This is a genomic window from Rhizobium sp. NLR8a, assembly GCF_019685235.1.
In the GTDB taxonomy this organism is placed as follows: Bacteria; Pseudomonadota; Alphaproteobacteria; order Rhizobiales; family Rhizobiaceae; genus Rhizobium.
The window spans coordinates 1-112,071 of the sequence record NZ_JABDWI010000011.1 but is presented as its reverse complement, the minus strand read 5'-3'; the positions used below and the strand labels follow the sequence as shown (position 1 = coordinate 112,071).

The 112,071-nt window shown below is 60.3% G+C and carries 107 protein-coding genes and 3 pseudogenes (1 of these 110 only partly in view); 59 read left to right on the top strand and 51 right to left on the bottom strand.

Annotated elements, in window-relative coordinates; all coding sequences use genetic code 11:
* Positions 1–138, bottom strand: partial view of a hypothetical protein gene (locus HJC04_RS21650; RefSeq protein ID WP_210632043.1) — the beginning only. The gene continues 234 nt to the left of window position 1, outside the view; only the first 138 of its 372 coding nucleotides appear in the window; the start codon lies at positions 136–138; its stop codon lies off the left edge, out of view.
* 273 nt (positions 139–411) lie between these two features.
* On the opposite strand from HJC04_RS21650, the gene HJC04_RS21645 reads away from it, so the two are divergent.
* From HJC04_RS21645 to HJC04_RS21635, 3 genes are read left to right on the top strand one after another with little or no spacing between them, the layout of a single operon-like run.
* On the top strand, positions 412–711 hold the full coding sequence (locus HJC04_RS21645) for a hypothetical protein (protein WP_097601689.1): 300 nt from the start codon (positions 412–414) through the stop codon (positions 709–711).
* Positions 704–1,000 carry a hypothetical protein gene (locus HJC04_RS21640; protein WP_221147057.1) on the top strand — a complete coding sequence of 99 codons (297 nt, stop codon included), beginning with the start codon at positions 704–706 and terminating at the stop codon, positions 998–1,000. Before HJC04_RS21645 ends, HJC04_RS21640 begins: the two co-directional genes overlap by 8 nt.
* Before the next feature lie 29 nt (positions 1,001–1,029).
* The gene (locus HJC04_RS21635; RefSeq protein ID WP_311044470.1) at positions 1,030–1,356 is read left to right on the top strand and encodes a DUF6894 family protein; all 327 of its coding nucleotides are present in this window, start codon (positions 1,030–1,032) and stop codon (positions 1,354–1,356) included.
* Here the strand turns inward: HJC04_RS21635 and HJC04_RS21630 are convergent.
* The gene (locus HJC04_RS21630) at positions 1,340–2,080 is read right to left on the bottom strand and encodes a Crp/Fnr family transcriptional regulator (protein ID WP_221147056.1); all 741 of its coding nucleotides are present in this window, start codon (positions 2,078–2,080) and stop codon (positions 1,340–1,342) included. The genes HJC04_RS21635 and HJC04_RS21630 overlap by 17 nt on opposite strands.
* A 187-nt stretch (positions 2,081–2,267) precedes the next feature.
* Positions 2,268–3,641 carry a sensor histidine kinase gene (locus tag HJC04_RS21625; RefSeq protein WP_221147055.1) on the bottom strand — a complete coding sequence of 458 codons (1,374 nt, stop codon included), beginning with the start codon at positions 3,639–3,641 and terminating at the stop codon, positions 2,268–2,270.
* Positions 3,642–3,773: 132 nt separating this feature from the next.
* On the opposite strand from HJC04_RS21625, the gene HJC04_RS21620 reads away from it, so the two are divergent.
* The 6 genes from HJC04_RS21620 to HJC04_RS21595 all read left to right on the top strand — a co-directional run bounded on the left by HJC04_RS21620 (position 3,774) and on the right by HJC04_RS21595 (position 10,121).
* Positions 3,774–4,607 carry a Crp/Fnr family transcriptional regulator gene (locus HJC04_RS21620; RefSeq protein WP_259668913.1) on the top strand — a complete coding sequence of 278 codons (834 nt, stop codon included), beginning with the start codon at positions 3,774–3,776 and terminating at the stop codon, positions 4,605–4,607.
* A 489-nt stretch (positions 4,608–5,096) separates the two neighbouring features.
* Positions 5,097–5,855, top strand: coding sequence for a FadR/GntR family transcriptional regulator (locus tag HJC04_RS21615; protein ID WP_221147053.1), 759 nt, complete (start codon positions 5,097–5,099; stop codon positions 5,853–5,855).
* 24 nt (positions 5,856–5,879) lie between these two features.
* Positions 5,880–6,854 (top strand): sialic acid TRAP transporter substrate-binding protein SiaP, encoded by a 975-nt coding sequence (locus HJC04_RS21610; RefSeq protein WP_221147051.1) that lies wholly within the window; start codon positions 5,880–5,882, stop codon positions 6,852–6,854.
* 239 nt (positions 6,855–7,093) lie between these two features.
* Positions 7,094–7,666 (top strand): TRAP transporter small permease, encoded by a 573-nt coding sequence (locus tag HJC04_RS21605; RefSeq protein WP_210632034.1) that lies wholly within the window; start codon positions 7,094–7,096, stop codon positions 7,664–7,666.
* A 4-nt stretch (positions 7,667–7,670) separates the two neighbouring features.
* Entirely contained in the window at positions 7,671–9,077 is a 1,407-nt protein-coding gene (locus HJC04_RS21600; protein WP_210632033.1) for a TRAP transporter large permease, read from the top strand.
* Positions 9,078–9,086: 9 nt separating this feature from the next.
* Complete coding sequence (locus tag HJC04_RS21595) at positions 9,087–10,121, top strand: L-idonate 5-dehydrogenase (RefSeq protein WP_221147050.1); 1,035 nt, start codon at positions 9,087–9,089, stop codon at positions 10,119–10,121.
* Positions 10,122–10,186: 65 nt separating this feature from the next.
* On the opposite strand, the gene HJC04_RS21590 is transcribed toward HJC04_RS21595, so the two are convergent.
* From HJC04_RS21590 to HJC04_RS21570, 5 genes are all read right to left on the bottom strand, one after another.
* Complete coding sequence (locus HJC04_RS21590; RefSeq protein WP_221147049.1) at positions 10,187–10,600, bottom strand: curlin; 414 nt, start codon at positions 10,598–10,600, stop codon at positions 10,187–10,189.
* 171 nt (positions 10,601–10,771) lie between these two features.
* Positions 10,772–11,170 (bottom strand): curli-like amyloid fiber formation chaperone CsgH, encoded by a 399-nt coding sequence (gene csgH / locus HJC04_RS21585; protein WP_221147047.1) that lies wholly within the window; start codon positions 11,168–11,170, stop codon positions 10,772–10,774.
* A gap of 62 nt (positions 11,171–11,232) precedes the next feature.
* Positions 11,233–11,670, bottom strand: coding sequence for a curlin (locus HJC04_RS21580; protein WP_210632029.1), 438 nt, complete (start codon positions 11,668–11,670; stop codon positions 11,233–11,235).
* A 332-nt stretch (positions 11,671–12,002) separates the two neighbouring features.
* Positions 12,003–13,100 carry a PHB depolymerase family esterase gene (locus tag HJC04_RS21575; protein ID WP_221147046.1) on the bottom strand — a complete coding sequence of 366 codons (1,098 nt, stop codon included), beginning with the start codon at positions 13,098–13,100 and terminating at the stop codon, positions 12,003–12,005.
* Between the two features lie 121 nt (positions 13,101–13,221).
* Positions 13,222–14,115, bottom strand: coding sequence for an alpha/beta fold hydrolase (locus HJC04_RS21570; RefSeq protein ID WP_221147045.1), 894 nt, complete (start codon positions 14,113–14,115; stop codon positions 13,222–13,224).
* Positions 14,116–14,412: 297 nt separating this feature from the next.
* Here HJC04_RS21570 and HJC04_RS21565 point away from each other — a divergent pair, with 297 nt between their 5' ends.
* The 3 genes from HJC04_RS21565 (at position 14,413) to HJC04_RS21555 (ending at position 17,251) form a co-directional block, all read left to right on the top strand.
* Entirely contained in the window at positions 14,413–14,817 is a 405-nt protein-coding gene (locus HJC04_RS21565; RefSeq protein ID WP_210632026.1) for a hypothetical protein, read from the top strand.
* A 692-nt stretch (positions 14,818–15,509) separates the two neighbouring features.
* Positions 15,510–16,346 (top strand): alpha/beta hydrolase, encoded by an 837-nt coding sequence (locus HJC04_RS21560; protein ID WP_311044469.1) that lies wholly within the window; start codon positions 15,510–15,512, stop codon positions 16,344–16,346.
* Between the two features lie 176 nt (positions 16,347–16,522).
* Complete coding sequence (locus tag HJC04_RS21555; protein WP_221147163.1) at positions 16,523–17,251, top strand: gamma-glutamylcyclotransferase; 729 nt, start codon at positions 16,523–16,525, stop codon at positions 17,249–17,251.
* Positions 17,252–17,300: 49 nt separating this feature from the next.
* Here HJC04_RS21555 and HJC04_RS21550 read toward each other — a convergent pair whose 3' ends face one another.
* Complete coding sequence (locus tag HJC04_RS21550) at positions 17,301–18,200, bottom strand: LysR family transcriptional regulator (protein ID WP_085781364.1); 900 nt, start codon at positions 18,198–18,200, stop codon at positions 17,301–17,303.
* Positions 18,201–18,313: 113 nt separating this feature from the next.
* Between HJC04_RS21550 and HJC04_RS21545 the strand changes: the two genes are divergently transcribed.
* From HJC04_RS21545 to HJC04_RS21520, 6 genes are all read left to right on the top strand, one after another.
* Complete coding sequence (locus tag HJC04_RS21545) at positions 18,314–19,246, top strand: VOC family protein (protein WP_221147043.1); 933 nt, start codon at positions 18,314–18,316, stop codon at positions 19,244–19,246.
* A 318-nt stretch (positions 19,247–19,564) separates the two neighbouring features.
* Positions 19,565–20,254, top strand: a complete 690-nt coding sequence (locus HJC04_RS21540; protein WP_221123497.1) for a hydrolase — start codon at positions 19,565–19,567, stop codon at positions 20,252–20,254.
* A 65-nt stretch (positions 20,255–20,319) separates the two neighbouring features.
* Positions 20,320–20,607 carry a XapX domain-containing protein gene (locus HJC04_RS21535; protein ID WP_210632022.1) on the top strand — a complete coding sequence of 96 codons (288 nt, stop codon included), beginning with the start codon at positions 20,320–20,322 and terminating at the stop codon, positions 20,605–20,607.
* Positions 20,607–22,589, top strand: coding sequence for an amidohydrolase (locus HJC04_RS21530; protein ID WP_221147042.1), 1,983 nt, complete (start codon positions 20,607–20,609; stop codon positions 22,587–22,589). Before HJC04_RS21535 ends, HJC04_RS21530 begins: the two co-directional genes overlap by 1 nt.
* A 161-nt stretch (positions 22,590–22,750) precedes the next feature.
* A complete protein-coding gene (locus tag HJC04_RS21525) occupies positions 22,751–23,194 on the top strand; it encodes a DoxX family protein (protein WP_210632020.1) in 444 nt (147 codons plus the stop codon).
* Positions 23,191–24,789, top strand: coding sequence for an MFS transporter (locus HJC04_RS21520; RefSeq protein ID WP_221147041.1), 1,599 nt, complete (start codon positions 23,191–23,193; stop codon positions 24,787–24,789). Before HJC04_RS21525 ends, HJC04_RS21520 begins: the two co-directional genes overlap by 4 nt.
* Positions 24,790–24,888: 99 nt before the next feature.
* Here the strand turns inward: HJC04_RS21520 and HJC04_RS21515 are convergent, their stop codons facing one another.
* Together HJC04_RS21515 and HJC04_RS21510 are read right to left on the bottom strand one after the other, a co-directional pair.
* Positions 24,889–25,527: a hypothetical protein gene (locus HJC04_RS21515; RefSeq protein WP_221147162.1), complete on the bottom strand. Its 639-nt coding sequence runs from the start codon at positions 25,525–25,527 to the stop codon at positions 24,889–24,891.
* 779 nt (positions 25,528–26,306) lie between these two features.
* Positions 26,307–27,221, bottom strand: coding sequence for a LysR family transcriptional regulator (locus HJC04_RS21510; RefSeq protein ID WP_221147040.1), 915 nt, complete (start codon positions 27,219–27,221; stop codon positions 26,307–26,309).
* A 155-nt stretch (positions 27,222–27,376) separates the two neighbouring features.
* Between HJC04_RS21510 and HJC04_RS21505 the strand changes: the two genes are divergently transcribed.
* On the top strand, positions 27,377–28,558 hold the full coding sequence (locus HJC04_RS21505) for an MFS transporter (protein WP_221147039.1): 1,182 nt from the start codon (positions 27,377–27,379) through the stop codon (positions 28,556–28,558).
* 337 nt (positions 28,559–28,895) lie between these two features.
* Positions 28,896–29,096, top strand: a complete 201-nt coding sequence (locus HJC04_RS21500; protein ID WP_221147038.1) for a hypothetical protein — start codon at positions 28,896–28,898, stop codon at positions 29,094–29,096.
* 111 nt (positions 29,097–29,207) lie between these two features.
* On the opposite strand, the gene HJC04_RS21495 is transcribed toward HJC04_RS21500, so the two are convergent.
* Positions 29,208–30,506: a GGDEF domain-containing protein gene (locus HJC04_RS21495; protein WP_210632015.1), complete on the bottom strand. Its 1,299-nt coding sequence runs from the start codon at positions 30,504–30,506 to the stop codon at positions 29,208–29,210.
* A 152-nt stretch (positions 30,507–30,658) separates the two neighbouring features.
* On the opposite strand from HJC04_RS21495, the gene HJC04_RS21490 reads away from it, so the two are divergent.
* The 3 genes from HJC04_RS21490 (at position 30,659) to HJC04_RS21480 (ending at position 32,993) form a co-directional block, all read left to right on the top strand.
* On the top strand, positions 30,659–32,353 hold the full coding sequence (locus tag HJC04_RS21490; RefSeq protein ID WP_221147037.1) for a sensor histidine kinase: 1,695 nt from the start codon (positions 30,659–30,661) through the stop codon (positions 32,351–32,353).
* Positions 32,350–32,706, top strand: coding sequence for a response regulator (locus tag HJC04_RS21485; protein ID WP_221147036.1), 357 nt, complete (start codon positions 32,350–32,352; stop codon positions 32,704–32,706). The genes HJC04_RS21490 and HJC04_RS21485 overlap by 4 nt, the downstream gene beginning before the upstream one ends.
* A gap of 101 nt (positions 32,707–32,807) precedes the next feature.
* On the top strand, positions 32,808–32,993 hold the full coding sequence (locus HJC04_RS21480) for a hypothetical protein (RefSeq protein WP_221147161.1): 186 nt from the start codon (positions 32,808–32,810) through the stop codon (positions 32,991–32,993).
* Positions 32,994–33,040: 47 nt separating this feature from the next.
* Here HJC04_RS21480 and HJC04_RS21475 read toward each other — a convergent pair whose 3' ends face one another.
* From HJC04_RS21475 to HJC04_RS21460, 4 genes are all read right to left on the bottom strand, one after another.
* Positions 33,041–33,559 carry a hypothetical protein gene (locus HJC04_RS21475; protein ID WP_210632012.1) on the bottom strand — a complete coding sequence of 173 codons (519 nt, stop codon included), beginning with the start codon at positions 33,557–33,559 and terminating at the stop codon, positions 33,041–33,043.
* A 99-nt stretch (positions 33,560–33,658) separates the two neighbouring features.
* Positions 33,659–34,201, bottom strand: coding sequence for a GXWXG domain-containing protein (locus HJC04_RS21470; protein ID WP_210632179.1), 543 nt, complete (start codon positions 34,199–34,201; stop codon positions 33,659–33,661).
* Entirely contained in the window at positions 34,201–34,698 is a 498-nt protein-coding gene (locus HJC04_RS21465) for a metallophosphoesterase family protein (protein WP_210632011.1), read from the bottom strand. Before HJC04_RS21465 ends, HJC04_RS21470 begins: the two co-directional genes overlap by 1 nt.
* A 42-nt stretch (positions 34,699–34,740) precedes the next feature.
* Positions 34,741–35,562, bottom strand: a complete 822-nt coding sequence (locus tag HJC04_RS21460; protein WP_210632010.1) for a DUF1206 domain-containing protein — start codon at positions 35,560–35,562, stop codon at positions 34,741–34,743.
* A 97-nt stretch (positions 35,563–35,659) separates the two neighbouring features.
* Between HJC04_RS21460 and HJC04_RS21455 the strand changes: the two genes are divergently transcribed.
* On the top strand, positions 35,660–36,133 hold the full coding sequence (locus HJC04_RS21455) for an NUDIX domain-containing protein (protein ID WP_221147035.1): 474 nt from the start codon (positions 35,660–35,662) through the stop codon (positions 36,131–36,133).
* 51 nt (positions 36,134–36,184) lie between these two features.
* On the opposite strand, the gene HJC04_RS21450 is transcribed toward HJC04_RS21455, so the two are convergent.
* On the bottom strand, positions 36,185–37,183 hold the full coding sequence (locus HJC04_RS21450; protein WP_210632008.1) for a LacI family DNA-binding transcriptional regulator: 999 nt from the start codon (positions 37,181–37,183) through the stop codon (positions 36,185–36,187).
* 444 nt (positions 37,184–37,627) lie between these two features.
* Here HJC04_RS21450 and denD point away from each other — a divergent pair, with 444 nt between their 5' ends.
* The 6 genes from denD to HJC04_RS21420 all read left to right on the top strand — a co-directional run bounded on the left by denD (position 37,628) and on the right by HJC04_RS21420 (position 43,917).
* Positions 37,628–38,614, top strand: coding sequence for a D-erythronate dehydrogenase (denD, locus tag HJC04_RS21445; RefSeq protein WP_221147034.1), 987 nt, complete (start codon positions 37,628–37,630; stop codon positions 38,612–38,614).
* Positions 38,611–39,384, top strand: a complete 774-nt coding sequence (locus HJC04_RS21440; RefSeq protein WP_221147033.1) for an SDR family oxidoreductase — start codon at positions 38,611–38,613, stop codon at positions 39,382–39,384. The genes denD and HJC04_RS21440 overlap by 4 nt, the downstream gene beginning before the upstream one ends.
* 65 nt (positions 39,385–39,449) lie before the next feature.
* The gene (locus HJC04_RS21435; RefSeq protein WP_210632005.1) at positions 39,450–40,517 is read left to right on the top strand and encodes an ABC transporter ATP-binding protein; all 1,068 of its coding nucleotides are present in this window, start codon (positions 39,450–39,452) and stop codon (positions 40,515–40,517) included.
* A 176-nt stretch (positions 40,518–40,693) separates the two neighbouring features.
* The gene (locus HJC04_RS21430) at positions 40,694–41,998 is read left to right on the top strand and encodes an ABC transporter substrate-binding protein (RefSeq protein WP_221147032.1); all 1,305 of its coding nucleotides are present in this window, start codon (positions 40,694–40,696) and stop codon (positions 41,996–41,998) included.
* Positions 41,999–42,080: 82 nt separating this feature from the next.
* Positions 42,081–43,007, top strand: a complete 927-nt coding sequence (locus HJC04_RS21425) for a carbohydrate ABC transporter permease (RefSeq protein WP_210632003.1) — start codon at positions 42,081–42,083, stop codon at positions 43,005–43,007.
* A 10-nt stretch (positions 43,008–43,017) separates the two neighbouring features.
* The gene (locus HJC04_RS21420) at positions 43,018–43,917 is read left to right on the top strand and encodes a carbohydrate ABC transporter permease (protein ID WP_221123496.1); all 900 of its coding nucleotides are present in this window, start codon (positions 43,018–43,020) and stop codon (positions 43,915–43,917) included.
* Positions 43,918–43,933: 16 nt separating this feature from the next.
* Here the strand turns inward: HJC04_RS21420 and HJC04_RS21415 are convergent, their stop codons facing one another.
* Positions 43,934–44,284 carry a type II toxin-antitoxin system RelE/ParE family toxin gene (locus HJC04_RS21415; protein WP_221147160.1) on the bottom strand — a complete coding sequence of 117 codons (351 nt, stop codon included), beginning with the start codon at positions 44,282–44,284 and terminating at the stop codon, positions 43,934–43,936.
* Positions 44,265–44,540, bottom strand: coding sequence for a type II toxin-antitoxin system ParD family antitoxin (locus HJC04_RS21410; RefSeq protein WP_221147031.1), 276 nt, complete (start codon positions 44,538–44,540; stop codon positions 44,265–44,267). The genes HJC04_RS21415 and HJC04_RS21410 overlap by 20 nt, the downstream gene beginning before the upstream one ends.
* Before the next feature lie 265 nt (positions 44,541–44,805).
* On the opposite strand from HJC04_RS21410, the gene HJC04_RS21405 reads away from it, so the two are divergent.
* From HJC04_RS21405 to HJC04_RS21380, 6 genes are read left to right on the top strand one after another with little or no spacing between them, the layout of a single operon-like run.
* Positions 44,806–45,690: a dihydrodipicolinate synthase family protein gene (locus HJC04_RS21405; protein ID WP_221147030.1), complete on the top strand. Its 885-nt coding sequence runs from the start codon at positions 44,806–44,808 to the stop codon at positions 45,688–45,690.
* Between the two features lie 7 nt (positions 45,691–45,697).
* Positions 45,698–46,375, top strand: a complete 678-nt coding sequence (locus HJC04_RS21400; RefSeq protein ID WP_210631999.1) for a GntR family transcriptional regulator — start codon at positions 45,698–45,700, stop codon at positions 46,373–46,375.
* Between the two features lie 57 nt (positions 46,376–46,432).
* Positions 46,433–47,761: an ABC transporter substrate-binding protein gene (locus tag HJC04_RS21395; protein WP_221147029.1), complete on the top strand. Its 1,329-nt coding sequence runs from the start codon at positions 46,433–46,435 to the stop codon at positions 47,759–47,761.
* Positions 47,761–48,699: a carbohydrate ABC transporter permease gene (locus tag HJC04_RS21390; RefSeq protein WP_221147028.1), complete on the top strand. Its 939-nt coding sequence runs from the start codon at positions 47,761–47,763 to the stop codon at positions 48,697–48,699. The genes HJC04_RS21395 and HJC04_RS21390 overlap by 1 nt, the downstream gene beginning before the upstream one ends.
* Positions 48,699–49,514, top strand: a complete 816-nt coding sequence (locus HJC04_RS21385) for a carbohydrate ABC transporter permease (protein WP_210631996.1) — start codon at positions 48,699–48,701, stop codon at positions 49,512–49,514. Before HJC04_RS21390 ends, HJC04_RS21385 begins: the two co-directional genes overlap by 1 nt.
* Positions 49,515–49,533: 19 nt before the next feature.
* Positions 49,534–50,517 carry a sugar kinase gene (locus tag HJC04_RS21380; RefSeq protein ID WP_221147027.1) on the top strand — a complete coding sequence of 328 codons (984 nt, stop codon included), beginning with the start codon at positions 49,534–49,536 and terminating at the stop codon, positions 50,515–50,517.
* Positions 50,518–50,805: 288 nt separating this feature from the next.
* On the opposite strand, the gene HJC04_RS21375 is transcribed toward HJC04_RS21380, so the two are convergent.
* Genes HJC04_RS21375 through HJC04_RS21360 form a run of 4 tightly spaced genes read right to left on the bottom strand, consistent with a single transcriptional unit; the run spans position 50,806 to position 54,795 of the window.
* Positions 50,806–51,750, bottom strand: coding sequence for an FAD:protein FMN transferase (locus tag HJC04_RS21375; RefSeq protein ID WP_221147026.1), 945 nt, complete (start codon positions 51,748–51,750; stop codon positions 50,806–50,808).
* Positions 51,731–53,929, bottom strand: a complete 2,199-nt coding sequence (locus HJC04_RS21370; RefSeq protein ID WP_221147025.1) for a PepSY domain-containing protein — start codon at positions 53,927–53,929, stop codon at positions 51,731–51,733. The genes HJC04_RS21375 and HJC04_RS21370 overlap by 20 nt, the downstream gene beginning before the upstream one ends.
* Positions 53,930–53,946: 17 nt before the next feature.
* Positions 53,947–54,417, bottom strand: a complete 471-nt coding sequence (locus HJC04_RS21365; protein WP_221147024.1) for a DUF2271 domain-containing protein — start codon at positions 54,415–54,417, stop codon at positions 53,947–53,949.
* A 30-nt stretch (positions 54,418–54,447) separates the two neighbouring features.
* Complete coding sequence (locus tag HJC04_RS21360; RefSeq protein ID WP_221147023.1) at positions 54,448–54,795, bottom strand: hypothetical protein; 348 nt, start codon at positions 54,793–54,795, stop codon at positions 54,448–54,450.
* 237 nt (positions 54,796–55,032) lie between these two features.
* Between HJC04_RS21360 and HJC04_RS21355 the strand changes: the two genes are divergently transcribed.
* From HJC04_RS21355 to HJC04_RS21325, 7 genes are all read left to right on the top strand, one after another.
* The gene (locus HJC04_RS21355) at positions 55,033–55,698 is read left to right on the top strand and encodes a response regulator transcription factor (RefSeq protein ID WP_210631990.1); all 666 of its coding nucleotides are present in this window, start codon (positions 55,033–55,035) and stop codon (positions 55,696–55,698) included.
* Complete coding sequence (locus HJC04_RS21350) at positions 55,695–57,050, top strand: ATP-binding protein (RefSeq protein ID WP_259665270.1); 1,356 nt, start codon at positions 55,695–55,697, stop codon at positions 57,048–57,050. The genes HJC04_RS21355 and HJC04_RS21350 overlap by 4 nt, the downstream gene beginning before the upstream one ends.
* Before the next feature lie 423 nt (positions 57,051–57,473).
* A complete protein-coding gene (gene blh, locus HJC04_RS21345; protein WP_221147022.1) occupies positions 57,474–58,769 on the top strand; it encodes a bifunctional sulfur transferase/dioxygenase Blh in 1,296 nt (431 codons plus the stop codon).
* Positions 58,760–59,107 (top strand): sulfite-sensing transcriptional repressor BigR, encoded by a 348-nt coding sequence (gene bigR, locus HJC04_RS21340; protein WP_221147021.1) that lies wholly within the window; start codon positions 58,760–58,762, stop codon positions 59,105–59,107. The genes blh and bigR overlap by 10 nt, the downstream gene beginning before the upstream one ends.
* The gene (locus HJC04_RS21335) at positions 59,104–59,514 is read left to right on the top strand and encodes a YeeE/YedE family protein (RefSeq protein WP_210631987.1); all 411 of its coding nucleotides are present in this window, start codon (positions 59,104–59,106) and stop codon (positions 59,512–59,514) included. The genes bigR and HJC04_RS21335 overlap by 4 nt, the downstream gene beginning before the upstream one ends.
* Positions 59,511–59,942 carry a YeeE/YedE family protein gene (locus HJC04_RS21330; RefSeq protein ID WP_210631986.1) on the top strand — a complete coding sequence of 144 codons (432 nt, stop codon included), beginning with the start codon at positions 59,511–59,513 and terminating at the stop codon, positions 59,940–59,942. Before HJC04_RS21335 ends, HJC04_RS21330 begins: the two co-directional genes overlap by 4 nt.
* Positions 59,939–60,721: a sulfite exporter TauE/SafE family protein gene (locus tag HJC04_RS21325; RefSeq protein ID WP_409078120.1), complete on the top strand. Its 783-nt coding sequence runs from the start codon at positions 59,939–59,941 to the stop codon at positions 60,719–60,721. Before HJC04_RS21330 ends, HJC04_RS21325 begins: the two co-directional genes overlap by 4 nt.
* 44 nt (positions 60,722–60,765) lie before the next feature.
* Here HJC04_RS21325 and HJC04_RS31865 read toward each other — a convergent pair.
* A pseudogene (locus HJC04_RS31865) lies at positions 60,766–60,917 on the bottom strand (universal stress protein); the annotation flags it as partial.
* Between the two features lie 76 nt (positions 60,918–60,993).
* The gene (locus HJC04_RS21320) at positions 60,994–61,815 is read right to left on the bottom strand and encodes a universal stress protein (RefSeq protein ID WP_221147019.1); all 822 of its coding nucleotides are present in this window, start codon (positions 61,813–61,815) and stop codon (positions 60,994–60,996) included.
* Positions 61,816–62,130: 315 nt separating this feature from the next.
* On the opposite strand from HJC04_RS21320, the gene HJC04_RS21315 reads away from it, so the two are divergent.
* The 5 genes and pseudogenes from HJC04_RS21315 (at position 62,131) to HJC04_RS21295 (ending at position 66,570) form a co-directional block, all read left to right on the top strand.
* Positions 62,131–62,436 (top strand): hypothetical protein, encoded by a 306-nt coding sequence (locus HJC04_RS21315; RefSeq protein ID WP_210631983.1) that lies wholly within the window; start codon positions 62,131–62,133, stop codon positions 62,434–62,436.
* Positions 62,437–62,733: 297 nt separating this feature from the next.
* Positions 62,734–63,099: an EF-hand domain-containing protein gene (locus HJC04_RS21310; RefSeq protein WP_210631982.1), complete on the top strand. Its 366-nt coding sequence runs from the start codon at positions 62,734–62,736 to the stop codon at positions 63,097–63,099.
* Between the two features lie 26 nt (positions 63,100–63,125).
* Positions 63,126–63,424: pseudogene (locus HJC04_RS21305) on the top strand (propionyl-CoA--succinate CoA transferase); the annotation flags it as partial.
* Positions 63,425–63,474: 50 nt separating this feature from the next.
* Positions 63,475–64,458, top strand: a complete 984-nt coding sequence (locus HJC04_RS21300; protein WP_210631981.1) for a zinc-dependent alcohol dehydrogenase family protein — start codon at positions 63,475–63,477, stop codon at positions 64,456–64,458.
* A gap of 204 nt (positions 64,459–64,662) precedes the next feature.
* The gene (locus HJC04_RS21295; RefSeq protein ID WP_259668912.1) at positions 64,663–66,570 is read left to right on the top strand and encodes a PAS domain-containing sensor histidine kinase; all 1,908 of its coding nucleotides are present in this window, start codon (positions 64,663–64,665) and stop codon (positions 66,568–66,570) included.
* 103 nt (positions 66,571–66,673) lie between these two features.
* On the opposite strand, the gene HJC04_RS21290 is transcribed toward HJC04_RS21295, so the two are convergent.
* On the bottom strand, positions 66,674–67,345 hold the full coding sequence (locus tag HJC04_RS21290) for a hypothetical protein (protein ID WP_247241771.1): 672 nt from the start codon (positions 67,343–67,345) through the stop codon (positions 66,674–66,676).
* Positions 67,346–67,506: 161 nt separating this feature from the next.
* Between HJC04_RS21290 and HJC04_RS21285 the strand changes: the two genes are divergently transcribed.
* Positions 67,507–68,154 carry a BON domain-containing protein gene (locus tag HJC04_RS21285; RefSeq protein ID WP_210631979.1) on the top strand — a complete coding sequence of 216 codons (648 nt, stop codon included), beginning with the start codon at positions 67,507–67,509 and terminating at the stop codon, positions 68,152–68,154.
* Positions 68,155–68,393: 239 nt separating this feature from the next.
* On the opposite strand, the gene HJC04_RS21280 is transcribed toward HJC04_RS21285, so the two are convergent.
* Both HJC04_RS21280 and ftsH read right to left on the bottom strand, forming a co-directional pair.
* Entirely contained in the window at positions 68,394–69,440 is a 1,047-nt protein-coding gene (locus tag HJC04_RS21280) for a lysylphosphatidylglycerol synthase transmembrane domain-containing protein (RefSeq protein WP_210631978.1), read from the bottom strand.
* A 9-nt stretch (positions 69,441–69,449) separates the two neighbouring features.
* Positions 69,450–71,297 carry an ATP-dependent zinc metalloprotease FtsH gene (ftsH, locus tag HJC04_RS21275; protein ID WP_221123494.1) on the bottom strand — a complete coding sequence of 616 codons (1,848 nt, stop codon included), beginning with the start codon at positions 71,295–71,297 and terminating at the stop codon, positions 69,450–69,452.
* Between the two features lie 196 nt (positions 71,298–71,493).
* On the opposite strand from ftsH, the gene HJC04_RS21270 reads away from it, so the two are divergent.
* Positions 71,494–71,925 carry a DUF3775 domain-containing protein gene (locus tag HJC04_RS21270; protein ID WP_210631976.1) on the top strand — a complete coding sequence of 144 codons (432 nt, stop codon included), beginning with the start codon at positions 71,494–71,496 and terminating at the stop codon, positions 71,923–71,925.
* A gap of 90 nt (positions 71,926–72,015) precedes the next feature.
* On the opposite strand, the gene HJC04_RS21265 is transcribed toward HJC04_RS21270, so the two are convergent.
* From HJC04_RS21265 to HJC04_RS21255, 3 genes are all read right to left on the bottom strand, one after another.
* The gene (locus tag HJC04_RS21265; RefSeq protein WP_210631975.1) at positions 72,016–72,180 is read right to left on the bottom strand and encodes a hypothetical protein; all 165 of its coding nucleotides are present in this window, start codon (positions 72,178–72,180) and stop codon (positions 72,016–72,018) included.
* Positions 72,181–72,313: 133 nt separating this feature from the next.
* Positions 72,314–73,066 carry a helix-turn-helix domain-containing protein gene (locus HJC04_RS21260; RefSeq protein WP_210631974.1) on the bottom strand — a complete coding sequence of 251 codons (753 nt, stop codon included), beginning with the start codon at positions 73,064–73,066 and terminating at the stop codon, positions 72,314–72,316.
* Between the two features lie 246 nt (positions 73,067–73,312).
* Positions 73,313–73,780 (bottom strand): hypothetical protein, encoded by a 468-nt coding sequence (locus tag HJC04_RS21255; protein WP_210631973.1) that lies wholly within the window; start codon positions 73,778–73,780, stop codon positions 73,313–73,315.
* Between the two features lie 314 nt (positions 73,781–74,094).
* Here HJC04_RS21255 and HJC04_RS21250 point away from each other — a divergent pair, with 314 nt between their 5' ends.
* Positions 74,095–74,553, top strand: coding sequence for a pyridoxamine 5'-phosphate oxidase family protein (locus tag HJC04_RS21250; RefSeq protein ID WP_210631972.1), 459 nt, complete (start codon positions 74,095–74,097; stop codon positions 74,551–74,553).
* Between the two features lie 241 nt (positions 74,554–74,794).
* Here HJC04_RS21250 and HJC04_RS32115 read toward each other — a convergent pair whose 3' ends face one another.
* The 5 genes from HJC04_RS32115 to HJC04_RS21225 all read right to left on the bottom strand — a co-directional run bounded on the left by HJC04_RS32115 (position 74,795) and on the right by HJC04_RS21225 (position 79,892).
* Positions 74,795–77,440 (bottom strand): erythromycin esterase family protein, encoded by a 2,646-nt coding sequence (locus tag HJC04_RS32115; protein WP_221147017.1) that lies wholly within the window; start codon positions 77,438–77,440, stop codon positions 74,795–74,797.
* Between the two features lie 637 nt (positions 77,441–78,077).
* Positions 78,078–78,500 (bottom strand): hypothetical protein, encoded by a 423-nt coding sequence (locus HJC04_RS21240; RefSeq protein WP_221147016.1) that lies wholly within the window; start codon positions 78,498–78,500, stop codon positions 78,078–78,080.
* A gap of 179 nt (positions 78,501–78,679) precedes the next feature.
* Positions 78,680–79,327, bottom strand: a complete 648-nt coding sequence (locus tag HJC04_RS21235) for a BON domain-containing protein (protein ID WP_221147015.1) — start codon at positions 79,325–79,327, stop codon at positions 78,680–78,682.
* Between the two features lie 53 nt (positions 79,328–79,380).
* On the bottom strand, positions 79,381–79,623 hold the full coding sequence (locus HJC04_RS21230; RefSeq protein ID WP_210631968.1) for a hypothetical protein: 243 nt from the start codon (positions 79,621–79,623) through the stop codon (positions 79,381–79,383).
* 11 nt (positions 79,624–79,634) lie between these two features.
* Entirely contained in the window at positions 79,635–79,892 is a 258-nt protein-coding gene (locus HJC04_RS21225; protein WP_210631967.1) for a hypothetical protein, read from the bottom strand.
* A gap of 491 nt (positions 79,893–80,383) precedes the next feature.
* Here HJC04_RS21225 and HJC04_RS21220 point away from each other — a divergent pair, with 491 nt between their 5' ends.
* The 3 genes from HJC04_RS21220 (at position 80,384) to groL (ending at position 85,465) form a co-directional block, all read left to right on the top strand.
* Positions 80,384–80,980: a chemotaxis protein CheB gene (locus tag HJC04_RS21220; RefSeq protein ID WP_210631966.1), complete on the top strand. Its 597-nt coding sequence runs from the start codon at positions 80,384–80,386 to the stop codon at positions 80,978–80,980.
* A 155-nt stretch (positions 80,981–81,135) separates the two neighbouring features.
* Complete coding sequence (locus tag HJC04_RS21215; protein WP_221147014.1) at positions 81,136–83,436, top strand: heavy metal translocating P-type ATPase; 2,301 nt, start codon at positions 81,136–81,138, stop codon at positions 83,434–83,436.
* A 409-nt stretch (positions 83,437–83,845) separates the two neighbouring features.
* Positions 83,846–85,465 (top strand): chaperonin GroEL, encoded by a 1,620-nt coding sequence (groL, locus tag HJC04_RS21210; protein WP_221147013.1) that lies wholly within the window; start codon positions 83,846–83,848, stop codon positions 85,463–85,465.
* 47 nt (positions 85,466–85,512) lie between these two features.
* On the opposite strand, the gene HJC04_RS21205 is transcribed toward groL, so the two are convergent.
* Positions 85,513–86,472, bottom strand: coding sequence for a glucokinase (locus HJC04_RS21205; protein ID WP_221147012.1), 960 nt, complete (start codon positions 86,470–86,472; stop codon positions 85,513–85,515).
* 135 nt (positions 86,473–86,607) lie between these two features.
* On the opposite strand from HJC04_RS21205, the gene ppsA reads away from it, so the two are divergent.
* Positions 86,608–89,010, top strand: coding sequence for a phosphoenolpyruvate synthase (gene ppsA / locus HJC04_RS21200; RefSeq protein ID WP_221147011.1), 2,403 nt, complete (start codon positions 86,608–86,610; stop codon positions 89,008–89,010).
* A 124-nt stretch (positions 89,011–89,134) separates the two neighbouring features.
* Here ppsA and HJC04_RS21195 read toward each other — a convergent pair whose 3' ends face one another.
* Both HJC04_RS21195 and HJC04_RS21190 read right to left on the bottom strand, forming a co-directional pair.
* Entirely contained in the window at positions 89,135–89,782 is a 648-nt protein-coding gene (locus HJC04_RS21195; RefSeq protein WP_210631962.1) for a phosphoribosyltransferase, read from the bottom strand.
* A 105-nt stretch (positions 89,783–89,887) separates the two neighbouring features.
* The gene (locus HJC04_RS21190; protein ID WP_221147010.1) at positions 89,888–90,724 is read right to left on the bottom strand and encodes a universal stress protein; all 837 of its coding nucleotides are present in this window, start codon (positions 90,722–90,724) and stop codon (positions 89,888–89,890) included.
* Between the two features lie 777 nt (positions 90,725–91,501).
* Here HJC04_RS21190 and HJC04_RS21185 point away from each other — a divergent pair.
* Positions 91,502–92,377, top strand: coding sequence for a bile acid:sodium symporter family protein (locus HJC04_RS21185; protein ID WP_221147009.1), 876 nt, complete (start codon positions 91,502–91,504; stop codon positions 92,375–92,377).
* Here HJC04_RS21185 and HJC04_RS21180 read toward each other — a convergent pair.
* Positions 92,364–93,593, bottom strand: a complete 1,230-nt coding sequence (locus HJC04_RS21180) for a DUF2254 domain-containing protein (RefSeq protein WP_311044468.1) — start codon at positions 93,591–93,593, stop codon at positions 92,364–92,366. The genes HJC04_RS21185 and HJC04_RS21180 overlap by 14 nt on opposite strands.
* A gap of 557 nt (positions 93,594–94,150) precedes the next feature.
* On the opposite strand from HJC04_RS21180, the gene HJC04_RS21175 reads away from it, so the two are divergent.
* Positions 94,151–94,693, top strand: coding sequence for a host attachment protein (locus HJC04_RS21175; RefSeq protein WP_247241769.1), 543 nt, complete (start codon positions 94,151–94,153; stop codon positions 94,691–94,693).
* A gap of 188 nt (positions 94,694–94,881) precedes the next feature.
* Here the strand turns inward: HJC04_RS21175 and HJC04_RS21170 are convergent, their stop codons facing one another.
* The 6 genes from HJC04_RS21170 to HJC04_RS21145 all read right to left on the bottom strand — a co-directional run bounded on the left by HJC04_RS21170 (position 94,882) and on the right by HJC04_RS21145 (position 104,055).
* The gene (locus tag HJC04_RS21170; RefSeq protein ID WP_210631958.1) at positions 94,882–95,400 is read right to left on the bottom strand and encodes an Hsp20/alpha crystallin family protein; all 519 of its coding nucleotides are present in this window, start codon (positions 95,398–95,400) and stop codon (positions 94,882–94,884) included.
* Between the two features lie 183 nt (positions 95,401–95,583).
* Positions 95,584–98,190, bottom strand: a complete 2,607-nt coding sequence (gene mgtA, locus HJC04_RS21165) for a magnesium-translocating P-type ATPase (RefSeq protein ID WP_221147008.1) — start codon at positions 98,188–98,190, stop codon at positions 95,584–95,586.
* 74 nt (positions 98,191–98,264) lie between these two features.
* Positions 98,265–98,972, bottom strand: coding sequence for a CBS domain-containing protein (locus HJC04_RS21160; protein ID WP_221147007.1), 708 nt, complete (start codon positions 98,970–98,972; stop codon positions 98,265–98,267).
* 94 nt (positions 98,973–99,066) lie between these two features.
* Complete coding sequence (locus HJC04_RS21155) at positions 99,067–100,179, bottom strand: ABC transporter permease (protein ID WP_221147006.1); 1,113 nt, start codon at positions 100,177–100,179, stop codon at positions 99,067–99,069.
* A gap of 2 nt (positions 100,180–100,181) precedes the next feature.
* Entirely contained in the window at positions 100,182–102,920 is a 2,739-nt protein-coding gene (rbbA, locus tag HJC04_RS21150; protein WP_221147005.1) for a ribosome-associated ATPase/putative transporter RbbA, read from the bottom strand.
* Between the two features lie 25 nt (positions 102,921–102,945).
* Positions 102,946–104,055, bottom strand: a complete 1,110-nt coding sequence (locus HJC04_RS21145; protein ID WP_210631953.1) for an HlyD family secretion protein — start codon at positions 104,053–104,055, stop codon at positions 102,946–102,948.
* A 158-nt stretch (positions 104,056–104,213) separates the two neighbouring features.
* Between HJC04_RS21145 and HJC04_RS21140 the strand changes: the two genes are divergently transcribed.
* Complete coding sequence (locus HJC04_RS21140; RefSeq protein WP_247241768.1) at positions 104,214–105,044, top strand: universal stress protein; 831 nt, start codon at positions 104,214–104,216, stop codon at positions 105,042–105,044.
* Between the two features lie 40 nt (positions 105,045–105,084).
* Here the strand turns inward: HJC04_RS21140 and HJC04_RS21135 are convergent, their stop codons facing one another.
* The 5 genes from HJC04_RS21135 to HJC04_RS21115 form a co-directional block, all read right to left on the bottom strand.
* Positions 105,085–107,775 carry an HAD-IC family P-type ATPase gene (locus HJC04_RS21135; RefSeq protein ID WP_210631952.1) on the bottom strand — a complete coding sequence of 897 codons (2,691 nt, stop codon included), beginning with the start codon at positions 107,773–107,775 and terminating at the stop codon, positions 105,085–105,087.
* Between the two features lie 225 nt (positions 107,776–108,000).
* On the bottom strand, positions 108,001–108,378 hold the full coding sequence (locus tag HJC04_RS21130) for a hypothetical protein (RefSeq protein ID WP_221147004.1): 378 nt from the start codon (positions 108,376–108,378) through the stop codon (positions 108,001–108,003).
* A 161-nt stretch (positions 108,379–108,539) separates the two neighbouring features.
* On the bottom strand, positions 108,540–109,712 hold the full coding sequence (locus tag HJC04_RS21125; RefSeq protein WP_221147003.1) for an acetate/propionate family kinase: 1,173 nt from the start codon (positions 109,710–109,712) through the stop codon (positions 108,540–108,542).
* A gap of 21 nt (positions 109,713–109,733) precedes the next feature.
* Positions 109,734–110,036: a hypothetical protein gene (locus HJC04_RS21120; RefSeq protein ID WP_210631949.1), complete on the bottom strand. Its 303-nt coding sequence runs from the start codon at positions 110,034–110,036 to the stop codon at positions 109,734–109,736.
* Positions 110,037–111,650 carry an MBL fold metallo-hydrolase gene (locus HJC04_RS21115; RefSeq protein WP_221147002.1) on the bottom strand — a complete coding sequence of 538 codons (1,614 nt, stop codon included), beginning with the start codon at positions 111,648–111,650 and terminating at the stop codon, positions 110,037–110,039.
* 123 nt (positions 111,651–111,773) lie between these two features.
* On the opposite strand from HJC04_RS21115, the pseudogene HJC04_RS21110 reads away from it, so the two are divergent.
* Positions 111,774–112,071, top strand: a pseudogene (locus tag HJC04_RS21110) (universal stress protein); the annotation flags it as partial.

Here is a 112,071-nt window from a genome sequence, read left to right as displayed (position 1 = left end):
CATGGCGCTGGAGATGACAACGGGGCCGGCGAGCACCGCCTGGCGCGCGATCAACGCCTTTCTTGCACCGTCCGAAAGGAAGCCGGCTTCACCAATGATAAGGATCGTCTTGCCGGCGACCGGACTGAGCGACTTCATGGCGGACGCCTACTGTAATCCAGGTTTTAGGGTGATCATGCTGTTCAATGGCGGTTAGAAACATAGGCGGGTCCGCGCCTGTATCGTGCCTACCATATTCGAGCCTGTCATGCGACGTTCATTTTGCCCTGACCGCCGAACCCTTGCCGGGCCGCCTTGTTCCCCGGCGGTTGGGATCGGGGCGCCGGCCGTGCGATCCGTACGTTTTCGCACCAGCTGTTGAAATCGATGACCCTAAGTTTAGGATCGTCGCATATAAGGGGAGGAACGCGGATGATGCAGCACGCGGGAATCACGAAGCCGCCGTTACAGCCCGACGACGTGGCAATGCTGACCGCGGTCCTTGAAGACTGGTGCCAGGAAAAATCATGCGGGATCGCCAGCCCGGCAGCCGAACATATTGCCAGAGAACTCGTATCCTGGTTCGAATGCGGCATTCGAGACAAGCATAGGCTCGCAGGCCTGATGCGGCATGTGTATCTGGATCCAGAGGACCTGCTCGTCACCCCGGATGCACCGGCCTGCGCACATGTGCGCGAGAATGCCGGGCGGGCCGATGGGCACGATGGATAGAACCCGGCAAAGTGCTCCTGTCGCGGCAGGTCATTCCGAACTCGGTTTTGTCGATCGGCAGATCGCTCTGCGACAGATCGTTGCCGATCTTAGAAACCTGCGCGATGGAGTGCCGGACAACTTCGGTCGAGCTCCGGCTCTCGACCGTCTGCTTCGCATGATCGACGCTTCGGTCATATCGATTGCTGAAGCGGATGACGAGGAATGGGAGATCATTCTTATGGAGCTCCTCGATCTTCGCGCGACGATGACGCGTCTTGCCACTGGCGGCGCCGAAACGTCCCACTGATTTCGACAGCAGCATTTGAAACGAGGATATTGCGCCGTTTTAAAGGGCGCCCTGGTTCTTTTCCACGGAACCTTAAGACAGGCTATGGCATTGATTCTGCAACGATCGGGCGGCTGATGCCAAGATTTTATTTTAATGTCGTTTCAGACACCGGCACGGTCGTTGATCCCGATGGTTCGGAACTGGCCACCATTGAAGACGCCAGGCGCGAAGCCGTTCAGGATGCAAGAGCCCTCATGAGTCAGGCAATTCTTTCGGGAAAAGACATTTCAGCGAGAAAGATTTACATCTGCGACGAACAGGGGAGCCTGCTTCTGATCGTGCCTTTTGCCGATACGATCAGGAGTGCCGATTAGTGGGGCGCCGGATCGGCAGACCGATCAAACGTTGATATTCGCGCTCCGGAACGCCGTAGCAGCCGGCTGCGATTTCTTCCAGCCGGTCCCTGTCGAGGATCCTGACATTGGCGCGCGTCGACCTGATCGCTCGAAGACCTTCGATGACGTGCAATTCGTTGGTGACGCCTGCGCGGCGCACCCCGAGCATGATGGCCAGCAGTTCATGCGTCAGCGGCAGGTCGCTGCCATTCAGCCGGTCGTGGCACATCAGCAGCCAGCGGGCGAGCCGCTCGTGCATGTTGTAGCGCCCGTTCGCAAGCGCTGACTGGGCCAGCTGAATGTCGCAGCAATGCATGTATTTGAGGAACAGTTCGTTGGCGACCGGAAATTCCGCCAGCACCTGCTTGAAGCTTTTCACCGACACCTGCACGCCGGAGCCGGCGACCTGAACGAAGGTGCGGTTGGGTGTCGTATCCGTTCTCAGCAGGACATGGAGGCCGGACATGCCGTCATGTCCGATGTGACCGACCTCAACGGCTTCGTCATCGCCATTGGCGGCCACCATTGAGGCAAGACCTCGTTCGATGAAACAGACATACTCGTTCGGCTGATCGGCTTCGACCAGAACATCTCTGGCCGGAAGTTCGATCAGACTGCCATCGCCGGTGAGCTTTTGGAATGCCTCGGCCGGCAGGGCCTTCAACAGCAGATTCCGAATATCGCTTTGGTCCGGTACGCGCATGCGCTTCTCCTGGCGGGAGACAGCCCGTGCTCATACCGACGCCTCTTTGGCGGTAATGAGAGCTATATGGGTCACGCGCGCAATGATGACCATCTTCATATAAGTTTTGTACGGTTCTGACAAACGCCGAGCCATAGTCCCAGGCGCACCGCTTCTGGGATAATTTCCTGCCCGACACGGAACGCTCTCAAACCTCCCTCGGCAGCCTGATCACGAACCCCGTGCCGGGCTCCCGGTTTTCGATGTGAAGCTCGGCCCTCAGTTGCTGCACCAACGCCCGCACGATCTTCATTCCGAGGCTTTTTCCGCCGTTCTCGCCGGACAGCACTTCCGGCGGCAGTCCTCGTCCGTCGTCGGCGATCTCCAGGCGGATCTCGTCGGCAATGCTCCGGGCGCTGACCGTGACGGCGCCTGCTACCTCGGCATAAGCGTGTTTGAAAGCATTGGTCACCAGTTCGTTGACGAGGAGGGCGATCTGGATCGCACGGTCGGCATCGATCATGCATGGATCGGCGACGACCGACACCGTGTGGCCGGAGGTCGATTGCTGCAGGCGTTGGCAAAGGCTGGACAGGAAATCGGCCAGATCCACCGTTTCAATATCAGGCTGGCGCCACAATTGGTCGTGCACCTGGGCAATGGTTCCGACTCGCGCTTCAGCATCCCGAAGCGCCTGTCCGACCTCCTCCTGTTTGGTCGAACGGGCCTGCATGGCGAGCATGGCCGCAACCAGAGCCAGGCTGTTCTTGACGCGATGGCTCATCTCCCGCAGCATGATCTGCTGATGCTCGTCGGCGAAATGCCGCTCGGTATCGTCCCGGAGCACTTTGAGAAAACCGGCGCGCTGGGCGCGCAGCGGCATGGTCAAGCCGCTGCCCCAGAATGTCGAGCCGTCCTTACGCAAGTGAAACCGCTCGTTCTCGGCGCGACCGCGCTCGGCCGCCGCCTCCATCTCGCGCTCCAGCGCGCCCTCTTCGCGGTCCTCGGGAACGAACAGGATGCGGGCGTGGCGACCGAGGATCTCGCTCTCCTCGTAGCCGAAGATGCGGCAGGCGCCGGTGTTCCAGCTGATGATCCGCCCATCGCGGCCGAAGGCGAAGATCGCATAGTCGATCGCGCTTTTGAGAATAAGCTGGAGGCGCTCTTCGCTGGCGCGCCGAGCTTCGTCCTCATGCAGCATCTGCGTTCGGTCGCGGACGATTTTCAGAAGGCCATAGGTCTCACCGGTATCGTTGCGAAGCGGCATCATCAGTCCCGAAGCCCAGAACGAACTGCCGTCCTTTCTCACATGCCAGCGATTGTCGTCGGCGCGGCCGGTGGTCAAGGCAAGCCTGATCTCCTTAAGCATTGCCCCGGCAAGCTGATCTTCGAACGTAAAGATCACGGCACCGCTCTGTCCGATGATTTCGGATCCCGAATAGCCGAAGATTTTTTCGGCACCCGCGCTCCACGTCATGACAGTGCCATTGCGATCCATTGCAAAAATTGCATAATCCCGGGCGCTCTCAACGATGTGCCGATAGATTTCAGTCTCGTTGCTCGGGAGGGGATATTGATCCATGCCAGCGCGCGCCCCGCTATTGCCGTCGACTACATTAGCACTTGCTACAGGAAATTTCTCGGGCGCGTGCGGTTGCGTACAAAACTCCTCCACGAAGCCTTCTGCCGATCATGAGAGATAAGCCTCAGCGCCTTGCAATCGGCCATTCCGGCGTTCATAATTTTGCGTAGGGCTGAGCGCATCTGTGGTGCTGATGGCCGAGAGACAGTGTCCTCTTGCCAAACAAAGGGCAGAGTGATGCGAGCGTTCGAAAGCGAAAATCTCATTCTGTCGCAGTTGGCGGATCCGGAGCTTCTGGCTCTGGAGCGCATACTGGAACCGCTTCTTCTCCCGCGCGACTTCGAGCTCGTCCATTTGGGCATGCCGGTCAGTCATTATTATTTCCTGGAAACCGGCATTGCTTCCATGGTGGCGACGAGTCCCCAGGGCAGGAAAGCCGAGATCGGCGTGCTCGGCAGGGACGGGATGTCGCCGCCGGCTCTGACGGCGGACGCGGAGCGGTTTTCATTCGATGTCATGATGCAGGTTGGCGGTCACGGGCGCCGTGTGGAAGCCAGCGCTCTGGCATGCTTCCTCGCCGACCGGCCCGCCGTCCGCCGGCTGCTCTCGCGTTTTCTCCATAGTTTTTTCGCGCAGGTCGCCAACACCGCACTGTCCAACGCCATTCACAAGATCGACGTTCGGCTGGCGAAATGGCTTCTGATGTGCCATGACCGCCTCGATGGCGAAGGAATTGAAATCACCCATGAATATATGGCCACGATGCTGGGAGTCCGCCGCTCCAGCGTCACTGATGCCTTACACATCCTGGAGGGCGAGCATCTCATTTATTCCACCCGCGGCCTGGTAATCATCCGCAACCGCGCATCCCTCGAAGCCTTCGCAGCAGACGCCTACGACCTCCCTGGCATCACAGGACACGGCTGGCCGGTGATCGACCGCCCATCTCTGGCGCTGAGGCGCTGAAGCACCTCGAACAGGAGATCGACGATCTCTCAAGCGTCACTTTCCTGGCAGATCCTTTTCGGTCGTCGCAGCCGCCGGAAGGCTGTTCTGCGACCCCTCCCTATCGGATGCACGCAAAGGAGCCGTTGGCGCCTTCTGGATATAAATGCCGAGTCCGAGCGCTCCGATCGCCACAACAAACGCGCCAACGATGGCAGCAACCGATCGGCGCCCGTCCTGCTTGATCATTCCAAAAGCAAGAGCAATTCCAAGAAGGGCCGCCCCTCCCGATACTGCAAAAAGCCAGAGATAATTCATGATCATGCTCCCAATGTCGGGCCTCCGAACCCCTGAGGATTGTGAAGGTTCCCACGGTTGCCGACGCCGGAGCGATGCCCGCTGGAATTTCATGCGACGCATTGACGCACAACTGCCGCGGTGCTACCAATTGAATTGGTCAGGCCAGTTGACCAGCTGCGCGCTTGAGGGCAAGCCGCCGGGGAGGCCAGAATGTTTTCGCCCGTTGAATCGCGCCGCCTCTACAGGCAGGTAGCGGATCAGATTCGTTCGATGATTGCCTGCGGCGAGCTTGTCGTCGGTCAGAAGCTGCCGGCCGAGCGCGATCTTGCGGAGCAACTGTCGGTATCACGTCCGACCGTGCGCGAGGCGCTGATCGTTCTCGAGGTTGAAGGCCTCGTCAACATCCGCATGGGCTCCGGCATCTATGTGGTACGCCGGCACGCGGTCAGCATGGCGGCGAGCGAAAGCGAGCCGGTGGAGGGACCTTTCGAACTGCTGCAGGCGCGCGCCATCATCGAATGCGCCATCGCCGAAGAGGCGGCAACCCGCGCCGGGCCGGAAGACATCGCCGTGCTCGACGAGGCGCTGATGCGCATGAGCAGCGGCCTCACCGATGCAGCGACGGTGCTCGCCGCCGACCGCGCCTTCCATACCGGCATTGCCGCCATTGTCGGCAATGCGACGTTGACCCGCGTGACCGGCGAGATGTTCGATCTTCGCATGACCCCTTATTTCGCGAAACTTGCGAGCCATTTCGAGGGGCCGACGACATGGCGCAGCGCCGTGGACGAGCACCGGGCCATCCGCGATGCAATTGCCGCCGGCGATGCCGCCGGCGCGAAGGCTGCGATGCGCAGCCATCTCACCTTATCACAGAAGAGATTTTCCGAGAGCTTCGGGGAGGAGTTCTCGGGAGAAGAGGAGCGCGGCCGCGACAAGGCGCCCGCGAAAGCAACCACCAAGACTTAAACCCGAGCTCGGGAGGAGAGAGCAATGAAGAGCAGACTGGCAACGATACTTTGCACCGCAGCCGCGATCATGGCGACGACGGCGGTCGCGCATGCCCAGACGGTATTGAAATGGGCGCATGTCTATGAAACCTCGGAGCCCTTCCACACGGATTCCGTCTGGGCCGCAGAAGAAATCGCCAAACGCACCGACGGGCGCTACAAGATCGAGGTCTATCCAGCCTCGCAGCTCGGCAAGGAAGCCGACATCAACCAGGGCCTCAAGCTCGGCACGGTCGATATCATCATCTCGGGATCGAGTTTTGCCGCACGCGACTACAAGCCGATCGGCGTCACCTACTTCCCCTATATCTTCCGTAATCCCGACCATCTGATCGCCTATACCAAGAGCGATGTCTTCAAGCGTCTCGCCAAGGGTTACGAGGACAAGACTGGCAACCATATCGCCGCCGTCAGCTATTACGGAACGCGCCATACGACCTCGAACAAGCCTATCGCCAAATGCGCCGACATGCAGGGCCTGAAGATCCGCGTGCCCGATGTTCCGGCCTATCTTGCCATGCCGCGCGCCTGCGGCGCCAACACGACACCGATCGCCTTCGCCGAAGTCTATCTGGCTCTGCAGAACGGCACGGTCGAGGCGCAGGAAAACCCGCTGACGACGATCGAGGCGAAGAAGTTCTACGAGGTCCAGAAGAACATCATCCTCACCGGCCACATCGTCGACCACCTGAACACCGTGATCTCGAAGCAGCTGTGGGCGAAGCTCTCCGACGAGGACAAGAAGATCTTCGGCGAAGTGATGCAGCAGGCGGCCGAGCGCACGACCAAGACGATCGCCGGCAAGGAAAACAGCCTTGTTGCGACCTTCAAGGAAAAAGGCCTCAACGTCACCGAGGTCGATAAAGCAGACTTCGAAAAGACCGTGATGGAAAAGGTCAAGTTCGAGGACTTCGGCTATGAAAAGGCCGATTGGGAAGCGATTCGGGCGATTCAGTAGGAGCTCGCTCACTGCCTTCTTCGTGCCGCTCACTCTAACCCTCTCCCCGCGCGCGGGGAGAGAGGGGACGTGCCCTGCGAGAGCAAGCGGGGAACGGAGAGGTCAAGGCATGTCCCTTCTCCCCGCAAGCAGGGAGAAGGTGGCGACAGCCGGATGAGGGGCCGTCCCGCCGAGCAACGAACGAAGGTCGCGCAGCCCAAGCGCCGCGCCCTTCTTCTCCAACCGCAACAAGGCCGAAAATGTCGCAAGAAATTCACACGCCAATCACGGCCGAGGAAATCGGTCACGAATTCGAAGGGCATGCGCCGACGGCGAACGTCTCGGACTATGCCGTCGAGGACTGGATCACGTTGATCGTCTTCTGGCTGATGGCCGGCTGCGTCTTCCTGCAGTTCTTCACGCGGTATGTGCTGAACGACAGCTATGCCTGGACCGAGGAAATCGCCATCAACTGCCTGATCGGCGTCGTCTTTCTCGGCGCCGTCATGTGCGTGCGCACCTCGAGGCATATCCAGGTAGACGTGTTCTATCACTATATGCCTGCAGGGCTGGCGCGCGTGCTCGCGACCTTCGTCGACATCGTCCGCATCGGTTTCTTCGCCTATGGCTGCACTCTGATGTGGCGTTACGTCGACATCGTCGCCGACGAGCAGATGGTCACCATCGACCTGCCGCGCAACATCGTCTTCTACTCGGTGCTAGTCGCCTTCGTGCTGATGCTGATCCGCGCGGTCATCGTCTTCATCGCAAATATGCGCCGCGGCTACTCCGTCCTGGAGCGCCCGGAAGAATTCCAATCCGTCGAAGGATGACCCGATGCTGCTGCTTCTTGGCTCGTTTCTGCTGCTGATGCTGGTCGGCGTACCCGTCGCCATTTCGATGGCCGTCGCCTCCGTGCTTTACATCGTCCTTTATGGCGTGGCGCCCGACATCATCGTCGCCCAACGCATGATCGCCGGCGTCGAAAGTTTTCCGCTGCTCGCCGTGCCCTTCTTCATCCTGGCCGGCAATCTGATGAATTCCGCCGGCGTCACCGGCCGCATCTATTCCTTCGCGGTCGCTCTGGTCGGCTGGATGAAGGGCGGGTTGGCGCAGGTCAATATCATCGGCTCCGTCATCTTCTCCGGCATGTCGGGCACAGCGCTCGCCGATGCCGCCGGCATCGGCACCATCGAGATCAAGGCGATGAAGGACCATGGCTATCCGGTCGAAGCGGCCGTCGGCGTCACGGCCGCCTCCGCCACACTCGGGCCGATCTTCCCGCCGTCCCTGCCCTTCGTCATCTACGGCATGATGGCGAACGTCTCGATCGGCGCACTTTTCATGGCCGGCATCCTGCCGGGCGTCGTCATGACGCTGCTGATGATGATCACCGTCGCCGCCTTCGCCTATCGCAAGCGCTGGGGCTCGGACGCGCCGTTCAATGTGCGCGAGCTCCTGTCGGCCGGCATGGAAATCGTCGTTGTCCTGATGGTGCCTATGGCGATTTATCTGATGATGGGCGCCGGCCTCTCGATGAATGCCGCGGCGGGCATCGCCCTTCTCGTGCTTCTGGCGCTCGACTGGTATTTCGGCTTCTCCGCCGTCATGGCGCTGATGACCCCGGTCATCCTGATCGGCGGCATGACGATGGGCTGGTTCACGCCGACGGAAGCCGCCGTCGCCGCCGTGCTCTGGTCGCTGTTCCTCGGCCTCGTGCGCTACCGCACGATGACGCTCTCGACGCTTGCCAAGGCAAGCTTCGACACGATCGAGACGACGGCATCCGTTTTGTTCATCGTTACCGCCGCATCGGTCTTCGCGTGGCTCTTGACGGTGAGCCAGGCCGCGCAGCTGCTGTCGGATGCGATCCTGTCGATCACCGACAATAAATGGGTGTTCCTGATCCTGGTGAACCTGCTGATGCTTTTCGTCGGCTGCTTCCTGGATACGATCGCGGCGATCACCATCCTCGTGCCGATCCTTCTGCCGATTGTCGCCAAGTTCGGCATCGATCCCGTCCAGTTCGGCCTGATCATGACGCTGAACCTGATGATCGGCTTGCTTCACCCACCGCTCGGCATGGTGTTGTTCGTGCTGTCACGGGTGGCGAAGCTCTCGGTCGAACGCACGACGATGGCGATCGTGCCTTGGCTCGTGCCGCTGTTCCTGGCGCTGCTCCTGATCACCTTCATTCCCGCCGTATCGCTCTGGCTGCCGCAGCAGCTCGGACTGTTGAGATAGGAGGCTAGGATGCAGACGCGTTTGGCGCGGCTTTACCAAAAAGGCGATCTCAGGGTCGAAATGGACACGGTTCCGGCTCCCGGTCCAGGCGAGGTGCTTCTCAAGATGGCGGCCGCGGGCATCTGCGGCTCCGACCTGCATTATTATCAGGACGGCGGCTTCGGGCCGGTCAGGGTGCGCGAGCCGATCATTCCCGGCCACGAGGCCTCGGGGAGGGTGAGCCAAGCGGGCGAGGGGGTCGAGCTCAAAGCCGGCACGCTGGTCGCAGTCAATCCAAGCCAGCCCTGCGGCCATTGCGAATATTGCTTGAAGCGACTGCCGATCCATTGCCTCGATATGCGCTTCATGGGAAGCGCGATGCGCCTGCCGCATGAGCAGGGCATGTTCCGGGAGTGGCTGGTGGTGCCGGCCCGGCAATGTTTCGAAATGGGAGCCGAGACGACCGCCGCGGAAGCGGCCTGCAGCGAGCCGCTCGCCGTCTGCCTGCATGCCGCATCGCGCGCCGCCGAGATCTCGGGCAAACGCGTCCTCGTCACCGGCGCCGGCCCGATCGGCTGCCTGATGGTTGCCGCCGCCCGTTATCATGGCGCGGCCGAGATCGTGGTGACCGACCTTGCCGATGCGGCGCTCGCACGGGCCAAAGCGATGGGCGCCAGCCGCACGATCAATGTTTCCGACGGGGCTGCGGCACTTGCCGAATTCGAGGCGGGTAAAGGGTATTTCGATCTCGTCTTCGAATGCTCGGCCGCCGCACCCGCGATCCGCAGTGCGATCGCCGCCATTCGGCCGCGCGGCACGATCGTGCAGGTCGGCGTCACCGGCGAGATCCCGGTCCCACTCAACGCCATTGTCGGCAAGGAGCTACATATCCACGGCACGCAGCGGTTCCACGAGGAATTCGCCACTGCCGCGGGGCTGATCGCAAGCCGCAAGATCGATGTCCTGCCGATCATCAGCCACAGCTTACCCTTGGAAGAAGTCGCCTCAGCCTTCACCCTTGCCGGCGACCGTGCGGTCGCCTGTAAGGTGCAGCTTACATTCTAGCGGCTTAAATATTCGCCGTAGAGGTATGGGCGCTGACTGGTCGCGCCCCAGCCTTGTGAACTGCCTTACCAGCCATAGCTGAAGGTAGCACCACCGCCGTTATCCCCATCCTGCACGACGTCCGTTTCAGTATTTCGCCCATACTGGAAAATGCCATAGGCATTGTTGTTGCCGTTCTGCTGCAAGGTCGCGGAATGACCATTGCCCCGTTGCCGGACGAACCCCAGGTTGCCGCGGCCAGCCTGAGCGATAGCGGCCGCGTTACCCCAGCCCCGCTGCCGGATGTCAGCATCTTTCAGACCTCGGTAGAGCGAATAGACGCGCAGCCCCGCTGAAAAAAGTCCGGCATCCTGGGCATTGTTCGGTGCGAGGTTGAGCGAGATCCGGCCGCCGGCATAGGCTGGCGCAGACACGGCTACCTGGCCGAGGCTCCCGGCAAGAAGGGTGATGGCAAGGATCTTAAACAAATTGCGAGTCATTCTGATCTCCATTTCCGGCTGCCTCAGCCGATGATCAAATTTCGCATCTTGCAGCTGAACCAAGTCGGAATTGCCCGTTCAGTTGTCGTTCAGTCGCTTCGTCCTGATTGAATGCAAAAGGACGCCGGAAACCGGCGCCCTTTCAGGAAGACTGCAGGTCATGGAGGCCGATTAGTTGCCGCCGATCTGCTTCGCGCAGCTGAAACTCTTATCCCCGACGACGACGTCCAGCGTGGCTTTGTATTTGGCTCCTTTCGAGTCGAGCGAGACCGAACCAAGAATTGCCGTACGGCCCTCTGCGGCATCGAAATCGCCACTCTGGTTGATCGTGGAGCCTCCGCCGCCTCCCACTTTTTCGACATGGAAGGTGTAAGTCCCGCCGACATGCATGTCGGCGTGGACGAGTGCGTCCAGTCTCACCATACCAGCCCCAGGGGTTGCTTTGATTTCGCAAAGCTGCGCGCCGTCAGATGGGTCGGCAGTCGTCATGGCGGAAACCGCGCCGACGGGAAGCAGGACCAGCGCGAGAATCGTCATCGCGCGGCGCGGATGTTGGATGCTATTTGGCATGGTCGTTTCCTCTGATGGTCTGCTGTTGCGATCTTGACCTGTTTCACCGCATTTGCAGCCGCCTACGGGCAGGCCTGGACGAAGGCCGCGACATTGCCGTTGCCGCCCTGGCTGACATTGGCGCTGCAACCGTGGCCGACCTGGACGCCGGCCGCGATGTTGCCATTACCGTCCTGGGTAAGGATGGTCGTATGGCTGGAGCCGAATTGGCCAATTCCCGCTACGTTGCGGTTGCCACGCTGATAGGTGGCGCCATAGTTGTCGTTGCCTTCCTGACCGACAGCTGAAAGATTTCGATGACCATATTGACGGCCGAGAATCCGGTTGTAGCCACCGTTCTGGTAGGTTCTGATCCGGTTTTCGTATCCTTCCTGTGCCCCGCCGGCAGAGTTAGACCAGCCATATTGTTCGATACGAACATCATTGGCCATGGCGGGGCCGGCGGCGGTAATGCCGACGAGAGCGACGAGTGCGGTTGCAATGATAGACGTGCGGATCATGAATATGTCTCCTCAGGCGGATAAGACCGCGGTTGAACGTCTTTCTTCTAGACGCTCCCTTCGGAACGAAAGCTGAAGGCACCATTCAGTCGGGGTTCATTCGCGGAGATCGGCGCCCTCCTCCAGATGACCTTGTTCAAATCGATACCCCTGGTGGTTTTCCGATGGCCATTTTTTGCGCGCCCGAGCAAATGCGCTTAGTCTAGCACTTCAAGGCTCCGACCGACGCCGTGGCCGAAGAGAGCTGGTGCGCCCCTATCCGTTTTGTTGATCACCACACACTCGGTGCGGCTGGTTCCCTCCCCTCAGACCGGGACGGGATCCTCGTAAAGTCATCGAACAAGACCCGCGGCTCTGAGTGCATTGTAAATGGTGCGCGCTATCGAACTTGAGTTTGGCTGGCTTTCGGGGCCTTCTTTGCCGGAAGGAGACCTTACCTCGACGACTGCCCCTGGCAGGATGATTTCCCCATCGAAGCCGCCGCCGCTATTGTGAACCCGGAGCGACTCGACCTCATCTCTGCCGTCATGTTGCAGAATCTGCCAGAAACGGGCGATTTCCCTTGTTGACGATATGCCGGTCTCGAGCATGAACGGCCCTTCGACGCCGAGGCCACGTTCACCACGCGTCGCGAGCGGCACGCCATGCGCCATGCCGGCGATCTCGAATTGCTCGAGCACCTCGCGACCTGCCGAATCCACCCATATCTTGCGCTTGTTACCGTTGACATTCTTTATGGCCGGCGCCTTCTGAAGTGCATGGATCCGTCGCCACTGCTCGACGATCTGATCGCCGTTGCGCGGCTTGACAGTGTGATCATGAGTGCCGTGCCAGACCGACAAAGTGGGCCAAGGGCCGTCGTGTTCGGATGCGTTTCGAACAACTCGCTTCAGCTCATCGGGCGGCGATACCCTCTTTCCCTGCATCTGTTCGAAGGCGGCGGTCACCGTCGCTGCACAGCCGTAGGGCAATCCGCCGATGACGGCGCCACCGGCAAAGATCTCGGGATAGGTCGCCAGCATGACGGCACTCATCGCACCGCCGGCGGACAGCCCGGTGACAAATATCTTGGCGGGGTCGATTTGACCTGCGGCGACCATTGCGATGATCATCTGGTAAATTGACAGAGCCTCCCCAGTACCTCGCCGGGTGTCTTCAGGCTGGAACCAGTTGAAGCAAAGGTTCTGGTTGTTTGCGCGTTGCTGCTCGGGATAAAGCAGCAGAAAACCTTCTTCGTCGGCAAGCCGAGACCAGCCGGAGCCCCTGTCGTACCCATCGGCATTTTGCGTGCAGCCATGAAGGACGACGACCAACGGTGCAAGGGGAAGGGGATTGCGCGGTTGGTATGTGAAAGCTTTGAGATTGCCGGGGTTGTTTCCGAAGTTGCGAAGTTCGTTCAGACGGCGAGATTGTGAACGCTGGATTTTCATGTCGTTTCCTTCGCGTTTCAGGCACGAAGCTCGACTCTAACCAACGTGATGGCGAAAAGTTGCTGCGATGCAAAATAATTTCGCGGCGCAGCAAACCGTAGGCGATCATTCAAGGGCCCACTCACGGGACACCAGCCAAATGCTGCCGCTTAGAAGATTGCCGTACTCGCTCCCTCGCAAGGTCGCTCAGCATCTGTCGGGCTACGGCTGGCACAACATGATGCGGAAGGTGGCCGACGCCCTCGATCACCCTGATCGTCGGCCCCGGATGCTTCTGCCGAAGGCCATCGATATGCCAGGCCGGCTGAACTATGCGATCCTCCGAACCGAACAGGACGTGCAATGGAAGATTGCCGGGCAGCTGCGGCAGAAGTTCCATGTCTTTGTTGAAGGCCCGCAGCTCGTTAGCCATTGTTTCAATTGCGCCCGGATTGACCATATGAGCGGCCGGCAACACCGATAGCTGGGGAGGTAACGTGTTTGGACAGGATGACGACCGCAGACCACGCTCGAGAAAAAACGCTGCCCATCGGCTGATTACGTGCTGACGGATCAGGGATCCCACCATCGGGGCAACGGCCGCCCGGAGGATGAGCAGCGGTTTTGGTGGGACGGGCCTGCAGCACGGCGAAATCAGCAGCAATCCGTTCACCAGTTCCGGCCGGCGCGCGGCCAGATGAAGTGCCGGTGCGCTGCCGATGGAGTGGGCTACGATCGAGACGCAATGCAGGTCCATTGCATCGATCAGGCGCTCAAGCCAAAAGGATTGGCCTACCGGTCCTCGTTCAGCGAGAGGAAGAGGGCTGCTGAAACCGTAGCCCGGACGATCGGGGGCCACCATTCGGAACGGGCTCTGAGCGAACGGAAGCAGAACCTCTTCACCCAGGCTCCCGCAGCCATGGAGGACAAGGACCGGTCTTGCGTTCATGTCGCCGCTCTCCAGAACATGCACCTGCTGCTTGTCAATCTGGTAAATCGTGCCGATCCGGGGGCGAAATGCCTGCTGCTTCAACATGATCCAACAAACGCCCGCGGTTGGTTCTCGGTTCCGCGACGCTTGTGGCTTAGTTCAACCAACCTGTTCCAGCCGGAGCGTGCCTGCGGGCAAGCCGCCGTAACAAGTTCCACTGACAGCTGTCATCCGGGGTTAACCCGCTTCACCCGCCGGCAATGTCGTCCAATGTCGCCTCGCTTCCCGGCATTATTTCTACTGTAACTCGGCAACGGGCTGGCGCTCCAAAGATCTCTAATGCGCTCGTTCTCAGAAGCTTGAAAACATGCTAGGTTTCGTCGGCTACAGAGGGGAAAAACAATGCCACGCATCGCAAATCTTTACTTCAAGACCGCCATCATTTTTCTGATCGCCGGCATCTCGATCGGCCTTCACATGTCGATCTCAGGTAATCACGCACCGACCGGGGCCCATGCCCACGCCAACCTGCTCGGCTGGGTCACCATGGCGCTCTTCGGCGTTTACCACGCGCTCAACCCACACAAGGCCGAGAAGCGCCTGGCGATGATCCAGTACGTCGTCTACACCTTCGGTGTCGCGGTGCTGATCCCGTCCCTTTATCTGATGCTTTCCGGAAACACGGCGGTGGAACCGATTGTCGCCATTTCCTCGCTCATCGCCTTCGCCGGCGTGCTGATGTTCGCCGTCATCATCTTCTCGGGCAGCGAGGTTTCGAGGCCGGCCGGCGTCTCCCGGGCGAGCTGATCCAATCGGGATGAGCGACTATCTCGGTTGCCAGTTGCATGTTCGAATTTTCCTCGCGCGTCTCCTGCTTTTGCATTGAGAATGACCGGGAGCTTCGAGCCTGGCTTGGCAACCGTTGCTCGACGCGGCCAAATGCGGATCGTGCCGGGCTGCGACGTCTTGGATTCAGCCGATCGCTGTCACATCGGCTCCGCGAGGGCGGAGATCTCCTAGAATGCTCTGAGGCCCGTTTAGCAATCCGATCGCCAGGATATGAACGCGTTCGCGTCTGCTGGCAGGCTGCGATCCGTTCGACCGGAAGTGAGCCACGGTGACGCTTTTGGCACCGGGCTCATCTTGTATGCCGTCCGCCGCCTGCTTCAGGAAAAACAGATGGCCTCACGACAGGAGCACGTCAGGCCCGGGCCAGACCTCCCATTATTTCACGCGACGCAATAAACTCGCAATTATTCCCGCAATTGTGGATGTGAGGATGTGACGGCAATATTACCCCCGTCAGACGAACACAAGTTAGCTGAAGTTTTCAATAACGAAATCGCAGGACGAAGATGACCCAACCTCGCCATTCCATGACCCGCCGCGACGCGCTGTTGTCCATTGGCGCCGCTGCAGCAGCCATGGCAATTTCACCCTCTCTCAGTTTCGCAGCCAATGCGGCGCCTACCATCAACCCAATCGAAGGATCCAAGAACATGCCATATGTAACCACCAAAGACGGCGTCGAAATCTTCTACAAGGATTGGGGCTCTAAGGATGCCCAGCCGATCATGTTCCACCATGGATGGCCGCTGTCGTCCGATGACTGGGATGCGCAGATGCTGTTTTTCCTGTCGAAAGGTTTTCGCGTCGTCGCCCATGACCGGCGTGGCCATGGCCGATCCGCCCAGGTGGCCGACGGTCACGATATGGACCATTACGCAGCCGATGCCTTTGCCGTCGTCGAGGCGCTCGGCTTGAAGAATGTCGTCCATATCGGTCATTCCACCGGTGGCGGCGAGGTCGCCCGTTATGTGGCCAAGCACGGCGAACCTGCCGGCCGCGTCGCCAAGGCGGTTCTCGTTTCGGCCGTGCCGCCGCTGATGCTCAAGACAGAGGCCAATCCCGAAGGCCTGCCGATGGAAGTGTTCGACGGTTTCCGCTCGGCACTTGCCGCCAACCGCGCGCAGTTCTTTCGCGACGTTCCGGCCGGGCCGTTCTACGGCTTCAACCGCGAAGGCGCCAAGGTGCAGGAAGGCGTGATCCAGAACTGGTGGCGTCAGGGCATGATGGGCGGCGCCAAGGCCCATTACGATGGTATCAAGGCCTTCTCCGAAACCGACCAGACGGGGGACCTGAAGGCAATCACCGTTCCGACGCTCGTCTTGCATGGGGAAGACGACCAAATCGTTCCGATTGCGGACTCGGCGCTGAAGTCGATGAAGCTTCTGAAGAAAGGTTCGCTGAAGACCTACCCGGGTTTCTCGCATGGCATGCTGACCGTGAATGCCGACGTGCTGAACGCCGACCTGCTGGCCTTCGTCCAGGCCTGATCGGTCCTGGCGACGGGTGCGGCCTCCCACGCACCCGTCGCCTCACAAAGATCCACAGGCGCTCGGCGCGCTACCCTCTTCGATAGAGACAGTCCCCGTTAATTGATCAGACGACAGCCAAGAACTGCCGGATGCGATGGTCCTTCGGCGTTTATCTCGTTGAAATAATTGCCACCATGCGAAAAACAACCACCGCCAAGACACCGGTACCTGTTGCCATGCAACTGACCCCGGACCTCGTAGCCAAAACCGTCAAGCCGGTCGAGGACGAGGGCCCAGAGCCTAGATGGACTCCAATCTCGGGTCAGCGACTCGATGAACTCGTCAGCAGAGTGGAGCGGGAGGCTGGTGACGAGGAGATATGGGTGTTCGCTTATGGGTCTTTGATGTGGAACCCGGGCTTCGAAGTAGCGACAAGTGAAGAAGCCATTGCGTACGGGTGGCATCGTGCGTTCTCGTTGAGGATAGAACGGCTAAGGGCCACCTCCGATGCGCCGGGTCTGATGCTGGCGCTTCGGCCGGGAGGGAGTTGCTCTGGCCTCGTCCTGAAGCTCCCCTGCGCCACGAAAAGGCAGGATCTGCGTACGCTTCTGGCGCGCGAAATCCGATATGCCGAGGTGTGCGACATGGTGCGATGGGTTTCGGTCGAGACACCGACGGGTAGACGCCGCGCGCTCACATTTTGGGCGAGCACGAAGCGATCACGGCTCACGGAGAAGATACCGCTCGATGACGCCGCAGTGTTGATCGCTCAGGCATGCGGACCGGCGGGATCCTGCGCGGAATACCTGCATCGGACGGTCTTGGATCTGGCGGACCGGAACATCTTCGATCGAAACCTGTGGCAGCTACAGCAAATCGTCGCCGCGAGACTAAGGGCGCTTTCACAGGGCGGCTCGATCTGAGGAAGGTGTAAGTCTCCTGAGGATCCGTGATGATGCGCGGCGGTGTACGTCAATCCAGCATGACCATCTGCGCCGCGACTTGCTCTTCGAAGAATTTCGAGAATGAAGCGATGCGTGGTGGAAGCGCTTGGTACGGCGGGTAAAACAGCGTCAGCCACAGGTCAGGCGGCGCCCATCCCTTGAAGACGTGGACGAGACGACCGCTCCTGATGTGATCGGCGATGTTGAATCCTGGCAGCAGTGCGACACCTGCACCGTCGGCGGCCATGTCGGCCAGTACCTCGCCACTGTTGGCGCTGAAGGCCCGACCCGCCGAGATCGTGATGCTTGAGCCACCGTCGGACAATAGCCAGTTCTCGCGCCGGCTTTCGCCACTATAGGCGAGGCAGTCGTCTGGCTTTAGTTCGTTGGGATGTTGCATATCGGCGAAACGGCTGCCCGGGGCCGCGACCAGGATACGCGGCACTACCCTGATTTTTCTCCAGATCGTGTACTTGTCCGAAGGCTGTGATGAGATGCGGATCGCCAGATCGTAATCGTCATCGACGATATTCACCAAACCGTCGGACAAGGAGATCTCAAAGCTCATCTTCGGATAGCGTTCCTTGAAACCTGACAGGATCGGCGGCAGCACGGTCTTGCCGAACCACGTCGGCGCGCTGATCCGCAGCCGCCCTTCGTCAGCCTTGTGTGCGTTCATAACTTCGCGGCGCGCTTCTTCCAGCGTCTTCACCGCTGGCTGGATCTGCGCGGCGAAGATTGCGCCGTCAGTCGTCAGCGAGACTTGCCTTGTCGTGCGCACGAAAAGCTGCACGCCAAGTTCCGCCTCGAGTGCGGCGATCGCGCGTGTGACGGCCGCCGGCGTCATGTCCAACTCGCGGGCGACCTGGGCGAAATTTCGCTTCTCGGCGGCGAGCAGGAAGGTTCTAAGGGCTTTGTAATCGTTCATGTCATTGTTTCAGGATTTGCAATTCACTCGAGAGGAATATTGCAATACCCGATGGCGATCAACGGGCGTAGTTTTCAGATGAACAATTTCAATGCCCACTGAAAGGCATCTTCATGATTAAGGACATCAAGGGATTACACCACGTGACTTCGATGGCATCGGACGCGCGGCAGAACAATCGCTTCTTCACCGATACGCTTGGTCTGCGCCGCGTGAAGCAGACGGTCAACTTCGATGACCCCAGCGTCTATCACCTCTACTACGGTGACGAGACGGGGTCGGCCGGGACAGTGATGACCTACTTCCCGTTTCCGAACATGATGCTCGGCCGCCCGGGTGCCGGCGAAGTTGGCGAAACACAGTTCTCAGTGCCGAAGGGTTCGCTGAAGTTCTGGCAGGACCGCTTCACCGCGCAGGGCGTGGACGGACTGGAACTCGACACCGTGTTTGGCGCCAACCGGCTTCGCTTCATGGGCCCGGACGGCGACGCCCTTGCTCTCATTGAATCCTCCGACGACAAGCGGGCACCCTGGGTTGCCGATGGAATTCCCGACGATGCGGCAATTCGCGGTTTCGCCGGCGCAAGATTCAGTCTGCACGACACCGCTGCGACCGAAGAACTGCTCGGCTTCATGGGCTACCAGCGCGCTGACAAAGAGGGCGACGTGACCCGCTTCAATATCCCCGACGGCAATGGGGCGGACACGATCGATCTGGCAGCGTTGCCGAAGACGCCTTTTGCGCGTCCGGGCGCAGGTTCGGTGCACCACATCGCGTTCGCCGTCGAAAACCGCGAGAAGCAGCTCGAAGTGCGCAAAGCTCTCATGGATACAGGCTATCAGGTGACGCCCGTCATCGACCGCGACTATTTCTGGGCGATCTACTTCCGCACGCCGGGCGGGATATTGTTCGAAGTCGCCACGAACGAGCCTGGCTTCAACCGGGACGAGGACACGGCGCACCTCGGGGAGGCGCTCAAGCTCCCGAGCCGATACGAGGACTACCGCGATGAGATCCAGTCCAACCTTGTGCCGCTGACGGCATGAGCAGCAATCTCCAGACAAAACCGCGATAAAGACCGCCGCGTTCCGAAAGGGCCGCGGCGCTTTCCATTTCAGCAGCACTGGCGTTCGCGATTGTTGCAGAAGTCGCAATTCAATAGCAATTCTTATTGCAATTCCTTGTGCACCATCCGCGCGGTAAGTGTCTTTCCAGCAGCCAAGACAACGAGTGAGCGGCTCCGATAAGGATCCAGCAACACTTCAAGGATTGCAGAACGAACGTCGCACGGCGGCCGATCGATTGCTGCTGCCCATTTAATAACTCCGCAACAGGCGGTCCAAACAACGGAAGAGGAAGTGACCATGTCCAAGCTCGAAGTCCTGACCCCCGCAAACAGCCAGCTCATCTTTATTGACCAGCAGCCGCAGATGGCATTCGGGGTCCAATCGATCGATCGTCAGACGCTGAAGAACAATGTCGTCGGCCTCGCCAAGGCCGCCAAGATCTTCAACATCCCGACCACGATCACGACGGTCGAGACGCAATCCTTCTCGGGCAACACGTATCCGGAACTGCTTGCTGTCTTCCCGGAGAACGACCTTCTCGAACGCACCTCGATGAACTCCTGGGATGACCAGAACGTCCGCGAGGCGCTGGCGAAGAACGCCGCCGAGGACCGCAAGAAGATCGTCGTCTCCGGTCTGTGGACCGAGGTTTGCAACACGACGTTCGCGCTCTCGGCTCTCCATGATGTCCCGGAATACGAGATCTACATGGTCGCGGATGCTTCCGGCGGCACGTCCGCGGACGCACACAAATACGCGATGGATCGCATGGTGCAGGCAGGTGTTATTCCGGTCACCTGGCAGCAGGTCCTGCTCGAGTGGCAGCGCGACTGGGCCCGCAAGGAGACCTACGATGCGGTCACAGCCCTCGTAAAGGAGCATTCGGGCGCGTACGGAATGGGCATCGACTACGCCTACACGATGGTTCATGGCGCAGAAGAACGCGTCAAGCACGGCAAGCGCATCGGCCCGAACCCCGCGAAGTAACAGTCTGATCAGACCGCTCCGATCACCCCATCGGAGCGGTCCGTTCATTGATTGGAGAACATCTCATGAAAATCTATCTCATGTCGCTTGGCGCTGGCCTGCTCGTCGGGACCGTCTACAGCCTTCTCAACGTCCGATCACCAGCACCGCCTGTCATTGCCCTGGTCGGCCTTCTCGGAATCCTTGTCGGCGAACAAATTATTCCGTTCGCGAAGACGCTTTGGAGAAACGAGCCGGCGGCGATCTCATGGATTCATCAGATCAAGCCGCACATCTTCGGTCACCTGCCGAGGGGCGGCGACCGTATCAACGTTGCTCATAAGGCAAAGGCGACTGTAGAGGAGCGGGGCTGATGACCACGCGTCGATCCTTTCTCGGAGGTGCATCGAGCTTGGCCTTCTCGAACCTCTTCTCACCAGCGAAAGCTGCCGATCCCAGACAGACCGGAGTAGACACTATGCATCCCGACCTGATCCTCCACAATGGCCGCGTGACGACCCTTGACCGGACCAATCCGAATGCGACGGCAATCGCCATCAAGGACGGGCTGTTCCTGGAAGTCGGATCCGACAGCGAGATCATGGCGCTGGCCGGTTCCAGCACTAAGATCATCGACCTCAAGGGCAAGCGCGTCCTGCCCGGCCTTATCGACAACCATACCCATGTCGTTCGCGGTGGCCTGAACTACAACATGGAACTGCGCTGGGACGGCGTGCGCTCGCTCGCCGACGCGATGGACATGCTGAAGCGCCAGGTGGCGATCACGCCCGCGCCGCAGTGGGTTCGCGTCGTCGGCGGGTTCACGGAACATCAGTTCGCCGAAAAGCGGCTGCCCACTCTCGACGAGATCAACGCTGTCTCGCCTGACACACCCGTGTTCCTTCTGCACCTCTATGACCGTGCGCTGCTCAACGGCGCGGCTCTCCGCGCTGTCGGCTACACCCGTGACACCCCGAACCCGCCCGGAGGCGAGATCACCCGCGATGCCAACGGCAATCCGACCGGTATGCTGCTGGCCAAGCCGAATGCAGGCATTCTCTATTCGACGCTTGCCAAGGGGCCTAAGCTTCCGCTGGACTACCAGGTCAACTCTACCCGCCACTTCATGCGCGAGTTGAACCGACTTGGCGTGACAGGCGTGATCGACGCGGGTGGTGGTTTCCAGAACTATCCTGACGACTATGAGGTCATCCAGAAGCTGTCCGACGAGAACCAGATGACGGTTCGGCTGGCCTACAATCTCTTCACCCAGAAGCCGAAGGAAGAGAAGCAGGACTTCCTGAAATGGACCCAGTCGGTCAAATACAAGCAGGGTAACGACTACTTCCGGCACAATGGTGCGGGCGAGATGCTTGTGTTCTCGGCCGCCGACTTCGAGGATTTCCGCCAGCCACGCCCGGAGATGGCTCCGGAAATGGAGGGAGAGTTGGAAGAGGTCGTCCGCGTCCTGGCGGAGAACCGCTGGCCGTGGCGTCTGCACGCCACCTATGACGAGACGATCTCCCGTGCCCTTGACGTGTTCGAGAAGGTCGACAGGGACATTCCACTCGAGGGACTAAACTGGTTCTTCGACCATGCCGAAACCATCTCGGATCGCTCGATCGACCGTATCGCCGCGCTCGGCGGTGGTATCGCCACACAACACCGCATGGCATATCAGGGCGAATACTTCGTTGAGCGCTATGGGCACGGCGTGGCGGAAGCGACGCCGCCGATCAGGAAGATGCTCGACAAGGGCGTGAACGTCTCGGCCGGCACCGATGCCACCCGCGTCGCCTCCTATAATCCGTGGGTCTCGCTGTCGTGGATGGTGACTGGCAGGACGCTCGGCGGCATGCAGCTCTATCCGCGTGCCAATTGCCTCGACCGCGAGACGGCGCTCAGGATGTGGACCGAAAAGGTCACGTGGTTCTCCAACGAGGAAGGCAAGAAGGGCCGCATCGAGAAAGGGCAGTTCGCCGATCTCGTGGTGCCGGACAAGGACTTCTTCTCCTGCGCCGAAGACGAGATCTCCTTCATCGTCTCGGAACTGACCATGGTCGGCGGCAAGATCGTCTACGGCGCGGGTGACTTCAAGACGCTCGACGAGAACGATTTGCCCCCCGCCATGCCCGACTGGTCGCCTGTCCGCAAGTTCGGCGGTTATGCGGCCTGGGGCGAACCGGAAGGCGCGGGCGCTCGTTCGCTGCGCCGCACCGCTATCTCTACATGCGGATGCGCCAACGATTGCAGCGTTCACGGCCACGACCATGCCGGAGCCTGGACATCCAAGCTCCCGATAACCGACCTCAAGGGTTTCTTCGGCGCTCTCGGCTGCTCCTGCTGGGCAGTCTGACGAACATTCAGCTCGGGTGGCCAAGTGCCGCCCGAGAGTCGCTTTATAATTGCTGTTTTTGCAATTAAATCGAAACTATTGCCGCAATTGTTGGCAATGCCATAACCAGCCAATATCGCTCCAGCAACACAGCCGCTCGCGTCGAACATACAGGAGCCGACATGACCTACCAATCTCAATCATCCAATCCAATCCGGAGCCGCGTCGCAGGCGTCGTCGGATCGCCTGTGGTGCGGACGGCGTCGCTGCTGGCTCTTTGCGCAGCCTACATCCAGGGTCCGCTCACCAAGATCTTCGACTTCAACGGTGCACTGGCTGAGATGGATCATTTCGGTCTGCATCCCGCCGCGTTCTTCGCGATCGCCGTGATCGTATTCGAGCTGACGGCCTCCGCCATGGTGATCTCGGGTTTCCTGCGCTGGGCGGGCGCGCTTGCGCTTTCAGGCTTCACCGTACTTGCAACCTTCATCGCCCTTCGCTTCTGGGAGATGGCGCCTGGGATTGACCGCATCATGGCCACCAATGCCTTCTTCGAGCACCTCGGCCTCGCAGGCGCATTCGTCTTCGTTACAGCATTCGACCTCACCAAGGGAGCCGGCAAATGAGCGCCGCAAAGTCACCCGGGGGAACCTTCGCGCCCCTCGCACAGCCTGTGTTCGCTGTCCTCTGGATCGCGACCGTTATTGGTAACACCGGAAGCTTCATGCGCGATGTCGCAAGCTCCTGGTTGATGACGGATCTGTCCGCATCGCCGGCTGCGGTCGCGATGGTCCAGGCTGCTGGAACCCTGCCGATCTTCCTGCTTGCCATCCCCGCAGGCGTTCTGACCGACATCCTCGATCGCCGCAAGTTCCTGATTGCCGTGCAGGTGCTACTCGCCTCTGTCAGCATGGCGCTGATGGTTCTCTCTCAGACGGGCATGCTTTCCGTCAGCGCGCTGATCGGTCTCACATTCCTCGGCGGGATCGGTGCTGCGCTGATGGGGCCCACCTGGCAGGCGATAGTGCCGGAACTCGTGAAGCGCGGCGACGTGAAGAGCGCAGTGGCGCTGAACTCGCTGGGCATCAACATCGCCCGCTCGATTGGCCCTGCCGCGGGCGGCCTGCTTCTCGCAGCCTTTGGAGCGGGGATCACCTATGGTGCGGACGTGGTCAGCTATATCTTCGTGATCGCAGCTCTTGTCTGGTGGCCGCGGGCAACGAACTCCAACGATGCGCTTCAGGAGAACTTCTTCGGTGCGTTCCGAGCTGGCCTCCGTTACACCCGCGCGAGCGAGCCGCTGCATGTCGTGCTTATGCGGGCGGCGATCTTCTTTGCCTTCGCCAGCGCAGTCTGGGCTCTACTTCCGCTCGTTGCCCGCCAACTCCTCGGTGGTGATGCGAGCTTCTACGGCATCCTGCTTGGTGCGGTCGGTGCTGGTGCGATCGGCGGAGCCTTGGTGATGCCGAAGCTGCGTGAACGCTTGAGCTCGGACGGACTGCTTCTCGGCGCCGCGCTTGTCACAGCAGCCGTCATGGGTCTGCTTGCTCTCGCTCCACCAAAGTGGGTTGCGATCATCGTCCTCCTTTTCCTCGGGGGAGCGTGGATCACGGCGCTGACGACGCTCAACGGCACCGCCCAGGCTGTGCTCCCGAACTGGGTGCGTGGTCGTGGTCTTGCTGTCTATCTGACCGTCTTCAACGGTGCGATGACTGTAGGAAGCCTCGGCTGGGGTGCTGTCGGCGAAGCTGTCGGCATCCAGTCGACCTTGCTCATCGGAGCTGCCGGCTTGCTCATCGCCGGGTCCATCATGCACCGAGTTAAGCTTCCCTCAGGCGATGCCGACCTGGTGCCGTCCAACCACTGGCCGGAGCCGCTTGTTGCCGAACCGATCGCCCATGACCGCGGCCCGGTGCTGATCCTGATCGAGTACAAGGTCGAGAAACAGCACCGCACAGCCTTCCTGCACGCAATCGAACATCTTTCCAGGGAGCGGCGCCGCGATGGTGCCTACGGATGGGGTGTCACTGAGGACTCGGCGAACCCTGAGAAGATCGTCGAGTGGTTCATGGTGGAATCCTGGGCTGAACATCTTCGTCAGCACAAGCGGGTCTCGAACGCCGACGCCGATCTGCAGGGGAAGGTTCTGGCTTACCATGCCGGTCCTGAGAAACCCGTCGTCCGGCACTTCTTGACAATCAACCGGTCCGCGGCGGCATGACACAGCGGTATGGAGGTGGCAGCTACGGCGGCCGCCGCCAGATCGATTGGCAAGCTAGGCAACCGCAGCGGTCAATTGCCGCTGCGATTGCCGCCAATCCTACCACAGCAGGCCTTCGCTGCCGAACTCGTCCCAACCGCTCAGCCCGGTCGCGGCGTCGTCAGCGTTCGCATCAGCCTGTTTGACTTTTTCTTGTTTCTTCAGTGAACGCGTCAGCTTCGCATGATAGGCGGCGCGTCTGCGGTTTTCTGCCTTCGTCCTTGCGTCTTCTTCACGCCATTCGTCCACGGCCCCGCGGTCGAGCAGGTCTTCGACAATCCGTGGGTTGAATACGTGGAAGGTGATCCGCCGCGCTCGACCCTGAAGCCGGACGGTTCTCGTTCCAGCGCTTGGAAGACGCCCGTCCTCCAACCAAGGCTTCCTTTCAGAGGTCGTTATCCCCAGGATGTCCTCGATCTCGCGAGGAATGATCGGAAGCTTGGCGATATCCTGCAGCGCTTCGGTTACAATCGACGAGGTCGCGCGAAACGCTGTCTTCGAAGACTCCGCCATGACCAGGGTGAGCTCGCCCGACTGCATATTCAGCGACTTTCTGACCGCGGGAGGCAGGCGAGACCGGACCTCTTGCAGGATTCCCTTCACCCTGACAGCCGATCCGAGCGTCGCCGCCACGGGGAGTGACCACTCCCTGATCAGCTCGGGATCATCGCTCTTATTTTTCGTCTTCGTGTTGGGCATACCTGAGCAGATGGGGCCGGAAGCGGCGAGCGTCAACCGGCTGCCTGTCCGATGCCCGCCCTTGGCGCTTCGCACATTCGGGCGATTTTGCTTGATCCACCAGGGCCTATGTGTCCGTTCTGTTAGCCATGGCACCCATCCTGCCGTGAGGGATCACCCACTTTAAAGCGGCGGGGCCGCTCAAGTCCTTCCACCGCCATCGGCCAGCGATTTGATCGGCTTGACTTCGTACTGCATTGACGGGTTTTACCCTAAGAACGCGGCCATTGAGGACATCGCCGAGGCTCCGACCAACTCCCTCGAGTCTATGTCCACGTTGACGGGCGCCCTTGAAATCTGCGGTGTAAGGAATGCCCGCAACCTAGGCAGAAAGCCGGGGGCCAAGCCGCTGACGTGCAGTAGGTCGGACACTCGAGAGGATCGCCCGTACCGTGACAGGACAACCGATTGCCGGTCGTTGTCTTCCCCTCGCTTGAATAGGGCAGTAGAGGCGCCAATCAACAGAAAGACGCCCACGCCGGAAACGGGGTCCAAATCCCGGCAAGCGTATGGTCAGGGTTTAGGGCAAGCGACAGATGGGCGGCGGTGGGAATATTAGCCGCTCGAGAATGCACAACCGACTTGCTTCGGCATAGGCCTGAGATTGGGTCGGCCGAGATCCGCGAGAACAGACTGGCGGACGTCGCCACTCGGCAGCTGGGCAAAAGCGGTCAGGCTTGATGCCGTATTTTAGGGTAGACCATGTATTTGAAACTTACCTTTCGCGAGTTTCAGATGATCTATTCCGGCGAACGATCTTTGCCGACATTTTCCGCAAGGAAATCTATGAAAGCGCGAATGCGGGCTGCGAGGTGCTCGTACCCGGCGAATACTGCGTGGATCAATTCGATGTCTTCAGGATTGTAGTCTTCCAGCACGGGAACGAGTAACCCAGCGTCGATCTCTGGCTCCACATGGAATTGGCCGATCCGGGCCAAACCAACGCCGGCAAGGCACAGCCTGCGTATGGCCATTCCGCTGTTGACCGCGCTGTTGCCGGATACGGGCAACCGATACATCTCGGTCGATCCCGGCGCTCGGAACGGCCACTCGTTGAGTGTTCGGCGGAAATTGAAAGTCAGGCAATTGTGGCCAGCGAGATCGGCCGGTGTCTTTGGTCTGCCATGGGCATCCAGATAGGCGTGAGATGCAACAATGACGCGCCGGCTCTCAAGGAGTTTTCGGGCTTTCAGTGATGAATCTTCCATGGGGCCTGAACGGATCGCAACATCGGTCCGCTCTTCGATCAAGCCAATGACGCCGTCCGTGAGTGATATGTCGAGTTGCACTTCGGAATAGAGTTTGAGGAACTTCGGGACGAGCGGGAGGAGATAGCGTTCGCCAAAGCCAACGGAGGAATTGACCCTGAGAATCCCTCGCGGCACCATTTTTCCGCCAGACGCGATGATCCGTTCAGTCTCCGCAATGTCGGCCAGGATTCGTCGGGCTCTCTCCAGATAAATTTCGCCTTCCGGCGTGAGCGTCATCGTGCGGGTTGAGCGGACGAGTAGTCGGGTCCCGAGCCGGTCCTCAATTCTGGTGACAAGCTTGCTCACCGCCGAGGGCGAAAGCTTCAGGCGCCGTCCGGCCGCCGAAAAACTCTGCAATTCCGCCGCACTTACAAATACTTCCATTTCACCAGCGCGATTATCCATCGTTCTGTCCTGTGAATTCAATTCAAATCTGATTGTTCAATAGTGCCAATTATCACGAGAGTCCCCTTCAATCATATTGCGGTCAACAACTTCGTCTGACAGCGCTGCTGTCTTTGCAACCCGCCACCTTAACGGCGAGCGGAGAGGAATTTATTATGCCTTTAGCAATCTTCGCCTTGACGATCGCGGCCTATGCGATCGGTACCACAGAATTCGTGATTGTCGGTCTTTTGCCGACCGTTGCCACAGACCTCAACATTACCCTGCCGCTTGCAGGGCTTATCGTCAGCGTCTATGCGCTCGGCGTCACCTTTGGCGCGCCGATCCTGACGGCGCTCACCGGCAAGATCGAGAGAAAGCCGTTGCTGCTCGGCTTGATGGCCTTGTTCATCGTTGGCAATACAATCGCGGCGTTGTCGCCGGGCTACGATCTGCTGCTTGTGGCCCGGGTGATCGCCGCCTTCGCCCATGGCGTGTTCTTCTCGGTCGGCTCGACCATTGCCGCCGATCTCGTGCCGGAGAACCGCCGCGCTTCGGCCATTGCCATGATGTTCATGGGCCTGACAGTTGCCATCATCACCGGCGTTCCACTCGGCACCTATATTGGCCAGATCCTCGGTTGGCGCGCGACCTTCTGGGCCGTTGCCGCACTCGGCGTCATCGCCTTCCTCGCCATTGCAGCCCTATTGCCGCACACGCTCAAAAAGGCGCCGCCGGCAAGCCTGCTCGATCAGCTTCGCGTTCTTGGCTCCGGCCGTCTGCTGATCGTCTTCGCAATGACAGCGCTTGGCTACGGCGGCACCTTCGTCGCCTTCACCTTCCTGGCGCCAATCCTGCAGGAAATCACCGGCTTCTCCGAGGAGAGCGTCAGCCTTATTCTGGTTCTCTACGGCATCGCAATCGCAATCGGCAACATTGCCGGCGGCAGGATCGCCAACCTTAACCCGGTCAAGGCATTGATCGGTCTGTTCATCTTGCAGGCCATTGTCCTTGTCATCTTGACCTTTACCGCGGCCTCGCCGGTTCTGGCGATCGTCACCCTTGCTGCGCTCGGGTTCCTTCAGTTCGGCAACGTGCCGGGCCTCCAGCTCTATGTCGTCAAACTGGCCAAAGAACACCGTCCGGGTGCCGTGGATGTCGCATCGGCTCTCAATATTGCCGCCTTCAATCTAGGCATCGCGATCGGCGCATGGCTGGGCGGTCTGGTCGTGGAATCCCCGCTTGGGCTAGGTGCGACCCCTTGGGTTGGTGCCATCCTGGTTGTCATCGCTCTGTTGCTGACCATGTGGAGCAGCGCTCTCGACCGTCGCGCGGTTCCGGCCCTGAAGACAGCCTAACACAGCGACCCGGCGCGTTGGGCGCCGGGTCGCACCTATCGGATCTCACCCAGGAGAATTCCCATGTCTACGTTGAACGCGGGCCAGTTTTCCGCGCTTGACCGCATCAGCTAGCCGGAGGAGGCCTGACGCCCGGGGGGCGAAATTTCGTTTCTCGGCCGCTGGCGATCAACGGGCGTGGTTTTGAGACGATCGCTGCCTGGCCGAAGAACTGGTTGGCGGCTTTGGACGAAATGCAGATACCGCACGGAAACAAAACGGCGGCTACGTGGTTACTGATCAGACGCGCAGGAGCGTTTCCCTTGCGAGGAAAACTAGCCGTAACGGGAGCAAGACGATGGACACAGCAACACATTGGGCGCTTCTCCTCGGCATATTGACGTTGGCGAGCTGGTTAGCCGGAGGCTTCGCGGCGGTGCTTGGAAACGTGGAGCTTGGTCCTCACGGGCAAAAGGCAGCCGAATATTTGACGCTCGGCTTGAGCGTCACCGGCTTCATCTGCGCCTTCGCAATGGTATTGATCCTGGTGATCCGATGATCTCGATCACCCGAGTGGCCATAGACCCGGCCTTCCCGCGATCGTCGATTATGTCGGCTGCGGGCTGGATGATTGTTCGGGAGAAGGAGCTCTGATCGATCTGCCTATCCGCTACCCTTGGCGTCGTGCGGCGGCCTGCCCGACAGCAGGCGGACGACGAAAGATCGAGACCTGGTTGCGTCCGGCTTCCTTGGCGCGATAAAGCGCCATGTCGGCTTCGTGCTGGAGGCTGGCCAACGAAACATCCGTGTCGACAGCCGACTTGAACGCCACGCCGACGCTGAGCGTCACCGAGGGCCCAACGCTGGAGGCCGGGTTCGGCAGGGCGGCCGCTTCCACGCTCTCGCGTATTCGCCTGGCGACTGCGACGGCCTCTTCTTCATCGACATCCGGAAGCACGATGAGAAACTCCTCGCCGCCATGTCGCGAGACGAGATCGCGATCGGCGCGCACGCAGCTCTGGATGATGCCGGCAACCTTGACGAGGCAGCGATCGCCTTCGCTGTGGCCAAGCCGATCGTTCAGGGCTTTGAAGTGATCGATGTCGCACATCAGCATGGCCGCGACGACGCCGGTTTCGCGGCCGTTGCGCCACAGGCCCTCGAGGGTTTCCATCATCCAACGGCGATTGGCGATTCCGGTCAACGGATCGGTTCTGGCCAGCCGCTCCAATCGGGCGTTCGCGTCGGCCAGCTCCGCGACACGGCGTTGATCCCTGCAGTCCAGAAGAAATGTCTTCTGCGCCAGGATATTCATCGTTCGCCTGGCGACCACCGTCGCGATGATCCCACAGGAAAAGAAAAGGGTCGCGGCGACGACACTGCCCGCCTCCAAGAGCGGGTTGTGCCATTGAAGGATGAAGTAGAGACAAAGGGCATAACAGGCGATTGCGGTCGTCCAGGCCAGCGGCACGCTGAAGATGGTGATTGCGCTCGTCGCGACGAACAACATGATGCTCAAATGCCGCTCGTAAAATTCGCCGCCGGCAAAAACGCCGACGAGCCCGACCGAGAGGAGAATGAGGGACATTCCCACAAGCAGCGACGCCCGCTGAACGGCCGCCGGCCGCGGCTTGTTCCAGACGACCGCGGTGAAGATTGCTGCCGGCGGCAAAACGCAGGCGGGCGCAATCATCGACAGAACGATCTGCCGGGGAAGCAGGAGGGCGTTCAGCGCCAGCGTTAGAACATCGACAAATGCGACCCAAATCATCCAGGAGCGGATGACCTTCGCCGTTTGCCGCCACAGCCTTTCCTCAAAACGGCGGCGCAGTTCGCCCGTCAGGCGGATATCGCGGGTTCGGCCCGATAAAAGACGTTCGACCTCATCGACCATTGCGCCGGTCAACGGCCGTGGCGGCACAGACCCGGCTGCAGAGATTTCAGAGGAAGTGCTTTTGGCATCACTCATCTCTGGTTTAACTAGCCGCGATGCAAAGCTCGGCAAGGCTTACGCACTCGCATCGGGATTCGTATGTTGATATTTTGTAAACAAGATTGCGCGCGCGGTCTGGGCCGGATCGTCTCGATCATGCTACCAACTCTTTTCCGAGAGGGGGCAGGATGAAGCTCAAACTGGTTGCAGTTGCGGTCGCGGCGCTGGCGCCGGTGGTTGCGATGCTCGTCTACAACGAAGTCGCGCTTCGCCATCAGCGCAACGAGGAAGTGCGTGCCTCCGCGGCGCAGGCGGCGAGGCAAGCCTCGTCGGAAGTCGAGCGGATTATCGAGGGTCTGCACGCCCTTCTCGTCGCCGTATCCGCCATGCCTTCCGTCCGGCATCTCGACGTCCAGGCTTGCAACGATGCACTGAAATCGGTTGTCGAAAGCATCCCCAACATCCGCACCATCTTCGTCGCCGGCCTCGATGGGCATCCCATCTGCGGAAGCATGGCGTTTCCACAGGGTGTGATGTTTTCCGACCGCGATTACTTCCGGCAGACTCTGGAGACCAAGGACTTCGTCGTCGGCACCTATACGCAGAGCCGCCTTTCCGATCGCCCTGTGCTGCCGCTCGCGATGCCACTGATGGAAGGCGATACCATCAAGGCCATCGTCATCAGCGGAATCCGGCTGGACTGGCTGCAGAATCGCATCACCGAGCGCGGGATTGCTCCCGGCAATGCGGTGACGATCGCCGACGCCAAAGGGACTATCATTGCCCACGTTCCCTCTCCCGAACAGTTCGTCGGTACGGTTATGCCCGAGGAATACCAACGGCTGATCCACGCCGAACAGCCTGATGTCATCGAGACCACCGGCCGGGACGGAACAGCGCGCATCCTCGGTTATCGCCCGATAGCCTTGCCTTCCAACCCCCTCTATGTCAGCGCCGGCTTCTCGAAAACGGAGGTCTTCGCCCCGATCGACCGGGCGACACTGATGAATACGCTCGCCATCATCGGCGGTGCGCTTTTCGCCTTCGTCGCCGCGATCTTTATCGGTAACCGCTTCATCCTGATACCGATCTCGAGGATCGCCGATGTGATGGAAAGCTGGCGCAGCGGCCAAACGACGGCGCGGACCGGCATGACGGGACCGGACGAGCTGGGGATCGTCGGCGCAACCTTCGATCGGCTGCTCGACGAACTCGAAGAGCGCAGGCGGCAAAATCAGCAGGCGGAGGAGGAGCGGAGCCTTCTCGTCCGCGAACTGGCGCATCGCGTCAAGAATGGCTTTACGCTCGTGCAGGCGATTGCCAGACAAACCTTTTCGCGGTCCGATCCGGAGAGATACGGTTCCTTCGCCGAGAGGCTCGCAGCCCTCGCCGGCACCTATGACCTCATCCTGTCGCGGGAGGGGTCGGCTTCGCCCATTCGGGATATCCTCTCCGCAGCCCTGCGAGCGCATGTCGCCTCGCAAGCCGAGCGCATTCATCTCGACGGACCGGATGTGGTTCTCCCGGCGGACACCGCCCTGCCGCTCTCGCTCGTGATTCATGAGCTGGCGACCAATGCAACCAAATATGGAAGCCTCGGAAGCGAAAATGGAACGGTCAGCATCGAATGGAAGCACGAGGATGGACGCGTCCTGCTTCTGTGGACGGAAGCCGGCGGACCGCCGGTCTCGACGCCGACGAAAAAAGGCTTCGGCTCGGTGCTGATAGAACGTGCCTTCCCGTCAAAGGCGCAGGCGCGATCCCGCGCGGACTACCGGAGCGAAGGCCTCGTCTTCCAAGTAATATTTTCGATCGCGGAACCGGTTGCCAAAGGCGAAGTTGACCCTCTGAGCCCGGACGTAAAGCATACGAGCCAGACATGAAAAACAAGGTAGTCGTGGTCGAGGACGAAGCTCTGCTGCTGATGATGGCGGTCGCCATCGTCGAGGAGGCAGGCCTTGAGGCGCTCGAGGCACACAATGCCGACGAGGCGCTCATGCTTTTCGAAAGAGTGCCCGGCATACGGATCCTGTTTACCGATATCGACATGCCGGGAAGCATGGATGGCTTGATGCTGGCAAAGGCGGTCCGTGATCGCTGGCCGCCCGTGGAAATCATCATCGTCTCCGGCATGAAGCAGCCGGAGGCGGATGCTTTGCCCGAGCGCGGCGTCTTCTTCTCCAAGCCCTATGATACCAGGCAGCTTACCAATGCGCTCGTCAGCATGGCCGCGTAGGGCTGCGAGCCACGGCATCATCTGCGCGACTGGAAATGGTGCTGGTCGATGCATCCTTTTGGAATCTCGCGCGTTTTCCCTGCTTCAACAAGGAGACCACCATGTCCAAACGCGAACTCATCGATACAGGCACCGACAAGCGCTACGTCCGTCGCGATGATCAGGGTCGCTTTACCGAGTCGGTCGAGGTCAGCCGCTCGCTCTCGGCAGACAAGCGACGCCGGGCGAAAAATGATGCGAAGCCCGGAGAGGGCGACCGCGGCGATCATCGCGCCAAGAAGCACTGAAGGCGACGATCGAGTCGTCACTCCGCTCTGGCCAGCGGCCCGATCGACTATCTTTCCGCCAGGGAAGGCCGCTGCAAATCGATGCGGCTGGTGATGACCGGCTGGCCGGAAGCAGGGTCTTTGTCGACAGTCTGCAGTCGAAGCCTGTTCTGCCCGATTTTTTCGATCAGTAGCACTGCGTCTCGGTCCCCGTTGATCAGCCGCGCCCAAGTCACCCGCAGGTTGAGGGCGGCGCCTTTCCTATTCCCTGCAAGCTTCGACGGCAGTCCTGATGGTCCCACGTAATTGCCGGTATAACGCTCTCCGGCGGCCTTTACGGTCGCGGAGAAGGTTCTGGTGAAAACCGCAAGGCCGCGACACGTCCCGCTCATCGAGACGGCCGATGTACCTGCGTCGGATCGAAGGGTGCAGGAGACTTTGAGATTCGGGCCGCCTATCTTGGTCAGCACCATTCCGGTTCCGCTCCAGTCCCCGCCCAAAGACTGTAGAAATCCAGCCTCCGACGCTGTTGCCTTGGCCGGCAGGCAGGAGAGCGAGAGCAAAGTCGCGATCAGAGCAGCACGCATGAGATCCCCCCGGGTTGCATGGCCTAACACCTGAGCGGAGCAGATTGTTCCCCCCGCAGGCTTCGTGCAACCATTGCGGCGGCAGCCTGCTTTCTCGCCTCATTCACTCCATCGCCTCGACGCCGCATCGATTCTCCGGAGCTTGAAGAAATAACGACGGGCATCGCCGTCGACGAACATCATACCAGCGACCTCGTCGTCTCCCGTCCTGCGGAAATAGTCGGCGATTGGCTGCCTGTCGTAGATCATAGCAGCTGTGGTGAGGTTATCGAAGGTCCGAAGCTTCAGCGACGCGGTCGTACCCCGCGCCCGGAGCGCCTTCTGCAGATAGGAGAACCAGTTCCGGGCGATCCGAGTGCGGCCGAACGGCGCCGCCTTGATGGCCAGGCTGATCGGAAAAATGCCGGGGTCGATCGCCACCAGCCGATCCGACCGCCACTGAAAGAGGAGGGCGTCCGCGCGCATGTCGACGTGAAACCGCTTCCCGAACCAGCCGAGGTTCTCGAGAACACCGTCGAGCGGGTGATCCGATGGGATGCCCGCACCTCGCCACAGGCCGAGCATCTCGGTCGGCTGGACCGGCGCCAGCGAGGAAAACCAGGCTGTCATTTCGTCCTGTCGCTTAGCGCTCTTCAGCGGCATCATGACCCCGCCTTCGTTGACAACAGGGCTTGCAGCGACACCGGCCTGAGGCCCTGCGCATCGACGCCCACATCGTACTGGCGGGGCAGGGGCTTGAGGCGACCGTGGGAATGTCCGTGCAGATTGATCGACTTCTTACCCATCTTGTTCCAGGTGCGGAACGGATAATGGCACAGGATCAGCAGATGATCGTCCAGCGTCATCTCGCTGTAGTGCTGAATACTTGTCCATCCCCTCGCCGCCGTCGTCGTCGCGGGATCATTATTCCCAATGATCAGGTGCTTTCGCCCGTTCAGCATCGAAAGGAGCTGATCACAGTCCCCGCCGCGAGACGACATGAAGTCACCGAGATGCCAGATGTCGTCCTGCGGACCAATAATCTCGTTCCAGTTGCGGATCAGGGTCACGTCATGCGACGTCATGTCGGGAAAGGGGCGTCGGTCGATGCGAAGGACGCGGGGATCTGCAAAATGGGTATCGCCGGTGAAGTAGATCATTTGACAGAGATGGCGCAGCCCGCCCGCTTGGGAAGCCGTTTGCTAATGGCCAGGGGTGGGGATCGATTGCTTGACGTCATCAAAGGACGGGCTGTGCACGACGCGATAGCGCGCTTCGACGAGGTTATAGATCCCGAAGGCCGCCAGTCCGATTGCGACGGCGATATAGAGGATCGAGCCGAAAGGAAGCTGTCTCACCCATTCGAGCGCGTCCGCCATGCTGCCTGCCTGCTGAGGATCAACGCGAAACCCTGCATAGGCGAAGAAGATTCCGATGATCACGAAGACGACGCCGCGGGCGACGAGGCCGTATACGCAGACCGAGGTCACCACGCCGCTGACGTCCGCAAGTCTGAGATAGCGCTCGAATTTCTTGCTGATGCCCTTGGCTGCCGTCACGACCCCGCCGATGATGAAGCCGAGGCCGACGGCTACGGCAAGATAGGCGCCGAACGGCTGCGACATGATCCATTCTGCCAACCCTTTCTCACCAGATTGCTGGCTCCCGCCGCCGCTGAAGAGTGCGTGACCCAGCGCATAACCGGCAAGGCCGAGATAGACGACGGCGCTGCCGAAGAAAACCGTGCGGATGGCGATGGCCTTGGCGTCGCGGCCATGGCCGTCGCTGTCGGCGAGCGACTGCGCCAGTCGCCAGGCGACGAAACCGAGAAGTCCGATGCCGATGAGACCAACCCAGACGCGGCCGAAGGGCTGTGCGAGAAGCGTCGAAAGTGCCGACTTCGTTTCCGGCTTCCCCCCGGCGACGCCGGAAAAGAGGGCGAGGCCCGCCACAAGGAGGAATACGACGCCGCGCGCCACATAGCCGCTCTTGGCAAGCAGGTCGAAACGAAATTCTTTGGGCATGATATTCTCCGCGCGTCTGTGTGGCTGTCACCTCTAACGCGCCACCGCGTGGAAAGTTGTCATCGAGGAAAGACCATGATCATTGAGGGGGTTGTCGATGCCGGTCCGTAGCGCCGGGCTTCTCATCTACCGCCTTTGCGAGACGAGGCTGGAGGTCCTGCTCGTCCATCCCGGCGGTCCCTTCTGGGCGAAGAAGGACGAGGGCGCATGGTCTATTCCGAAAGGTTTGATCGAAGCCGGCGAAGACGAATTGTCGGCAGCGATCCGGGAGGCGCAGGAGGAGCTCGGCGTCGAAATTCAAGGAAGCTTCGCCCCGCTCGGTGAATATCGCCAACCCGGCGGAAAAGTGGTGGTCGTCTGGTCGGTGGAGGCGAACGCGGCGCTTGATGTCGAGACGGTGCGGAGTTCGGAGTTTCAGATCGAATGGCCACCACGATCGGGCCGCATCCAGGCTTTTCCCGAGGTCGATCGCGCGGGATGGTTTCCTACCCCAGAAGCTGAGATCAAAATTCTCAAGGGCCAGCTCCCCATGCTTGCCGATCTCGTTACGCAGCTCGGTCGAGACCAGTGAACCGGAGTCTCAGCCATGATTCTGCTTCGACAAGCCGAGGCTGCAAAAGCCTCAATCGACCCCGGTGATCTCGGGAGTGAAGGCGATAATTTTTTCGGATATCTGACTTCCGTCGCCGCTGCTCGCAGCGAGCAGAAGCGCAGCAGCGACTTCGCCCATCTGACGCCGTGGCGAAATCGAAGTCGCGATCCTGACGGGGAGGGCGCTGGCGACATCCAGCCCATTGAATCCGGCGATCAGGATTTCCGCAGGGCTGGAAATGCCGAGTTCCAGGCACGCAAAGACGCCGCCGGTTGCCATGTCGTCGTTGGAATAATAGATGCAGTCGAGATCTCTCGTCGCCGCGAGCATCGACATCGACAGCCGCTTGCCGTGCGCCACCGAGGAATAGGCGGCGTTGAACCGCTCGTCCACGAAAGAAAGGCCGCTCTCGCGCAGCACTTTCTCGAAGCCGGCTTTCCGCTTGCCGGCGCGCAGATCCCTGTCGATCGCGCTGCCGATATACCCGAACCGCCGCCGGCCGGCCGCCAACAGCGCTTTTGCCATCTCTTCTCCGGCCTTGCCATGAGATAGACCGACGTTGAAATCGATGGGGGTACCGTCGAGGTCCATCAGTTGGATGACGGGAATCGCGGCATTCTGCAGCATTCTCACCGTTTCTGCCGGCTGATCGAGACCCGTCACGATGATGGCGGCAGGGCGCCAGGAGAGCATGTCGCGAATGATCTCGCGCTCCTTCGCCATATCATAATCGGAGATGCCGAACACCGCCTGCATGCCTGATCCTCGCAGCCCGGCCGAAATGCCCGCCAGCATTTCGGGAAAGACGATGTTGGACATGCTGGGAACGACGACGGCGACAAGATTGGTGCGCTGCGACGACAGTGAGAGCGCCAGCCGGTTGCCGACGTAATTTAACCGCTCGGCCTGCTCAAGCACTTTTTCGCGGGTCTCCTTGGAGACGTCGGCGGCGCCGCGAAGAGCGCGCGATGCCGTCATCTTGCTGACGCCGGCCGCAGCGGCAACTTCTTCCAGTGTCGATTTATGCATTGCACCGACCCCATCGTCGAACTGCCTCGCCAGCGGGCAACGTCAAATTCATAGGCCTTTTTCAAAAAAAGGAAAACACTCACTACTTGACAGGAAACGCAAAAATGGGCGTTGTTACCGATACCGGTATCGATAACAGCTATCGGAAACGGGAGGAGAAGCCATGCGGACGAATGACAAGACCGCTGTCTCGGATCATGTCCGATGCGCTGAGCGGGCAGAGCACCTGAGGGTCTGATATCCGACACATGTACGATTGCTGGTGCCTCCGGATCGGTCAAGGACTTGACCCGCAGGTTGCAAATCTATCTGAATTCGATCGGGCATAGTCCGATCAGGCCGGTCCCGGATCGCCGTGACACTGGCCAGGAGTGAGCGCACGAACCATAGGACGCGCAGCGCGATCTTGATCGAATACACCGGCCGACGGGAGGAAGAGCCGATATGCATGTGATGATTCTGGGCGCCGCCGGCATGGTTGGCCGTAAGCTGGTTGAGAGGATTGAGCGTGAGCCGCTCACTTTCGGCCGGCCTGTCACCCGGCTGACCCTGGCAGACGCTTTTCCGCCGCCGGTGCCGGAAGCGCTCCGGTCCGTGACCACCGCGCTGAGGGTGGATCTCGCCGGCGCCGGCGCGGCCGACCGGCTGATCGAGGGCCAGCCGGAACTGATCTTCCATCTGGCCGCCATCGTATCGGGTGAGGCCGAAGCGGATTTCGACAAGGGCTACGCGGTCAATCTCGACGGCACGCGCGCCCTGTTCGATGCAATCCGCCAGCTCGGCCTCAAGACCACCTACGTCCCGCGCGTCGTCTTCGCCTCTTCGATCGCCGTCTTCGGCACGCCGTTTCCGGAGGTCATTCCCGACGAATTCTTCACCACGCCGCTGACGAGCTACGGCACCCAGAAGGCGATTGCCGAACTGCTGCTTGCCGATTATTCCCGCCGTGGCATCTTCGACGGCATTGGCATCCGGCTGCCGACCATCTGCGTGCGCCCCGGCGCACCGAACAAGGCGGCCTCCGGGTTCTTCTCCAACATTCTGCGCGAGCCGCTCGTCGGCAGGGAAGCCGTATTGCCGGTCAGCGACAGCGTGCGGCACTGGTTTGCCAGTCCGCGCGCGGCCGTCGGCTTTTTCGTCCATGCCGCGACGATCGATACGACGAGGATCGGCGCGCGCCGCAACCTGACCATGCCGGGCCTTTCCGCGCTGGTCTCCGAAGAGATTGACGCACTGCGCCGAGTGGCCGGCGACAAGGCGGTCGCCCTCATCAAACGCGTGCCCGATCCGGTGATCGAACGCATTGTCGCCGGCTGGCCGACGCAGTTCGATGCGACGAGGGCTTCTGCGCTCGGTTTTACGGCGGAAACGAGCTTCGACGAAATTCTGCAGGTGCATATCGAGGATGAACTCGGCGGGAGGATTGCGTGAGCACAGCGGCGAGCGGAGAAGCAAGGATCGCGCTTGTCACTGGCGGTGGCACCGGCGTCGGGCGCGCCATATCGAGGGGACTCGGCGCTGCCGGCTACAGGGTCGTGATTTCAGGACGACGGGCCGATGTGCTTGAAAAGGCCGCGAGTGAGCTAGGCAGCGAAACGGGGGCCGAGTTTTTCGCAGCTCCCGCCGATGTCGGCGACCCCGCTTCGGTGCGGGCTCTGTTCGATGCGATCTCGGAGAGATACGGACGGCTCGACCTCCTGGTCAATAATGCCGGCGTCACCGTGCCCGGCGTGGCCCTCGAAGAGGTTTCCTTCGAGCAGTGGAGCGCCATCGTCGCCGCCAATCTCACCGGCGCCTTTCTCTGCACCCAGCAGGCCTTCCGGCTGATGAAGAAGCAGACCCCGCGCGGCGGGCGCATCATCAACAACGGCTCGGTCTCGGCCACGACACCGCGCCCGAATTCCGCGCCTTACACCGCCACGAAGCACGCCATCACGGGTCTGACCAAATCCACCGCCCTTGACGGGCGCGAATTCGACATCGCCTGCGGCCAGATCGATATTGGCAATGCCGCCAGTGACATGACGACGAAAATTGCGGCCGGCGTGCTGCAGGCGAACGGCAGCATCGCCGCGGAGGCGACGATCGATCCGGCCCATATTGCCGACGCGGTCGTCTACATGGCCGGCCTGCCGCTCAGCGCCAATGTACTGACCATGACTGTCATGGCGACGAAAATGCCCTTTGTCGGACGGGGGTGAATCGGCGGGCTGCCGCCGGCTGAAAACGACATATATGCAGTGCTCATGATCTGGGAGGAGGGAGTATGGCAAACGTTCAATTCGCGGATGTCCGGAAATCGTTCGGTGCGCATCCTGTCATCAAGGGAGTGGACATCGATATCGCCGACGGCGAATTCGTCATCCTCGTCGGCCCTTCGGGCTGCGGCAAGTCCACGCTTCTGAGGATGCTGGCAGGGCTCGAGAACATTTCCGGCGGCGAGATCAAGATCGGCGGGCGCGTGGTCAACACGCTGCCGCCGAAGGACCGCGACATTGCCATGGTGTTCCAGAATTATGCGCTCTACCCGCATATGACGGTGGAGCAGAACATGGGCTTCTCGCTCATGCTCAACAAATCGCCGAAGGCGGAGGCCGAAAAGCGGGTGAAATATGCCGCTGGCATCCTCGGCCTCGACAAGTTGCTCGACCGTTATCCGCGCCAGCTTTCCGGCGGTCAGCGCCAGCGCGTCGCCATGGGCCGCGCCATCGTGCGCAATCCGGAGGTCTTCCTGTTCGATGAGCCGCTGTCCAACCTCGATGCGAAACTGCGCGTCGCCATGCGCGCCGAGATCAAGGAACTGCATCAGCGCCTGAAAACGACGACCGTCTACGTCACCCATGATCAGATCGAGGCGATGACGATGGCCGACAAGATCGTCGTCATGCATGACGGCATCGTCGAGCAGATCGGCAGCCCGCTCGAGCTCTACGACCGCCCCGCCAATCTCTTTGTCGGCGGCTTCATCGGCTCGCCGGCGATGAACATGATCCACGGCAGACTCGATCCGGAGAACCCCAGCCAGTTCGTCGCCGCCAACGGCACGCGGCTGCCTGTCGCCAATCCACCGGCGAGCGCTATCGGCCGCGACCTCGTCTACGGGCTGCGCCCCGAATACATCTCGCTCGATCCCAACGGACTGCCGGCCGAGATCGTGGTGATCGAACCGACCGGCTACGAGACGCATCTGACCGTCCGCCTCGGCGGCAGCGATGTCAGCTGCGTCTTCCGCGAACGTGTCGATGCCCGCCCGGGCGAAGCCATCCGGGTGGCGATCGACGCCAAGCATGTCCATCTCTTCGACGCCGAAGGCGGCATGCGATTGACCGACTGACGCCGGCGGGACAAGGGGAGAGGAGGAGTCTCCCGTTCCGCCGGAGCGCAAGCATTCGAGGGGTGAGCCCCCACGGGAGCACAAGCTTTCCGTATCGCGGATGCCAGGCCGCCGTTCACCAAGCGGGAGGTGAATGCCGGAGAATTGCTCCCGCTGTTTCAATGAGGAGGAATCTCATGACGATCAAGAGACGTGAATTTCTTGCTGCATCGGCAGCCGTTGCCGGTGTCGCAGGTCTCGGCATCAAGCCGTCCTTTGCGCAGGCCGAACCGACCTACACGCCGGAAAGCGGCGCCAGCCTGCGGTTGCTGCGCTGGACGCCTTTCGTGAAGGGCGATGAGGAGGCCTGGCTTGCCAATACCAAGAAGTTCACTGAAGCCACCGGCGTGGAAGTGCGCATCGACAAGGAGAGCTGGGAGGACATCCGTCCGAAAGCCGCCGTTGCCGCCAATGTCGGCTCCGGTCCGGATCTCATCATGTGCTGGTTCGACGACGCGCATCAATATCCGGACAAGCTGGTCGATCTCACGGAACTCGGCAACTATCTCGGCAACAAGTACGAAGGCTGGTACGACGGCCTGAAGGGTTACGCCACCCGTGACGACAAGTTCATCGCCATGCCGCTGACGACGATCGGCAATGCCGTGGTCTATCGCGACAGCCATGTCAAGGCGGCCGGCTTCAACGAATTCCCGAACGATACCGCAGGCTTCCTCGAGCTCTGCAAGGCGATGAAGGCAAAGGGCACGCCCGCCGGTTTCCCGCACGGCAAGGCGGTCGGCGACGGCAACAACTATGCCCATTGGCTGCTCTGGAGCCATGGCGGCAAAATGGTCGACGAAAGCGGCACGGTGACGATCAACAGCCCGGAAACGCTCGCCTCGATCAACTATGCCAAGGAACTCTACGCAACCTTCATTCCGGGCACGGAAAGCTGGCTGGATGTCAACAACAACCGCGCCTTCCTCGCCGGCCAGGTATCGCTGATCGCCAACGGCGTCTCGGTCTATTACACGGCCAAGAACGATCCGAAGCTCGCCGAGATCGCCAAGGACATCCGCACGACGAATTTCCCGATCGGACCGGTCGGCAAGAGCGTCGAGCTTTTCCAGACGAGCTCGCTCCTGCTCTTCAAGCACAGCAAATATCCGGAAGCCGCCAAGGCCTACATCAAGTTCATGATGGAAGCCGATCAGATGAATGCCTGGATCCAGGGCTCCAGCGCCTATTGCTGCCAGCCGCTCAAGGCCTTCGCCAAGAACCCGATCTGGACTGCCGACCCGGTCCACGCGCCCTATGCGCTCGCCTCGGAAAAACTGCGCCCGAACGGTTATGCCGGCCCGCTCGGCTACGCCTCGGCGGCGACCATGGCGGACTACGTGCTGGTCGACATGTATGCCGCCGCCGTCACCGGCCAGAAGTCGCCCGAGGACGCGATGAAGGAAGCCGAGCGCCGGGCAAATCGCTACTACCGCGTCTGATCCGGAGCCGGGACATGCGGCATGCCTGGTATCCGGCATGCCGCGAGCTCCTCAAGGACTGAATGCAATCTGGAGATAAGCAATGTCGACCTTGAACTCGGGGGATAAGCGCGGCCCCTCGCTGATGCAGAACAACAACGTGCTCGGCTTCCTCTTTATGCTGCCGGCTGCCGTGTTCCTTGTTTGCTTTCTCACCTATCCCCTGGGGCTCGGCGTCTGGCTCGGTTTTACCGACACGCGGATCGGCCGGGACGGCATCTTCGTCGGCCTGGAGAACTATGAGTTCCTGGCCGATGACGCGGTTTTCTGGCTGTCGGTCTTCAACACCATTCTTTACACGGTCATCGCCTCGGCGCTGAAATTCGCGCTCGGCCTCTGGCTGGCGCTGCTCCTGAACCAGCACCTTCCGTTCAAATCCTTCTTTCGAGCGATCGTGCTGTTGCCATGGGTGGTGCCGACGGTGCTTTCGGCGCTGGCCTTCTGGTGGATCTACGATTCCCAGTTCTCGATCATCTCGTGGTCGCTGATGAAGCTCGGGCTGATCAGCGCGCCGATCAACTTCCTCGGTGATCCCACCAATGCGCGGATATCGGTCATCGTCGCCAATGTCTGGCGCGGCATCCCCTTCGTGGCGATCTCGCTGCTTGCCGGCCTGCAGACCATTCCGGCCTCGCTGCAGGAGGCGGCCTCGCTCGACGGCGCCACGAGCTGGCAGCGCTTCCGCTATGTGACGCTGCCGATGCTGACACCGATCATCGCCGTCGTCATGACCTTCTCAGTGCTCTTCACCTTCACGGATTTCCAGCTGATCTACGTGCTGACCAAGGGCGGGCCTGTTAACGCCACGCATCTGATGGCCACACTCTCCTTCCAGCGCGGCATTCCGGGCGGGCAGCTCGGCGAGGGGGCGGCCATCGCCGTCGCCATGATACCCTTCCTGCTCGGCGCCATCATGTTCAGTTTCTTCGGTCTGCAACGCCGCAAATGGCAGCAGGGCGGACAGGATTGAGGAGCAAACCATGTCGACCAATCTCAAACCCGCCGATGAGGTCCTGACCGACAATGCCGAGGGCATGAGCTATCTGAACCGCCTGCCGCGGCGCGTGGCGATGCTCTACCTGCCGATGGCCGTCTTCGTCTTCGTGCTGCTCTTTCCCTTCTACTGGATGGCGATCACCGCCGTGAAGCCGAACGAACAGCTGACCGACTACAACAATTACAGCCCCTTCTGGGTGGTCGGGCCGACGCTCGACCACATCAAGTACCTCTTCCTCGAGACATCCTATCCCGGGTGGCTGTGGAACACGATGCTGGTGGCCGTGGGGTCGACGGCGCTGTCGCTGGTCGCCTCGGTGTTCGGCGCCTATGCGATCGAGCGTGTGCGCTTCACCGGCTCGCGCCAGATCGGCCTCGTCATCTTTCTCGCCTATCTTATTCCGCCGTCGATCCTGTTCATCCCGCTCGCCTTCATCGTCTTCAAGCTCGGCATCTACGATTCGCGGCTGGCGCTGATCTTCACCTATCCGACGTTCCTCATTCCCTTCTGCACCTGGCTGCTGATGGGCTATTTCCGCTCGATCCCGTTCGAGCTCGAGGAAAGCGCGCTGGTGGACGGTGCCAACCGCTGGCAGATCCTGGTCAAGATCATCCTGCCGCTTGCCGTGCCGGGCCTGATCTCGGCCGGCATCTTCGCCTTCACGCTCTCCTGGAACGAGTTCATCTACGCGCTGACATTCATCCAGTCCTCTGAAAACAAGACCATTCCGGTCGGCGTCCTGACCGAACTGGTGCGCGGCGACGTCTTCGAATGGGGATCGCTGATGGCGGGTGCGCTTTTCGGCTCGCTGCCGGTCGTTATCCTCTACTCCTTCTTCGTCGACTACTACGTGTCCTCGATGACGGGCGCGGTGAAGGAGTGATCTGAACCCTTCAACCTTATCTCGCCAGCATACGCGCAAGCATATGTCTGATATGGTGCTGAGCACCGTAGAAAATCGCAGCAATAACGATCTTGCGATTATTTTCTACGGGCAAGAACCAGACCACCGTCTTGTCCCTCCGAAGACAACGGATGCCAGGGTAAATGTCGGGGCGCAATGTCCCGATATAAGGCGTATCGACGAGACGGTCGATTTCGACACGCAATTTACGGATTCGTTCAGCGGTACGCTCCAAAGCCTCGTCAGGCGAGTCTCCGAGTTCGACATGGGAGTCGAAGAGATGATCAAAAATCAACTCAAAATCGCGTTCGACATCCTCGGAATATTCAAGGGTCCACACGATCAGCCCGCCGCTTCCGGTCGATCATTGTCTCGACGCGGCTTTCCATTTCCGTCGTGGAAATCCTCGGGCCGTTCAAACGCCGCTGGATTAATTCGTGTAGTGCTGCCGTTTCGACGGTCTCGCTTTCCGTCTTTACGCGGAGAAGCTCTAGGCCCTGCTGAAGAACGGAACTCATGCTGGAATACCGGCCGCTCTCCACCAGCGACCGGGCAAACGCGTCCTGCTGGTCGGTCAGCGAGATCGACGATTTGACACTCATCCGTTTATCTCCATCGAGCCGAGTTTGCTACTCAGTAGCACATTTGTCGACGTGACGAAAGCTTTCATCTGTCGTCATTGAAGGCAGGCCCCACCATTGGCCGTTTTTGCTACTAAAGCCGCACTTTCCAGAGAAACGAGTTTCGTCTGCTTTACAGCCACGGGCAATATTGTGCCAAGAGAGTCCGCAACGACCGATACGATCAACTCTTTACAACTAACATGTCAGTCTGCTACACCTGACTCATTAGCCGGGAGGAACAAAGTTGACATCAAGATTCGGGCTGTCCGTCGCTCTCGCCACGCCGTTCGATAGCGATGGCAATATTGCGATCGAGGCGATGATCGCGCAAGCGCGGCGCTGTCTTGCCGCCGGGTGCTCCAGCGTGACGCTGTTCGGGACGACAGGTGAGGGGTCTTCCATCGGGAATGGCGAACGGGAACGCATAGTGGCAGCCTTTCTCGATGCCGGCATCGCACCGGGCAACATCATCGTCGGCGTGTTGGTCGATGCCGCAGAGGATGCGGCGATGCAGGCCGGTCAGGCTCTTTCCCTGGGCGCCCGCAACATCCTTCTTGCCCCGCCGTCCTATTTCAAGAACGTCAGCGACGACGGCGTCTTCCAGTGGTTCTCAGCCGTATTCGCCCTGTTGGGCGACAAGGCCCGCGATATCATCGTCTACAATCTTCCCTCCGTGACCATGGTGCCGCTGAGCGTGTCGCTGATCGGCCGACTGCGGACCGCCTTTCCCCATATCGTCACAGGCGTCAAGGATTCCTCCGGCGACTGGCCCTATACGGAGGCGCTTCTTAAAGCGCATAGTGATCTCATCATCCTGATCGGGGACGAGCGGCACCTCGCAAGGGCCGTGCGGCTTGGCGGCCAGGGCGCCATATCGGGCATGGCGAATTTTGTGCCCCGCGAACTCAAGCCGGTGGCCGAAGAGGGCAGGGACGATACTCGCGTTTCCGATTTCGTCCTTGAATTGCTGAAACACCCAGTCATTCCGGCCGTGAAGACGATGATCGCGCGTACGACCTTGGAGGAGATTTGGGTTGCGGTTCGTCCGCCGCTCGTTTCATTATCCGGCGAAGCGCAGGCACAGCTTGCCCTTGCTTTTGACCGTCTTTTTCAATCGAAAGCCGCATAGGTCAGCCATGTTTGCGGGGGAGGCGATGAACGAAACGGAAGAGCAGCCGACACTGCGGGAAAAGGCCTATGCAAGTTTCACGCGCCACCTGCTGGCCCGTGACGTGCGTCCCGGCCAGTTCGTGTCGCAGCGCCGGCTCGTCGAGCTGACCGGGCTGACGCTTGGCGCCATCCGGGAGCTCATCCCGAGGCTTGAGGCGGAGGGGCTGATCAAGACCGTGCCGCAGCGAGGTTTGCAGATCGCTCACATCGATCTCAACCTCATTCGCGAGGCGTTCCAGCTGCGCGTCTTCCTGGAGAAGGAGGCCGTGGCGCTGTTTACCAAATCCGCCTCGGACGAGACGATCGCAAATCTCCTGAAACAGCACCGGGATATCGCCGACGCCATTCGAAGCGGCAACGCGTCGCATGAACTGGAGCTGCACGCGCAGGCCGTCGACTGGGGCATGCACGACGCCTTTATCGATGCGCTTGGAAATACCATCATCTCGAACGCCTACCGCGTGAACTCGATCAAGATGCGCCTGATCAGCCAGGACCGGTTTCGCATCGACGGTCACGTCGGACCCGTGATGGGCGAGCACCTGAAGGTGCTCGAGGCGATCGAGCGCCGGTCGGTGGAGGACGCCGTCAACAGCCTTGTCGCACACATCAACGGTGCAAGGGATCGTGCGCTGAGGATCTAATCGGGAATAAGCAGCCGGAGGTGAGGAGATCGCCGGCGCAAAAGGAGGAGGACTCACATGCCATCATTCTTCAATCCGTCGCGCAGAGAATTTCTGGCGGGTACGGCCGCGCTCGGGGCGAGCAGCATGCTCGGTATGCGCCCGGCCGCCGCCGCGGTCGACTGGAAGCGCTTTGCCGGAACCACGCTTGAGGTCAATCTGGTCAAGAGCCCGCGTAGCGAAATCCTGACCAAGTACCTGTCCGAGTTCGAGGAACTCACCGGCATCAAGGTCAATGCCGAGGCAACGCCCGAACAGCAGCAGCGCCAGAAGACGACGATCGAGCTCAGCTCCGGCAAGCCGAGCTTCGACGTCGTGCACCTCAGCTACCACGTCCAGAAGCGGCAGTTCGAGAAAGGCGGCTGGCTTGCCGATATCAGCGGCTTCCTCAAGGACGCCTCGCTGACCGAACCGTCTCTCACGGAAAGCGACTTCGCCGAAGCAGGCCTCGCCTTCGCCAAGGATAGCGACGGCGTTCTGCGCTCCCTTCCCTTCTCGGTCGATTACTGGATCATCTACTGGAACAAGGCGCTGTTCGAGAAGAAGGGGCTTGCCTATCCCCAGAGCTTCGAAGAACTGGCAAGTGCGGCCGAAGCGCTTACCGACCCGTCGACCAACACCTACGGCTTCGTCGCCCGAGGCCTGAAGAACGCCAACACGCCGGTCTGGACGACGCTGCTGCTCGGTTATGGCTCGAGCCCGCTCGGCCCGGACGGCAAGCTGCGCACGACGTCACCGGAAGCGATCGATGCGGCCAAGCTTTACCAGAGGCTGATGACCAAGACCGCCCCTCCCGGCGTCTCCGGCTTCAACTGGGCCGAGGCGCAGTCGGCCTTCCTGCAAGGCAAGATCGGCATGTGGCTCGATGGCGTCGGTTTCGCCCCGCCGGTCGAGAATCCGGAAAAGTCGCGCGTCGTCGGCCAGGTCGGTTACGGCATCATGCCGAAAGGACCGAAGGCGCAAGCCGCAGGCACGTTCGGCGACGGCCTCGGTGTGGTCGCGGCAAGCCAGAAAAAGGAAGCCGCCTACCTGTTCTGCCAATGGGCGATTTCGCACGACATGGGCGCTCGCCTGCTGCAGGCCGGTGCCGGCGTTCCGTTCCGCCAGTCCGTACTTGAGGACGCCAAGGTCCGCGAAGGCGTCAAGATGCCGGGCACATGGCTGGATGCCGTTGCCGGCTCCGGCAAGATCTCGCAGCTCGCCCTGCCGGTCATCATTCCGGTCACCGAGTTCCGCGACATCTATGGCGTCGGTCTCACCAACATGATCGGCGGCGCCGATCCTGAAACCGAACTGAAGACGGCGACGGCACAATTCGAACCCGTCCTGGCGAAAAGCGAGGGATAATGGCCTCGGCAGGCATCGAAACGGCCGCTATGGCCAAGGCGTCGAAAGGAAGGAGCAAACCGGATCGGTTTGCTCCCAACTACTGGCCATTCGTCATCCCGGCGCTCATCGTCATCTCAGCCGTCATCGTCTTTCCATGGGTGTTTACGGTGTGGATGAGCGTCAACAGCTGGACGCTCGGCCAGTCGCAGGTCTTTGCGGGGCTGGACAATTATATCAGACTCGCCACCGACGTGCGCTTCTGGGAGTCACTGTGGCATACGGTGCTCTATACGACGCTTTCCGTGGTGGTTCCCCTTTTCCTGGGGACGCTCGCCGCGCTGATCTTCGATGCCCAATTCCCGCTGCGCGGTCTCATTCGAGGCATATTCGTGATGCCGATGATGGCGACGCCCGTCGCCATCGCGCTCGTCTGGACGATGATGTACCATCCGCAACTCGGCGTGCTCAACTATCTCCTCTCTTTCGTCGGCATCGGCCCGCAGGAGTGGATCTACAATCAGCGCAGCGTCATTCCCTCGCTGGTCCTGGTCGAAAGCTGGCAGTGGACGCCGCTCGTCATGCTGATCGTGCTCGGCGGCCTGGCCGCGGTTCCGCGCGAACCTTACGAGAGCGCTGAGATCGACGGCGCCAATGTCTGGCAGAAATTCCGCTATCTGACGCTGCCGATGATCGCGCCGTTCCTGATGATCGCCGTGATCATCCGCAGCATCGATGCGGTGAAGAGCTTCGACATCATCTATGCCATGACCCAGGGCGGTCCCGGAACGGCATCGGAAACGATTAACATCTATCTCTACAATACGGCGTTCGCCTATTACGACATCGGCTATGGCTCCGCCATGGCGGTCGTCTTCTTCATCCTCATCGTGCTGCTCTCCTTCGTCCTGATGATGATCCGGCAGCGCGTCAACTGGTCCGACGGGGAGGCACGCTGATGAAGCGCAAGACGCTCGACCGCATCGGACTGCTGTTCGTCGCGCTGGTGATGATCTCGCCGGTCGTGCTGTTCTTCCTCTGGATGATCTCGCTGTCGCTGAAATATGAGATCGACAACGGCGCCTATCCGCCGATCTTCATCCCGGAACGTTTCGCCTGGTCGAACTATGTGAAGGTCTTCGAGGAGAACAACTTCTTCCTCTATCTCTGGAATTCACTGCTGGTGACGGGTGCCGCTACGCTTCTGGCGCTGTTGATCGGCGTGCCGGCCGGATACGGCATCGCGCGTCTGAAGGCGGAGAAGTCGGCGATGGTGATCATGATCGCGCGCATGACGCCGGGCCTGTCCTTCCTCATTCCGCTCTTCCTGCTGTTCCAATGGCTGAACCTGCTCGGTACGCTGATGCCGCAGATCATCATCCATCTCGTCGTCACCGTGCCGATCGTCGTATGGATCATGATCGGCTATTTCGAGACGACGCCGATGGAGCTGGAGGAGGCGGCAAGCATCGACGGCGCGACGCCCTGGCAGGTTTTCCGCCTGGTCGCCCTGCCGATTGCGAGGCCCGGCATCGTCGTCGCCTTCATCCTGTCGGTGATCTTCTCCTGGAACAATTTCGTCTTCGGCATCGTGCTCGCCAGCCGCGAGACACGCACGCTGCCGGTCGCCGTCTACAATATGCTGTCTTTCGAACAGGTCAGTTGGGGACCGCTCGCGGCAGCCGCGCTGATCGTCACCTTGCCGGTGCTGATCCTGACCGTGTTTGCGCAACGGCAGATCGTCGCCGGTCTGACGGCAGGCGCCGTCAAGTGAGCATGTGAGACGACCGCCGATGACTTCCTCTGCCTTCGGCCCGCCGCCCGGTCCACCACGCCGCGTGCTCTGCATCGGCGCAGCGGTGCTCGACACCCTGTTCCGCGTTCGCTCATTGCCCACGGGCCAGGGCAAGATCTTGCCCTATGAGATGCTGCAGGTCGCCGAAGGCATGGCGTCGAGTGCGGCATTCGCAGTCGCCCGGCTTGGCGGCTATGCCAGCCTCTGGGGCGCGGTTGGCAACGATACGACGGGCGAACGCATCCTTTCCGACCTCGGGAATGACGGCATAGACACGAGCGGCATGACGGTTGTGCAGGGCGCCCGCTCGGCCGTCTCGACGATCCTCATCGATGATCAGGGCGAACGCCTGATCGTGCCTTTCTACGACGAGCGGCTCCACAATACAGTGAGGCTGGTCACCGAGCAGGAGATGTCTGCTTTCGATGCGGTGCTTGTCGATGTCCGATGGCCGAAGCTTGCACTGCGGGCGCTGATCGCAGCTGGCAAGGCGGGCAAACCCGCCATACTGGACGGCGACGTTGCCGGCGAGGGCGTCATCGAGATGCTGGCGCCGGCCGCCAGCCACATCGTGTTTTCACAGCCTGCGGCCGAGCGGCTTGCCGGGACGGCGGATCTCGTCGAGACCGTCGGCCTGCTAAAACGGAAATTCGAACATGCCTTCATCAGCGTTACGGCTGGCGAAAACGGGTCCCTGTGGTTCGACGACCCAAGCGGCGACATCCGTCACCTCGCCGCGCCGAAAGTGAGAACCATCGACACGCTTGCGGCCGGTGACATCTTCCACGGCGCCTTCGCGCTGGCAATCGCAGAAGGCCTGCCGATCGAAGAGACGATGCGATTGTCATCGATGGCGGCGGCTCTCAAATGCCAGGTGTTCGGCGGACGCATCGGCGCACCCACGCGAGCAGAGGCGTGCGATGCTCTACGGGATTGGAACGTCCGCGTTTCCCAGAAAGCGAGTGATATCAAGTTCAGATGAGGCGGGAAATCGTGGTCCTCGCCGACCGCGAATTGCGCCTCCGCTGCAGGATCGCGTTGCTGGTGAACTCGCTGCCATTGTCGCTGACGATCATCTTCGACACGAGTATTCGGGCGCCTCTCCCTCAGGCTCGGGACACCGTCGCGGAGCACCGTGGATACCACTTTGAGCCTCGGTTCACGTGCGTGACCGGCAATTGATTTCGCGGAACGTCTCGTTCAATTCGCTATCGCAGGATGTAAGATACCGCTATCCGCGAGCAGCAATCTTTCGGGTGGGCATGCGCATTCAGCAACTGGCGAACACGCCACATCCTGCCCCGCCCTCACGGCCGTGAAACAGGAAGACCACGGAGAGGCCCAGCTTCTTCGCCAATTTCAGCCCTCTGTGCTCGCCAAGAACCATCATTGCCGTCGCCCAAGCGTCCGCACTCATGCAATCGTGAGCGATCACGGTCGCCGAGGCGGGCGAATCCTCAAGCGGCATGCCGCGGCATGGATCGATGGTGTGGGAGAGGCGGTGTCCGCCGACATCCACCCAATGGCGATAATCCCCGGAGGTTGCGACGGCTGCATCCTCAAGTTCGATGATGGAATGCGGCGCGCGTTGATGACGATGAGGTTTCTCGACCGCAACCGCCCAGCCCGTGCCGTCAGGCTGCGCGCCGCGGCCGCGTAGCTCGCCGTCAATGGCAAAAAGGCCCGCTTCTATGCCGTGCAGAGCGGCGGCTTCCGCCAGCCGATCGACACCGTAGCCCTTGGCGATGCCGTTTAAGTCGAAGCGCATGTCGGCATCCTTTCGCACCCGCCCGTTAGCTGCGTCGAGCTCCAGGATGTCATGAGCCGGGTTACGGCGTAAGCGGCGAGCAGCCTTTATTGCCTGTGCGTCGGCTTCTCCAACGCCGAATCCCCACGCGGCGACGGCATCGCCTATGCCGATATCGAAGGCTCCGCCTGAAGCCACGCCGACGGCAAGGCCTGCCTGAAGCACCTTCACCAATTGCTCGGGAAGGGCGACCCATTCGCCAGGACGGGCCGCGTTCAGGCGATTGAGATCGCTTTCGGGCTTCCAGGTGGACATCTGCCGATCGACCTCTGCGACGGCACCCGCCATCGCGGCGTAGACCCCAGCGGTTTCAAAGCCGTCTGGCATGTGGAAGAGGGCAGACCAGCGTGTGCCCATGGTGGGACCGTTCAGGGCATGGCGGGCGAGATCAGTAAACGTCTTCGGCATAACGGCCCTCTGCCTTGAGTGCTGCAAGACTTACGCCCTGCGGAATTAGGATTTCAGAGAGAGCGGCGGCCACACCCGCCGCCATGTCACGGCCGCCGCAGACGAGGATCTGGCTGCCTGCCGCGATGAGTCTACCGATCTTAGCGGCATCCTTGCGCAAGATGTCCTGGACGTAGGCCGGATTTGCGGTGCGCGAGAAAGCGGTGGAGACGCCTGCCAGCCGGCCGTCCTGCCTCCAGTCCGACAATTCCTCCGCATAGAGAGCATCGCTCGCCGGATGACGTGTTCCGAAATAAAGATACATGGGGTGGCGGGCCCTATTCGCGCGGGCGAATCCCGCAAGAGGTCCGATACCGGTGCCTGCGCCGATCAGGATGACGGGCCTGCCGCTGTGTAAAGGCCGAAAGCTCGGATTGGAGCGAACGAAGGCCGTCACCGTCTGCCCGGGTTCCAGAGCTGTCAGTTGTCCGGAGCAGAGGCCGCCCGGCTGCTTGCGGACGCAGATTTCGAGGAACCCGTCCTTCGTGCCCGAAGCGATCGAGTAGAAGCGCGGCACTTCCGAACCTTCCGGCAGGATGCCGACCAGGTCGCCGGCTTCGAACCGCGGAAATGCGTTGCCGGCCAGACGCTGCCAGACGGACGGCATCGGCGGAGTGAAGCGCAGGATCACAGTCGTGGCCTGAACGCTTGCGCCATAGTCGCGTCGCGAGACCAGTGAAAGCTCCCAGGTCTTGGGTCTGGTTGGCCGGTGATCGAGTTCGAAGGTGAGCCCGAGCATCTCCGCGAGATCACGGCCCCAGCGAGCAAAATCCGGCGACGACTGACGGTCCACGGTGTCGTAAGGCAGCAGCCTATCCCAGCCCTTCTCTTCCGCCAGCCGCGCGATGTCGGCCGCGAAACCGCAATAGGCAGGGAAGCTCCGGTCGCCGAAGCCGAGAACGGCAAGCGAAAGCCCCTTCTCTGCAGGCGTGCGCCGAAAGCGATCCAGAAAACCTTGCGCGGACGCCGGGGCTTCGGCGTCGCCATAGGTTGCGGCAAGAAGGATGAGCCGTTGCGCGATGGGCCAGCGTGCGGGTTGGAAGCTCGACATTGGACCGACATGGACATGCATGCCATGCGCCGCGAGCGATTTTCTCAGGGTTTCGGCAAAGCCCCAGGTCGTCCCGCCCTCGCTGCCGACGAGGATTATGGTGTCGGCCTCGTCTGCGGAAACGGAACTGCCTTTCTTCTCGCCACGCCCCCTGAACCAGACGGCGAGACCGGTCCAACTGAGGACAGGAACGGCAAGTGCGGAAACACCGAGAAGCAGGCCGAGCCACGCCATTCCCTGACCGGTATGCAGCATGGCGAGGAGGTCGGTCAGGCGATTGACCCAGTTTGAATCCTTCCAGGCGAGCAGTTCGCCGCTACCCTGGTCGATATAGCCTTCGCCGGCAGCCGTCTTGAGGGTAAATACGTCGCTTGCATCGCCGGCAGCCGGAAAGCTGAGGGAGCGAAATGTTTCGACCGGGGTCTCCTGCAGTAGGGTTATGGAGGCGATCTGAGCACCGATGGCGCCACTGACCTGCGATGGGAAGGGCGGAGCGCCGGCCCCCTCCGGCAGATAGCCGAATGTTGAGGCGGTCATCCAGAGTGCGCTTAGCGATGACAGGAGCAGGCCGGGCAGCGCAATCCGCGAGATGACGGCATGGAAGCGTCTGTCGCCCGTGCCTTTTGCAGGCTTCAGCATATGGCGCCAGCCGCCGGCACGGCGCGCCAGCAGGAATAGGCCGGACAGGGTCAGCGTCAGCAGGGATGCCGCGCCGCTAGCGACGATGAGACGGCCACTATCGTCGAGGAGCAGCGCGCGATGAAGCTCGATGAGCCAACGCTCGACGGTCGACGTGTCGGCGCTGCCAGCGGGCGAGCCGGTCGCCGGGTCGATGATGGAAGACGCCGGCTGGTCGCCGGCGAAATAGTGTGCCGTGATCCGGCCGGATGGCGCGCGCCTGATCAGCTCTACTGAGGGTTCCGTTGTCTGGATCCGTGCCGCGAGTTCCGCGACACTGATGTCTTGAGTGACAGGGGTGGTGAGCCCCTCAATGGCCGGGAAGATGGAGAGTGCCGTACCGCTCAGGGCGATGACGGCGATAAGCACAGCGGCGACCAGCCCGAACCAGCGGTGGAGTGACCGGATCATGGCAATTTCCTTGCAGATTAACGCGTATAGATGAAGTCGGCGATGTAGTGACTACCTTTAGCCGCCTGACCCGATCCGGCCGAGGTTAGCGGCACGACGATTTCGTTGGGGCTGTCGCGCATGTCTTCGACGGCGGAGTCGATGTGCAGCTTATAGCCGGCATCAAAGAGGGTATCGGCGAGGTCAAGTGTGATCTTGAGCGAGCGGCCGGCCCCGACGCTGGCTCCGGTGATGCCGTTGATTTCGCCTGTGTCGCCGCCTGTGGCCCGATACCAGCCGCTCAGATGCTCGTGGTAGCGCGCCTTGCCTCCTGCCATCCACAAGCTGCCGGCATATTTTCCCTGCGCGTCGGTCACGTAGTAGGCAAGATAGGCTCCGTCTCCACCATAGTTGCGCATGCTGGTGGTGAAGGTCACTTCGGTTGCGAGCGCCAGACCGGGTACTGTCAACGCCGTCGTGACGGCCAGCGTGGCCAAATACGACTTCATCCTCATTGTTTATCTCCTTTCCGGGTGCGGTCAGTTCATCTGGGCGCGCGGCTTGCTGCCGGGCGTAAACAGGCTGTTGCTCGGGGGATTCGCTTTCTCTTGCATGGGGGGATTGCGAGCGTCGCACCCAGCCTTGCCATCGTCATCATCGTCGTCATCACCTCGGCCGCCACAGCCGTTGGCAGCGTAGCGGTCATCCTCGTGTTCACGCCGGCGTTGTTCCTCGCTGTGGCCTTTGCTCTCATGTTCGCGATAATCCGCTTTCACGACGTCGGTACCACTGAGCCTCAATGGATTAAGCGGTAGGGCCATACCGGCGAAGGCGGCGAGAATGCCGGTAGCGACAATCGCGGTAAGAAGGAGCTTGCGGTGTTTCATGCGTGTGTCTCCTTTGAGAATTGGCGAGAGCGAGGGATCACCACGTGATCGTGGGTTCCTCGATTCCGACGACATCGAGCGTCACGGGGATGCCGGTCTTCATCATCGTTTCCTCTCGGTGTCGAACCGATAATTCAGGCCGCAGACTGACCGCCACCTGACGGACGCCAAGATCTTGCTTCAGCTTCCGGTAAGCTGGCGGATGGACTACAGAGAGGGCGAAGGGAGAATTCCTGCATGAGGGTTCTGCTGATAGAGGACGATAGGGCACTGGGGACGGCTATTCGTGACCAGATCGCCGCGGACGGTCATTCCGTCGATTGGATGAGCCGCCTCGACGAGGCGCGAGATGCGTTCTGCTCGGCCGCCTACGATCTCGTACTGCTCGACCTGATGTTGCCGGACGGCCTCGGCATTCCCTTCCTCAAGGGCCTGAGGGCGCGCGGAGACGCGACGCCCGTGATCATACTGACTGCGCTGGATCAGGTTTCCGACCGAATTGCCGGGCTGAACGCCGGCGCGGACGATTATATGGTCAAGCCCTTCGACCTAGACGAACTTTCCGCACGTATCGGTTCTGTGGCGCGTCGCTATACGGGCAACCCGAACCCGATCGTTACGCTTGGACCATTGGAGGTCGACCTAGCCGCCCGCAGCGTCAGGCTTAACGGCAAGCCGGTCGCTCTGACGGCGCGCGAATGGGTGCTGTTCGAGGTTTTCGTCCAGCGTCCTGGCCAATTGCTTTCCAAGGCACAACTCGAGGAGCGGCTCTATTCGTTCGATCAGGAAGTCGGCAGCAATGCGATCGAGGTTCATGTGAGCCGGCTGCGCAAGAAGCTGGGGGCTCATGTGATCGAGACGGAGCGCGGTCTAGGCTATCGGCTGGGACGGCCATCAAGATGATGTCTTCGCTTCAGGCGCGGCTGGCAGTCGCGGTCGGTGTTTCAGTGACCATATTGTGGCTCGCGGCCGCCATAGCCACCGCGCACCGCCTCGGACAAGACATGGAAGAAGTCTATAACGACGGGTTGAAAGCGACTGCCGAGCGCATCCTGCCGATCGCCCAACATGACCTGCGCGAAGGACACCAGAGACGTGAAAGCGTCGATGATGAGGAGGACGACGACGTCGGGCGTGATCCGCGACAAGAACGAAAGGCTCGCTACGGCGAGGATGTCACCTTTATCCTGCGCGACAGACAAGGCCGTGTGCTGCTTGGTTCGGCGGGTGCGGACGCCTCGATCTTTCCTCCGTTCGAGAGACAGGGGTTTTCCCGCACCAGGACGCATCAACTCTATTATGCGGCAAGCGCTAACGGAAACCTGGTCATCGCTGTGGCCGAACCACTGGATCGTCGTCGGGAACTGTCGCAGAGCATGCTGCTCGGGCTGTTGTTGCCGCTGCTGGTTGTCATTCCGCTGAGCCTTGTGGTGATCCTGTTCGCGGTCCGCTATTCTCTGCGTCCGGTCCGTGCTCTTCGGCAGGGACTTTCCCGTCGGGGAGCGCAGGATCTGTCACCTTTGCCGGACAGCGGCTTGCCAAGTGAACTGCGGCCGATTTCCGCCGGAATCAATCAGCTTCTCGACCGCCTGAGGGCCGCGTTCGAGGCGGAGCGGGCCTTTGCTGCAAACGCGGCGCATGAACTCCGCACACCGGTTGCCGGCGCGATAGCGCAGGCGCAACGCATCCGCTCCGAGACGAAGGAAAGGCTGACGGCACAGCGCACAAATGAGATCGAAGCCACGCTCAAGCGGCTGATGCGCATGTCGGAAAAGCTGATGCAACTCGCCCGAGCCGAAGGCGGTCGGCTGCGCGCCGACGAACCGTCCGATCTGAGGACGGTGATCCGCATGATCGTAGAGGACTTCGAACGTGCCGGAGAGCGGCAAATTGAGCTGACTATGCCGGAAGGGCCTGTTCTATCGCCGCTCGATCCAGATGCGGTCGGAATCCTCTCCCGTAATCTCATCGAAAACGCATTGAAGCACGGAGCACGAGGAAGCCCGGTCGAAGTGGTTCTAGAACCTGAAGGGGTTCTTTGTGTTGCCAATGATGGAGCGACGCTTCCTACAGAGGCAATGGATCGCCTGATGCGCCAGTTCGAGCGCGGCAACGTCAAGATTGATGGATCGGGGCTTGGACTCGCCATCGTCAAGGCGATCGCAGATCGTGTCGAAGCAGCTGTCGACGTCGTGTCTCCCCGCTCAGGAAAAAGCGAGGGCGTCGAAGTGCGCGTGCGCTTGCCTATCACGTAAGAGCCTAATCTTATTGTGCCAGTCAGCGATCATTCAGGACGGTCGTAGGTAGCGCCAATTCTGGTCGACGACCCCGTGGCGATCAGCCACCGGCGATCCAACGCGGCCGCCAGGACTGTTCCCGTGAAGACCAACGTGAAAGCATTCGCCTCGAGCGTCCGCTCGATGTTCCACTTCCGATCGAGCTCCGTCAGCCTGGATTCTATCTGGTCGGGATGTGAGCCTCTCCTCCATCTGCCAGCGCAGGTCGCCGGTTGATCTCGTCGGATGTCTGGGCGCGCTGACCCGGTTTTTATGTCATGGCCATGGCGGTTCCTCCTCTTCGGGGAGCCGCAGGCTAAGCACAAAGTTGCATGCCCGATCTTGATGAGATATCGATATATATTATATTAGAACATATAATGATTAAGCACGGAGCCAGTCATGCCCATTACAGCAATATCCGAGAAGCTTTCCGTCTCGACGCAGCCGAGCATTGAGGACATCCAGTCACTCCGCGACAAAGGATTCAAGACACTCATCAACAACCGACCGGAAGACGAGGATCCTGCACAACCCGGCACGCAAGCGGAAAGCCAGGAAGCGAAGCACTGCGGCCTGTCCTATGCGTTCATCCCGGTCACGGCCAGCACGATCACCGAGGCGGACGTGCGTGCGTTCCAGCGCGCGGTCGACGAATCCGAGGGACCTGTGTTCGGCCACTGCAAGACCGGCACTCGCTCGCTGAGCCTCTACTTGATCGGTGAGGTCCTTGACGGCCGCATGTCTGCCGATGAGGTCGTCGAGTTCGGACGCAGCCGCGGCTACGACACCAGCGCCGCCGCACGCTGGCTTGAGAAGCAAGCCGCGCGCCGTCCACAGGTAAAGGGCTTCTTCGACAAGCGTACCTGGAGCGTTCAGTACGTGGTTTCAGATCCCGCGAGCAGCGAGTGCGTCATCATCGACCCTGTGCTCGACTTCGACGAGAAGTCAGGGGCGACAGCGACCATCAATGCCGACGCCATCCTCGACTACGTCCGCGACCAGGGGCTGAGCGTCGAGTGGATCCTCGACACCCATCCGCACGCCGACCACTTCTCGGCGGCGCAGTATCTGAAGGAGAAGACGGGGGCGAAAACGGCCATCGGCGAGCGCGTCGTGGATGTCCAGAAGCTGTGGAAGGGCATTTACAACTGGCCAGAGCTCGCGACCGACGGTTCGCATTGGGACCGGCTGTTCGCCCATGGTGAGACCTTCAAGGTCGGCTCCATCGATGCCAAGGTGCTGTTCTCGCCGGGACACACCCTCGCCTCTATCACCTATGTGATCGGCGATGCGGCTTTCGTGCACGACACGCTCTTCATGCCCGACAGCGGGACCGCACGAGCCGACTTCCCCGGTGGTGACGCACGCGTCCTGTGGAAGTCGATACAGGACATCCTCACGCTCCCGGATGAGATGCGGATCTTCACCGGCCACGACTACCAGCCAGACGGGCGGGCACCTCGCTGGGAAAGCAGCGTCGCTGATCAGAAGAAGTTCAACCCGCATCTTGCTGTGACGGAAGAAGAATTCGTGGCGCTCAGGACGAAGCGCGACAAGACGCTGCCGATGCCGAAGCTCATCCTCCATGCCCTGCAGGTAAACATCCGCAGTGGGCGCCTGCCGGAGCCGGAAGCCAACGGCAAGCGCTACCTCAAGTTTCCGCTCGATGCGTTACAGGGAGCAGCATGGGGATGACCGCCGATCTGAAGGCAATGATGACGGCTGGGCTGTCTCCTGCGGAGCTTTCTCTCCGCGCGGGCGAAGTGGCGAACCTTCTGAAGACGCTGTCCCATCCGGCGCGTCTGATGGTCGTCTGCACCCTGGTGGAAGACGAGTATTCGGTCGGGGAGCTTGAAGAGAAAGTCGACGTCCACCAGCCGCATCTGTCGCAGCACCTGACGGTACTGCGTGGCTCCGGCATCGTCGAAACGCGGCGGGTGGGGAAACAGATCTTCTACCGTCTGACGGAAGAAAAGGCCGCGCAACTGGTTGCCGCCCTCTATGACATCTTCTGCGTGAAGGAAGAAAAATGAGCGCCTATCTCCCATCTCTGCTCGGCGGCATGCTGATCGGGACATCGGCCGTCATGCTTCTGCTCCTCAACGGCCGGATTGCCGGGATCAGCGGGATCGTCGGGCGTCTCGCGCAAGGGATCGGCTTGACGACCAACCTTGCCTTTGTGCTCGGGCTGATGCTCGGGCCGCTCACCTATCTCCTCGTGTTCGGCGGCTGGCCGGTCGTGCAGATCACCGCCGGCTGGCCGCTGCTCATCGTGGCGGGACTGCTTGTCGGCTTCGGCTCACGCATGGGCTCGGGCTGCACCAGCGGACACGGCGTGCTTGGGCTTGCCCGCCTTTCTACACGATCGATGGTGGCGGTCGCCACGTTCCTGACCGCCGGTGTGATCGGCGTCGCAATTTTGCGAGGTGTCGGGTCATGAACAGGAAAGTCTACCAAATCGTCGCGGCGCTCGCCGCGGGCGTCGTCTTCGGCTTCGGGCTATCCTTGTCCGGCATGCTGAACCCCGTCCGCATCCAGGGCTTCCTCGACGTCTTCGGCGCCTGGGATCCGAGCCTCGCCTTCGTTCTCGGCGGTGCAGTTGCGGTCGCGGCCATCGGCGTGCAGGTGATGAAGCGGATGCGGCACCCAGCCTTTGACGACAGCTTCCATGTGCCGGCGAGCCGCCGGATCGATGCGCCGCTGGTTATCGGCTCCGTCTTGTTCGGCCTTGGCTGGGGGATCGGCGGCTTCTGTCCAGGTCCGGCAGTCGCATCCCTGTCAATGGGTCTTCCTCCGACAATCCTGTTCGTCGTCGCGATGCTGGGCGGGATGACCTTGTATGACAGAGTATGGGGCGGACGGGCGTGAACTATCCTATCGTTTCGGCAGTCGGCTCCGGCGGACTCGTCGGCTTCATGCTCGGTCTCCTGGGTGGAGGCGGATCGATCTTGGCAACGCCCCTTCTGCTCTATGTGGTGGGAGTGGCCCAGCCGCACATTGCCATCGGCACGGGAGCGCTCGCTGTTTCGGCGAACGCATTCGCAAATTTTGCCAGCCACGCGATCAAGGGTCACGTTTGGTGGCGCTGCGCGGCCGTCTTCTCTGCACTCGGCATCGCCGGTGCCGTAGGCGGCTCCAGCCTCGGCAAGGCGATAGACGGAGATCGCCTGATCTTTTTCTTCGGGATCGTGATGGTGGTCGTTGGCGCTCTGATGCTGAAACCCCGGAAGGCGGTGGCCGTCGACGGCCGCCCGGTCGACCTCAGGATGTGCCTCGCCACCGCGGCCGTGGCACTCGCCGCCGGCGCCGCATCCGGTTTCTTCGGGATCGGCGGGGGCTTCCTGATCGTGCCCGGCCTCATGCTGGCGACGGGCATGCCGATGATCAACGCGATCGGCACATCTCTCCTCTCCGTCGGTGCGTTCGGACTGGCGACCGCCCTGAACTATGCCAGTTCGGGCCTTGTGGACTGGTGGCTTGCCGCCGAGTTCATCGGCGGCGGCATTGTCGGCGGCGTTTTTGGCATGCTGCTCGCCACGCGGCTCAGCGCCTACAAGAACATCCTCAACCGCCTCTTCGCAGCGCTCATCTTCGTGGTTGCTGCTTACATTTTGCATCGGAACCGGGGGACGCTGGTGTCGGGGTAAGGCGCAAAGCAGAGGGACGGGGCGCGGTCATGTTCCGCCCTCGGTTAATGCGCCAGGAAAACTGGCATGCTGCTTTGCCCTATCATGTTGTGCGTCACGCCTTGAACAGCGTCTGCCGCCAACGAGCGTGATTGTATGCGCCCATGACGATCAAATCGGCAATCTCATCCGTCGCATGCTGCCTCAGGACCTCGTCAGTTTCAGCCCGGCGGCGGGGTGTTGCCTCAGGAGGCGGTCGACGTGGCGGTCATCCGCAACGCTCTTCGGTTCCTCTAATGGGCGAGAAGCACCGGGAGCTCAGCGTGGACGAGCAATTCGCGAGTAACGCCGCCGAGGATGAATTCACGAAGCCGGGAATGGCCGAAACCGCCCGCAACCAGGAGGTCTGCTTTTCGTTCCAGCGCAGCCGATTGGATGGCCGCGGTCGCGGTCTCTCCACCTGCCTGGATCGATACGTCTTCCACATCCAATCCAGAGTGCTTCAAAGACGAGATGAGAAGGGCGCGGTTCACCTCGTCGGTCTGCTTGTCGTCGGTGATCGAGATGACCTGCACCTTGGTCGCCCGCTCGAAGAAAATGCGGGCGCAGGATAGGGCACGCGCGGCGGTGGCGCTGCCGTCCCAGGCAACGGCGATCGTGTCTACGCGAGAGCAGACGCTGGTGGCGGGAAATAGAACGAGGGGACGGCCGCTTCCGAACAGCAGCGTCTCGGAAAGCTGGCGGGAGAGCTCCGAGGACTCGATGATGGACAGGTCGTGGCACCTGGCAATTTCGGAAAGTCGTTCATATACGAACGGCTCCGTGGCCTCGAATCCATGGATTCGTATTCGGACGTCAGTCTCCGAAACAGCGTGGGTGAGATGTTCCCGCAGCGCAGTCCCGCTGTCCCGGCTATACTGCTCTGCTTGCCCCCGCCATGTGTCGACATCGATCACTGTCGGAAAGGGCTGGTGGACCTGGGGGATGCGAACTTGCGGGATGCTGGCGACCAGATGGGCGTCATTCTGCCGAGCCAGGTCAATTGCATTGTCGATTATGGTGAAGGAACTTGCGTCGGGATAGGTCGACAACGGAAGATGGAACTGCGGGTGCATGCTGGCCTCCTGAGGTTAAACAGCCGTCATGATGCCTGCCGCAGAGGGAGTCTGCATTGCGCTTCGTCAAGGCCGCGGCGCAACCAGGCTGAGAATCTGGAAACTGGCCACCGTCTTGCTGAGGGGCTTCAACCAAGCATCCGGATGCCGCAGATTTCCTGCTGAACCGTTCGTAAGAGGGGCGAGACGTTAAGCTCCCTGAAAGCAAAAGCGTTGCCATTGTTGACCTGAATCAATGGGGCTCACGCCCGATAGACAGATGATGGCTCTATCGTCATGGCCGCGGCTTCGCGGTCATATGCGGAGGATCATTCAATGGCGAACACTACCTTGCATGCGCAACCGTCAACCTACTCTGCAATGCCGATTCATGTCTCCGTGCTGGTGCTTGGCACGACACTGGCCGCCTTCGTAACCATCTCATTCCTGCTCTGCATGGTTCTCGGCTTCGTAGCTCCCGACTGGGGGCTGCATCGGCCTTGGCTGCAGTTCTTTTCGGGTCTGACCGGCTTTGATCTTCGAAGCCTGGCCCTGGGGACGATTCAAAGCGTTATCTTCGGCGGCTACGCGGGAGCATTGATCGCTATTATCTTCAACTTCATCAGCCGACGTTTTGGCTGATGAAGGCGATCTGTGGAGCTTGGGCGCAACCTCAGCTTACGTGAGCAATTTCGCCAGAACCTGCTTCTGTTTTCATCTGAGGCTGGCGTTTCTATTACCGCAGGCGTGCGTTATCCGGGCTTTCGGACTGCGCCTGTCGCCGATCACTGCGACGGACGCAGTGTCATGGCCTCGGGTCAGCATCGGCAAGTTGTCAACTGGATGACCCGGCGCCGGATCCGACGGATCCGGCATTCGAAATCGTCCTGCTCCACTTCGGAAACAGGCGAGTAGACAGATCCACCAAAGGGGAAGGACATGAGAAAGACAAGAATTCCAAACACTCTCGTTTTGGCCGCAACGATCGCCCTCGGCGCTGCGGGATTCGCGGTCGCACAGACGAACGGACAGGGCCAGGAGTCCATGCCCGGCTCCGGCATGATGCCCGGCGGAATGATGGGGCAGGGTATGATGATGCAGCCCGGCATGATGGGAGGCATGCCCCAGATGGGCATGCGCGGTCAGATGATGAAGATCATGTTCGCAATTGCCGACGTGGACGGGGATGGTGCGCTGTCATTCGAGGAGGTCACGGCCATCCATAAGCGGATTTTCGACAGCGTGGATGCCAACAAAGACGGCAAGGTCACGCCCGAGGAGATGCAGGCGTTCTGGCGGCAATAGGCAGGACCGGTAAATAAAAGGGGCCTGTGCATGACCGGCTTCCGAACGATCGGCTGTGGGATCGTGTCGTCGATGCCGCGGAGGCCGCGCAGCTGATCACCGATGGCATGATCGTCGGCATGAGCGGCTTCACCAGAGCCGGCGAGGCCAAGGCCGTGCCGCTGGCGCTGGCGGAACGGGCAAGACGCGATCCGCTGAAGATCACACTGATGATCGGTGCCTCGCTCGGCGACAATCTCGACGGCACGCCACCGAGGCTCATGTCATCGCGCGCCGCATGCCGGTCCAATCCGATCCCGTCTTACTCCGGGCGATCAATGCCGGCTAAGTGATGTTCGTCGACCAGAGTCGCGTCACAGAGGTGAGGAGGCGTTGATGAAGGCAATGGTCCTCGAAAGGGTGGGCTCTCCGCTGCGCTCGGAAGAGCGGCCCGATCCCGCGCCGGGATATGGGCAACTAATGCTGAGGATGGAGGCGTGCGCCATCTGCAGAACCGATCTTCACGTCTGTGACGGCGATCTGGCCGATCCAAAGCTTCCGCTCGTTCCGGGCCATGAGATCGTCGGCATCGTCGAGGCCGTCGGCGGGGGTGTCGCTTCGTCGCGGCTCGGGCAAAGGGTCGGCGTGCCGTGGCTGGGACACACTTGCGGGTCCTGCTCCTTCTGCCGCGCCGGACGGGAGAACCTTTGCGACCGTCCTGAATTCACCGGCTACACGCGCGATGGCGGTTTTGCCACACATGTCGTTGCAGATGCGGATTATGCCTTTGCGCTGGAGAACGATGCCGACCCCGTTGCGCTTGCGCCGCTGCTGTGCGCCGGCCTTATAGGATGGCGTTCGCTGAAGAAGGCCGGCGATGCCGGCAAGATCGGTCTTTACGGATTTGGCGCGGCCGCTCATATCATCGCCCAGATCTGTCGCTGGCAGGGTCGCGAGGTCTATGCCTTCTCACGCCCCGGCGACGAGGCGGCGCAAGATTTCGCGCTCGGCCTCGGCTCCGTCTGGGCGGGAGGTTCGGACGAAAGTCCGCCGGTCCCACTCGACGCGGCGATCATCTTCGCGCCTGTCGGCGAGCTCGTGCCGGCTGCCTTGAAGGCAGTGCGGAAGGGGGGCAGGGTCGTTTGCGGCGGTATCCACATGACCGATCTCCCGGCGATGCCCTATGCCCTTATTTGGGGCGAGCGAAGCGTGGTCTCGGTCGCTAATCTCACGCGCGCCGACGCGGAGGAATTCTTTCCGGTCGCTCGCAAGGCCAGGGTCAGGACCCATACGTCTGTCTATGCGCTTGTCGATGCCAACAGAGCGCTTGAGGATCTTCGGCTAGGCCGGGTGAACGGGGCCGCCGTTCTGACGCCTTGAGCGGTTGCCGCAGTCTTGACCCGAAAGCGAGACGCTCTCGTAGCCGGTAGGCGGCCGTGGGATAACCTGTTGTCGGCCGGCACCCGACGCTGTCTCGCAAAATGTGGCACGATAGTGCATTCTTGATGGCGGCGAATGTCGGATGATCTTACGATCGAAGCCGCGCCACCTGTCTTTTGATGAAGAAGTGCCATGAACGGCGACATGACGACCAGATCCACCAGCGAAACCCAGCTCGTCGAGCTCGCGCGCCTGCTCGATGGAGCTAATCTCATCATCCATGGTTTCGATGGCGTCATCAGCCGGTGGACCGGCGGCTGCGAAGCACTTTACGGCTGGTCGCGGGAAGAGGCTCTCGGCAAGGTCGTACATGAGCTTCTGGCAACGCATTTCCCCCGGCCGGTGGAAGAAATCCGCGAAGCGGTGCGAAGCGAAGGCGCCTGGGAAGGCGAGGTGCTGCATCGCCACAAGGACGGGCGCACCCTCTTCATCGCTACTCGCTGGATTGGGATCGACCCATCTTCCTCCAAGGGCATGATCGTCCAGACCAACAATGATGTGACCAGTATGAAGAGGGTGCAGGATGATCTCGCAGGACGGGAGGCGCATTTGCGCTCCATCCTCGATACCGTTCCCGAGGCGATGATCGTCATCGACAGTACCGGCACCATCTCCTCTTTCAGCGCCGCGGCCGAGCGACTTTTCGGCTATTCCTCCGAGGAAGTCTTTGGCCGGAACGTCAAGATGTTGATGCCGCAGCCTGATCGCGACGCGCATGATGGCTATCTCTCTCGCTACATGACGACTGGCGAACGGCGCATCATCGGCTATGGCCGGGTAGTGACCGGGCAGCGCAAGGACGGCTCCGTCTTTCCCATGGAGCTCGCTGTCGGCGAGGCCATTGCCAATGGCAAGCAGATATTCACCGGTTTCATCCGTGATCTGACGAGCCGCCAGAGGATCGACGAGGAACTGCGCCAATCGCAGAAGATGGAAGCGATTGGTCAGTTGACCGGAGGACTGGCGCACGACTTCAACAATCTTCTGACCGTCGTCATCGGCAATCTCGAGATGATCGAGGATAAGTTGACCGACGAAAGGCTGCGGCCGCTCCTGCGTGAGGCGCAGAATGCTGCTGACGATAACGCCAAACTTACGGGCCAGTTGCTCGCCTTTGGCCGCCGGCAGCCGCTGAACCCGAAGCTCGTTGATGTCGCGCAATTGGTTTCAGGCTTTTCCGAGCTGCTGCGGCGCACTGTGGGCGAGGCGATCGAGTTCCGTACCATCGTCACCGGCGTAGACAACAAGGCGCTCGTCGACAGCTCGCAACTCCAAAATGCGCTTTTGAACCTCGTGCTCAATGGCAGGGACGCGATGCCCCGCGGCGGGCAGGTTTCGATCGAGATCTCGCGTGTCAAGCTCGATGTCGACTATGCCAAGATGTATCCCGAGGTGCGCACCGGCGATTACGTGCTGATCTCGGTCACCGACACCGGCGGCGGCATGACGGCCGAGGTCAAGCAGCGGGCCTTCGAACCCTTCTTCACCACCAAGGGCGTCGGCGCCGGAACCGGGCTCGGCCTTTCGATGGTTTATGGCTTCGCCAAGCAATCCGGCGGTTTTATCCAGCTTTACAGCGAGATCGACCGGGGTACGAGTGTGCGCGTCTTCCTTCCAGCCGCGCGCGCGGCGGCAGAAGGCGCCGGCGAAGAGGGAGCGAAAGAGCGCCTCCAACCGAGCATTCCGGGCGGCGTCGAAAAAATCCTCGTCGTCGAGGACGATCCGCGCGTGCGCCGCGTCGCTGTCTCCCGTCTGGCAGCCGCAGGTTACACGGTCGTCTCGGCCGCGAATGGTGGGGAAGCGCTGGAGCGGCTGGACGAACATGATGATATCGCCTTGCTCTTCACCGATATCGTCATGCCAGGCGGCATGACCGGCGATGAGCTCGCCAACGAAGTGAGGGCGCGGAAGCCCGGGATCAAGATCCTGTTCACGTCTGGGTACGCGGAGCCGGCAATCGCAGGCCGGGAGCTGGCCCTTTCCGGGAGCTGGCTGAAGAAGCCTTATACCGCCCGTGAGTTGGCGTTCCGGCTCCGTGAGCTCCTCGATTGACTTCGCCTTTCGCTGGGGTTCCCGAAACTTCTCGTCGGCGCTGCCACGCGGGAAAACCTGTTGCGTGGGTGATTGCGGGGAGGAGCAGGCCGGATCTGGATAATCATGCTGCAACGACTTTCACATCGGCTGCCGCGAGTCCTTGATAGAAGCGGCGTTTAAGGGCGATGGACCACCAATCATAAAGGAAGATCTCGAGCGGGCGCCAATTCGCAACCCAGCCGAAAATAAGCAGACTTTCGCTCAGGACCTTTCCAAGGGTGTCCGATCCCATCACGTTGATGATGAGTTGGCTGCAAACGATGCTCAACGCCAGGGTCGGAATGCCAACGATCAGTTCACGTCGCCCTTCCCGTAGGAGCTCCCGCAATTCGCGGCGAGTTTGAACGGCTCGATCGCCGAAGTTATGTTGAATTGCCTCGCATATCATTGCAGCCGAGTCGGTTGCGAGTTCTTGAACTGGCAGCTGAACGACGATCTCCAGCCGAGCGCTTCTCGGTGCTTCCTGTGCCCATTCGACGATGAAGCGCTCCGCGTCTGGATCAAGGTCCCGCTCACGAAATGGCGTGGGGTCGAGGGAGTTGAATAGGCGCGCGGCGCAATCGACTTTCAAAATGATCGTGTGGCTCTCATCGTCCATCTGCCGAACAATCTCTTTTTGGCGCCCTATGTGACGCAAACCTTCATCAGCGGTCGGGCTCGATCTCAGCATCCACATGCATGATTTCTTGAGTTTATCGGAGTTTTGGCGACGCCTTTCCTTGAGATCGGTCAAATCAGGCGCCTGCGGAAGAGTTCATGAGGGAAATTGCAATCGGATCTCAAACGCGCAGTCGCAAGCTTTCTTTGATCGACCGCAATGCAGTCCTGCCGGGAAAGGGACAGAGTTGCCTCCGAGGGTTCCCCCTCTATCATCTTCAAAAGTGGAGAGATCAGATGCACGACAGTACCATACAACAGGACGTTCTGGACGAACTTGAGTTCGAGCCAAGCATTGATGCTGCCAATATCGGCGTCGCGGTCGAAAATGGGATCGTCACCCTGTCAGGCCACGTCGAGAGTTATGCGGAAAAGGCCGCTGCCGAAGCAGCGGCGCGACGTGTGAGAGGTGTACGGGCAATTGCCGAGGAAATCGAGATTCGCTATCCGGAGCGGAAGAAGCATGCCGACGACGAAATTGCTGCCCGGGCGGTGAAGATCATCAGTTGGGATACAGCACTTCCAGATGCCGCTATCGGCGTGACCGTCCAGCGCGGCTGCGTTACGCTGACGGGCGAGGTGCCGTGGCACTTCCAGCGCGTCGCGGCGGAAAATGCCGTCCGCAAACTGGGCGGGGTTCTGGCGATCGTCAATCGTGTGACCATTCGGCCGACCGCAAGCGCGGCTGACGTTCGGGAGCGTATCGAGAGTGCATTGCGCCGCAATGCCGAGATCGAGGCGTCCGGCATTCGCGCTGACGTGGCCGGCGGCAGCGTTGTCCTCAATGGCGATGTCCATTCCTTGAACGAGCGTCGCGCCGCTGAACGCGCTGCCTGGTCTGTTCCCGGCGTGACCAAGGTAGACAACCGCATCGCGGTGCACTGAAGGGAAGGGAATCGTCAGGCGACGGCTCGGCGTCTGCTCAAGCAGCATATCGGCCTGGCTGAAGTCGAGCCGCCGTGTATGACCGAATGCCGCAGATGGGGCCTCACGCGTCGCATCGATTCATGCGACGCGTTTTAAGTGTTTGGTCTCGTGTATGCCGACATTGCCACGGCGACCTCCGCGACAGGCACCATGTGAATTTCACTACTGGCGTCTTCTCCTGGCTGAACCCATCGCGATTATGATGTCTGCTTCTCCCGGGCTTCTCGGCGAATAAGCCAGAGGCCAGGCAGCATCGGCAGCCAGAACGTGAAGCCTCGCAGCATAAGTGTCGCCGCGAGTCCCATTTCGACCTGCACCCCGAGCAGGTGAAGGAGAGCGACGCAGCTTCCTTCGAAGGGACCGAGACCAAGTGGTAGCGGCGAAAGTGTCGCGACGACGGAGGCCAGAATGAAACAGACCAGGGCGTTCGACAGCTCGATGTGCACGCCAATTGCCCGTAGCGCGAGCCATAACGTTGCAGCGTCGAGAAGAAAGATCGCTGCCTGTAAGGCCGTTGCCTGAGCCAGAACGGTACCGTCGCTCAGCAAGTCGCGCCTGACTTTGGCTAGCATGTCCGCAGTTCTCGCGATAGGCGGCCAGGACAACATCCGTCTGGGGATAAACCGGCCGCGGGAGTGGGCGACAAGGAGCAGAAGAGCCGCGATGAGGACGACGACGCCACTGAAGGCGATCGATAGGGAGAACCAGATGTCGGTCAGTTCGCCTCCGTACCACAGAAGTGCGAAGGCCATGAAGGCGACCAGCAGATAGGCGGCGTAATAGGAGATTGCCGCCACCAGCAGCGCGGTTATCGCAATCGGCGAGGGAACAGCCCGCTTGATCAGGCCGCGAACCACCATGAGGCTACCGCTCAGCCCACCGGTCGGGATCGCCTGATTGGCGAAAAGTTCAACAACTGCCAGGCAAAGGAGGTCGGGGATCCGTTTGCGGTGGCCGGCCTTGGCCATCACCATTGCCCAGATTGCCGCCGCACAGACATAGGTGGCTGCCTGGACTATCAGCGCCGCCGCAAGCCAGCTGGGATCCGCTGATTTCAGTGTGGCGATGAACAGACTGAGATCGCCGAAGTGCAGGATGAAGCCGACCAATCCTGCAAGGACGAGAACGCCAATTCCCCAGCCGACGAGCAGGTTGACGGTGCTCGGCTCACTTGAAAGCGATGGGAATTCCGACTCCAGCGATGGCTCCCCCGGTGCCACGAGATCTGGTCGGCGATTGACCATGATCGCATCCTATTGTGCCGCGAGTGGCAGGTCTTCCTGCACCTGATGGGCGCTCGCACTGTCGCCACGCTGCAGCGGCTCGAAATCGGCAGGGGTGATCGTTTCGCGCTCAAGCAGCAGCTTGGCGCCTGCGTGGAGATCGGCCATGCGTGTCTTCAGCAGCGCTTTAGCTTGTTCATAAGCCTCGTCGAGCATGGTGCGAATAGCGATGTCGACCTCGCGTGCAGTAGCTTCAGAATAGTCTTTCTGCCGCAGGTCCGGCTGGCCGTCGCCCAGCCACTGAAGACGCTGCGGTTCCAGGACGGCTTGGCCGACCGAACTCATGCCGAAGCGAGTCACACATCCCCGCGCCACATCGGTGGCCTTGGCAAGGTCGTCGGCAGCTCCCGTCGACACCTCGCCGAAGACGACGGCCTCCGCGGCCCGGCCTGCCAACAGAGCGATCATCCGCTCCTTCAACTCGCCGAGGGTGATCAGAAAGCGATCCTCCGTTGGCCGCTGCAGCGTATAGCCCAAGGCCCCGATGGAACGCGGAATAATCGAAACCTTCTGCACCGGATCGGTCCTCGTCAGGGCAGCTGCCGCCAGCGCGTGTCCCATCTCGTGATAGGCAACGCGCTCGCGCTCCTGCGGATTGAGCAGACGGCTGCGGCGTTCGGAACCGGCGACGATGCGCTCCACCGCCTGAGTGAAATCATCCATATTGACGGTGGTGCCGTTGCGGCGCGTCGCGAAGATCGCCGCCTCGTTGACGAGATTGGCAAGGTCGGCGCCTGTGAACCCCGGCGTCAGGCCCGCTATGTCGTCGACCTTCACGTCAGGCGCCATCGTCACCTTCTTCGCGTGGACGGCAAGAATGGCGGCACGACCTTTCCGGTCCGGCCGGTCGATTACGACCTGCCGATCGAAACGGCCGGCACGCAGCAGCGCCGCGTCCAGAATCTCAGGTCGGTTGGTGGCGGCCAGGAGCACGATTCCCACCCGGGGGTCGAAGCCGTCGAGTTCGGATAGAAGCTGGTTGAGCGTCTGCTCCTTCTCGTCGCTGCCGCCGTAACCCGCAAGCGGGCTTCGAGCGCGGCCGAGCGCATCGAGCTCGTCGATGAAAATGATGCACGGGGCGGCGTCCCGCGCCTGCTCGAAAAGATCGCGGACGCGCGCCGCACCGACACCGACGAACATCTCGACGAATTCTGATCCGGAGATCGAGAAGAAGGGCACACCCGCCTCGCCAGCCACCGCACGAGCCAGCAGCGTCTTGCCGGTGCCCGGCGGACCCACGAGCAGGATGCCCTTGGGAATACGGGCGCCAAGCCGACCGTACTTGTCCTTCTCCTTCAGGAAGGAAACGATCTCCTGCAATTCGGCCTTGGCCTCGTCTGCACCGGCGACGTCCTCGAACGTGACACCGGTCTTGCGTTCGAGGTAGACCTTGGCCCGGGATTTGCCGATATTGATCAGCCCCCCCATGCCCTGCCGCTCCGCAAAGCCGCGGAAGAGGAAAACCCAGACGCCGAGGAACAGCAGCGTCGGCAGCACCCAGGAAAGGAGGGTCGTCAGCCAATTGCTGTCCGTGCCTCCCATAACCTTGACGCCGGCCCTTTCGAAAGCCTCGGCGGCGGCGGGATCGACGCGGTTGCTGACGAACAATGTCTTGCCGTTTTGCGGTTGCTTGAACATGCCCTGGATCGTCGTCTCAGTCAGCGTTACCGACTGTACCTTTCCGTCGCTGACCATGTGCATCAGATCGCTATAGGCAACCTCGACGACATCTCTCGATGCGAGCCAGAGCTGAAAAATTCCGACCAAGACCATCGCAACGAAGAAGTACCCAAGGTTGAAGCCGTGTTTGCGTTCCATCGGTCACTCCCGCATCCGCGTTCTTCCATTTTCCTTGCATAAGTGGGCGAGGCGATCATTGACGCCGATCAAGTTGCGGCGCGTCGCCATGGGAAAGTGTCGCGATCGGCGGAATTTGAAATTGATCCAACGCAACGCGGCCAAACCGAAAGCTGATAGACTGTGAGGTTAAGATGACGTGATGTGAGGAAGCGACATGCGCAATGATGCGAGCGGTGATTGGAAGCCTGGCATTTCGCCGGATAAAGTGCGCTTTCTCATTCTTAAGAGCCGGGAATTCGACGCGAAGGACGTGCTCACGGAGCCGGATCCCGGCTCCAATCCGACGGATGACAATATGATTGAAATCCTGGAAGAGCATCCGGATGACGTCGTCGAAAAGGAGCTGGAAAGCGCGATCTGGGCGCTCAACGAAGACGAGCAGATTGATCTTGTCGCTCTTGCCTGGCTCGGTCGCGGTGATGGCGACGCCAGCGAATGGGACGATCTGCGCCATCAGGCTGCCGAAGCGCATAACAATCGCACGGCTGCCTACCTTCTTGGCCTGCCGCTGCTGCCGGACTACCTCGAAGAGGCGCTCGACCAGTTCGGAGAGAGCTCGGCTGCCGCAATGGAAGGCAAATTGTAGAGGCACCAGTGCAACGGAAGGTGCGTTGCAAAGCTTAGCCGTGCGCCGGCGAAGAGCCGCCGGTTCAAACCACACCAAGGGCAGCGATGGTCAGGACCTCTTGAAGCTGTCAGCCTTTTTCTCAATCGCCTGTTCCAACTGCGCTTGCTCTTGGTCGATCATCCGACTTAGTTTTTCACGCTCTACAGGATCTCGCGCCAGTTCGAGCATGTCCTGAAATCGCCTGATGTTCTGCTGGATGACATAAGGGTCCATGGTCGTAGCCCTGTTCCGGACAGCGGGAACGCCCATTTTAGTCTCACGCCCGCCCAGATCAATAGCTCGTTTTAGCTATGGTCAGCTTCCATGATGTATGTTCGTTGTCACATCTATTTCCCGCCGCTGGCGTTCAGTGGTGCGACCCCCTTGCATAGCTGGCGAATTCCACCATGTTGTCGACGTATTCGTCGTCATTGCCCGCCAGTAGCACCAGAGCGGAGCGCTTGACGATCCTGACTGAATGACGACCGGCGGGGGCGACGACGCCCTTGTTCGTCAGCTTCGTCATCGTCCGCGAGACCGTCTCGATGGTCAGGCCGAGATAATCCGCAATATCGAGCCGGGTCATCGGCAGCTCGATGATGGCATCGCACTGGCGGCGGTCAGCATCGCGAAGGAGTTCCTTCAATAGAAAGCTGCAAACGCGCTCCTCGGCATTCTTGCGGGAGAGGAGCACCATCTGATCCTGGGCGGCTGCCATCTCGTCGCAGAGATGGACAAAGACCTCAGGCCGCAGATCCGGTGATTTGTCGACCGCTGTCTCGAAAGCCCTGCGTGAGATGCGGCGGACCTTGATATCGGTGACCGCTTCGGCGCTGTAGAGATAGTGGCTCTTTAGCGATACGCCGATAATGTCGCCGTCATGCAGGAAACCGGTGATGACGCGGCGGCCATCGGAGATGATCTTGAAGATCCGCAGGCTGCCCTCGATAACCTCGAAGAGATGCGTGGCGGCATCCCCCTCGAAGAACAGCGATTGGCCCGCGGCGACGCGTTCGACGGGCTGTTTTTGGAAAAGTGCCTGAAGGCCGGTCGGCGCGGAGCCAGGAAAGGTCGCGCTCGTGACGCCTTCTGCGTGGTGAAAATTGGCGACCTGCAGCATGTCCATCCCTCCGTGCTGTTGATGACGACAATTGACCAGCCGCCGGTGACACGCCGATGCCGCGCGTGTTAAAGATGGTGCGAATTTGTAACAGTTGGTAACAGGCAACGGCTTGTCGAGCAGATGGGTCCGGCGGGGCCCGTTCGACGGCGGGATAATAAGGTCCATGCCTCCAGATCATCCCGTTACGGCAACAGGTGCGTATTCGCAGCAGACTCGGCCACAAATATAATGCGCCTTTCGCTGTCAGCGGCCTGCAAGCGAGCTTCCCGCAATTGGTACAATCACGCTGCCTTTCGAGGCCGGCTGGCATTGTGGAGCAGACCACCAGCAATCCTTTGCCAATCTGCGAAAATGTACAGTACGAACCGCGTACTTTCTCGCAATCTCGGTTGCGTAGTCATACAGCGCGCGGCAGATGGCATTCTGGTTTGCGCCTTCTTCAACAATAAGAACCGGCACGTCCAGCACCTCGTGATAAGGCCACTGTTGCGTGCGTTGGAGCAAACAAAAGCCTCTGATCATGCCAACTCTATCGACGGCGATGAGCATTTGGTTTGAGCCCCGATGGGTCATGCCCGCTGGATATTCGACGGTCAGCTGCTTGAGTTCCTGCCACACAGCCGGCGGCGGCATTGCGCCTCCCGCATCCAGAAACCGCTCGAGGTCCGGCCAATCGCACTCCTGAGCCGGCGCTACAGTAAAGTCGCTCACACCGCTTGCCCTCCCGCTGCAATGAGGAGCAAAGATCTAACGAACTATAGATGTCGGACGGCTGGAGAACATTGCGACAGATCAAACGCTCCGGCCCGTGAGAATTGGCCTTGCACTGTCGAAGACTTGCTCGTGCGCGCTCGAAAACTCCTGCGTTGGCAAACTGTCGCGGCGCCTCCTCTCTCAAACGAGATCAGATTCTAACGGAACCCGCCTGGTGCGTTGTTCCTGAAATCTGTGGCGAATTGAGCTATCGCAAGGTCTTGTGGCGAGCAGTGTGGCATTGTCTCAATACTCGGCTGGAGGCGACGACGATGAGCGTGACGATTAAGGAAATGAACACAGACGATTGCTTCGATATGCTTCGCCACGCGAAAACGGGAATATTGGCATGTAGCCATGAGAACAAACCCTATCTCGTGCCGATCTCCTTTGCCTGCGAGGAACGAAAGATCTACGCCTTCTCGCTCGAGGGAAAGAAAATCGACTGGATGCGCGCAAATCCCCAAGTTTGCGTGCTGGTCCACGAACATACATCCCGTGGCTCATGGCGTTCCGTGATTGCCTCCGGACGCTTCGAAGAATTTCCAGATAAGAATGGCTTTGCCAGTGAACGTCAGCACGCCTGGAGTGTTCTGCAGAAGGACAGCGGGTGGTGGGAGCCTGGCGCGCTCACCCCTGAAGATGGGACCGCCGCAAAGCCACGCGAGCCGATTTTCTTTGGAATTTGGGTTGAAGAGATTTCGGGCAGGCATGGTGTCGAGGCAATTTGAGATGAATCGGAAGGGGTGCCGTGAGAGCTTTGGCTCTTCCCAATGGGCCGATGTGGCGACCCTTTTTCGTTTCGGATGCCTGGCAAAAATGCTTCGCCTTTAGATCCGGATGGCTGTCATTGGATCTTGACGTGGTGACGCCTTATGTGACGGACTCGTCGCGTCCACGGTTTTGAGGCTGGGACATAGACTTGAACAGCCTCCTGAAGTGGCGTGAGAAAAACTGAAGGATAGCGGCGCTTCATAGACCGAAGGGATAAGTCTCATCCTCTCCGGCGGCCACCTCAGTCGGCAAGGGAGTTACTGCGCAGGTCTGGTCGAACCACACGAACGCATCGTACTGGTCGGACAACGACGCGTAACTGTAGTGACTCCATCGCTCCGTCTCGGGCCGATAGATGACACCAATGTAGCGTTCAAGCCGCGGGGCAGCGATGACGCGGCGGAGATTGTCGTGCTCCTTTGCGCGAAAATCTACCAGGAAGCGGTCGGCGCCGACGTTGTGGAACAAGTCCTCGTAACTGCCTGGGCGAGACGATCGTATGGCCTTGATTTCCATCGGCCCATCCCATTCCGATGCCGCCGCGACGGTACCGGTATGTGTGCCAAAGCCGATCAGCGCTGCATCACGTCCATACGCCTGTCTGCACAACTGGCCGATGTTCAGCTCGCCGCGCTCCATACCCATTTCGGTGAACCGCGCGTCTCCGATGTGGGAATTGTGTGCCCAGATAACCGCTTTCGCTTTTGGACCTGTCCATGCGAGGATATTCTGCAGCGCGTTGAACATGTGCTGGTCGCGGTGGTTCCATGATTCATGGGCCCCGTAATACATGGCCCGATAGTAGCGTTCCGCGTCAGCCACAAGACGGGCATTCTGCATCGCGTCGAAGAACTCAGCGCCATCGTTCTTGGCGTATTGGAGCTCCTTCTGCAGCAGGTCGATGAGAATGCGTGTCACCGGCCGTTCGCACAGTGCATAACCTTCAGTCAGCGATGCGCGGCCATAGGCAGCCGGCTCCCGCGACCACGGCGACAGGCAGGCATACCGTTCACGCGCAATTTGCGCGGCCTTGGGATCCACGCGGTCTAGATAGGCGAGCACGGCGGCGATCGACGCCGTCATGTTGTAAAGATCCAGGCCATAGAAACCGACCTTTTCACCTTGGAGTTTCGTGGCGTTGTGATCGCGCAGGAAACTGATGAAGGCGTCGACATCCTTGTTGCGCCACATCCAGGTGGGGAATCGCGCGAACGGTGTTGAGTGCATTGGCCGATGCGGGCTTTGCCGAACATAGCGGTCGATTGCGGCGGCATCGGGCCAGTCAGCCTCCACAGCGACAATCGTGAAGCCGTGCCGCTCGATCAGACGGCGCGTGATAGCGGCGCGAGCCCGATAAAATTCCGAAGTACCGTGGGAGGCTTCGCCAAGCAACACGACCCTTGCTTGAGCGAACCGGTCAAAGACGGCTGCGAAATTCGCGTCCTCCAGCGAAGGCAGTGGCTCGGCCGCAGTCCGCAACACGGCCACTGCCGATGTCTGTGAGATTGACTGAGGTATCGCGGAGGCTGGCTGGTTGGGCGTCAACAGGTAATGCTCGAACCAGGCACTTGCCAAGTCGGTCACCGCTTCAAGCGCACCAGGTTCTTCGAACAGATGCGTGGCTCCAGGAACGATTTTGAGCAGCTTCTCACATGCGAGTGCATTTAGTGCCTTGTGGTTCAGGGTAAGAACCTCCCGATCATCGCCGCCGACAATGAGCAGGGTCGGTGCTTCGACCTCGGCCAGACGCGGCCCGGCGAGATCAGGGCGCCCGCCGCGCGAGACTACCGCTGCCACGCGGCCTTGAAGTTCGGCAGCTGCCAACATTGCCGCCCCGGCGCCGGTGCTCGCACCGAACAGCCCCAACGGTAGATCGGCAATGTCCGGCTCAGCCTGAATCCAGATCGCAGCCTCGAGCAAACGCTCGGCAAGCAATGGAATATCGAAGACATTTCGGCGGTCTGTCGCCTCATCTGCCGTCAGCAGATCAAGAAGAAGCGTCGCGAAACCCTTGTCATTCAGCCGGTCAGCGACAGCAATGTTGCGAGGACTGAGGCGGCTCGACCCACTACCATGGGCGAATAATATGATGCCCCGTGGATCCGGTGGCACGCTCAAATCGCCCACCAGACTGTGCGGCGGGACCACGATACGGCGCCTGGAACGATCTTGGCCGGTGGTACTACCCTCGGCCCATCCTTGTCTCAACAGCCCGATTGTCTCTTCATCGGTGAGTTGGTGGAAATCGCTGTAGAATGCGCCCACTCCCTGAAAACCTCGCGCCGGATGAAGACAGACGATAATGTCCGCATATGGACGCATTTCCGCCAGCGTTGCTTCTGGCGCCACGGGAACAGCAAGTACAACTTTTGCGGCACCCTGTTTTTTGATTGCGATGAGCGCGGCTTTGGCTGTTGCCCCCGTGGCAAGACCATCATCGACGACGATTGCGGTTCGTCCCGCCGGCTCCAACCGTGCGTGACTACCGAGGTATAAGGCGCGCCGACGTTCGAGCTCGACAAGTTCCCGTTGCCGCGCACGCTCAAGGTAAGTATCGTCGGCACCCGTCGCCATTCGTACGTCTTCATTGATGACGGTTTCGGCCCCTGAGCCTTCGACGACAGCACCGAGCGCCACTTCGGGCGTCCCCGGCGCGCCAATTTTTCGGACCAGAAGGAGATCGAGCGGCGCTTGCAAAGCACGGGAGATTTCCAGCGCGACCGGTACGCCACCGCGCGGCAAGGCATAGACGACAGGTTGCTCGAGAGATAGCGCGACGAGCTTGGTCGCTAGCTGACGCCCTGCATCGAACCTGTCCCGAAATTGGAAGTGCAATTGAACCATACAGATAGAATGTGTGCCTGTTGATCTGCCACGCATTGATCAACATCAAATCCTCGCGGGAAATAGATGGACTAACTTTGCATTCGATGATGACGCGGAGCAGCAATCGGCGGCCATTTCGATAGGGAATCAATTTAGCACGCGGAACCTATTCAATTGAGCTCTACTACTGGCGCTTCCCTGCCTGCCAGTCCGGCGCTGCTTTTGCGAGCCCGGCTGGTATCGTTCTATGAACATGCTGTCGCGATCACGTGTGACGTCCGAGCTGCCTGCCAACATGCTCGTCATGGCAGCCTATGGCCATGCGCGGCTGCGAGCGGATATTCGTTACCCAAGCGATGATCGATAGGGCGACGGTCCCGATCCTGCTGGCGAGACAAGATGCGGTCGGCATGTTTCGCCAATCGCGGCATTGCGTCGCGATCAAGTCAGCTTGTACATCGGCTGATCTGAATACTCTTGCTGTCAGCTCGCTTGTTCTCAACGTGGAGCTCTGGCGGTGGGCCAGCGAGGGCCGAACCGAACCTATCTATCCTGACGTTTCGTGACTGATCTGCGCAGCGTTGAATTCTGCTGGACGAAATCGGACGCAACCCCGCCTTAGGGCGCCGAGCGATTACGGCAGCTGGAAGGAGGGTCAAAGCGGGTGCATGCTCCCGTGATCCCAACGATGACGATATTCCCGGTCATCGAGGAGGCTCCAGTTCTCTGGCCTGAGCGTCCATACCCTTAAATAATTGCAGTTCGCGTCAATCGCCTTGTTCCTCACATTGGAAAAGAGCTTTGCGGCGATCTCTTGCTCGCGAAACGCGCTCACCACGATGAAAATCGCAACATCGAACAGACGCCCGGCAAGTGGGTGGTTCTCGATTCGAGCGTGGCAGAGTCCGCGGACGTGATCATCGATATCGGCCGCGACGATGAAGTTGCGGCGTTCCGAACCGCTAGTGACCTGACGCCAGGAGGCGAGCGTCAGACGTGGCATTGCCGCCTGCGCGACGACATACGCACGCTCTATCTGAGTTTCCTGCAACTGGCCGATCTTCAGTTCGGATGTCATATGAAACCCATTCACGCCAAGCGACGGAATGCCGCCTCGCCGTCCTGACGGAGCAGCGTTTCTTGTTGCACGGGCAACAGCGCGTCGCCTTCTCGGATGACCTGCATGCAATCGCTGATGCAGTCACGCCGGGGACAGCAAAACCTCCCCGGCACGAAATTTGATGTGCCTTAATCCGGTCATCCGATCGCTATTTGATCATTTAACGTCTTGATTCCCGGAGCCGACCAGGCTGCCCGTTCGGCCGCTCTCCGCTCCGACCAGGTATGGACCTTGCCTTTGAGAGTTACGCTGCCGCCGGACACTTCGACGCGAATCCCCTGCGATTCCAGCTCGGCATCACGCTTGAACGCATCCTCGATGCGCTTTTTTACGTCAGCAGCGCTGACACGAGGGCTGATCTCGATCAAATTCGACAGGCCGACGACGCCCGCGAGGTTGCGAACGGCATCGGACGCAGCATTTTTCTGATATTGCCATTCGGCCTTGCCGGTGAGCGTGATCCATCCCTTTTGGACCTTGACCTGGATTGCGCCCTTCGGGACGGAAACGTTCCAGTCGAGCATGTTGGCGGCGCGGCGGGCGATATCATCGTCGGAAGCCTCGTAGTTTCCGAAGATCCTGACGTCGATCTCTTGGGCAATGCCTCGCACGCCTTTGATCCGCTTTACCACTCGCTCGGCGGTCTCCTTTTCTGAGTAGGAGCCGACGTGACCGGTGAGAGTGACGATGCCCTCTTCGACGGATATTCCGATGTTGGCGGCATCGATACTGGGTTCGAAGTCAAGCTCGTCGATGATGTTCTGTCTGAGAGTAATATCGTCCATGATTTGCTCCTTTCTGCTTTCAGGACTTTTTCCGGCAACGGCCGAAGGCGCTTTCAGACGGGAAGCCCCATGCGTTCGTTTGCCGATTTCGCGCGCAACCCCTCCTTCTGCTGAAGCAAGGCGCTGCGCAGTTGGTCAAGTTGTGCGCGCGATCTCTGAATTGGGCTTTGGTCGTTGTAAGCCGCCGCCGGCAGGGTCACCCGTGGACCCTTCGAAATGCCGTGGCCTGCCCCGTCCAGGCTCATCAGACCGACGAGGCCGATGGAAGAAACGAAAATCGCTGCTGGCATCCGCATTTTCTTCTCCTTCAGAAATGAAAGGTGGTAACCGGCCCGACATATTCCGTCACGAAGCCGAAAGAACGGGCTTTCCTGATCAGTGCGTTGGCGCCAATGAGGTTGGTCTTGATGATCTGATCCTCTTTTGGATCGCCTTGGCCGAAATTCGCGCGCATCCAATGGGCTGCTCGGGGCGTGAGCGGGCTGATCGTCCAGTGGCTGGCCTCTTCACGCTTAACCCTGAAATCTGGCAGTTGCTGCTCATTCGAAGCAATTAAGACGGACATCCAATTTCTCCCCTATCGGCGCAACGATACGTTCGACATGAAGCCCGCGATACTCGGAGGTCTTCCGAGGCGCGAGCGATATACATGAGATGAGCTCCTTCTTCTTTCGTTCACCATAGGCGAAATGTTCCGGCGCTCTTTGATTCGAATCAAAGACGTCGAATGAAGTTGTTGCACGCGGGGGAAACAGGAGTGGCTCGCTTCGGACAGCCGCCTCCCAGTCGAGACGTCGACGGCGGTGGTCTGCGAAGGATTGAGCGGTTCAATGCATTTATGCAATTTCTGATCAAGGCATCGCCTACCGCGGGAGCTCAGGAGATGACCCGACGGATCTCGATCGGCATTGAAGGGTCAATTGCTCGAACTTCGATGAAGAGGAATTGCGCCAAACTCTGGTCACTGAGGCTGATTTTTTCGACCTTGACCAACGTCAATGTCCGAAAACCTATCATCGGCTAAAGGATCGGAAAATCGGATGGTCGAGGTAGATCATGAAACGGGATGTTGTCGCTATCGGAGCCTCTGCGGGTGGAATTGAAGCCGTTTCGAAGTTACTGAGTTATTTGCCGGCAGAACTCCCAGCCTCTGTCTTGGTCGTCATCCATCGACCAATTGAGCCGCCGAGTTACCTGCCTGAGGTTCTCGCACGACTATGCGCGCTTCCAGTGCGCTTCGCACGCGAAGGCGAGCAACTCGAACACGGCACCTGTCTGTTGAGCCCGCCTGGCCGGCACCTGAGCGTGTCGAAGGATTGCCGAGTACATTTGTTGGCCGATGGCTTCTATCGAGCCCACAACGTCGACGCCCTTTTCATGTCTCTTGCCGCCGCAATTGCCCCGCGTACGATCGGCGTGATCCTTTCGGGCGCCCTGAAAGATGGAACGCTAGGCCTGAAGTTCCTGAAAGAAGCTGGCGGCATCGCTTTGGTGCAAGATCCGGCGGAAGCCTCCTTTCCGGACATGCCGGAGAATGCGGCGATGCACGACGGGGAGATCGATCTGATCGGTCCCATCGAAACCCTTGCTGAATTCATCTGCGAGCAGGTCGGGCTTCAACCTCTATCCCTGGGCGCGCCCCCCGCAGGATGATCATGCTCAAGGTTTGACCGATCGGCGTGGACTAGTGATGTATTCGGCTTTCCCAATGCGGGCGCAGTCCGAGTGTCCGGAGTGCAAGGGGTCTCCGGCCATATTCGTCACGTCTGCTTCGGGAGGCCGTGGTTCAGAAACGGAGAAACGTCCACATGCGGATGCCCGGCTGGCGTGTCGCCAAAGCATGGATGCTGCCATTGGTAACATTGGCTCTGGTCGGCGGTGGATTGGCCAGATTTGTGGGGCAAGAGAGCCTTGCGACGCAATTTTGGACGACGGGCACAGCAGTCGTCTTTGCGGTGCTCGTCATCGATATCGGCATTGGTCTGCACAGGAAGGATTTCGGCCTGGATCTCATCGCGGCGCTGGCGATGGGCGGGGCCATCCTGTTTGGAGAGTATCTGGCCGGGATTGTCGTGGCACTCATGTTTACTGGCGGGCAGTTCCTGGAGAACTTCGCGCAAAACAGGGCAAGCCGGGAGATGACAGCACTGCTGAGCCGGGTGCCAACGCGCGCGGCCCGGTATCAAGACAGCCGCATCGAGGATGTTGCGGTGTCGGCCATCGCGCCTGGCGATCTCGTTCTGGTCCGCCGCGGCGAAGTTGTTCCCGTCGATGGCATTGTCGCGGGCAACCTTGCCGTCCTAGATGAATCCGCACTGACGGGCGAGGCGCTGCCTATCCGACGGCAATCTGGACAGGCGGTGATGAGCGGCTCCACGAATGCCGGCGATGCGTTCGACCTGAAGGCGACGAGCGCGGCTGCCGACAGCACCTATGCCGGCGTCATCCGGCTGGTCGAGGCAGCACAGCGGACGAAAGCGCCGATCGTGCGATTGGCGGCCAAATTCGGTTTGGCCTTCCTGGCCCTCACCTTGTCGATTGCCGCTTCAGCCTGGGCACTGACCGGCGAGGCAACCCGGGCTCTTGCCGTCATCGTGGTGGCGACGCCCTGTCCGCTGATACTCGCCGTACCCGTCGCCATCGTGTCCGGCATCTCGCGCTGCGCAAAGAAGGGCGTCCTGGTGAAAGACGGAGGCGCCCTTGAAGCCCTTGCTGCCGCGAGGACGGTGCTTCTCGACAAGACGGGAACGGTTACCGATGGTCGGGCCCGCCTGATTGAGATCAAGGCACGCGGCGACCTCGATCCGCTCGACCTCTTGAGGGTGGCGGCATCGCTGGATCAGAGCTCGCCTCATGTCGTGGCCCAGGCCCTCGTGGCCGCCGCCCGTGAACGGGGGCTGCGGCTTGATGTACCCAGCGGCGTCCGGGAAACGGCAGGCTCAGGATTGACGGGCCGCGTCGCCGGGCGAGAGGTCGTGGTCGGCGGCTGGGCTTTCGCGAGCACAGGCATTGAGGACTCGGACTTTCGCCGCGAGATCGAGGCATGGATACGGCGCGACGGAACGGTCGCAGTCGTTGTGACAATAGACGGCGCCCTGGCCGGGGCGATGCTTCTGGCAGACCAGATTCGTCCCGAAGCGGGTTACGTATTGCGGCATCTGCGCGAGGCCGGCATTGCGCGCATCGTTCTCGTTACCGGCGATCGCGCCGATCTCGCTGCAGGTGTTGGCGCATTCCTCGGAGTGGATGACGTCATCAGCGAAATGAAGCCCGAGGACAAGACGAACGCGGTCGACAAGGAGCGGGTGAGAGGCCGTCCCGTGCTGATGATCGGCGATGGGGTCAATGATGCGCCCGCGCTTGCCGCCGCCGATGTCGGCATAGCAATGGGAGCGCGCGGTGCCGCTGCTTCGTCCGAAGCGGCGGATGTCGTGATCCTCGTCGATCGTCTGGACAGGCTGGTCGGTGCCCTCCATATCGCACGCCGCTCGCGCGCGATCGCGCTACAGAGCGTTTATGCCGGCATGGCCCTTTCGGTCGCAGGCATGATTGCTGCCGCCCTCGGTTATCTGACGCCGGTCGAAGGAGCGCTTTTTCAGGAGGCGATCGATGTCGCTGTCATCCTGAATGCCCTGCGCGCCCTGGGGCCACCTGTCTCCTTCGCCATGGCCTCGCCGCGGTTGAGCAACGAAGACCTGCAGAGACTGGAGGCCGAGCATAAGGCATTGGCTGACGTGGTCGACGATATTGGCATGACGGCAGATCGAATTGCACGCCTGCCACAGGAAGAGGCAATAGACGAGCTCCAAAGGCTGGATCGCGGGCTGCGCGACCGTCTCCTTCCCCACGAGAAGAGGGACGAACAGGTTTACGCGCGGCTTCGCCAAAAAAACGCCAAGCCTGACATTCTGGCCGGAATGAGCCGGACGCACATGGAAATTCAGCGGCAAATTCACAACCTCACCGTCATGCGCAAGGCGTTCGACGGCAAGGCGCCGACAGAGGCGCAGCTTCATGAGGTCCAGCGGCTGCTGCACGGGCTGGAGGCGATCACACGTCTTCATTTTGCGCAGGAGGAGGAGATCTATCGCTCGCTGGAGGTCGAGTGAGGGGTCTCAGCCAGCACGGACTGCTGCGGTGTCGAACCCATCAGCGGCGCATTTCGCTGATCGTGCTCGATCATAGCTTTGATCGCTGGGATGCTGAAGACGGCCGCAACCATCAGAATGAGAACGATCAACAGGAGGTGATCGATGATAAGCCATCGCAGCCATCGTCCCGCGGAGAAGTGGTTCACGGCCTTGCTCCAATCGTAGCTGGTGAGCCAGTGAGAACGATTGTCTTCACGGCAACAGTCTAGAGGGCGCCATCGAAGAGGCATTGCGCAGGATCAAATTGCCGCCGCGCCGATTTCCTGGCGGCCGCTTTTGACGCCGGTCAATTTCATCACCGCGGATCTATGTCATTGATATCGTGCCAGCCTGTCAGGCGAGGTCATGACAACTTGGGGATAGGGCAATGCCGCACAAACAAGTTCTCTTTCATGCAGAGGCCAGGAGTAAGGTTCTTCAGGGGGCAACCAGACTGGCAGACGCCGTTCGCATCACCCTCGGCCCGCGTTCCAAGTCGGTTCTGATCGAGAAAAAGTGGGCTGCTCCCATCGTTTGCAATGACGGGGTGACGATCGCCAAGGAATTCGATCTGAAGGATCCCGAGGAAAATCTCGGCGCCCGCATGTTGCGCGCCGCTGCCGAGAAGACAGGAGATGTGGTTGGAGACGGAACAAGCACATCCACCGTGCTTGCGCACGCGATCTTGGCGGATGGTCACCGCAATGTCGTGGCGGGCGCGAGCGCCATCGACCTCAAGCGTGGCCTCGACCGCGCCGTCAACCGCACCATCAAGGCATTGCGGGATCTTTCCAGGCCGGTGACAACTGACAAGGAAAAACAGCAGGTTGCGGCGATCTCCGCACACAATGACGAAACCATCGGCCAGCTGGTCGCCGAAGCCATGACGCAAGTCGGCAAGGAAGGTGTCATCACCGTCGAGGAATCGAAGACGATGGAAACCCGGCTGGATGTCGTGGAAGGCACGCAATTCGACCGCGGCTATATCTCGCCCTATTTTGCGACGGATCCGGAAAAGATGGAATCCGTTCTCGAGGATGCTCGGATCTTGATCTTCGACAGGAAGATCTCTGCGCTTGGCGACTTGGTCGGCCTGCTCGAAGAAATCGCCAAGTCGGGCAGGCCGCTCCTCGTCATCGCCGAGGACGTGGAAAGCGAGGCGCTTGCCACTTTGATCGTCAACCAGATCCGCGGCACCTTCCGCAACTGCGCCGTCAAAGCGCCCGGCTTCGGTGACCGCCGCAAGGCAATGCTGCAGGATCTGGCGATCCTCACCGGCGCTCAGCTCATTTCGGAAGATCTCGGATTCAAGCTCGATAAGACGACGCTGGAGCAGCTCGGCACGGCGACGCGCGTTGTCGTGGACAAGGACACCACCACGATCATAGGGGGCGGCGGCTCGCAGCAGGCGATCAGGGCAAGGGGCGAGCAGATCCGCAAGGAGATTGAGACGACCACCAGCGACTATGACAAGGAGAAGCTGCAGGAACGGCTGGCGAAGCTTTCCGGTGGGGTGGCCGTCATTCGCGTTGGTGCTCCTGCGGAAGCGGAGGTGAAGGCCAAGAAGGAAGCTCTCGACGACGCGATCAATGCCACCAAGGCGGCGGTTGAGGAGGGTATCGTTCCCGGCGGCGGGCTTGCGCTCTTGCGCTGCATCGCGGCTGTGGCCGAGGAAGAACAGCTCTGCGATGGGGATGAGCGGACGGGCGTACAGATCCTGAAGCGTGCTCTGGAAGTCCCGGCGCGGCAGATTGCCGAGAACTCGGCTGTCGATGGCGGTGTCGTTGTTGCCAGGATGCTCGAAAGTCAGGGCGCGATCGGCTTCGACGCAGCGCGGAACCGCTATGTCGATCTCCTGCAGGAAGGCATTATCGATCCGACCAAGGTCGTGCGCGTCGCATTGGAAAACGCGGTCTCCGTCGCCAGCATATTGCTGCTGACGGAGGCGACGATGACGGAGATTCCCGAACCCGCCCGTCAGCCGACTGCGCCGCCGACGGAGATGTAGAGCCGGTCGACGCCGGCTGGACTTTGCGTGAGATCCTTTCGTGGCAATCAGGAAAGCGCCAGGGCGGCGCCGCGCAGGGCAACGTTCGAAGCGGTCACGATGTGGACCGGCACAGTCGACGCGAAGCCTGCTGGGCCGCCTGCAGCCATGAACGAGGCGGCGAATGTTCCCTCCGTCAGAACGTTCCGCAGATCGTTCGGCAGGCTGCCGGCCAGATAAAGTCCTCCCTCTGCGCCGTAAGCAGCAGCCAGGTCGCCGGCCAAGCGCCCGAGCCAAGTGGCAAAACGTTGGAGCGTTTCCCTCGCATGGGGGTCCGGCTCTTCGAGCGACGCGGCTTCGATGATCTCCGATACGCCGCAAGCTGATGCACTGAGACCGGCATGCTGCCGCAGCGCATCGTAAACACCGGCAAGCCCGGTTGAAGTCAGAACATTCCTTAGCACCATTCTGCCCGGTCCGCGTCGTATGCTATTGAGGACGAGGAGCTCATCCCCGTCTTCGGCACCGAACGAAATGTCGCCGGCTCGGCCCAATACGGCTTTCCAACCCGGGCCAACCGGAACGGCGGCAGCGACCTCCACGTCCCTTTCCACCAGCAGGATGGCTTTCGGTCCGACCCGCGGGGGCATTGCTTCGCCGATCCGCAGAAGGTCGTGCTGCGTCAGCAGCGGCACGGATCGACAGACTGCTTCGATGTCGCGCATAAGGCTGACTGTGGGAATGGAAAACGCGTCGTGCAGCTGTTTGGCGGTAAAACTCCAGGGATGATGAAGGAGGCGAGCCTGGCCTCCGGCGACATCGCCGGCCACGGCGAGGCTCATCCTCGCCGGCCGGTCCTGCAGCGACGTGAGATAAGCATCGATCGCCAGTTCGATCGAGTCGAATTCGGCGGTTCGAAAGTTGACATAGTGGTCCATCGCCAGTTCATCGATATCGGCCACCGCAAAGCGCAAGTGGGTCGGGCCGATCTCCCCGACAACGGCGTGACGATCTGAAAGGGTCGGCATGTTGGGTCTCCACATTCTTAAACTTTTCCCAGTCTGCGCCAGCTGCTGCGCCCTGGCCTTGATTTTCATCAAGGTCGAAGGAGGCGAGCCCGTCTACTCTCGGCGCAGTTCAAGGGGGCAGGCCGGGAGCGTGTCATGGGCGGCAGGATGGAACAGGTGATCTGGTTTGAGCATCTCCGGCGCGGCGACATCGCCCGAGTGGGCGGCAAAAATGCCTCGCTGGGGGAAATGATCCAGGATCTCGCGCCGAAAGGAATTGCCGTACCCGCGGGTTTCGCCACCACCGCCGATGCCTACTGGCATTATGTCGACGCCAATGGTATTCGGGGCGAGATCGCCGCACGCATCGCCGACTGGCAGCAGGGCAAAGCGAGCTTGGCTGAAACCGGTTCGGCCATACGCAAGCTTTTCCTGCGCGGCGACTGGCCAGAGGACCTGGCGAACACCATCCGAACCGCTTACGCAGAGCTTTCGAAGCGCATCGGAAGCGAAGATGTCGCCGTTGCTGTTCGCTCCAGCGCCACGGCCGAAGATCTGCCGGATGCGAGCTTTGCCGGGCAGCAGGAAAGTTTCTTGAATATTCGCGGTGAGCGTTCGCTTCTCGATGCCTGCCGGCGCTGCTACGCTTCCCTATTCACCGACAGGGCGATCTCCTATCGCCAGACGAAGGACTTTGAGCATCTGAAAGTCGCACTCTCGATCGGCATCCAGCAGATGGTCCGGTCGGATCTCGGCGGCTCCGGCGTCATGTTCTCCATCGACACGGAAACCGGCTTCGACAAAATCGTGCTGATCAATGCCGCCTGGGGGCTCGGTGAGAATGTCGTCCAGGGCGCCGTCGACCCGGATGAATACCAAGTGTTCAAGCCGTTTCTTGCAAAGGGCTCTCTCCGCCCCATCATCGCCCGCAAGTGCGGCGCAAAGGCAAAGAAGATGATCTATGGATCGGCCGAAGAGCCTACCCTCAACGTTCCGACCTCGAAAGCCGAACGGGCAAGCTATGTGCTTGACGATGAAGCGGTGCTCAAGCTCGCCCGCTGGGCGTCGCTCATCGAGCAGCACTACGGCTGTCCGATGGACATGGAATGGGCCCGTAACGGCGAGGCCGGAGAACTCTTCATCGTGCAGGCGCGGCCGGAAACAGTTCAGTCGAGGCACAGGACAGGGGTCTTCAGGAGCTACAGCATCAAACAGAAAGGCAGGAAGCTTGTCGAAGGTCTGGCGATCGGTGACGCCATCGTCTCGGGCCGAGTCTGCCTCATTGAAACGGCCAAGGATATCGATCAATTCATCGACGGTTCGGTATTGGTAACTGCGACGACCGACCCGGACTGGATGCCGATCATGAAACGGGCGGCGGCGATCGTTACCGATCACGGGGGCCGCACTTCTCATGCCGCAATTGTCAGCCGCGAGCTTGGCCTGCCGGCGGTGGTGGGGACCGGCAACGCGACGCTGCTGCTGCATACGGGCGAGGAGGTGACTGTGTCCTGCGCGGAGGGGGACCAAGGGTTCGTCTATGACGGGGCTGCCGAATACGAGTCCGAAACGTTCGATGCCCACGACCTGTCGGCGACGCAGACCGAAGTGATGCTGAATCTTGCAAATCCGGGTACGGCCTTCCGCTGGTGGCGGCTGCCCGCTGATGGCGTCGGCCTTGCCCGGATGGAGTTCGTCATCAGCAACGCCATCCGCATCCATCCGATGGCGCTTGTCCACTTCGACAGCCTGAAGGACGAGGCTGCCCGGAACGAGATCGCGGCGCTGACGCAGGGTTATGACGACAAGTCGGAATATTTCGTCGACAATCTCGCGCGTGGCCTTGCCCGTATCGCCGCTGTGGTCCACCCCAATCCCGCCATCGTCCGGCTGAGCGATTTCAAGACGAATGAATATGCCGGGCTTCTGGGCGGGGCTGAGTTCGAGCCCAAGGAAGAAAATCCGATGCTCGGCTTCCGCGGTGCCTCCCGCTACTATTCACCTCGCTACCGTGAGGGTTTTGCGCTGGAATGCCGCGCCATTCGCAAGCTGCGCAACGAGATGGGTTTTGCCAATGTCGTCGTCATGGTTCCCTTCTGCCGGTCGGTCGAAGAAGCTGAGAAGGTGCTGCAGGTCATGGCGGAAAGCGGCTTGAAGCGCGGCGAGGACGGACTGAAGATCTATGTCATGTGCGAGATACCCTCAAACGTCATTCTTGCTAAGGATTTCGCCCGCTATTTCGATGGCTTCTCCATCGGCTCAAACGATCTCACGCAACTGACGCTCGGCGTCGATCGAGACGCGGGCGATCTCGCCGATCTATTTGACGAGCAGGATCCGGCGGTAAAGTGGATGATTTCGAGAGTGATCACCGAAGCCAGAAAGGCCGGCGTCAAGATCGGCATTTGCGGCCAGGCGCCGAGCGACTACCCCGACTTTGCCGCCTACCTCGTCGAATGCGGGATCGACAGCATTTCCGTCACGCCGGACAGCTTCGTGGCTGTAAAACAGAAAGTGGCGGAGGCTGAGCGGTGCAGGGAGCAGACCGTTCGGGGGTGATTGCAGACGAGACCGGAATGAAGCCCCTGCGTCTATATCTTGCTGTGCCGTGCCTCTCGAGCGCGATTATTCGGCGGGGAGCGCCGCGCGCCATACAGATAAGACGCTGGATTAACCGACGCAATCAGTGTGCCGCCGGTGCAAGCTGCTTGAAGCAGCGGATGACATCTTCGTCTGACAGCTGAGGAAAGTGGAAGTAGAAATCACCGACCGCGCGGAAGGACAGCCCGGCCTCAAGGCAAACCACCTCTTCGACCTCGTCCTCGAGATCGGCGACCACCTTTGCCGGCGCAACGGGAACGGCAATGATGATGCGTTCGACCCCGCATTGTCTGATTGCCATCGCCGCTGCCTTCATCGTGGCACCGGTAGCGATGCCGTCGTCCGCCAGGATGACGGTCCTGCCTTCGATGTCGATATCGGGCAAAATGCCCTTGAACACGGATCTGCGGCGCGCGATTTCTTTCAACTCCATATCCGTGGCGGATTGAAAGACGGCGTCCGAGATGTCGGTTTGGCGTATGATGTCGTCGTTCTTGAAGATACAGGGATGCGGTCCGTCGACGACCGCGCCCATAGCAACTTCAGACATTGCGGGCACTCCAATTTTCCTCACGAACACCATCGTCATTGGCGCGTCCAGAGCGCTGGCGATCTCGTAAGCAATTGGAATGCCTCCGCGCGGAAGGCCTACGACGACGACGTCTCGCCCACGATACCGGAGCAGGGCTGCAGCAAGTGCCCGACCAGCATCCTTTCTATCCTTGAACATCGTAAATCTCCTTTCGGCGCGCTTCTGAGCGCACATCGTTCTTTGGATCAATGGCCTCGGCCTACAGTGCGACTTGTTCCTGCAATACTGATCCCGATGCCTGCGCTAGTGACCGAGGAAAAGCGGCCGACTGCACGTCTCAATCATCGATCGCGTCACGCCGCCGAAAATGCGTTCGCGCAATCGGGAGTGGCTATATGCGCCCATGACAATCAGATCGGCCCCCATTTCCGCGGCGCGTTGCTTGAGGATGTCCTGGACGGGCCTTCCTCTGCTCATGACGGTTTCCGCCGTGACAGGCACGCCTTGTCGTGCAAGATAGGCAGCGATATCGGCACCCGGATCTTCGCCGCCGGGCGATGCCTTTGCCAAAGGATCGACCAGAACAAGACGCACTTCGCCGGCGCGCTGGAGAATTGGAAGGGCCTGCTGAACCGCGCGGGCCGCTTCTCTCCGGGAGTTCCAGGCGATCAGAACGGTGCGAGGGGTGAACTCGGCGGGCTGATCCGTCGGGTTCAAAAGCAGAGGGGCGGGCGCCTGAAACAAGGCTCCGCCGATGATCCGCGGGCAGAGATCGCGATCGCGGGCAGCCCGCCGGCCGACAAGAGTCAGATCGACATACAGCGCTCTTTCGGCGATCGCCTCGTCCGCCCAGGCGCCCTCCGTGTAGAGGTCCTGAACATCAAACGAAAGCCCCGAAGAGGCAAGCTGCTCTTCCACATGCCTCGTCTGCTCCGCAAGCTTCGCGATGTCGCCTCCGCGTTCCTCCAGCCAGACGGCTGAAATCTCCTCGGCAGATGCGCCAAAGGGCGGTGGCGCTGCCATGGCCGCCACTACAACCGACAAGTGCGCGCCAATCGTCTGACCACTGACGATGGCGTCCTTGATGTCGTCTTGAAAGTCGTTGACGCCAAGCACGACCAGTATCGTTTTGTAAGGCAATCTTATGCCTCCTTCTTTGGGCTGCACGCCGCAAGTCTAGTCCGCCTGCTTGCGGGCGCTTTGACTCACGTCAAGACGTGGAAGCCTTCATCCATGATCCGCCCCCTGCGAGGCAGAAACAGGCCCGTCACCTGCGGGGCTTTCACAATGGAGATGAATGCTGATCACATTTTGACCCGCATCAATGAGAAACGGCGTTAAGAGATGTCTTCTTGAAGCGCTCCAGCCGAGATGATGGTCGCTACCGCGTTTGGTCGGACGAAAGCGACTACGACATCCCTGGCGTTGATCGCACCCCATGAAAGAAAGGGGGATGAAATGAGCCAAGTTGTCTCGCGGACGGCAGAGGCATTGCTAGCCGGCGCAGGATGCCCGGATGTCCTTCGCGGTGGTGTGGACTTTCGCCTTGAGCGAACGAGCAATGATGACTGGCAGATAACGGCCGTGTCACCCCGCGCCCACGCCTGGATGCGTGACGAATTATGCGGCCCCTTCGCTCAATGCTTCAATGACGTCGTCCGAGCAGATGCTCTCAGCGCGAACTCTTTCGTGAAAGAGGCGCACGAAAGGGGATTGCGAACTGAATTCATTGGCCGCAGCGGCAAGGATCTATTTTAGCCTTTGGGGCACTAAACCGGCCGCTTAGGCAATCATTTGAAAGATCCTAGGACCGCCACCGCACGCCAGGATTTGCCACCTCGGCGAGAGCACCGACGGCGCATAGCCACAGGGCAACAGACCGAGAGAGCGGAGTTCTCCGGCGGAGAGGAGAAGAACATGATATCGGAGTTACTTAGATACACCTTACAGGTCGCGCTGATCTCGTTCATGCTTGGCAGCCTGGCAGATGTCGGCCTTAAACTTGATGTCAGGGATGCCTCGACTGCACTGCATGACAAGGAATTCGTCGTCCCCAGCGTATTGTCAGGCTTCGTTCTGGGTCCAATCCTTGCCATTGTCATCGCAAGATTGCTCGCCTTGCCGGAACCTTACGCCATCGGTTTGCTGCTGCTGGGCTTGGCGCCGTGTGCGCCATTCATGCCAATGCTGTCTGACGTTGCGAAAGGAGACGCCGCCTATACGGCGGCGTTCATCCTGATTGCTGCTCTTGGTACAATCCTCTTGATGCCGATCGCACTTCCCGTTGTTGCCCCAGGCCTCCACGCGGGTGTAGGTGTGATCGCACGGCCGCTCCTGCTTCTCATTCTCGCACCTTTCGGCATTGGAATAGCAGTGCGTCAACTGTCGAACAGGTGGGCGGATAGGTGCGACCCGATTATTAGGAAACTGGTCGCCTTCAGCACTATCGTATTGCTTTCCGTCGCGTTCCTGCAGAATTGGGACCACATTCTCAGCGCCATAGGAACCTGGGCGATAGCAGCACAGTTTATCTACTACTGCGCGCTGGCTCTGGGCTCCTACGCCGTTTCGTTCAGGCTTCCTCGCGAGAAGCGAGGCGTAGTCACACTTGGGGTCTGTACCAGGAACGTCGGGGCGGCACTCGCCCCATTGTCAGCAGTTGCCAATGCCGATCCGCGATCCAGCACGATGTGCATCCTGGCAGCCTTCATCACTCTGGCGGTCGGATTTGCCGTAGCGAAAATATTGGCTCGACTGGCGCCGAGGCCCGATTTGGCGATCAATACTGGCTAACTCCGCTTGTCCGCTCGGCAGCCCCTCCGAGTCCCTGCGAGTCTGGTGTGCGTGCCAGCGCCAAATCTTCAGGAAAGACGTATGTCCTCTCGAGCATCCGGTCGATGAGGTCCAGTTCAGCGAGCAGCGCCGGGCGCCGGTCCTGAGGCAAAATTTGCAGGGCATATTCGATCAGGGCTCGCAGACGGCGGGCGATCTGAAAGTTTTCCGCGCCGTATAAGCGTATCTCGCTGAAGGTCAGCTGCACGAAATCCTCCCAATTCGGCGTCCTGCAGATAAACCGCAGTTTGCCGGATTTTCCGCGGATCTCATCGCCGAGAAGATGCCTTCCTCCCACGAAGCAAAGAAGGCGTTGAAGCTGATCGATCGCGAGAACGGCCGTTGTGGGATCGTTGATGGCCTTTGATAGAGCTTTGATTCCGATATCGACGATGATCCTGAAGGCAAATGTCGCATCCTGTTCGAGCGTGCGTTCCGGCCCGAAAGCGACCAAGGCTGTCACTACGCTATCCGGGGGCAGACCCTCGCCGTACAGGCGGAAAAGAATTTCGCCCGCACCAACGAAATCGCCGACTTTTGGCACCAGCTCGATGATCGAGTCCGTCCTCTCGGCCAGCGCGACGAGCGCCGTCATATTGACCGCGACCACGACCGCGGAATTGGCCCGATGGTAAACAATTCTATCGGGCGAACTCGTGAACGAGGTCACTCCACGATGGGAGCAGTCACTTTCGGCAGGTGCGGGATAGACTTCCTCAATGACGGCATGACCGCTTTCGCCGACTCTCAAGATGATGCTGACAGGACGCAGCAGGCGGGCCGCGTAGTCTATCAGATACAGGAAGGCCGCAATGGAAAGAAAGCCAAGCAGTCCCGCGATCGCAGAGACACCATGAGGAACGGTCGCATCGAGTCTGGAAAGGGCGCCGGTTGCAAACAGTAATGTAAAAATGAAAAGGCCCACGGTGAATCGGATGGCATTGTCGCGCAAAAGAGTCGTCGCGATGATCCGGGGCGTCAACTGGCCGCCGGCAACTTGAATTGCCACCAGCAGCGATCCGAACGTGAACACCACGAACGTCAAAGTCATTGTAATGATTGTCTCAAGCATCCTTTGCGTGCCCGCCACTTCCCAAGGCCAGAAGTCGATCCAAGGGGTCCAGTTTTCAAAAGCATAGACCAATCGGATGGCGGCGACGTAAAGGAGCAGGGCCACGAAGGGAACGATTCACAAAGAGGATCTGATGTAACTCCTGAAGCTATACCAGCGGTTCCAACGCATCGACTTATCTCACTCCTGAAAATTCTGAGGGCGAAATTTTGCCTTTCAACATGGTTTATCGCCCGGAAAGATCATTGATGCCGATCAAGACACGGCGTCTATTTTGATCTCGCTTAATGTCCGGCCTGCGGAATGTGCGTAGATTTCGGACGATCCCGTCGCACCTCCAATTGCGAGGGCATACGAGGAAGGGATCACAACAGCAGCGAGCGGAACAAGCTGGCAGGTGGGAAGCCAAGACGATGTACAAGAAAGGGAAATACATCTGCGTCCCCGCACCCTTCGGTCTCTACAGCTGGTCGAAGCGGGCAGCGGTTCACCGGTGGAGGCGGGTGTGACATCGGTTTTTCTGACGCGGAACGAAGCCCGCGGAAGCGCCGCCCGCGCGGCGCGCTCGGCTCACTCTGCCGCCGCTTTCCAGCATGCCTGCAAGACATCCGGCAGACGCGCTCAGCGCAGGTTCCGTTGTGTCGTAAGCGCATGAAGAAGTCTTGATCGAACCGCCGAGGCCTTCTCCGGGCATTGACGCCGATCAAATCGCCAATCCAGCACCCGAGTATGATGAACCGCGCGAAAGAAAGGATATCGCGATGAATCAGAATATCATCTCATACAACGCGCGAGTGCTCGTCATGGACGCGAGAAAAGCCCTGCTTCTGCGCAATGTTGGGACAGCGTCCGACCTATCTCTCGAAGTCGAGCAGGTATTCGAGGCGCCGCACAATGCACCGACCCGTCAACAGGGAACAGATCGTCCCGGCCGGACCGCGAGCGGCAGCCATCGCAGCAGCCTCGGACAGACTGATTTCCATCAGCTTGAAGAAGAGCGGTTCTCTTCCATGGTCGCGGAAAAGTTGGAAATGATCTGCGCCGGCGACAACATTCAGAAGCTTTTTCTCGTGGCTCCCCCGAAGGCCCTTGCCGACTTGCGGCGTGTCATTTCGGAGGGTGTGAGGAAGCGGATCGTGGCCGAATACGACAAGGACCTCGTCAACCTTCCGGTCGACGAAATCGAAAAACATCTGACGTCGTGAACAACGAATTTATCATGGATGGCACGGCAGCGGCCAGGTCGACTCTCCGGTAGCTGATGACTGGCCGGGCAACGGCATCGGCAAAAGCACGGTGGGACGATGTGCATGGCGTTTGGCGATTTCTGTTGCCTCATCGCCAACGAAAACGGGCGCGCGTCGCGACGCGCGCCCGTCCGACACGAATCCGATCAAGCGACTTTTATCTCCACCTTCCGCTCGTTTTTTTTGGCATCGGCGCTCTTTGGAAGTCTCACCTTCAGGACGCCCTTGTTGAAGGTGGCCTCCACCTTGTTGGCGTCTACCCCATCTGGGATCTGGAAGGTGCGCTGGAAGGAGCCGTAGCGACGCTCGGACACATGGTATTCCTTCTGCTTATCCTCCTTCTCCTCCTGCTTTTCGCCACGGATTGTCAGGTAGCTGTTGGACAGCGTGACTTCGATGTTCTTTTCATCGAGGCCGGGCATTTCGGCGGTGATCTCGAAGGCGTCGTCCTTTTCGATCACATCGACAGCCGGGGCTGCCCATCCATTCAGCGACGGAAAGCCGCGCGCGAAAATGGATCGGTCAGAGGAACGCCAAGGCGAGGGCACGAAGCCATCGAACAGACGGTCGATCTCGGAGCGCAGCGCTTCGAAGGGGGACCAGATTCCCGCCGACTGGACCGGCTTATCTTCGTTCTTAACAGCAAGTTTGGTTGCATCTGCCATGATTTTTCTCCTGTCTTCCAAGAAGGAGGCCGCATCGAAGCGCCAAGTGGAATTCGGTGCAGCCGACGTCAGCTCGTCATTGAGCATCTCCATTTCAAATCTTTAGGAGCAAGTCAGCATTGACGCGGATCAAGCTTCGTGCGCGGCGGACCTCATACGTGTTCGGCGCAACTCCCAGACGCCTCAGGCGCGTTCTGGCCGGAGACGCCGTGGAGATCTTCGACGTTTCCGGCCTGCGGTGCGGCGTCGTTGGTCCTCGCGTCGGAAGAACCAGTGTTTGGCCAGCTCCGACGACAAAAGATACATCACGCTGATGGAGACGATCCCAAGTATGGTGGGAAGCGGCAAGGGGAGGAAGCCGAACCAGCGCGCGACCGGCAGGAAGGGCAGCGCAAAGGTCACCGAGATGATCACAGCAGACAGAGCGGTGAGCAGGCGCGACGGCCAGCTCTGCCAGAACCTCTTGCGTGTACGGATAATGAAGACGATCAGCAATTCCGTCAGCAGCGATTCAACGAACCACGCCGTCTGGAAATGCCGCTCGCCGGCCCCCACCAGGAAAATCAAAAAGCCGAAGGTCAGGAGATCGAAGAGCGAACTGACCAAGCCGAAGGTGACCATGAACCGTCGTACGGAGCCGATTTCCCAATGACGGGGCCGACGCCTGTCCTCCTCGTCGACATTATCGGTGGCAATCGCGAAGGAGGGGATATCAGAGAGAAAATTATTGAGCAGGACCTGCTGGGCGAGAAGGGGCAGGAAAGGGAGCGCGACGGAGGCCAGCGCCATGCTGATCATATTGCCGAAATTGGCGCTGGTGGTGATCGATATATATTTCATCGTGTTGGCGAAGGTGGTTCGCCCGTCATCAACGCCTTGTACCAGTACGCCGAGATCGCGTTTCAGAAGGACCATATCGGCGGCTTCGCGCGCCACGTCTACGGCGCTGTCGACAGAAATCCCAATATCGGCTTCATGTAGGGCGGGGGCGTCGTTGATCCCATCGCCGAGATAGCCGACGACGTGGCCGCGCGACCTGAGGGCCCTTACGATGCTTTCTTTCTGATTGGGATCAATCTCGGCAAAGAGATCGATATGCGCTGCTTTTGCCGCAAGTGCTTGCGAGGAGAGCTTCGATAGGTCCGCCCCCGTAAGAATCAGATCGGATGACAGCCCGATCGCGGCAGCGAGGTGGGCGGCGACATAGCGGTTGTCACCGGAAATGACCTTGACCATGATACCGCGCCTCGCCAGTTCGGAGAGGCAGCGCTGGATCCCCTGCTTCGGCGGATCAAGAAAAAGAAGAAAGCCTTCGAAGCAAAGGCCGTTTTCGTCCGTGCGGGCGTAAGGACCGGGAGTCCTCAAGCGCCGTGTTGCAAGACCGAGAACGCGAAAGCCCTGTTGGCTCCAGCTTTGGAACTTGCCCTCGACCGCAGCTCGGTTCTCCGGATCGAGGGGTGCCTCTTTTCCAGCGTCGCGGATGGTGCTGCAGATCCCCAGGACACCGTCGACCGCCCCTTTGCAGATCAGCACGGTGTGTCCTTCCGGAGACGTGACGATCACCGACAGTCGCTTTCGCACAAAATCGTAGGGAATTTCGTCCCGCTTGGCGAAGAACTGCTCGCGCGCATCAGTGCCCTCTGCGGCGAGGATCGCTTCGTCCAGGGGATTGGTGAGGCCGCTCTGGAGAGTGGCATTGAGACGGGCCAGCAGGAGCACGTCCTGCGATCGCTGTCCGCTCGCATCCAGGCAGCTCTCGAGACGGATGACACCTTCCGTCAATGTCCCGGTCTTGTCGGTGCAAAGAATATCCATGCTGCCGAGGTTCTCGATCGCTTCAAGCCTGCGAACGATGACGCCGTTGGCCGCCATTGCCCTGGCTCCCCGGGCAAGCGTCACACTAATGATGGCGGGCAGCAGCTCGGGCGTGAGGCCGACCGCAAGCGCAAGGGAAAAGAGGATGGAGTCAATCAGCGGGCGGCCGAGCAGCGCGTTTGCGAAGAAGACCAGAATAACCATGACGAACATGATCTCGGTCATCAACAGGCCGAACCGGCGGATACCCCGGGAAAACTCGGTCTCCGGAACCTGACGTTCCAGGCTCTCGGCGATGGAGGCGAATTCCGTGTGGATGCCGGTTTTGACGGTCAGGACGGAAGCCTTGCCGCTGCGCACGGATGTACCGGCGAAAACAACGTTACTGCGCCGGGAAAGAGGCGCACCGGCTTCCGCGATGCCCGGTATCTTCACAGCCGGGAAAGTTTCTCCCGTCAGTACTGCCTCACTGACATTGAGGTCGCGCGCTTCCAGGATGATACCATCGGCGGGGATCAGGCTGCCTGCGGAAAGATGCAGGATGTCGCCTGGCACGACCTCTTCGACGCGAATAGTACTCTCGGCGCCATTGCGCAGGACCACCGTTTTCTGTGACAGGCGCCGCTTGAGCTTTTCCGTCGCCTGCGAAGCCCCGTATTCCTGGAAGAAGCCGAGCAGACAACTGGCCAGCACGATGATCGAGATGATAAGCGTCTCATGCCCTTCGCCCACAAAAGCGGAGATTGCCGCGGCCGCGATGAGGATCAGGACGAGTGGGCTGCGGAACTGCCGCACAAGAGCCGCGGTCGCCGAGTGCCTCCGGTCCTGGCCAAGCGAATTCGGACCGCTGTCCTTCAATCGCCGTGCGACCTCGGAGGTGGAGAGGCCGTCCCGCGAACTGTGCAGCTCCGCCAAGACTGTCTCAGCGGATAAGGACCAGTAGGGCGGCCTCGCGTGATCGGAGATCGTGTCCATTCCAGATCCTTTTCAGCGATTGGCAACCGCGCCTGGCGGCCCCAAGAGAACGGAGAGACCGCCCCGCACAGCCGTCATAAATAGAAGCCGGGTGGCGGTACCGGCATGTCAGGCGGCACAACGACCTGGATCCGGTCATCCACCCGTTTCACGCCGATCGTGTTTTCCGCCGCCACGTGAAGGGCGGTCTTCTCTCGCGTGTCCAGCACCCGGCCTTCAAGCGTAACCACCCCATCGGCGACGTGCAGAGTCACGGAATCTCCCCATTTTTGACGAGCCAGCTCCGCTTCCAACGCTTTTCGGATGTCGCTATCGGCTCGTGCGGCGCAATGGCTTGCGAGTTCGCGGACGAGCGCGGCCATGACGTCGAAGCGGGTCACGATACCGATGATTTCGTCGCCTTCGACCACGGGAAGACGTTTGATGTTCTTCCTGGCCATTAGCTCGGCAGCGGTTTCGACGGATGCATCGGGCTGCACAGTCACCGCCGGACAGGACATCACTTCGCCAACGGTACTTCCGAAGTTTTTCGCGTATTCTTCAGCCAGCTCGCCCCGTGAAGAAAAGAAATCACGCCAGAGGCCGTGCGTTGCGTCGGTGTGGATTTCGCTGCGCCGCAGGAAGTCGCTTTCACTGATGATGCCGAGAAGGCCGCCTGATTGATCGGCGACGGGCAATCCGCTTATGCGGTGATCCAGCATCGCGTTGGCAGCCTCCCAGATCTTGGCATCCGGCCCGATCGTCGCCGGTTTTGGCGTCATGATTGATCGAATTTTCAACATCTTCCTGCCTCCTTAAATGACGGCAGGATACGACGTCTGCGGCGCTCTTCCTTGATCGCCGTCAATTGACATCGTCAGTCGCGATCAACGGAGGTCACCTTAACGACCGGCGAAATCCAAGCAGGGAGAAAACAAACAAGACTGTGGCAATCACTGCAAGCCAAACGAATTGCGGCCAGACGGTGACAAAGCCGGCGCCACGATAGAGGATCGCTTGCGCCATGGTGATGAAATGCGTGTTCGGCGCCGCGAGCATGATCGTCTGTATCGCCTCGGGCATGCTCTCGCGCGGAGTGGTGGCGCCGGAGAGGATCTGCAGCGGCATCAGCACCAGCATCAGCAGCAGTCCGAACTGTGGCATGGAGCCCGCAATTGTCGCTAGCGCGATGCCCATTGCCGTTGTCGCCAGGAGGTGGAGTGCCGCTCCCGCCATGAAAAGGGCCAGTGACCCCTCGATCGGCACCTGAAGCAGGCCCTCCACCATGAAAACCAAGGAAAGACCGGTTGCGACGAAGACGACCAGCCCCATGGACCAGACCTTGGCGAGCATGATCTCGAGTGGTGTAACCGGCATGACCAACAGATGCTCCACGGTACCGTGTTCCCGCTCACGTATCAGCGCAGTGCCGGTAAGGATGATCGACAACATCGTCACCATATTGATGACGTTCATCACCGATCCGAACCAGGTTTGATTGAGCTCGGGGTTGAATCGGGCCCGGAGCGCCAGATCAACCTGAGGGATTTGGGAGATTGTTTGTATGGCGGCAAAGCCCGTGATTTCCTGAGCAACAATGGATTGCACGTAACCTGATCCGGAAAATGCCTGGGTCATGCGGGTGGCGTCGACATTGAGCTGGATGACCGGCGATTTGCCGGCAATGAGGTCGCTCTGGAAATGTGGGGGAATGTCGAGCGCGAACGTATCCGTGGCTGCGTCCATGCGGGCGTCCATCTCGTCTGCGGTGATCGTCACCGGCGGCTTGAAATAGGGCTTCAAAAAAGCATCGGCGATGCGCAGCGAAAGCGGCGAACCATCTTCGTCGACGATGGCAATCGGAGCGTTGTTCAAGGTTTGGGGGACGGCCCTCGCTTCGGCATAAACGGCGACGGTGAAGGAATAGAAGATCAATCCGAGGAGGATCGGATCGCGCATCAACCCCCGCAACTCCTTGATGCCGAGATGTAAGATGGTGGCGAGGCGCATGGTTATCTCGCCTGCTTTTTGAGGAGAAGGGCGCTGGCGGCAAGGAGCAACGGCCCGGCGACGAGGATCGGAAGCAGGGTCGTTTCGAGATTGCCGAAGCCGAGCCCCTTCGAAAAAGTGCCGCGCGAGATGATGTTGAAATAGGTCGCCGGAAAGATGTGGCCAATTATCGCGCCAAAACCCTGCAGCGACGAGACCGGGTCGATCATGCCGGAGAACTGTACAGCCGGAATGATGGTCAGAAGCGTCGTGCCGAAGATCGCCGCGATCTGGCTGGACATGAAGGTGGAGATCATCAGTCCGAAAGCAGTCGCGAAGACCACGTAGAGGAAGGCGGATATCGTGAAGACGATAAGGCTGCCGGTGAACGGAACCTCAAAGATGAAGACCGCAAACAGCCAGAGCAGCGCGGCATTCATCATTCCGAGCACCAAGTAGGGAAGCTGCTTGCCGAGCAGGAATTCGAGCCTCGTCACAGGTGTGACGTAGAGATTGACGATCGATCCCAGTTCCTTCTCCCGGACGACCGAAAGAGCTGAAAGCATGGCGGGGATCAGAAGCAGCAGGAGCGGGATGACGGCCGGCACGATGGCGACCAGACTTTCAATGCCGGGATTGTAGCGAAAACGGGTCTCCACGGAGAACTGGCCGGGTCCTGGTTGGCCGTAGACTTCGCGTGCCCTGCGGGCGATCCAGCTATTGTGCATGCCCTGCACATAGCCGCGCGCCGTTTCCGCGCGCTGTGGCATAGCACCATCGATCCAGGCGCCGATCTCGACATTATGGCCGCGGGCGAGGTGTTCGGCAAAGCCGGGTGGTATCTCGATTGCGAGCTTCAGCGAGCCGTCGCGCATGCGTCGGTCGAGATCGGCGTAGTCGGTGATCGGCGACTGTTCGATGAAATAGCGAGAACCTGCAATATCCGCGATATAATCGCGGCTGGCGACCGTATCGTCCCGATCGAGCGCCGCGAAGGCAAGATCCTTGATGTCCATGTTGATGCCATAGCCGAGGACAAACATCAGGATAACGCTGCCGATCAAGGCCATGGTCGCGCGGACGGGATCGCGGCGCAGCTCCAGCGCTTCGCGGCGGCTATAGCTCAAAGCGCCGCGAAGATCGAAAGCGCGCCGCGGCTTGGCCGCGGGAAGTGGATGCGGCCTACCGATCATGGTAGACGGAGCGAGATCCGTTTTCGACGATTGACCGATCGCATCCTGGAGGTAGCTGACGAAGGCGTCCTCCAGCGTGGCCGCCCTGCGGCTTTCGCGGAGCGCCTCGGGCGTGTCCGTCACCAGAACGCGGCCGGCATGCATGAGCGAGACATGGTCGCAGCGCTCGGCTTCGTTCATGAAATGCGTGGAAATGAAGATCGTCACCTTCTCCTTGCGTGACAGTTCGATCAGCGCTGCCCAGAGTTGGTCACGAGCGATGGGGTCGACACCCGATGTCGGCTCGTCGAGAATGAGCATCTCCGGCCCATGGACGAGAGCCACCGCCAGTGACAATCGCTGCCGAATGCCGAGCGGCAGCGTGTCAGGCAGGAATTCCATGACGCCATCGAGCTGGAAGCGATGCCCCAGTTCCTCGATCCGCGCGGGGATGGTCTCGGCCGGCAATCCCAAAAGCCGCGCGTGCAGGTCGAGATTCTGCCGGACCGTCAATTCCGTGTAGAGCGAAAAGGCCTGGCTCATATAGCCGACGCGCCGGCGGACATCCATATTGCGCGTATCGACTGTTTTGTCGAACAGTCTTGCCGTGCCTCCGCTTGCCGGCAAAAGGCCGGTCAGCGTCTTCATCGTGGTCGATTTGCCGCATCCGTTCGAACCGATGAAGCCGAATATTTCGCCGCGGCGAATCTTGAAGCTGACGTTATCGACCGCGGTGAATTCGCCGAACCGTGTCGTCAGGCCCTCCGCCTCGATGACGAAGTCCGCTTCATCAGGTGTCGAGAGCGGCGGCAATTCCACGACATGATGCGACGCCCGCCTGTCTTCCGGCATCAGTGCGATGAAGGCATCGTCAAGTGTGGCCGTCTTCGTTCGCTCCAGCAGATATTGGGGCGATCCAGTCGCCACCAGCCGGCCAGCATCCATGGCCGCCAACCAGTCGAAACGCGCCGCCTCTTCCAGGTAGGCCGTTGCCACCACCACGCTGAGCCTCGGTCGCTCGGACCGTATGTCATCGATAAGGTCCCAGAATTGCCGGCGTGACAGAGGGTCGACGCCGGTGGTCGGCTCATCAAGAATCAGAAGCTCTGGGTCGTGGATCAGTGAACAGCAGAGGCCGAGCTTTTGTTTCATCCCTCCCGAAAGTTTCCCCGCCGGCCGGTCTTTGAAGCCGGAGAGGCCGGTGCGCTGCAGGAGCGTGCGGATGCGGTCCTGCCGTTCTTCTCGGCTCTGGCCGAACAGGCGACCGAAGAAGTCGGCATTCTCAAAAACCGAGAGGGTCGGATAGAGATTTTTGCCAAGGCCCTGAGGCATATAGGCGATCAGGGGGCAGGTCTGGCGACGGTGGCCGGCGCGGCGCATGTCGCCGCCAAGCACAGTCACATCGCCCTTTTGGATCTGTCGCGCGCCGGCGATCAGCGAGAGGAGTGAGGATTTGCCAACGCCATCCGGACCGACAAGGCCGGCCATCAAACCTGCCGGAATACCGATCGTGACTGCATCGAGAGCCGTGCATCCGCCGTAGGTATGCGTCACGTCCTTCAGGCGGGCGACATATGCCGAGTCTGTCATCTCGAAGGTCACAGGATGCTCCAGGTTACGGGGTGAGAGGCGTCGAAAGCGGGGCCGGCCATTTAGCGGCGGGATCGATCCTGACATAGGCTCGCCCAGGAAGGCCTGTCTTCACCTGCGTCACATATTTCTGCAGCAGTTCCTTCGGCACCTGCGCACGAAGGCGAAACATCAGCTTCTCGCGCTCCTCCTGCGTTTCGACCGTCTTCGGGGTAAACTGGGCGACGTCCGAAACGAAAGAAACTCGAGCAGGGATGACGTATTGCGGTGCGGCGTCGAGGACGATGCGTGCCTCGCTGCCGATCGCGGTGCGGCCCGCGTCCGCGGTTCCCAGAAAGAAGGTCATATAAACATCGCCAACATCCAGGAGGTTGAGGACTCGTCCTCCGGCCGCGACGACTTCGCCCGGATGCGCAACGAGATATTGGACGCGGCCGCTTCGCGGGGCCTTGAGATCGCAATCCCGCAGATCCGCCTCGATCCGCACGACGGTCGCCTCAGCGGCTTCAACGGCGGCTTCCGCGTCGATCACCTGCGCTTCGGCGTTGCCGATGGCAGCGTCAGTGGCGGCGAGGTTCGCCTTGGCTGCGCCAAGTGTGGCCGCCGCTGCGTCGGCGCGCGCGCGATCGTCGTCGAGCGTCTGCTCGGAGACGGTGCCGCTCCTTGAAAGTTGCTGACTGCGGGTAAGCCGCTTTTGCGCCGACTGAAGCTGGACGTCGTTCTGGGAAACGGTGGCTGCCGCGGCCTCCTTTTCCGCCTGCCGCTGAGCAACCAGCGTCCGTGCCGTGCCGATCGCAATTTTTGCCCTGGAGAGCTGCGCCATGGCCTCCCGCCTTTGGGCATTGAGCTGCTCGATGTCCATCGTCGCGACGACTTGGCCGGCCTCGACGAAGTCGCCTTCATGGACGAGCACGTCCGACAGACGTCCCGCCGTGCGTGCAGCGACGTCGATTTCGACGGCTTCGATGCGTCCGTTTCCACTCGCGATGCCTATCATGGCCTTCGCGGCACGCCGGTTTGCCTGAAACTGCCAGGCGGCATAGCTGGCACCCGCCAGGGCGAGGAGCAGGAGTGCAAGTTTCCAGTAACGGTTCAACGAAGGCTCCTTACCTGCGAGATCTGACGAGCCTTTCATCATACGATTCCCGGGAATCTACCTTGATGGGGATCAATCGCGACGGATTCAATTGATCTTCTCACGCGTGCTTGTGGCTATTGACAAAGATCATTGCGGCTTTCGGGCAGCCTTGTAGCCTCCCTAAGATCAACCAGCCAAACCGGAAGGAGATCACCATGTCCTTGAAAACTCTGCTTGCGATCGTCGGAGCCACGGATCCTGAAACAGAGATCAAGAGCGCCATTCAACTGGCGGTCGAGAACAGTGCTCATCTGTCGATTCTGGTAGTCGGCGCCGCGTTGCAGCCGGTCACCGTCGAATACCCGGTGACCACAGCCTGGATTGACCAAGTGCAGAAGGAGACAGATGCCCTGCAGAAGATCCGGCTGGAGGCCGAAGACTTGTGCCGCACGAACGATATCTCCTTCAATGTCGAGTGCCTCTATGAAGATCTCTTTATCCTGGAGAGCAGTATCGGCATGCGCAGCATGTACGCCGACATCGTCTTGATCGGACATGGCTTACGCGCTGACGCCGAGCTGAGGAGAACCGTTGTGGCGGCAACAACCTTCGATTCGAGGACGCCGCTGTTGCTTGTTCCGAATGCGGGCACCGCAAGCCTGAAGCCGACGAACGTGCTCGTTGCCTGGAACTCGCGACCTGAAGCCGCCAATGCCGCCAAGGCAGCTTTAGAGCTGCTGATCGCAGCCGAGGAGGTTCATCTTGTGCTCGTCGATCCGGATGGCACCTATTTCAAAAGCGGCGATGAGCCAGGGGCGGATTTTGCAACATTTCTGGCGCGCCATGGAGTAAAGATTGTTGTCGAGCAGTTGGCAAGCGGTGGACGCAGAACCGAGGAGGTTCTCCTGAGACGCGCGCGCGAGCTTGGCTGTGACATGATCGTTATGGGCGCCTATGGCCATTCGCGGCTTCGCGAAAGAATATTTGGCGGCGTGACGGCCTCGATTCTCGAGGACTGCAACACGCCGGTTTTAATGGCCCGATGAGCCAGAGCTTGCTGCCATTGGCGAAAGAGGGCAATGGCAGCTACTTGGCTTCGATTCTCCTCGGATATGCGCGAGAAGACGTGCGTTCCCGCACCTTGTCAACTTCGATGACCAGAAGCAGTGATCCGGCGGCCAGAAGCGTCAGCGCCCATTCCGCGAGGGAAATCGGCGCCAGGCCAAGCACCTCACGGAACCACGGGACATGCATGGCGCCGATATGGATGGCCTGGGCTACGACCATACTGGCAAGCAGCAGCGGGTTTTTGAAGAAGGATCGCGAGAAGAGCGAGTGATGTTCGGAACGGCAGCCGAGGGTTTGCACATTTTCGAACATGACGAAAAGCAGAAGCAACAGATTGCGCGCCTCGGATACCGGGTAGCCCTGTGACAGCAGCCAATAGAAGACCGCAAACCCGCCGCCGCCGATGACGAGCGCGGATTGGACGATGCGGCGAACCATCAGCCGGTCGAAGATCGGCTCCTTCGGACGGCGAGGTGGCCGGGCCAGTTCGTCGCCCTCAGGCGGCTCTCCCGCGAGCGTCACGTCCTGAATTCCATTCGTCACGAGATTCAGCCAGAGGAGCTGCACGGGCAACAGTGGCATTGGAATGCCGAGCGGAATCGCCAGCAGGAACAGCAGCATTTCCGCAGCTCCTGTCGCCGTCAGCATCAGGATGACTTTGCGAATGTTAGAATAGGCGGTTCTGCCCTCGCGAATGCCGCCGACGATGGAGGCGAAATTGTCATCGACAACGACGATGTCGGCGCTCTCCTTGGCGACCTCCGTACCCTTCATGCCCATGGCGACACCGACATGGGCGTGTTTCAAAGCCGGAGCATCATTGACGCCGTCGCCCGTCACCGCCACGAAATGGCCGTTGCGCGCCAGGGAGAGCACAATCGCAAGCTTCTGATTGGGAGCGACCCGGGCATAGATGCGGGCGCCGTTTGTAAGCTCGTCCAGCCGCGCCGGGCCTGCGGCCTCGGCCTCGCGCACCGCATCGCCGGTGGTCACTTGGCTCGGTCCGAACTGCAAACCCGCCTGAGCGGCAATCGCCGCCGCTGTTTTGGGGTCGTCGCCCGTCACCATCGCCACCTCGACGCCGGCGGCGCGGCATTCGCGGATCGCCTGCGGAACTTCCCGGCGGATCGGATCCTGCATGCCTGTAATGCCGAGGAATATGAGATCGACCAGGTGATGATGGCCGAAGGCGGCGTCGGCATCACTCCGGATTTCGCCTTCCGCGAAAGCGAGGACCCGAAGGCCGCGGGCCGCCATCTCCTCTTTCTGGGCAAGAAGCCTGTGTCGGTCGATTTCCACCACGCGGTCGCCGATATCCATCCGGTCGGCCATGCTGAGCAGCGTTTCGGTCGAGCCCTTCGCGAAGATGTGCACGTTTTCGCTCCCGCGATGGAAGGAGGCGGCATATTTGAGATCGGGCTCATAGGGAATACGGGCGATCAAGGGATAGTCCGCAGCCACCTTGTCTTGCGCCAAGCCCGCCTTGCGCGCGGCGGTCAGAAGGGCGACGTCGACCGTGTCGCCGATACCCTTCCAGCCGTTCCCGTCCTGCATGAGCGAGCCCTCGTTGGGAAGGGAGGCGGCTCTGAGCAGTCGGCCGGCCCGTGCGCGCGCCTCCGCCACGGCCATATTGGCTGCCTTGATCTCGCAGGTGTCCGGGTCAGTCCCCGCATCAAGGGCAAGGTCGGTGCCATCCGGGAGCCGGATATCGGTAACGGTGAGCTCATTGAGCGTTAGAGTCCCGGTCTTGTCGGTTGCGATCATGGTGCAGGAGCCGAGCGCTTCGACCGCCGGCATTCGCCGGACGATAACGTTGCGTTTCGCCATGCGACGCATGCTGATCGCGAGCGCAATCGAGATCGCGATCGGCAGGCCCTCGGGGATGGCGCTGACGGCAAGACCGACCGACATAAGGAAAAGATCGCTCCAGGCGAGCCCTCGCATGAGGCCGATGCCGACCAGGACCAGCGACGTCAATCCCACCGCCCAGGCGATCGCATTGGAGAAACGAGCAAGTCGGATCATCAGTGGCGGTTGCGAGAGGGAAGTTTTGCCGATTTCGGCGGCGATCTTGCCAATCTCCGTTGCAAGTCCTGTCCCCGTCACGATGCCCGTGCCGCGGCCACGAGTAACGAGCGTGCCGGCGAATGCGGTTGCGGTCTTGCCCTCCGCAACCGGCGCGGCGGGGGACGGTGCCGTCTTGCGCGTCGCCATGGATTCTCCGGTAAGGAGGGATTCGTCGCACAGAAGCTCGGTCGCCTCGACCAGCGCGAGGTCGGCGGGAACCCTTCCGCCGGCTTCCAGCAGCACGAGATCCCCCGGCACCAACTGGCGCGCTTCAATGTCACGCACCTCTCCGTCGCGGATGACGGCGGCACGCGGTTGTTCCAGCTTGCGAAGCGCCAGCGCAGCTCGGCCCGCCGAATATTCCTGCAGGCTGCCGATCAAACCGTTCAACAGCAAGACGACGCCGATAAAGACCGCATCCTTTGTGTCACTGATCACCAGGGAGACCGCGGCAGCCAAAAACAGGATATAGATCAGCGGGCTGCGGAACTGCCGCATGAAGACGATGGCAAAAGAGGGGGCCTCCGGCTCGGGCAGAATGTTTGGACCGTAGCGCACGAGCCGGCTCTCGGCCTCTTCAGTGACGAGGCCTCTACGGCTGCCGAAGCTGGCGGCGAATGGCTGGGGAATGGGAACGGTCATGAGATGTCTCCTGCACGAAAGTGCCGGCAGCCTGGCGCATATCACCCGGAAAGGCTTTAGCCGACCTCGTCGAGGGATCTTGCCGCTTCAAGCCGAAGCTGCTTCATTTTCTCCGGAACCGCCTGAGCGCTGATCACGACGTCTGCATAGTCGCTGAAAATCGTACTGCATGTGGCTAATAACCCTTCACAGTTGCCGGCGCCGATTTCGCCGACCTCGGCAGGATCAAAAACCGTTGCCTTTTGTCGGCGGGATGAATGGATCTGGGTAGCCTTCCTTGGGAGCTGTCTTCGTCTGCGGGGCGTTATCCGATTGATCGAGCTGCGGCCACCATGTCGCGCCGCTGTAGCCGGCCAGGATGGCAAGCAGGATCACAGCTGTTACTGTCACTATCTTCGGCATTGCGCGTTCCTTTCGCTCGGTGAGATGGCTATCTTCGAGCGAGCTTGGCCCCTGCGCATTGCGCTCGATCAATAAGCCGATCGAAGGGAATAACGATCGAGCGGGTTGCGCTTCAGCGCGATCGGCAGGTATCTCTTCGAAAGTGGCGCCGGCGTCCGCAAAGGTCGTGCGCGAGCTGGCGGAGGGCACCGCCAAAGACATGGTCGTGCGAACCTGCGCTTGAAAGCGGTGCAATAGACGTCAGCTATGCCGTTTTGGATCACGCGGCCGAAGACTTCCTGAGCCCCGTTGCCGATTATCGTCCAGCGAAAGCCGTGCGGGAGCCTTCAAGTGACCCTCTGGCGGTTCATGCTCCACGATCATCAGTGCCGATGCCGATTTACGACAGCGAGCGCCTCGTCGGCTATCACCTGCTCCTCATCGGTTGGTATGACGAATGCGGCTATTGCGCTATCCCGGCCACTGATGATTAGCGCATTTGCCTTGTTCGCAGGCGCGCTGAGGTCGAGCCCCAGCCAGGCGAGATAATGTGCCACGCTCTTTCGGACTTCCGGTTGATTTTCTCCGATTCCGGCGGTGAAGACGATGGCGTCCACACCGCCCAACGACACAGCCAACCTGCCTATCTCGCCTGCTATCCTGAAACAGAAGAGATCAAGCGCTTCCCGTGCCGCCGGGTGAAAGTCCTCTACAAGCACCCGCACGTCTCCGCTCACGCCGGAAACGCCGAGCAACCCACATTTGTGATAGAGAAAATCCTCAAGCTTGTCGGGGTCGTGGAATTTGTTTCGGAGAAGATGGATGACGGCGCCGGCGTCGATCGATCCCGGCCGCGTTGCCATGGGTATGCCGTCGAGCGCGGAAAACCCCATGCTGGTATCGATGCTGACGCCATCCACCATGCCACAAAGGCTCGCGCCGCTTCCCAGATGCGCGCAAACAACCCTGCCGCTGCCCAGATCCGGTGCGAGCTCCTTGAGTTTCGAAGAAACGAACTTATAAGAAATCCCGTGGAAGCCGTATCTGCGGATTCCCGCGTCATGCAGTGCGCGCGGGATGGCCAGACGTGTGGCCATGCTGCATTGCGACGTGTGAAATGCGGTATCGAAGGATGCGGTCTGCGGCACCTCAGGACATGCCGTGCGCACAGCGCGGATCACATTCAGCGCTGGAGGCAAATGCAGAGGCGCCAGTGGTACGAGCTCTTCGATCCTCGCTTGTGTGTCCGCGTCTATCAGGACAGCGCCGGTAAACTTGGGGCCTCCATGAACGATGCGATGCCCGATCACTGCGGGCTGCGAACCTGGTGGCAGCAGCCGCGATAGAATTTCCGCAATCAAGGCGGGCCCGACTTCGGTGACGTTCGGCAGATCGGCTTCATAAACGGTCTCCCCTGTTTCGCATCTAAAGCGCGTTTCCTGGCCAATCGTCACGGTGCCCCTTGCCATCGGATGCGCGCCGGCCACTCCGATGTTGAAGGCGCCGATCTTCAAGCTCGACGATCCGATGTTGAAGGTAACTGCAATGCTGCTCATTGGACCTCCTGCAGATCTCCGCTAACGCGCCATCTTCTCGTCCTTCGTTTCCTCGCAGGCTAAAGTCAGCAGTTGAAGCGCGAGTTCCTTTGCGGCCCTTTTGTCGTCCGCGCACAACTTCAGCGGGGCGGACTTCGCTTTCAAATTTTCCAGGAGCCCGTGGCGAAGCCTGGGGATCTGATGCGAATCCGTTTTTGCGAGAAGCTCCTGCAAGCAGGTGATGGCAATCACTTCGAACATCAGAAGCTTGCCTTCGATTTCACCTTGCGAAGGAATAGCAAAGCGCTCGCCGCCTCGTTTGTAGTCTCGTTCCGTCGACAACATTTACGGGATCCCATTTTTCTTTGGGTCGTCCCCGTCGGCTTCGAGCGCGCGCTCAAGCCGGCGCAGGATGACGGCGCGGCTCTTGTGGTCGGCTGCATCCTTCAACCTGTCGGCCAGGTTGAGGACGAAGTTCTGGTAGTCGTTGTGCCAATCCCGATGTCCAATCTCCTCGGGCTGCAGACGAGCCGGTGCCACCCTGGACAGAAGTCGAGCGGATGTCCCACTCAGCTCATAGACGTCGTCGAGGTGTGGGGAAATTATCGCGACAGACAGTTTCTCGGAAAGTCTGCTCGACATCGCATCCCGGGCCCCGGCCTCGCCATGGACAAGAAACAGGCCTTTGCGGATCGGACCACGCTCCATCACCCAGTCATCCAGTTCGCTGGCATCGGCATGGCCACTATAGGCATCAAGGGTTGCCATTCTCGCGCTCACCCGGATTTCCTCGCCTTGGATCCGCACGATTTTGGCGCCGTCCTGCAAGATTCTGCCGAGCGTGCCGGCTGCCTGAAACCCCACGAAGAGCACGGTGCACTCGTTGCGCCAGAGCCAGTTCTTCAGACGGTGTCTGATCCTGCCCGCCTCGCACATGCCACTTGCCGCGATGATGATGTGAAAACCGGTTACCAGATCCAGGGCTTTGGACTGTTCGGCGGTCTCCGTAAACCTCACATTTGGCGCATTGAGCGCGCGCAAAAAGTTCGCTCCGTTCTCCATCTCGACGACATGTTTCTTGAAGGCACCGGTCGCTCTCGAGGCAAGCGGTGAGTCGATAAAAATGGGACACCGCTGCAGCGTTCCGGCTTCCATGAGCGCGAGAAGATCTGTCAGGACTTCCTGAGTGCGCTCGACCGCAAAAGACGGGACGAGAAGCACGCCATTGGGCTGGTTTGCTTGTGCGACCAGCTTCTGAAGGCGTATCCGTCTTTCCTTCAGCGCGTATTCCTCCCGCTCGCGATTGCCATAGGTGGTTTCACAGATCAAATAGTCGATCTCGCTCGGCGCTTCCGGCGGGCTCTCGAAAAGCTTGGAACCCGGTCCAATGTCGCCCGAGAACAAAAGCCTTACCGGCCCTTCCATGCCGCTCGCCTCTATTTCGATCGAGGCGGATCCGAGAAGGTGGCCGGCGTCCCAGAAACGAAATCTCACGGCGCCTGCCGTCTCGCGCCATTCTCCATATTCCACCGCGATAAACTGCGGCATGATGCTGCGCGCGTCGTCTGCGGTGTAGATCGGCTCCACCGTTTCTCGCGAGCGCCGTCGGTTCCGGCGATTAAGCTGACGAACCTCGGCTTCCTGGATATGCCCGGAATCCTGCAGCATGATGGCGCAAAGATCTATCGAAGCGGGTGTCGCGTAAATCGGGCCGCTGAAGCCGTCCTTGGCTAGTTTCGGAAGCAGGCCCGAATGGTCGATGTGGGCATGCGTGAGAAGCACCGCGCCGATCTCGACAGGCTCAAATGGGAACGGTCTATAGTTAAGTTCCTTCTCGGTTTTGGAGCCCTGGAACATTCCGCAATCAATCAGAATACGGGCACCGCCGGCCTTGAGAAGAAAACAGGATCCGGTGACTGAACCTGCGGCTCCGTGAAACTCTAGGATCGGGGTGTCCATCACTGCTCCTGTGGGTTCGGAGCCACTTTACAAAGCTAAATTCGAAACCGCTTTGATGAAGGTCAAGGAAACCCAGGGCCATCGCGATTATCCTTTTTGCATCCAGCAGAGAGGTATATCGACATGGCCATCAGGACGGCACTCAGCATCCTCAGCGTTCATCAGTTCGAGGAAGATCTCAAAACCGCCATCGACTTCTGCGGTGCCCATGGCGCGCATTTGAATGCGCTGGTGATTGCGACGGGAGCAGCTCCGATCATCGGGGACTACAATGTCATCTCGCCCGTATGGATCGAGGAACGCCAGCGCGAGATCGACGCGCTCTCCGACAAGGCTGCGGAGATCAAGGATATTCTCGACCGAAGCGAGATCTCCTACGAAGTCCAGGACGTCTACACGGAATTCGCATGGGCCGACGAAG

Excerpts from the sequence above, each read along its gene's own strand:
- HJC04_RS21645 (WP_097601689.1), top strand. The coding sequence starts at position 412 with ATGATGCAGCACGCGGGAATCACGAAGCCGCCGTTACAGCCCGACGAC.
- HJC04_RS21640 (WP_221147057.1), top strand. The coding sequence starts at position 704 with ATGGATAGAACCCGGCAAAGTGCTCCTGTCGCGGCAGGTCATTCCGAA.
- HJC04_RS21630 (WP_221147056.1), bottom strand. The coding sequence starts at position 2,080 with ATGCGCGTACCGGACCAAAGCGATATTCGGAATCTGCTGTTGAAGGCC.
- HJC04_RS21625 (WP_221147055.1), bottom strand. The coding sequence starts at position 3,641 with ATGGATCAATATCCCCTCCCGAGCAACGAGACTGAAATCTATCGGCAC.
- HJC04_RS21615 (WP_221147053.1), top strand. The coding sequence starts at position 5,097 with ATGTTTTCGCCCGTTGAATCGCGCCGCCTCTACAGGCAGGTAGCGGAT.
- HJC04_RS21610 (WP_221147051.1), top strand. The coding sequence starts at position 5,880 with ATGAAGAGCAGACTGGCAACGATACTTTGCACCGCAGCCGCGATCATG.
- HJC04_RS21605 (WP_210632034.1), top strand. The coding sequence starts at position 7,094 with ATGTCGCAAGAAATTCACACGCCAATCACGGCCGAGGAAATCGGTCAC.
- HJC04_RS21600 (WP_210632033.1), top strand. The coding sequence starts at position 7,671 with ATGCTGCTGCTTCTTGGCTCGTTTCTGCTGCTGATGCTGGTCGGCGTA.
- HJC04_RS21595 (WP_221147050.1), top strand. The coding sequence starts at position 9,087 with ATGCAGACGCGTTTGGCGCGGCTTTACCAAAAAGGCGATCTCAGGGTC.
- HJC04_RS21590 (WP_221147049.1), bottom strand. The coding sequence starts at position 10,600 with ATGACTCGCAATTTGTTTAAGATCCTTGCCATCACCCTTCTTGCCGGG.
- csgH (WP_221147047.1), bottom strand. The coding sequence starts at position 11,170 with ATGCCAAATAGCATCCAACATCCGCGCCGCGCGATGACGATTCTCGCG.
- HJC04_RS21580 (WP_210632029.1), bottom strand. The coding sequence starts at position 11,670 with ATGATCCGCACGTCTATCATTGCAACCGCACTCGTCGCTCTCGTCGGC.
- HJC04_RS21575 (WP_221147046.1), bottom strand. The coding sequence starts at position 13,100 with ATGAAAATCCAGCGTTCACAATCTCGCCGTCTGAACGAACTTCGCAAC.
- HJC04_RS21570 (WP_221147045.1), bottom strand. The coding sequence starts at position 14,115 with ATGTTGAAGCAGCAGGCATTTCGCCCCCGGATCGGCACGATTTACCAG.
- HJC04_RS21565 (WP_210632026.1), top strand. The coding sequence starts at position 14,413 with ATGCCACGCATCGCAAATCTTTACTTCAAGACCGCCATCATTTTTCTG.
- HJC04_RS21560 (WP_311044469.1), top strand. The coding sequence starts at position 15,510 with ATGCCATATGTAACCACCAAAGACGGCGTCGAAATCTTCTACAAGGAT.
- HJC04_RS21555 (WP_221147163.1), top strand. The coding sequence starts at position 16,523 with ATGCGAAAAACAACCACCGCCAAGACACCGGTACCTGTTGCCATGCAA.
- HJC04_RS21550 (WP_085781364.1), bottom strand. The coding sequence starts at position 18,200 with ATGAACGATTACAAAGCCCTTAGAACCTTCCTGCTCGCCGCCGAGAAG.
- HJC04_RS21545 (WP_221147043.1), top strand. The coding sequence starts at position 18,314 with ATGATTAAGGACATCAAGGGATTACACCACGTGACTTCGATGGCATCG.
- HJC04_RS21540 (WP_221123497.1), top strand. The coding sequence starts at position 19,565 with ATGTCCAAGCTCGAAGTCCTGACCCCCGCAAACAGCCAGCTCATCTTT.
- HJC04_RS21535 (WP_210632022.1), top strand. The coding sequence starts at position 20,320 with ATGAAAATCTATCTCATGTCGCTTGGCGCTGGCCTGCTCGTCGGGACC.
- HJC04_RS21530 (WP_221147042.1), top strand. The coding sequence starts at position 20,607 with ATGACCACGCGTCGATCCTTTCTCGGAGGTGCATCGAGCTTGGCCTTC.
- HJC04_RS21525 (WP_210632020.1), top strand. The coding sequence starts at position 22,751 with ATGACCTACCAATCTCAATCATCCAATCCAATCCGGAGCCGCGTCGCA.
- HJC04_RS21520 (WP_221147041.1), top strand. The coding sequence starts at position 23,191 with ATGAGCGCCGCAAAGTCACCCGGGGGAACCTTCGCGCCCCTCGCACAG.
- HJC04_RS21515 (WP_221147162.1), bottom strand. The coding sequence starts at position 25,527 with ATGCCCAACACGAAGACGAAAAATAAGAGCGATGATCCCGAGCTGATC.
- HJC04_RS21510 (WP_221147040.1), bottom strand. The coding sequence starts at position 27,221 with ATGGATAATCGCGCTGGTGAAATGGAAGTATTTGTAAGTGCGGCGGAA.
- HJC04_RS21505 (WP_221147039.1), top strand. The coding sequence starts at position 27,377 with ATGCCTTTAGCAATCTTCGCCTTGACGATCGCGGCCTATGCGATCGGT.
- HJC04_RS21500 (WP_221147038.1), top strand. The coding sequence starts at position 28,896 with ATGGACACAGCAACACATTGGGCGCTTCTCCTCGGCATATTGACGTTG.
- HJC04_RS21495 (WP_210632015.1), bottom strand. The coding sequence starts at position 30,506 with ATGAGTGATGCCAAAAGCACTTCCTCTGAAATCTCTGCAGCCGGGTCT.
- HJC04_RS21490 (WP_221147037.1), top strand. The coding sequence starts at position 30,659 with ATGAAGCTCAAACTGGTTGCAGTTGCGGTCGCGGCGCTGGCGCCGGTG.
- HJC04_RS21485 (WP_221147036.1), top strand. The coding sequence starts at position 32,350 with ATGAAAAACAAGGTAGTCGTGGTCGAGGACGAAGCTCTGCTGCTGATG.
- HJC04_RS21480 (WP_221147161.1), top strand. The coding sequence starts at position 32,808 with ATGTCCAAACGCGAACTCATCGATACAGGCACCGACAAGCGCTACGTC.
- HJC04_RS21475 (WP_210632012.1), bottom strand. The coding sequence starts at position 33,559 with ATGCGTGCTGCTCTGATCGCGACTTTGCTCTCGCTCTCCTGCCTGCCG.
- HJC04_RS21470 (WP_210632179.1), bottom strand. The coding sequence starts at position 34,201 with ATGCCGCTGAAGAGCGCTAAGCGACAGGACGAAATGACAGCCTGGTTT.
- HJC04_RS21465 (WP_210632011.1), bottom strand. The coding sequence starts at position 34,698 with ATGATCTACTTCACCGGCGATACCCATTTTGCAGATCCCCGCGTCCTT.
- HJC04_RS21460 (WP_210632010.1), bottom strand. The coding sequence starts at position 35,562 with ATGCCCAAAGAATTTCGTTTCGACCTGCTTGCCAAGAGCGGCTATGTG.
- HJC04_RS21455 (WP_221147035.1), top strand. The coding sequence starts at position 35,660 with ATGCCGGTCCGTAGCGCCGGGCTTCTCATCTACCGCCTTTGCGAGACG.
- HJC04_RS21450 (WP_210632008.1), bottom strand. The coding sequence starts at position 37,183 with ATGCATAAATCGACACTGGAAGAAGTTGCCGCTGCGGCCGGCGTCAGC.
- denD (WP_221147034.1), top strand. The coding sequence starts at position 37,628 with ATGCATGTGATGATTCTGGGCGCCGCCGGCATGGTTGGCCGTAAGCTG.
- HJC04_RS21435 (WP_210632005.1), top strand. The coding sequence starts at position 39,450 with ATGGCAAACGTTCAATTCGCGGATGTCCGGAAATCGTTCGGTGCGCAT.
- HJC04_RS21430 (WP_221147032.1), top strand. The coding sequence starts at position 40,694 with ATGACGATCAAGAGACGTGAATTTCTTGCTGCATCGGCAGCCGTTGCC.
- HJC04_RS21425 (WP_210632003.1), top strand. The coding sequence starts at position 42,081 with ATGTCGACCTTGAACTCGGGGGATAAGCGCGGCCCCTCGCTGATGCAG.
- HJC04_RS21420 (WP_221123496.1), top strand. The coding sequence starts at position 43,018 with ATGTCGACCAATCTCAAACCCGCCGATGAGGTCCTGACCGACAATGCC.
- HJC04_RS21410 (WP_221147031.1), bottom strand. The coding sequence starts at position 44,540 with ATGAGTGTCAAATCGTCGATCTCGCTGACCGACCAGCAGGACGCGTTT.
- HJC04_RS21400 (WP_210631999.1), top strand. The coding sequence starts at position 45,698 with ATGTTTGCGGGGGAGGCGATGAACGAAACGGAAGAGCAGCCGACACTG.
- HJC04_RS21395 (WP_221147029.1), top strand. The coding sequence starts at position 46,433 with ATGCCATCATTCTTCAATCCGTCGCGCAGAGAATTTCTGGCGGGTACG.
- HJC04_RS21390 (WP_221147028.1), top strand. The coding sequence starts at position 47,761 with ATGGCCTCGGCAGGCATCGAAACGGCCGCTATGGCCAAGGCGTCGAAA.
- HJC04_RS21385 (WP_210631996.1), top strand. The coding sequence starts at position 48,699 with ATGAAGCGCAAGACGCTCGACCGCATCGGACTGCTGTTCGTCGCGCTG.
- HJC04_RS21380 (WP_221147027.1), top strand. The coding sequence starts at position 49,534 with ATGACTTCCTCTGCCTTCGGCCCGCCGCCCGGTCCACCACGCCGCGTG.
- HJC04_RS21375 (WP_221147026.1), bottom strand. The coding sequence starts at position 51,750 with ATGCCGAAGACGTTTACTGATCTCGCCCGCCATGCCCTGAACGGTCCC.
- HJC04_RS21370 (WP_221147025.1), bottom strand. The coding sequence starts at position 53,929 with ATGATCCGGTCACTCCACCGCTGGTTCGGGCTGGTCGCCGCTGTGCTT.
- HJC04_RS21365 (WP_221147024.1), bottom strand. The coding sequence starts at position 54,417 with ATGAAGTCGTATTTGGCCACGCTGGCCGTCACGACGGCGTTGACAGTA.
- HJC04_RS21360 (WP_221147023.1), bottom strand. The coding sequence starts at position 54,795 with ATGAAACACCGCAAGCTCCTTCTTACCGCGATTGTCGCTACCGGCATT.
- HJC04_RS21355 (WP_210631990.1), top strand. The coding sequence starts at position 55,033 with ATGAGGGTTCTGCTGATAGAGGACGATAGGGCACTGGGGACGGCTATT.
- HJC04_RS21350 (WP_259665270.1), top strand. The coding sequence starts at position 55,695 with ATGATGTCTTCGCTTCAGGCGCGGCTGGCAGTCGCGGTCGGTGTTTCA.
- blh (WP_221147022.1), top strand. The coding sequence starts at position 57,474 with ATGCCCATTACAGCAATATCCGAGAAGCTTTCCGTCTCGACGCAGCCG.
- bigR (WP_221147021.1), top strand. The coding sequence starts at position 58,760 with ATGGGGATGACCGCCGATCTGAAGGCAATGATGACGGCTGGGCTGTCT.
- HJC04_RS21335 (WP_210631987.1), top strand. The coding sequence starts at position 59,104 with ATGAGCGCCTATCTCCCATCTCTGCTCGGCGGCATGCTGATCGGGACA.
- HJC04_RS21330 (WP_210631986.1), top strand. The coding sequence starts at position 59,511 with ATGAACAGGAAAGTCTACCAAATCGTCGCGGCGCTCGCCGCGGGCGTC.
- HJC04_RS21320 (WP_221147019.1), bottom strand. The coding sequence starts at position 61,815 with ATGCACCCGCAGTTCCATCTTCCGTTGTCGACCTATCCCGACGCAAGT.
- HJC04_RS21315 (WP_210631983.1), top strand. The coding sequence starts at position 62,131 with ATGGCGAACACTACCTTGCATGCGCAACCGTCAACCTACTCTGCAATG.
- HJC04_RS21310 (WP_210631982.1), top strand. The coding sequence starts at position 62,734 with ATGAGAAAGACAAGAATTCCAAACACTCTCGTTTTGGCCGCAACGATC.
- HJC04_RS21300 (WP_210631981.1), top strand. The coding sequence starts at position 63,475 with ATGAAGGCAATGGTCCTCGAAAGGGTGGGCTCTCCGCTGCGCTCGGAA.
- HJC04_RS21295 (WP_259668912.1), top strand. The coding sequence starts at position 64,663 with ATGACGACCAGATCCACCAGCGAAACCCAGCTCGTCGAGCTCGCGCGC.
- HJC04_RS21285 (WP_210631979.1), top strand. The coding sequence starts at position 67,507 with ATGCACGACAGTACCATACAACAGGACGTTCTGGACGAACTTGAGTTC.
- HJC04_RS21280 (WP_210631978.1), bottom strand. The coding sequence starts at position 69,440 with ATGGTCAATCGCCGACCAGATCTCGTGGCACCGGGGGAGCCATCGCTG.
- ftsH (WP_221123494.1), bottom strand. The coding sequence starts at position 71,297 with ATGGAACGCAAACACGGCTTCAACCTTGGGTACTTCTTCGTTGCGATG.
- HJC04_RS21270 (WP_210631976.1), top strand. The coding sequence starts at position 71,494 with ATGCGCAATGATGCGAGCGGTGATTGGAAGCCTGGCATTTCGCCGGAT.
- HJC04_RS21265 (WP_210631975.1), bottom strand. The coding sequence starts at position 72,180 with ATGGACCCTTATGTCATCCAGCAGAACATCAGGCGATTTCAGGACATG.
- HJC04_RS21260 (WP_210631974.1), bottom strand. The coding sequence starts at position 73,066 with ATGCTGCAGGTCGCCAATTTTCACCACGCAGAAGGCGTCACGAGCGCG.
- HJC04_RS21250 (WP_210631972.1), top strand. The coding sequence starts at position 74,095 with ATGAGCGTGACGATTAAGGAAATGAACACAGACGATTGCTTCGATATG.
- HJC04_RS32115 (WP_221147017.1), bottom strand. The coding sequence starts at position 77,440 with ATGGTTCAATTGCACTTCCAATTTCGGGACAGGTTCGATGCAGGGCGT.
- HJC04_RS21240 (WP_221147016.1), bottom strand. The coding sequence starts at position 78,500 with ATGACATCCGAACTGAAGATCGGCCAGTTGCAGGAAACTCAGATAGAG.
- HJC04_RS21235 (WP_221147015.1), bottom strand. The coding sequence starts at position 79,327 with ATGGACGATATTACTCTCAGACAGAACATCATCGACGAGCTTGACTTC.
- HJC04_RS21230 (WP_210631968.1), bottom strand. The coding sequence starts at position 79,623 with ATGCGGATGCCAGCAGCGATTTTCGTTTCTTCCATCGGCCTCGTCGGT.
- HJC04_RS21225 (WP_210631967.1), bottom strand. The coding sequence starts at position 79,892 with ATGTCCGTCTTAATTGCTTCGAATGAGCAGCAACTGCCAGATTTCAGG.
- HJC04_RS21220 (WP_210631966.1), top strand. The coding sequence starts at position 80,384 with ATGAAACGGGATGTTGTCGCTATCGGAGCCTCTGCGGGTGGAATTGAA.
- HJC04_RS21215 (WP_221147014.1), top strand. The coding sequence starts at position 81,136 with ATGCGGATGCCCGGCTGGCGTGTCGCCAAAGCATGGATGCTGCCATTG.
- groL (WP_221147013.1), top strand. The coding sequence starts at position 83,846 with ATGCCGCACAAACAAGTTCTCTTTCATGCAGAGGCCAGGAGTAAGGTT.
- HJC04_RS21205 (WP_221147012.1), bottom strand. The coding sequence starts at position 86,472 with ATGCCGACCCTTTCAGATCGTCACGCCGTTGTCGGGGAGATCGGCCCG.
- ppsA (WP_221147011.1), top strand. The coding sequence starts at position 86,608 with ATGGGCGGCAGGATGGAACAGGTGATCTGGTTTGAGCATCTCCGGCGC.
- HJC04_RS21195 (WP_210631962.1), bottom strand. The coding sequence starts at position 89,782 with ATGTTCAAGGATAGAAAGGATGCTGGTCGGGCACTTGCTGCAGCCCTG.
- HJC04_RS21185 (WP_221147009.1), top strand. The coding sequence starts at position 91,502 with ATGATATCGGAGTTACTTAGATACACCTTACAGGTCGCGCTGATCTCG.
- HJC04_RS21170 (WP_210631958.1), bottom strand. The coding sequence starts at position 95,400 with ATGGCAGATGCAACCAAACTTGCTGTTAAGAACGAAGATAAGCCGGTC.
- mgtA (WP_221147008.1), bottom strand. The coding sequence starts at position 98,190 with ATGGACACGATCTCCGATCACGCGAGGCCGCCCTACTGGTCCTTATCC.
- HJC04_RS21160 (WP_221147007.1), bottom strand. The coding sequence starts at position 98,972 with ATGTTGAAAATTCGATCAATCATGACGCCAAAACCGGCGACGATCGGG.
- HJC04_RS21155 (WP_221147006.1), bottom strand. The coding sequence starts at position 100,179 with ATGCGCCTCGCCACCATCTTACATCTCGGCATCAAGGAGTTGCGGGGG.
- rbbA (WP_221147005.1), bottom strand. The coding sequence starts at position 102,920 with ATGACAGACTCGGCATATGTCGCCCGCCTGAAGGACGTGACGCATACC.
- HJC04_RS21145 (WP_210631953.1), bottom strand. The coding sequence starts at position 104,055 with ATGAAAGGCTCGTCAGATCTCGCAGGTAAGGAGCCTTCGTTGAACCGT.
- HJC04_RS21140 (WP_247241768.1), top strand. The coding sequence starts at position 104,214 with ATGTCCTTGAAAACTCTGCTTGCGATCGTCGGAGCCACGGATCCTGAA.
- HJC04_RS21135 (WP_210631952.1), bottom strand. The coding sequence starts at position 107,775 with ATGACCGTTCCCATTCCCCAGCCATTCGCCGCCAGCTTCGGCAGCCGT.
- HJC04_RS21130 (WP_221147004.1), bottom strand. The coding sequence starts at position 108,378 with ATGTCTTTGGCGGTGCCCTCCGCCAGCTCGCGCACGACCTTTGCGGAC.
- HJC04_RS21125 (WP_221147003.1), bottom strand. The coding sequence starts at position 109,712 with ATGAGCAGCATTGCAGTTACCTTCAACATCGGATCGTCGAGCTTGAAG.
- HJC04_RS21120 (WP_210631949.1), bottom strand. The coding sequence starts at position 110,036 with ATGTTGTCGACGGAACGAGACTACAAACGAGGCGGCGAGCGCTTTGCT.
- HJC04_RS21115 (WP_221147002.1), bottom strand. The coding sequence starts at position 111,650 with ATGGACACCCCGATCCTAGAGTTTCACGGAGCCGCAGGTTCAGTCACC.